The organism is Seonamhaeicola maritimus, from assembly GCF_008056315.1.
Taxonomy (GTDB): Bacteria; Bacteroidota; Bacteroidia; order Flavobacteriales; family Flavobacteriaceae; genus Seonamhaeicola; species Seonamhaeicola maritimus.
The window spans coordinates 1,095,756-1,184,192 of the sequence record NZ_VRKQ01000010.1 but is presented as its reverse complement, the minus strand read 5'-3'; the positions used below and the strand labels follow the sequence as shown (position 1 = coordinate 1,184,192).

The 88,437-nt window shown below is 33.6% G+C and carries 65 protein-coding genes and 1 tRNA gene (1 of these 66 cut by a window edge); 11 read left to right on the top strand and 55 right to left on the bottom strand.

The genetic code is table 11. The features are described 5' to 3' along the window. Positions 1-254: type IX secretion system membrane protein PorP/SprF (locus FUA22_RS13285; protein ID WP_147769041.1), on the bottom strand; the 254-nt coding region annotated here is incomplete at its 3' end. 174 nt (positions 255-428) lie between these two features. Here FUA22_RS13285 and FUA22_RS13280 point away from each other — a divergent pair. From FUA22_RS13280 to FUA22_RS13255, 6 genes are all read left to right on the top strand, one after another. Beyond that, on the top strand, positions 429-1,331 hold the full coding sequence (locus FUA22_RS13280; protein ID WP_147769040.1) for a NifU family protein: 903 nt from the start codon (positions 429-431) through the stop codon (positions 1,329-1,331). A gap of 82 nt (positions 1,332-1,413) precedes the next feature. Next, entirely contained in the window at positions 1,414-1,614 is a 201-nt protein-coding gene (locus FUA22_RS13275; RefSeq protein WP_147769039.1) for a dodecin family protein, read from the top strand. A gap of 161 nt (positions 1,615-1,775) precedes the next feature. After that, positions 1,776-3,815, top strand: coding sequence for a thioredoxin domain-containing protein (locus FUA22_RS13270; RefSeq protein WP_147769038.1), 2,040 nt, complete (start codon positions 1,776-1,778; stop codon positions 3,813-3,815). Next, positions 3,812-4,165 carry a DUF1304 domain-containing protein gene (locus FUA22_RS13265; RefSeq protein WP_147769037.1) on the top strand — a complete coding sequence of 118 codons (354 nt, stop codon included), beginning with the start codon at positions 3,812-3,814 and terminating at the stop codon, positions 4,163-4,165. Before FUA22_RS13270 ends, FUA22_RS13265 begins: the two co-directional genes overlap by 4 nt. Before the next feature lie 89 nt (positions 4,166-4,254). Continuing rightward, the gene (locus FUA22_RS13260; RefSeq protein ID WP_147769036.1) at positions 4,255-5,067 is read left to right on the top strand and encodes a mechanosensitive ion channel family protein; all 813 of its coding nucleotides are present in this window, start codon (positions 4,255-4,257) and stop codon (positions 5,065-5,067) included. A 170-nt stretch (positions 5,068-5,237) separates the two neighbouring features. Then, entirely contained in the window at positions 5,238-5,822 is a 585-nt protein-coding gene (locus tag FUA22_RS13255) for a hypothetical protein (protein WP_147769035.1), read from the top strand. Between the two features lie 3 nt (positions 5,823-5,825). On the opposite strand, the gene tsaB is transcribed toward FUA22_RS13255, so the two are convergent. From tsaB to cyoE, 14 genes are all read right to left on the bottom strand, one after another. Next, the gene (gene tsaB, locus FUA22_RS13250) at positions 5,826-6,497 is read right to left on the bottom strand and encodes a tRNA (adenosine(37)-N6)-threonylcarbamoyltransferase complex dimerization subunit type 1 TsaB (protein ID WP_147769034.1); all 672 of its coding nucleotides are present in this window, start codon (positions 6,495-6,497) and stop codon (positions 5,826-5,828) included. A 1-nt stretch (position 6,498) separates the two neighbouring features. Continuing rightward, positions 6,499-7,815, bottom strand: coding sequence for a TolC family protein (locus FUA22_RS13245; RefSeq protein ID WP_170309913.1), 1,317 nt, complete (start codon positions 7,813-7,815; stop codon positions 6,499-6,501). A 10-nt stretch (positions 7,816-7,825) separates the two neighbouring features. Further along, a complete protein-coding gene (locus tag FUA22_RS13240) occupies positions 7,826-8,956 on the bottom strand; it encodes an efflux RND transporter periplasmic adaptor subunit (RefSeq protein WP_147769032.1) in 1,131 nt (376 codons plus the stop codon). Positions 8,957-8,976: 20 nt separating this feature from the next. Then, positions 8,977-10,227 carry an ABC transporter permease gene (locus FUA22_RS13235; protein WP_147769031.1) on the bottom strand — a complete coding sequence of 417 codons (1,251 nt, stop codon included), beginning with the start codon at positions 10,225-10,227 and terminating at the stop codon, positions 8,977-8,979. Continuing rightward, positions 10,220-11,449: an ABC transporter permease gene (locus FUA22_RS13230; RefSeq protein ID WP_147769030.1), complete on the bottom strand. Its 1,230-nt coding sequence runs from the start codon at positions 11,447-11,449 to the stop codon at positions 10,220-10,222. Before FUA22_RS13230 ends, FUA22_RS13235 begins: the two co-directional genes overlap by 8 nt. Beyond that, positions 11,442-12,143: an ABC transporter ATP-binding protein gene (locus tag FUA22_RS13225; RefSeq protein WP_147769029.1), complete on the bottom strand. Its 702-nt coding sequence runs from the start codon at positions 12,141-12,143 to the stop codon at positions 11,442-11,444. The genes FUA22_RS13230 and FUA22_RS13225 overlap by 8 nt, the downstream gene beginning before the upstream one ends. Before the next feature lie 88 nt (positions 12,144-12,231). Beyond that, complete coding sequence (locus FUA22_RS13220) at positions 12,232-12,450, bottom strand: hypothetical protein (protein WP_147769028.1); 219 nt, start codon at positions 12,448-12,450, stop codon at positions 12,232-12,234. Between the two features lies 1 nt (position 12,451). Continuing rightward, a complete protein-coding gene (locus FUA22_RS13215; protein ID WP_147769027.1) occupies positions 12,452-12,982 on the bottom strand; it encodes a DUF420 domain-containing protein in 531 nt (176 codons plus the stop codon). Continuing rightward, positions 12,975-13,721: an SCO family protein gene (locus FUA22_RS13210; protein ID WP_147769026.1), complete on the bottom strand. Its 747-nt coding sequence runs from the start codon at positions 13,719-13,721 to the stop codon at positions 12,975-12,977. Before FUA22_RS13210 ends, FUA22_RS13215 begins: the two co-directional genes overlap by 8 nt. After that, positions 13,708-14,430: a hypothetical protein gene (locus FUA22_RS13205; protein ID WP_147769025.1), complete on the bottom strand. Its 723-nt coding sequence runs from the start codon at positions 14,428-14,430 to the stop codon at positions 13,708-13,710. Before FUA22_RS13205 ends, FUA22_RS13210 begins: the two co-directional genes overlap by 14 nt. Before the next feature lie 101 nt (positions 14,431-14,531). Beyond that, entirely contained in the window at positions 14,532-14,912 is a 381-nt protein-coding gene (locus FUA22_RS13200) for a cytochrome C oxidase subunit IV family protein (RefSeq protein WP_147769024.1), read from the bottom strand. A gap of 24 nt (positions 14,913-14,936) precedes the next feature. Next, positions 14,937-15,920 carry a cytochrome c oxidase subunit 3 gene (locus FUA22_RS13195; RefSeq protein WP_147769023.1) on the bottom strand — a complete coding sequence of 328 codons (984 nt, stop codon included), beginning with the start codon at positions 15,918-15,920 and terminating at the stop codon, positions 14,937-14,939. A gap of 151 nt (positions 15,921-16,071) precedes the next feature. Continuing rightward, the gene (locus tag FUA22_RS13190; protein ID WP_147769022.1) at positions 16,072-16,653 is read right to left on the bottom strand and encodes a cytochrome c oxidase subunit 3; all 582 of its coding nucleotides are present in this window, start codon (positions 16,651-16,653) and stop codon (positions 16,072-16,074) included. 2 nt (positions 16,654-16,655) lie between these two features. After that, positions 16,656-17,549: a heme o synthase gene (cyoE, locus tag FUA22_RS13185; RefSeq protein ID WP_147769021.1), complete on the bottom strand. Its 894-nt coding sequence runs from the start codon at positions 17,547-17,549 to the stop codon at positions 16,656-16,658. Positions 17,550-17,682: 133 nt separating this feature from the next. Between cyoE and FUA22_RS13180 the strand changes: the two genes are divergently transcribed. Beyond that, positions 17,683-18,552: an MBL fold metallo-hydrolase gene (locus FUA22_RS13180; protein ID WP_147769020.1), complete on the top strand. Its 870-nt coding sequence runs from the start codon at positions 17,683-17,685 to the stop codon at positions 18,550-18,552. Here FUA22_RS13180 and FUA22_RS13175 read toward each other — a convergent pair whose 3' ends face one another. The 33 genes from FUA22_RS13175 to FUA22_RS13015 form a co-directional block, all read right to left on the bottom strand. Beyond that, a complete protein-coding gene (locus FUA22_RS13175) occupies positions 18,553-19,092 on the bottom strand; it encodes a hypothetical protein (protein ID WP_147769019.1) in 540 nt (179 codons plus the stop codon). 93 nt (positions 19,093-19,185) lie between these two features. Continuing rightward, positions 19,186-21,285: a gliding motility protein RemB gene (locus FUA22_RS13170; RefSeq protein ID WP_147769018.1), complete on the bottom strand. Its 2,100-nt coding sequence runs from the start codon at positions 21,283-21,285 to the stop codon at positions 19,186-19,188. A gap of 118 nt (positions 21,286-21,403) precedes the next feature. Continuing rightward, on the bottom strand, positions 21,404-22,195 hold the full coding sequence (locus tag FUA22_RS13165; RefSeq protein ID WP_147769017.1) for an energy transducer TonB: 792 nt from the start codon (positions 22,193-22,195) through the stop codon (positions 21,404-21,406). 128 nt (positions 22,196-22,323) lie between these two features. Then, entirely contained in the window at positions 22,324-23,043 is a 720-nt protein-coding gene (locus FUA22_RS13160) for an energy transducer TonB (RefSeq protein ID WP_147769016.1), read from the bottom strand. A gap of 58 nt (positions 23,044-23,101) precedes the next feature. Next, entirely contained in the window at positions 23,102-23,422 is a 321-nt protein-coding gene (locus FUA22_RS13155; protein ID WP_170309912.1) for a VanZ family protein, read from the bottom strand. A gap of 49 nt (positions 23,423-23,471) precedes the next feature. Next, the gene (gcvH, locus tag FUA22_RS13150) at positions 23,472-23,852 is read right to left on the bottom strand and encodes a glycine cleavage system protein GcvH (RefSeq protein ID WP_147769014.1); all 381 of its coding nucleotides are present in this window, start codon (positions 23,850-23,852) and stop codon (positions 23,472-23,474) included. A 66-nt stretch (positions 23,853-23,918) separates the two neighbouring features. Further along, entirely contained in the window at positions 23,919-31,160 is a 7,242-nt protein-coding gene (gene sov, locus FUA22_RS13145; protein WP_147769013.1) for a T9SS outer membrane translocon Sov/SprA, read from the bottom strand. Between the two features lie 6 nt (positions 31,161-31,166). Beyond that, positions 31,167-31,748: a Holliday junction branch migration protein RuvA gene (gene ruvA, locus FUA22_RS13140; RefSeq protein WP_147769012.1), complete on the bottom strand. Its 582-nt coding sequence runs from the start codon at positions 31,746-31,748 to the stop codon at positions 31,167-31,169. A gap of 50 nt (positions 31,749-31,798) precedes the next feature. Then, positions 31,799-34,096 (bottom strand): NADP-dependent malic enzyme, encoded by a 2,298-nt coding sequence (locus tag FUA22_RS13135; protein WP_147769011.1) that lies wholly within the window; start codon positions 34,094-34,096, stop codon positions 31,799-31,801. 92 nt (positions 34,097-34,188) lie between these two features. Then, positions 34,189-35,754 (bottom strand): sucrose phosphorylase, encoded by a 1,566-nt coding sequence (gene gtfA / locus FUA22_RS13130; protein ID WP_206667105.1) that lies wholly within the window; start codon positions 35,752-35,754, stop codon positions 34,189-34,191. A gap of 10 nt (positions 35,755-35,764) precedes the next feature. After that, complete coding sequence (locus tag FUA22_RS13125) at positions 35,765-36,703, bottom strand: carbohydrate kinase family protein (protein ID WP_147769010.1); 939 nt, start codon at positions 36,701-36,703, stop codon at positions 35,765-35,767. An 18-nt stretch (positions 36,704-36,721) separates the two neighbouring features. Beyond that, on the bottom strand, positions 36,722-38,071 hold the full coding sequence (locus FUA22_RS13120; protein WP_147769009.1) for an MFS transporter: 1,350 nt from the start codon (positions 38,069-38,071) through the stop codon (positions 36,722-36,724). 207 nt (positions 38,072-38,278) lie between these two features. Next, positions 38,279-39,163: a carbohydrate kinase family protein gene (locus FUA22_RS13115; protein ID WP_147769008.1), complete on the bottom strand. Its 885-nt coding sequence runs from the start codon at positions 39,161-39,163 to the stop codon at positions 38,279-38,281. Positions 39,164-39,255: 92 nt separating this feature from the next. Next, entirely contained in the window at positions 39,256-41,001 is a 1,746-nt protein-coding gene (locus FUA22_RS13110) for a RagB/SusD family nutrient uptake outer membrane protein (RefSeq protein ID WP_147769007.1), read from the bottom strand. 14 nt (positions 41,002-41,015) lie between these two features. Continuing rightward, complete coding sequence (locus FUA22_RS13105; protein WP_147769006.1) at positions 41,016-44,183, bottom strand: SusC/RagA family TonB-linked outer membrane protein; 3,168 nt, start codon at positions 44,181-44,183, stop codon at positions 41,016-41,018. Positions 44,184-44,195: 12 nt separating this feature from the next. Then, entirely contained in the window at positions 44,196-45,794 is a 1,599-nt protein-coding gene (locus FUA22_RS13100; RefSeq protein ID WP_147769005.1) for a glycoside hydrolase family 32 protein, read from the bottom strand. Between the two features lie 10 nt (positions 45,795-45,804). Next, positions 45,805-47,121, bottom strand: coding sequence for a sugar porter family MFS transporter (locus FUA22_RS13095; RefSeq protein ID WP_147769004.1), 1,317 nt, complete (start codon positions 47,119-47,121; stop codon positions 45,805-45,807). A gap of 390 nt (positions 47,122-47,511) precedes the next feature. Next, the gene (locus FUA22_RS13090) at positions 47,512-50,229 is read right to left on the bottom strand and encodes a substrate-binding domain-containing protein (protein ID WP_147769003.1); all 2,718 of its coding nucleotides are present in this window, start codon (positions 50,227-50,229) and stop codon (positions 47,512-47,514) included. A 216-nt stretch (positions 50,230-50,445) separates the two neighbouring features. Beyond that, positions 50,446-51,366: a tRNA epoxyqueuosine(34) reductase QueG gene (queG, locus tag FUA22_RS13085; RefSeq protein ID WP_147769002.1), complete on the bottom strand. Its 921-nt coding sequence runs from the start codon at positions 51,364-51,366 to the stop codon at positions 50,446-50,448. Between the two features lie 47 nt (positions 51,367-51,413). Further along, positions 51,414-52,436 carry a Holliday junction branch migration DNA helicase RuvB gene (gene ruvB / locus FUA22_RS13080; RefSeq protein WP_147769001.1) on the bottom strand — a complete coding sequence of 341 codons (1,023 nt, stop codon included), beginning with the start codon at positions 52,434-52,436 and terminating at the stop codon, positions 51,414-51,416. A gap of 93 nt (positions 52,437-52,529) precedes the next feature. Continuing rightward, a complete protein-coding gene (locus FUA22_RS13075; RefSeq protein ID WP_147769000.1) occupies positions 52,530-56,108 on the bottom strand; it encodes a M1 family aminopeptidase in 3,579 nt (1,192 codons plus the stop codon). A gap of 18 nt (positions 56,109-56,126) precedes the next feature. Further along, complete coding sequence (locus FUA22_RS13070; protein WP_147768999.1) at positions 56,127-57,011, bottom strand: ABC transporter ATP-binding protein; 885 nt, start codon at positions 57,009-57,011, stop codon at positions 56,127-56,129. A gap of 140 nt (positions 57,012-57,151) precedes the next feature. Next, entirely contained in the window at positions 57,152-59,038 is a 1,887-nt protein-coding gene (locus FUA22_RS13065) for an OmpA family protein (RefSeq protein WP_147768998.1), read from the bottom strand. A gap of 19 nt (positions 59,039-59,057) precedes the next feature. Beyond that, on the bottom strand, positions 59,058-60,014 hold the full coding sequence (locus FUA22_RS13060; protein ID WP_147768997.1) for a PorP/SprF family type IX secretion system membrane protein: 957 nt from the start codon (positions 60,012-60,014) through the stop codon (positions 59,058-59,060). 21 nt (positions 60,015-60,035) lie between these two features. Then, positions 60,036-64,199: a gliding motility-associated C-terminal domain-containing protein gene (locus FUA22_RS13055; RefSeq protein WP_147768996.1), complete on the bottom strand. Its 4,164-nt coding sequence runs from the start codon at positions 64,197-64,199 to the stop codon at positions 60,036-60,038. 282 nt (positions 64,200-64,481) lie between these two features. After that, complete coding sequence (locus tag FUA22_RS13050; RefSeq protein ID WP_147768995.1) at positions 64,482-66,272, bottom strand: cytochrome c oxidase subunit I; 1,791 nt, start codon at positions 66,270-66,272, stop codon at positions 64,482-64,484. Between the two features lie 27 nt (positions 66,273-66,299). Further along, positions 66,300-67,373 carry a cytochrome c oxidase subunit II gene (locus FUA22_RS13045; protein WP_147768994.1) on the bottom strand — a complete coding sequence of 358 codons (1,074 nt, stop codon included), beginning with the start codon at positions 67,371-67,373 and terminating at the stop codon, positions 66,300-66,302. 31 nt (positions 67,374-67,404) lie between these two features. Continuing rightward, entirely contained in the window at positions 67,405-68,760 is a 1,356-nt protein-coding gene (locus FUA22_RS13040; protein ID WP_147768993.1) for a quinol:cytochrome C oxidoreductase, read from the bottom strand. A 20-nt stretch (positions 68,761-68,780) separates the two neighbouring features. Then, the gene (locus tag FUA22_RS13035) at positions 68,781-69,332 is read right to left on the bottom strand and encodes a c-type cytochrome (protein ID WP_170309911.1); all 552 of its coding nucleotides are present in this window, start codon (positions 69,330-69,332) and stop codon (positions 68,781-68,783) included. A 9-nt stretch (positions 69,333-69,341) separates the two neighbouring features. Continuing rightward, the gene (locus tag FUA22_RS13030) at positions 69,342-69,875 is read right to left on the bottom strand and encodes a DUF3341 domain-containing protein (protein ID WP_147768992.1); all 534 of its coding nucleotides are present in this window, start codon (positions 69,873-69,875) and stop codon (positions 69,342-69,344) included. A gap of 9 nt (positions 69,876-69,884) precedes the next feature. Next, a complete protein-coding gene (nrfD, locus tag FUA22_RS13025; RefSeq protein WP_147768991.1) occupies positions 69,885-71,336 on the bottom strand; it encodes an NrfD/PsrC family molybdoenzyme membrane anchor subunit in 1,452 nt (483 codons plus the stop codon). A 28-nt stretch (positions 71,337-71,364) separates the two neighbouring features. Continuing rightward, positions 71,365-74,460: a TAT-variant-translocated molybdopterin oxidoreductase gene (locus tag FUA22_RS13020; RefSeq protein WP_147768990.1), complete on the bottom strand. Its 3,096-nt coding sequence runs from the start codon at positions 74,458-74,460 to the stop codon at positions 71,365-71,367. 29 nt (positions 74,461-74,489) lie between these two features. After that, positions 74,490-75,782 (bottom strand): cytochrome c3 family protein, encoded by a 1,293-nt coding sequence (locus FUA22_RS13015; RefSeq protein WP_147769085.1) that lies wholly within the window; start codon positions 75,780-75,782, stop codon positions 74,490-74,492. Positions 75,783-75,994: 212 nt separating this feature from the next. On the opposite strand from FUA22_RS13015, the gene FUA22_RS13010 reads away from it, so the two are divergent. After that, complete coding sequence (locus FUA22_RS13010) at positions 75,995-76,396, top strand: SPOR domain-containing protein (RefSeq protein WP_170309916.1); 402 nt, start codon at positions 75,995-75,997, stop codon at positions 76,394-76,396. 66 nt (positions 76,397-76,462) lie between these two features. Here the strand turns inward: FUA22_RS13010 and infB are convergent, their stop codons facing one another. The 4 genes from infB to FUA22_RS12990 all read right to left on the bottom strand — a co-directional run bounded on the left by infB (position 76,463) and on the right by FUA22_RS12990 (position 81,277). Further along, entirely contained in the window at positions 76,463-79,231 is a 2,769-nt protein-coding gene (gene infB, locus FUA22_RS13005; protein WP_147768988.1) for a translation initiation factor IF-2, read from the bottom strand. Between the two features lie 31 nt (positions 79,232-79,262). Continuing rightward, positions 79,263-80,495 carry a transcription termination factor NusA gene (gene nusA / locus FUA22_RS13000; protein WP_147768987.1) on the bottom strand — a complete coding sequence of 411 codons (1,233 nt, stop codon included), beginning with the start codon at positions 80,493-80,495 and terminating at the stop codon, positions 79,263-79,265. Between the two features lie 13 nt (positions 80,496-80,508). Then, entirely contained in the window at positions 80,509-80,970 is a 462-nt protein-coding gene (rimP, locus tag FUA22_RS12995; RefSeq protein ID WP_147768986.1) for a ribosome assembly cofactor RimP, read from the bottom strand. A 234-nt stretch (positions 80,971-81,204) separates the two neighbouring features. Next, positions 81,205-81,277: transfer RNA gene (locus tag FUA22_RS12990), tRNA-Gln, on the bottom strand. Positions 81,278-81,512: 235 nt separating this feature from the next. On the opposite strand from FUA22_RS12990, the gene FUA22_RS12985 reads away from it, so the two are divergent. Both FUA22_RS12985 and FUA22_RS12980 read left to right on the top strand, forming a co-directional pair. Next, positions 81,513-84,830 carry a glycosyltransferase family 117 protein gene (locus FUA22_RS12985; protein ID WP_147768985.1) on the top strand — a complete coding sequence of 1,106 codons (3,318 nt, stop codon included), beginning with the start codon at positions 81,513-81,515 and terminating at the stop codon, positions 84,828-84,830. Between the two features lie 3 nt (positions 84,831-84,833). Beyond that, positions 84,834-85,484, top strand: coding sequence for a polysaccharide deacetylase family protein (locus FUA22_RS12980; protein WP_147768984.1), 651 nt, complete (start codon positions 84,834-84,836; stop codon positions 85,482-85,484). Here FUA22_RS12980 and FUA22_RS12975 read toward each other — a convergent pair. The 3 genes from FUA22_RS12975 to FUA22_RS12965 all read right to left on the bottom strand — a co-directional run bounded on the left by FUA22_RS12975 (position 85,481) and on the right by FUA22_RS12965 (position 87,958). Next, positions 85,481-85,777 carry a thioredoxin family protein gene (locus FUA22_RS12975; protein ID WP_147768983.1) on the bottom strand — a complete coding sequence of 99 codons (297 nt, stop codon included), beginning with the start codon at positions 85,775-85,777 and terminating at the stop codon, positions 85,481-85,483. The two genes, FUA22_RS12980 and FUA22_RS12975, sit on opposite strands and share 4 nt — an antisense overlap. Positions 85,778-85,923: 146 nt before the next feature. After that, on the bottom strand, positions 85,924-87,156 hold the full coding sequence (locus FUA22_RS12970) for a metallophosphoesterase (RefSeq protein ID WP_147768982.1): 1,233 nt from the start codon (positions 87,154-87,156) through the stop codon (positions 85,924-85,926). A gap of 100 nt (positions 87,157-87,256) precedes the next feature. Further along, positions 87,257-87,958 carry a copper homeostasis protein CutC gene (locus FUA22_RS12965; protein WP_147768981.1) on the bottom strand — a complete coding sequence of 234 codons (702 nt, stop codon included), beginning with the start codon at positions 87,956-87,958 and terminating at the stop codon, positions 87,257-87,259. 104 nt (positions 87,959-88,062) lie between these two features. Between FUA22_RS12965 and polA the strand changes: the two genes are divergently transcribed. After that, positions 88,063-88,437, top strand: partial view of a DNA polymerase I gene (gene polA / locus FUA22_RS12960; protein ID WP_147768980.1) — the 5' portion only. Its footprint extends 2,469 nt past the window's final position; the window shows 375 of its 2,844 coding nt (coding positions 1-375); it begins with the start codon at positions 88,063-88,065; its stop codon lies beyond the right edge, outside the window.

Here is an 88,437-nt window from a genome sequence, read left to right as displayed (position 1 = left end):
AATGCTGATGGCGTATCTCCTATTCTTCCATTTATACTCATAGTTAGTAGTTTTGGAGCATCCTCATGTCCAAACCATTGCTGACGGGCTGTTAACCTAACCTTGGCACAATTGGCAACTCCAGCCATAGACGGGTGAATTAAATAATAATTATCAGTAAGATAATCAGTGTATATAGGCAGACCTTCTTGTGAAATACTAATTTTAACACATAGCGCTATTAATAGTATTGTAAATATATTTTTTAATCTCATAAACTTTTCTACAAGTAGGTTTGGTGTTATACAAACGTCTTGATTCTTAAAAAATTACACAAAAAAAAGATAAAGACTCCTTTTACCTTTTTTAAATCCTAAAACTAGGATATGAATCCAAATATATGGATAACTATAGTTTTCTTTTAGTATTTTTGAAAAAAAATAGCTAAAATGAGTACTTTCAAGGTTTCTGTGCAAGAAACATCTAATGACACTATAATTAAATTTGAGGTTAATCAATTTATAACAAATCATCAAAGCTTTGAATTTAATAATATAGATGATGCTAAACCATCACCTTTAGCACAACAATTGTTTTATTTACCATTTGTGAAAAAGGTTTATATCTCTGGTAATTTTATTGCTGTGGAGCGATTTGACATCGTGCAATGGGCAGATGTACAAGAAGAAGTTTCTGAACAGATTGAAGCTTATCTAAATAATGGTGGCGTTGTAATAATTGAGGATGAAGCACCCAAAAAAGTTCCCGTAACTGTTTATGCAGAAGCCACTCCCAACCCAGCGGTAATGAAGTTTGTTGCTAACAAAAAGATAGTAACATCACTTTTTGAGTTCACATCAATTGATGAAGCAAAATTATCTCCTTTAGCTTCAGAGTTATTTCATTTTCCATTTGTAAAAAGTGTTTTTATTGAAGAAAACTACGTTTCTATTACAAAATATGATGTTTCTGAATGGCAAGACATCACTATTGAAATTAGAGAGTTTATAAAATATTTTATTGAAAGTGGTAAAGAAATAGTACATCCCGAAGCTGCTGAAAAACTAGAAAAAACCACAGAACAATTAGACACCAATTTTGATGGTCTTGATGATACTTCAAAAGAAATCATTAATATCCTAGAAGAATACATAAAACCTGCTGTAGCTAGTGATGGAGGAAATATTCAATTTATTTCTTACGACGAAACCTCTAAAAACGTAAGCGTGTTGCTTCAAGGAGCATGTAGTGGATGTCCATCATCTACATTCACACTAAAAAATGGTATTGAAAATATGCTAAAACAAATGCTTCCAGGTAAGGTAGAAATGGTGGAAGCTATAAATGGTTAATACTTCTAAGTGACTTTTTTAGAATTAACGGTTCTTAACTATAAACAAAAGAATAATTTGTTAATCTAAATTAAATTTTATCATGGCAGTATTAAAAGTAATTGAAGTTTTATCAAACTCAGATAAAAGTTGGGAAGACGCAACTAAAAAAGCCGTTAAACACGCATCAAAAAGCGTAAAAAACATCCGTTCTGTATATATTCAAGACCAAAGTGCAAGCGTTAAAAATGGTGACGTTACAGAATTTAGAGTTAACTTAAAAATCACTTTTGAAGTAGATTAAAAGAAAACCCTTAAAATCAATTTAAAATTAAGCGTTCATTTCATGAACGCTTTTTTATGTCTTATATTTATGCGTTTACAAAACCTATGAAACAGACATCTTTTATAACATTGCTTATAATAACCTTATTACTAAGCTGTAAGGGTCAGAACGAAAATAACATGAACCACAAATACACTAACGACCTTATAAACGAAACAAGCCCATACCTGTTACAACATGCGCATAACCCAGTAGATTGGAAAGCTTGGAATGATAATACATTGGCCGAGGCAAAAGCCGAAAAAAAACTTATGCTTATTAGTGTTGGCTATTCTGCATGCCATTGGTGCCATGTTATGGAACATGAGAGTTTTGAAGATAGTCTTGTGGCTCAGGTAATGAATAAAAACTTCATTAATATAAAAGTTGACAGAGAAGAACGGCCAGATGTAGATCAGGCTTATATGAATGCCGTTTACTTATTGAATAATGGCAATGGTGGTTGGCCACTAAACGTTATTGCTTTACCTGACGGAAGACCTATTTGGGGAGGTACCTATTTTCCTAAAAAACAATGGATAAGTATTCTTGAACAAATCACTAAATTATATACCGAGAGTCCAGATAAACTTTATCAACAAGCTGATAATGTAGAAAAAGGTCTTAAGGCCATTGATATGGTAGAGCTTAATACAGATAAGCCAATATTTGAAAGTGAATTTATTGAAACTGCAGTAAAAACATGGTCTGCACAATTTGATAATAATCTTGGAGGCCCAAATAGAGCTCCTAAGTTTATGATGCCCAATAACTATCAATTTTTATTGCGTTATGCCTATCAAAACAATGACCAAGAACTTTTAAATTATGTAAACCTCACTCTTACAAAAATGGCATATGGAGGTGTTTTTGATCAAATTGGTGGCGGTTTTTCAAGATATTCTGTGGACACCAAATGGCATGTACCTCATTTTGAAAAAATGCTTTACGACAATGGACAATTGGTGAGTTTATACGCTGATGCCTACTTAGTAACTAAAAATGAACTATACAAAAACATTGTAGAAGAAACCTTAGAATATGTAAAAAGGGATATGACCACAAAGGAAGGTGCTTTCTACTCTTCTCTTGATGCTGATAGTATAAATTCTGAAGGCAAATTAGAAGAAGGGGCTTTTTACGTATGGAATAAAGAAGAACTACAAGCACTTATTGGTGATGATTTCGATTTGTTTTCAGATTATTATAACATAAACAACTTCGGGCTTTGGGAACATGGCAATTATGTACTGATAAGAAAAGATAATGATGAAACTATTCTAGAAAAGCATAAAATCACACAAAGTGAATTGGAGAATAAAAAAAATACTTGGAAAAGCACACTTCTTGAAGTAAGAAACAAACGTCCAGAACCAAGGTTAGATGATAAAACACTTACCTCTTGGAATGGTTTAATGCTTAAAGGGTATATTGACGCTTATAGAGTATTTCATAATCCCGAATATTTGGAAACTGCCATAAAAAATGCCCAGTTTATCTCAAATAATATGATTCAGGAGGATGGTGCGCTCTTTCATACTTTTAAAGAAGGTGAAAGTAAATTTAATGGATACCTTGAAGATTATGTAACCGTTATTGATGCCTATATTGCTTTATATGAAAACACACTTGACACTAAATGGCTTAGTACCGCCAGAGATTTAGCAAATTATACTTTTGATAAATTTTATGATGAAAATAGCAGTATGTTTTACTTTACTTCAAATGATGATGCTTCTTTGGTATCAAGAAGTATAGAGTATAGAGACAATGTAATTCCTGGGAGCAACTCTATTATGGCAAAAAACCTTTTTAAGTTGGCTCATTATTATGATAATTCTCATTATAGTAAAACGGCAATGACCATGTTGAACAATGTAAAACCAGAAATGCAAGAGTATGCTTCAGGCTACTCAAACTGGTTGGATTTAATGCTTAATTATACTAGTCCTTTCTATGAGGTAGCTATTGTTGGAAAAGATGCACAGGAGAAAATAACAGAATTAAACCAAACATATCTTCCTAATAAACTCATAGCTGGAAGTACTGGTGAAAGTAATATGCCATTATTGTTAAATAGATTCAACCCTGAAGCTACATTAATTTATGTATGTGTAAATAAAGCTTGTAAACTACCTGTATCTGAAATTGATAAAGCTATTGAATTTTTAAAAGAATGACCACAATAACCATTATTTTAATTACAATTGTTGCACTTGAGCATTTTTATTTTCTCATTCTTGAAATGTTCCTCTGGACAAAACCCAAAGGCATTAAAACTTTTGGTTTAAAATCTAAAGAATTTGCTGAAGAGTCCAAGGTTCTAGCAGCTAATCAGGGGCTTTATAATGGGTTCTTAGCTACAGGATTAATATATGCCATGATAAAAAATGACATAGAAATTGCAATTTTCTTTCTTATTTGTGTGACCGTAGCTGGAATTTATGGGTCATACTCAACAAAGCAAATAAAACTATTTTATATTCAAGCAGTACCAGCTATAGCAGCCTTAATTTCTTGTTTTTTATAAAATAGAATTAATGATTTTTTCATACTCCAAAAGTTGAAAAAATTGGATATAGTTTTTAATTTTATAACTCAAAATAAATAACACACATTATGGATATTAGTAAGTATCTCGAAATTGCTCAAAACTTCATTGTAGATTACGGAATTAAAGTTATAGGTGCCATTGTCATTTGGATTATTGGTTCTTGGCTTATAAAAAAAATAATACGAGGCATTAGCAAAGTCATGTCTAAAAACAACTATGATGTAAGCTTGCAAAAGTTCCTTCTAAACTTAATTGGTTGGGGCTTAAAAATATTACTTTTCTTAGTTATTCTTTCCCAATTAGGAATTGAAACCACCTCTTTTGCTGCAATTTTAGCTGCTGCCGGTTTAGCTGTTGGTATGGCACTTCAGGGTTCTTTAGGAAACTTTGCGGGTGGGGTTTTAATAATGATTTTCAAACCATTTAAAATAGGAGATTTAATTGAAGGACAAGGTGAATTAGGTGTGGTTAAAGAAATAGAAATTTTCACAACCAAACTAACAGGCTTATCAAATAGAGAAATCATTATCCCTAATGGAGCGCTTTCAAATGGTAATATAATTAATTACTCTACAGAAGGCACGAGACGTGTTGACTTGGTGTTTGGCGTAAGCTATGACGCAGACATCAAACAATCAAAAGAGGTTATAATGAATGTACTAACATCTCATCCAAAAATATTAAAAGATCCTGCCCCAGCTGTTACTGTTCTTGAACTAGCTGATAGTTCAGTGAATTTTGCTGTTAGACCATGGTGTAAGACTGACCATTACTGGGACGTATATTTTGATGTAACCGAAAACGTAAAAGAAGCTCTCGATAAAGCTGGAATTGAAATTCCTTACCCACATCAAGTGGAGATTCAGAAAAAAGGTTAATAATTAATTAACGGCTTATTAGATTTTTTTTATTGGCCATATCAATATTATTTTTTCTTAATGGATTCACTCAAGAATCCATTAAGAAAAAATATAATACCCAAATTTCCTCCAGTAAGCTTCCTAAAGAGATACTTCAAACACATATTAGAGTTCCCAATTATGAGAATATGAAATCTGAGGGATCTCCTTATATAAGTAATTATTCGGGGCTTAAAAAAAATCTTCCTGTTGGAAAAATCTTTAACAAGAACATGCAGCATATAGGAAGCGCCTTTGTTATTTATAATGCCTATACCGATTACATGGAGATTTCTGCTTTTGAAGATGGGGTAGATTACTACCAATTAAAAGCACTTCCGGACTACCTATATATAGTTTTTCGAGATAAAAAATATAGAGCCTACAACTATAATAACAAGTTAGGCTACTTCGTAATCCTCTCTGAAAATGACTGGGAACCTGCTACTTTATTAAAAAAAGAGGAAATTATTTACCTAAAAGAATACAAATCTACTGGTAATAGTTTTGTGTCTGATACACCCGCTGCCTTTAGAAGGTTAAAAGACATTTATTATATAAAAATTGAGGGTGATTTACATGAAGTATCAAAAAACAAAAATGCTACTATTAATATGTTTAAATCGAAACACAAAGAGATAACTGGTTTTATAAAATCAAAGAATTTAAAACTAAAAGGAGAGGTGGACCTTTTAATTCTATGTAATTATTATAATTCTCTAACAAAGAATTAACTCTTAAGACTTGGGTTTTAAAGCCACAAAATCTTTCAAGTAATAAGGTTCAAAATAGGCGACATCTTCGGTGCCTCTTTTTTTATATTTACTAAATGCTAACACACCCATATCATTAGCCGAAGGCAACCTATCTTCAATGAAAATGGCATTATGATGACTGATGAGTTCCTTTGTTTTTTCAACGCCATTTCCTATAAAATACACCTTTCCTTTTTCTAGATAATCTGTAAAAGAAGTTTCATCTAAAATTTGCGCTTGAGTTTCTCTAATTTGATTATGCTTAGAGTCATAAATAGCAGAATACACTTCCATTCTTCTAGCATCTAACATAGCTACAACAACCCCGTTGTCACAACTTATTTGTTGCGCTAAAGCGTCTAACGTTGGAACAGAAATTAATGGTTTATCTAAAGCGAAAGACAAACCTTTAGCTGCAGAAACCCCAATGCGTAAACCAGTATAAGACCCAGGACCTTTACTAATTGCAATGGCATTCAATTCAGTTTTACTAATGTTCGCTTCTTTTAAAACATCATCAATAAATACATGTAATTTTTCTGCATGCGAATAGCCATTTCTACTGTCTTCTTTTAAAGCAATAGTTTTTCCATCCTTTGAAAGCGCCACTGAACAATTGGTAGTTGCGGTTTCTATATTAAGTATTAGTGCCAAATTAATAAGTTATAGTTTTTCCCATGTAAAAATCTAAAACTTTTGTCTTAAAAACAAAATCATACTTAGCATTTATTAAAGATGACATGGCATTTATAAACTGAACTCTAGCTTGCTCTAAGTCAAATGCGGTCATAGCCCCAATATCATAACGTTCTTTGGCATTATTAAATGCCAATTCTTGAGATGACAATGATGATTTTGCAGCCACATAAGCTTTTAATGCGACTTGGGCATCTGTAAATGCACGTTGAATATTAGATTCCAAATTTAATTTGACTTGATTAAAACCAAGTTTTGCATTTTCTTCGGCAATTTGAGATTTAGCTACCGAGGTTTTATTTTGAAATCTTGAAAAAATGGGAATGCTCACATTTAAATTGAAACTGTGCCCCCTATTATCATTTAATTGTTGAAAAAAGGAATTATCGCTTGTTAAATTTGAAAAATTAGCTCCAGCATTATACCCATAGCCAAATGAAACATTGGGTAAATAACCACTCTTAGAAATTTTGGTTCCTACTTCTGCGTTTTCAATATTTTTTTCGGCCACCTTTATTTCATTTCTGTTTTGAAACGCGTATTCCAAAACTGGTTCTATACTTTTATACATTAAGGTTTCAGAAGGATTATCAATTTCGATTATTTCAACATCAAAATCAGCAAATGGCACTTGTAACAATTGAGATAAAGACAGTAATGCTAAATTAAAGTTGTTTTCAGCTATAGTAACTTGTTGCGCATCTCTACTTAAGGTAGCCTGAGCATCATAAATATTTGCCTTGGGTTGCACGCCAGCATCTACCAAATCTTCAACTTGTTCCAACTGTTTTTTACTAAACTCGTATTGCGCTTGTGCCGTTTCTAAATTTTCTCTATTGAACAAAACATTCAAATAGGCATTGGCCACATTCAAAGAAATATCATCTTTTATTCTAGCCAATTCAAACTCATTAGCTTCCAAATTAATTTGGGATTGCTTGTATATATAAGTATTTCTAAAACCATTAAAAACGGTTTGTGATACACTAAGGCCTATACTTGTTGAGTGAAATCTTCTATCAACAAAATTACCAGCAAACAACTCTGCTTGCCCTAAACTCATAGATTGGTTAATTCCTGCACCCAGTGATGGATAAAATTGTCCCTTTGCAGCAATGACATCTTGTTCATTTGATAGTAAAGTGTTCTCTCCTTGCTTTACAGTAATGTTATTCTCTAAAGCATGCGAAACACATTCTTGGAGTGTCCATTTTTTTTGCTGCCCAAAACTTAGAATAGATGCAAAAAATAATGTTATTAAAAGTGTCTTTTTCATATGTCTTCTATTATTTATCCTCTTCATCTGCACTTTCCTTTTCGTCATCAGAAGCTTTGTTCCAAACCTTAATTTCATCACCCTCTTTAACACCTTCTGTAACTTCAACATTGATTCCATCAGACAGCCCTAATTCAATCTTTTGCTTTTTGAATTTTCCATCCTCTCCTTTTATCTCAACAAATGGTTTTTCTGTAATTCTGTTAAATTGAACCAGAGCTTCCTTAATACTGAGTACACTATCTTTATTTTCAATATCAATTTCTGCATTGGCACTATAACCTGCTCTAATATTATTGGTTGCTTCAATTTCAACATCAGCCTTAATAGTAAATTGAACTGCGCCTGCGTTATCAGTCACTCCTTTTGGTGCTACAAACATCAATTTTGCAGGAAACTTTTTCTCATTTAGCGCCCCAATAACAATATCTATAGGTTTGCCCTCTTCAAGCAACGCAACCTCAGATTCATCAACCTGACCTTCGAAAATCATTTTATTCATATTCGCCACAGTGGCAATGGTAGTTCCGGCATTAAAATTATTACTTTGTATTACCTGGTCTCCAATCCTTACCGGAATTTCTAAAATGGTTCCTGAAATTTGAGCCACAATACTGGTGTTTGCCAAACGTTGACCTGAAATAGAACCTTGTCGGACAATTTGATAATCGTTTTGTGCTTGTTTTAAAGCTTCATTAGATTGATTTAATGACAACTCACTATTCTCAAAATCTTGTTTAGAAATCACTCCCTTTTCAAAAAGAATTTTATTTCTTTTGAAGAGTGTATTTGCATTATCAAAAGACAAGCGTGCTGTATTTACTCTACTATTGGCACTTGCTAAGGCTTGCTCATTAGGAACAATTCTAATTTTGGCAATTAAATCTCCTTTTTGAACTAAGTCTCCTTCCTCTACCAAAATATCATCGATAATCCCAGAAATTTGAGGTTTTAATTGGATTTCTTCTTCCGGATTAAGACTACCCGTTGCAACTACCTTAGAATTTATTGTTGTGAAAAAAGGTTGCTCAACCTCAAAGTCTTCACGCTCATTTGAGTTAGCATCTTTAAAATATTTTAAGACTGCTACAAACGCAAGTAGCACCACAATTCCGATAATAATTTTTACTGATTTATTCATTTTATGTAATTCTATTTTTTTTACTCTTCTCTTAATGCATCAATTGGCTTAACACTTGTTGCTTTATTAGCAGGAATAAGCCCTATTAATGTTCCTAATACGACCACAATTAACAAAGCGAAAAACACGATGCCTATTGGTACTGATGGATTCCGCATAAAAGGTTCTTCGCTATCTAACATGGATTGATTAAACCACATTAAAATTAAACCACCTGTAATAATGCCAATAAAACCCGCCACTAGTGAAAGTGTTACAGATTCTACTATAATCTGCTTTTTTATCATTATAGGCGTAGCTCCTAGCGCTCTTCTAATTCCAATTTCTTTAGTGCGTTCTTTTACGGTTATTAATAATATACCTCCAATAGCAAAAACACCAGCAATTAATGTTGCCAACCCAACAAACCAAGTTAAAAACTGCATGCCTTTTAAAAACCCGGTAAACTGACTAAACTGATCTCCTAAATTAAAACCAAAAAAAGCTCTATTGTCATTAGGGTGTACTTTTTTAAGGTTTTTAAGCAACAACTTTACATCAGCATCAATCTGATTAATATCATATTCTGGCTTACCCGTAACCATCATCCAACCTATTCTATCTCCCCGATTATATAATTGCTGAAATGTTGTAAAAGGCATATGACCATCTAGTTGTGGCCCTCCAAAATTAACCACTTTAAACACCCCTATTACCGTGAAACTTGTATTACTTACAGTAACCAGCTCTCCTATAGGGTCTTCATCTTTTTCAAAAAGTTGTTTATAAACATCTTCTGAAATAACAATTACTTTTCTTCGTTCATCAATATCTCTTTGATTGATAAATCGACCTAAAGTCAAGTCGGGTTTAGCAACAACATTTAAAAGTGGAAAATCCCCAGTAATATTAAACGTTCCAGAAAATGTTTTTCTGCTCATTTTAGAATTACCCATATTACGGGGAACTACAAATTCAACACCTTCAACATTTTCTTCTACCTTTTTTGCATCATCTAATCTTAATATAATTGGCCTTCCCTCTTCATAACCCTTAAATGGCATACTTGTTCTACCACCCCCAATAAAAACACTATTAGTAGCGAAATCTTCAAAAAGCACATTAAAGTTATTTTCAATACCCCTTGCAGAACCTAACAAACCAATAAGCAATAGAATTCCCCACCAAACACCAACCATGGTCAAGACAGACCTAAGTGTATTTTTTTTAAGGCTACCAAATACTTCTTGCCAAGTATCTCTATCAAATAAAAACCTAAATATTTTAACCATCTCTTAATGCAATTATAGGTTTAATCTTTGAAGCTCTTTTAGCCGGTAAAAACCCAGCCAATGTTCCTGCCATTATTAAAATTAATGTTGCCGAAATAACAATGTTTGGGTGCACCTGTGGGTCTGTAATAAAATAATCTTTTAAACTAGGCCCAACCCATTCTAAAACTCCTATACCAATTAATAATCCAATGTATCCAGCCAAAGCAGTAACCAAAACAGATTCCATTAAAATTATGGATACAATTGATCTAGGAGACGCTCCTAAAGCTTTTCTAATTCCTATTTCCTTGGTGCGCTCTTTTACTATGAATATCATAATGTTACTGATACCAACTATACCCGCAATTAAAGTTCCTAAGCCGATAATGAATATAAGAACCCGTAAGCCCCAAGTCATTGTTTCTATGCCTTTAGTTTGTAAAGCCATATTATTGACCCTAATAGCACGTTGATCTGTTGGAGCCACATCTTTTCGTTGCTTCATTTTTTTTGTAAGATCTGAACCAAAAGTCAATGCCTCATCAGACGACATTTTTTTATTATATGTAATATTGATTTCCTCAATAAAATCCTTACTCAAATAAATGTGCTGGATTGTTGTAACAGGCACATAAGCCAAACGCTCTTGTGAATCTCCTCCATTATCCGTAAAAACTCCAACAACCTTATAATTTATACCTTCGGCATTAATATATTGACCCAAGGCAGATTCTTTCCCAAACAAATCTTCTTCAATCAATCTACCAATTGCAATAACTTTATTGTGATTTTTAACATCGTTTAGATTTACAAATCGTCCATCTTTAATTTTTACTTTTTCGATATGCTGTGCATCAGGTTGAACACCAAGTATAAAATAACTTCCTTTTTTATTACTCCATGAAACTTGAAAGTTTCTAGATATTTTTGGTGTTATATATTCTATTTTATCTTTAAACTCATTTTTAATGTAGTCTATGTCTTTATTATAAAGAAATACACTTCTATCTACCTGAAGCCCTTTATAAGGTTTTGATGTTCTTCCACTATAAACATACAATGCGTTATCTGCTGTCTGTACAAAAAACTGATCAAAGGTGTTCTCCAAACCATTAGCTATACCAAAAAGAATAGTAAATAATGAAATGGCAAATGCCACCGTAAAACCAGATAACAGACCTCTAGTTCTATTCTTAATAATACTCTGAAATATTTCCCGCCAAAGGTCTAAATCAAACATGCTTCTTAGCTCTAACTTGGTCTATTTTAGTATCCTCCATAATTACACCATCTCGTAAACGAACAATACGCTTACACATATGCGCAATATCATCTTCGTGAGTTACCATTAAAATGGTTTTCCCTTCATCATTTAATTGCTGAATGAACTCCATAATTTCATAGGAAGTATTCATATCTAAGGCACCTGTGGGCTCATCTGCTAATAACAATTTAGGGTTTGCTGCCAAGGCTCTAGCAATAGCAACTCTTTGATTTTGACCACCAGACAACTCCTTCGGTAAATGATGTGCCCAATCTGTTAGCCCGACTTTACCTAAATGAAATAAAGCTTTTTCTTGACGCTCTTTACGCTTCATTCCCTGATAATACAATGGAAGGGCCACATTCTCTAATGCATTTTTATAATTGATAAGATTGAAGGATTGAAAAATAAATCCTAAAAACTTGTTTCTATAAAGCGCTGCTTTCTTTTCAGTAAGATCTTTTATGGGGAGACCATCCAAAATATATTCGCCAGAATCAGCATGGTCTAACATACCAATAATGTTAAGCAACGTAGATTTACCAGATCCTGAAGACCCCATGATAGCTACCATTTCACCGTCTTCAACTGACAGGTCTATTCCTTTTAAAACATGTAAATGAGAGTCTCCTATGGGATAGGATTTGTGTAAATCGCGTATTTCTAACATTCTTTAAGGAGTTTTGAAAGCCTAACGGCTTAAATATTAGACTCATTAAGCAAAGGAATGTTACAAAAAATTCATAGGAAAGTTTTTGTTATTTTTTTAACGTCCCGTACTTTCTATAAATAAAGAATATAATGCCTCCAACAAGTATATAAGGTATGGCCATAAGGTATACAATACCATCGTTAATACCCTCGGCAGCCGTCATTCCTTCTTCGCTTTCTAATACCGCTCTACACATGGCGCATTGCGCATTACTTTTTAGAAAAAAGAAAAAAGAAAAAAGAAAAAAGATTGATTTATGCTTCATTTTAATAATAAGGTGATATCATCATATAAACTACTACACCAGTAATAGCCACATACAACCATAAAGGGAATGTAATTTTAGCTATTTTTTTATGCTTTTCAATATTGTTTGTAATAGCCCTTACATAAGTAATTAATACAAACGGAATAACCGCAATAGACATTACAATATGCGTGATTAAAACAAAATAATAAATATATTTTTCAACACCATCTCCTCCAAATTTAGTAGAGTCACTTGTAATATGATAAGCTATATACATTAGCAAAAATAAAACCGATAAAACAATGGCAAAAGTCATTAAGCATTCGTGAAGTTTCCTTTTTTTGTTTTGAATAGCGATAAATGCGAATACCAATACAAATGCAGTAATAGCATTAACACACGCATAAATAGGTGGTAAAAACACAGGTAATTCATAATCTACCTTAATCCCAAAAAGCGCAGCAACTGCTAATGGAATAGCTATAGATAATACAACTATAAGTTTATCGTACTTTTTATCGTTTGAAATGTTTTCTTGATTACTCATTGAGTAGTTTTTTAATATCTTCTTTTAAAGCACTTATCTGCTCTTTCTGACCTTCGTCATTCACTTGCTCTTCTTCTGAAGTAATTCCCTCATAATAAATAATTGGGTTTCCAGAATTATCCTTTCTACAACGTATAAATCCGTTTTTATCAATTAAAGCAAAATTACCTGAATGTTCAAAGCCTCCTTCTACATCTTTATTCTCAGCAGCATAAATATAAAAACCTTCGTTTGCCAAATTATATATAGCTTCCTTTTCGCCAGTCATTAAATGCCAATTAGGATTGGTTATACCATAGTTGTCTGCGTATGCCTTTAATACTTCTGATGTATCGTGCTTTGGATTAATAGTGAATGACGCCACACCAAAATTTTCAAAATCATTAAAAGTATTTTGGATTTTTACCAAGTTATGATTCATTCTGGGACAAATAGTTGGACAGGTAGTAAAAAAGAATTCAATCACATAAACCTTTCCTTCGTAATCTTTATTGGTTATGATTTTACCATTTTGATTGGTGAAACTAAAGTCAGGCACTTTTTTATTACTACCGTTTGCGTCAGGAATAAAAAGTAAATCTGAAGATGAAGTTTCTTTATCATCTGCATAATCGCTTCTACTTTCATTTCTAATAATATCTTCATTAGAAATTCTGTCTACAATTCTAGGAATAAAAATTATTCCAAAAAGTAGAATTATAAAGGCTATACCTATATATGAATAATTAGTTTTCTTCATCTGTATTTTTTAAGTCGTTAGCTCGCCTTATGTCAGTATTAAACTCACCTTTCCTTTTCTGCCTATACTCCGTAAATAATATACGCATATCTTCACTCATCTTATTTTTAATAGTTGCTACTTCAATACAATTATAGGCGTTCAATCCATAAACCGGTCTATCTTTTTCAATATCGTTATCAGACCTGTCATCTATTCTACCACGCTGGTTTAGTTCTTTGTCTATGATAAAAACATCATCTGTTGCCAATGCGTTATCTAAAGTGGGCACTACTCTAATACTTCTATATAATTTCTTGATATTCTCAGGACTTCCAAAAACAAAATGCCAAAATCTTAAATCTTCATATTGACTAATCTCTTCTTTAAGGGTCTCAGCAACTTCTTCCGTTCCTTCAGGTACTACTATAACCACCTGAAACTTTTTAAATCCTTTAAACTTATCATACACCAACTCTTTCAAATTAGAGGCTGCAGTAGATTTATCCATGGGATTCATTCCAAAAAAACCCAAAACAGTTATATTCTCTTCTAATGAAATTGGTGTTCCTGTATTAGACGAGAAAGCTTTTAATTCTATTACGTCTTCATTCACAATATCTAGGGGATTGTAATTGTGCGTAGCGGGATACAACAGCAACAAAAAGGTCACAGGAAGAAAGAACAAAATCCCTAAAATAGTATACCTACCAACTTTCTTTATATCCATTAAATATTTGTTTATTAAGTCTTTAAATAGATTATGCAAAAATAAAAAAGGTGGTTCTTATAAACCACCTTTTATACTATATTTTAACAGATTAACTCTGTTTAGAAATCTCTTTTAATAAAACCGTCTTTATAAACGTCAAAAACGTATCCTCCTTCTTGTAATAAAATGAATATTAAATAAAGGATTAAGAAAATTGCAGTCCAAACAACAGCGCGCCTTAAACCTTTAGTTTCATCACGCATGTGCATGAAATCCCAAGTAATGTAATACGCTTTAACTATGGTAAGGATGATAAAAATCCAGTTTAAAAGTTTCATTCCTAAAACTGGTGCCAATGACCAACTTGGTTTTACAATACCCAAAGCAACCTCAACAGTAGTTACTATAGATAGTAATATCAAAACCCCCCAGATTTTCTGAGTATTTGACTTAAATTTTATTAGACCTCTTAATATTGCTAAATTATGTGCGTGTGCCATGTCTTTTTAAATCTGTTTTTTGAATTAAACTAGGTAGAAGAATGTAAATACAAATACCCAAACTAAATCTACAAAGTGCCAGTATAATCCCACTTTCTCAACCATTTCGTAACTCTTACGTCTTTCGTATGTTCCTAATACTACATTAAAGAAAATGATGATATTAATAAGTACACCAGAAAATACGTGGAAACCGTGGAAACCTGTAATAAAGAAAAAGAAGTCTGCGAATAATGGAGAACCATATTCATTTACATGTAGATTTGCTCCTTCAACAACTAATTTCCCGTTTTCTTTTATTTGTCTTAATGATTCGGCTCTAGACAAAACTGTTTTTTCACCTTCTTCATTAATTATCTGAGTTCTCACTAAAACATTATCATGAGCTTCTAAACCATTTACTACTTCTTCAACCGTGTAAGTTGGTAAAGTTCCTTCAGAAGTAAACCACAGGCCACTTTTACGTTCGTCTTGAACTCTTTCTTTATGCGTATCTGCAACAACAAAATCTTTAAGCGCTACACGGTGACCTTCGGTATCAACAAATTGTAATATGTTACCACCTTTAGTTTGTACAGCACCATAATCCCCTTTAATGAAAGTATTCCACTCCCAGGCCTGAGACCCAACGAATATTAAACCTCCAATAATGGTTAAGAACATGTATAAAGTAACTTTGGCCTTGTTTAAATGATGACCTGCATCAACAGCTAAAACCATAGTTACCGATGACATAATAAGTACAAATGTCATGAAAGCCACATAGTACATTGGTGCATTTACCCCGTGTAAAAACGGAAAGTGAGTAAACACCTCATCGGCTATTGGCCATGAATCAATAAATTTAAATCTAGAAAATCCATAGGCTGCTAAAAAGCCTGAAAATGTTAATGCATCTGAAACGATGAAAAACCACATCATCATTTTACCGTAACTTGCTTTTAACGGTTGGTTACCGCCTCCCCAAGTTTTTCCTTCTGTATCAGCATTTACAACTGTAGTACTCATATATAATGGTTGTTATTTAAAAAAGTTGCACAAAAATAATCATTTTATTTATCTGACGAAATATACACCTGTAAATTTTAAACTATGATTTATATCAGTTTACCTTAATATTCCTAGTTAAATTAATACTAATTTGTATTAAAAAAGGATACTATCTAACAAAATACAAAAAGAGGAAGAGGTAAACCCAGAGTACATCAATAAAATGCCAAAAAGTTGCTGCTAATTCTAACCCTAGCATGTTAGCCGCATCATACTTCTGTTTAAAATGATTATAAATTACTACTAATAGGCAAATTAACCCAGCAACCACATGTAAAATATGCACCATGGCAATCAAATAGATGTAAGACATGGTTACATTACTAGTTGGTCCTGTAAAATTATATCCTAAATCAATGATTTGTTGAAAACCCATAAATTGAAAAACAATAAAGACAATACCCAACCCAAGTGTTATCATTAACCATAATGTGGTACTCTCCCTGTTTCCTTGTTTCAATGCCTTTTTTGCAGAAATAAAAGCAAAACTACTTACCAAAATAATAATGGTACTAATAATAAAAGCATTTGGTAATTGAAACTCCTTTAACCAATCTGGTCTTGAGCTACTAACTATAAAAGCACTCGTCCACCCCATGAAGGACATGATTAATGAAATAATACCAAACCAAAGCATCATTTTTTTTGCTCTGGCCTTTTTTTCTTCTTGTGTTCCTTGAGTTAAATCCATAGTTATCTGATAAATTTATCAATTACATATACTATTTGAATCAGTGTAATATACGATACACTGGCAAGCATTAATTGTTTAGCAGCTTTTTCGGTCATAATTTTAAATAGCCTAAAAGCATAATACACCATACCTAAACCTAAAAGCCCCACTAGAATAGCAGCTACTACTGATAGTTTTAAGGTTCCTGTAAAACCAAAAACTGGTATAATAGATACTATTAAAGTCCATATACAATACATTATGGTTTGTACTGCTGTACCTTTATCTTGTTTTCCAGTAGGCAACATAAAAAATCCACCGCGTTTATAATCTTCATATAAAAACCAACCAATAGACCAAAAATGTGGAAACTGCCAAAAGAACTGTAGCGCAAACAAGGTTCCTGGTTCAATACCAAAATCATCTGTGGCTGCTACCCATCCTAACATAAACGGAATGGCTCCCGGAATAGCCCCAACAAAAACTGCCAATGGTGTTTTTGTCTTTAAAGGCGTATATACACAGGTATACAAAAAGATAGAAATAGCACCAAACATAGCTGTTTGCTTATTGATGGTATATAGAATGATAATTCCTAAAAGTGTAAAGACCGTGGCTATAATAAATGCGGTTGTCACAGACATTCTTCCTGCTGGAATAGGTCTGTTTTTAGTACGATTCATTAAAGCATCTAGATCTTTTTCTATAATCTGGTTATAGGCATTAGAGGCTCCCACCATAAAATAACCACCAAGGGCTAATAAAATAAGAGTTTTGAAATCAACTGTTTCTACTCCCAATAAATAACCTGCAAGTGATGAAAATACAACACTTAGGGCGAGCCCCATTTTTGTAATTTCCTTAAAATCTGAAATTACCGAAGGTGTTGTTAATGAAGATTTTGACCTACCCAAAGCTCTGTTTTGTTTTGCGAGTGCAAAGATACTCTATTAAAGCATTTTGACAATAGGTTTACAAGTAATTTTATACTCACCATTTGACGATGAAAGATTTTGTATTTTTAAAGAATAACTTATTTTATTTATTATGAAATCTTTTCAAATACTCTGCTTCTCTATATTCTTCAGTTTTTCGTTTTCAATATTTAGTCAAAGTAAAGAGATTACTATTAAAACTACCAAACTTACAGAGAACGTCTATATGCTAGAAGGTCAAGGCGGCAATATTGGTGTTTCCGTTGGCGATGATGGCGTGCTTATGATTGATAGTCAATTTGGGCGGTTAACCCCAAAAATTCTTGATGCCATTAAACAACTAAGTGATAAGGATATTACTTTTTTAGGCAACACCCATCATCATGGTGACCACACGGGTGGTAATGCCAATATTTCAAAGTTAGGAACGCATATCTTAGCTCATGACAATGTTTATAAACGAATTAAAGCTAACGAAAGACAATCTGAAGATTATTTACCTGTAATCACCTTTAATGATAAGATGAATATTCACTTTAACGGAGATACTATTCTTGTTTTTCACGTTGAAAATGCGCATACCAATGGTGATGCTTTATACTATTTTACAGAAAGCAATGTATTGCACACTGGAGACACCTACTTTAACGGACGTTATCCTTATATCGATTTGATATCAGGCGGCAGTGTTGAAGGTTATATAAACGCTATTAAAAGAACACTAATAGTCATTGATGATGACACTAAAATAATTCCAGGCCATGGTGTTTTATCTAATAAAAAGGAATATCTGGCATTTCTAGATATGATGGAAAACCTAAGACAAAATGTTCAAACTGAAATTTCTTCTGGTAAAACTGAGGAAGAAATTATTGCTAATGAATCTTTAACCAAAACTTATGACGATTTAGATTATGACTGCTGCTTTATTTCCTCAGAAAGAATTAGAAAAATCTTTTATACTAGTTTAAAACAAGAATAATCACTTATTGAATTTAACCCTCAAAAACAGATTTAATGAATAGATGTTATTAAGCCGATTAAAATTCACATACGGGCTAACTCCCAAACTAATCTGCTTTAAAATAACGTGAACCAACTTAATACTTACCGGAAATCCCATAGCATTTTTCACATCTCCGAAAAGCTTCGTGCTATGTATATACCCAGCTCCTAAGTGGAATCCACAAAGCACTTTTTTACTAATCAATAATTCTCTACCGTACAACAAATTCACCTCTAAAAACACGTCAAATACATTGTTGAATAACGTTCCGTTATCAATAAGCCCTATGCCACACTTATATTGAAATGAAAGTATATTTGAATTTATATCAAATTGAAATTCCATATCCCCGTTAAAGCCATTTTCAAGTGTGGCTTGACAATCGTTATAAATGCCCAACCCAAAATCTAATGCCTTAAATTTAAAATTTCCTGATTTTTCCTGAGAATTAGCAGATATTATAAAAAGTGAAATACCAATTATTATGGCATTTTTAATAACTTTAAGTTTATCCATACACTTTCCATATTTCAATAAATATACATTAGTGAAAATGTAATATTTATGACAAAAATCATTTTCGGAAAAGACAAGAAATAACTATTGAGTTTAATTATCAAAATACCAATTAAACAAATCGGTTCTTAAACCAATATTAAACCATACGGTATTATTATTGAAGGTTTCCCTTGTTGTGGCATTCGGATCAAAATTTCTAATGGTTATATCTGTAAATAACTTCAAATTTGACGCTGGATTAACCACGTAACCTGCTTGCAAATTCCCGTAAAACGATTTGGTTTTTATACCTTGATTAATCTCTACCCCAGTATCAAACGGACGGTCATTGTAATCTCTATAAATATCTCCTCCGTAGCTGAAATTATCTGTACCATTGTTATAATCAAATCCTCTGTTACCAAAAATAAATTTGGCGTCAGCAAACCATCTATTTAAGCGGTATCTCCCAATTAATATTAATTCAGAAAAATTTGCTCCCCATAAATGCGCTAAAGGCTGATTGTTATGTCCGTAATTTAAAACAATCGTATTATGTGAATAGGTATAAGGACGGATTCTATTGTATTCTAACTGTAAAAACAAATTATCAACCTTAAAAGCATTGTAATATTTAAGTCCCAATTGATAGCCATACTTATTCTTCCAGCTTTTTTCTCCTCCTTTGATATCGCTTAATGAGAATTCATCTAATATAAACTGACCATAAGCATTAACATCATCACTAAACTTATATTTTGCAGTAGCACCCAGTAAGGCGTTTCCAGCTCCTTGACCAGTTTCAAACTCAATGGCTCTATAGAAAATTATTGGATTCAAATAATTAATATCAAAACCTCTGTCATTACTATTAGTCCAAAGTACAGACTCAAACAAACCTAAATTAAATCGTTTAGACACATTCCAACTTAAATAATGATTGGCTACATACTTGGTTAAAAAAGCTTTGTCTTCAACCACCTCATCCCTTACATCTTTCATCCACATAAAGGTATTGGTATACTTTAATTTCCAGAATTTTGTGTTTAATTTCAGAAATGGGTGCGGACTAGTAACATCACTCAATAATAGCGAGCGATAACCATCTCCTATAAAATTCTTGCCATGCCCAAATTGAATATTTAAAAACTCCGCCGGCGAATATGATAAATACGCCTCGGCCACGGGATAATCATAAGAATCTGTTTTAAAACGTTTCGCAATACCTCTCCCCGGGATAATAGCAGGGTCTGGACCAAAAGCCTTCAAACTTTCAGAATATCTGTTCACATAATCTGCAAACCGACCTTGGCTTTCAAAAACTGCAGAATAAAAATTAAACTTTTTACCCAAACCTCCTTGTACAACAAAACCGCGGGTATTGTTATATGTTGAACTAAAATCTGCATCTGTATCCTTTCCAACTTGCAAATCGAAAATAGGATCAATAGTAAACCAATAATCTTTTCCTCGTAATTGTAGTAAATGATCATTACATAGTTTTTTTCCAGCCCAACTTTCTTTCTTTTTTTGTAGCTTCTTATCTTCTTCCTCAAAATCATAGTACTTCGAAACTTCACTATATAAAAATGGCTTTGATGCTGTGTGACTATTAGTTCCTATAAGATTCATTGACCTATCAAATCGGTTATAATCACTATGCGTGAATTGGATGTTTAACTCACTTGAAAATCGTTGGTTAGTATAAGACTCTAAGCTGCTTTTAATACTATCAAATTCCTTTTTGGCTGCTTCCTCTAATTTTGATAAACCATTGGTTACATTTATATCATGACTAGGTTCAACATATTTAACTAAAGGAACTCTAATAGAAATAGAATACTGCTTATACGTTGTTCTTCCATTATATGTTGCCGGTGTAATTTTTGGAAAAGCACCAAATACACGTTTTGTTTCATTTTTTAATTCATTGTATATAGCATCAATATATACTACCTTAAATGTACCGGTGGTATCAACTTCAAAAAGAACTACTACATCACCTTTATAATTTTCATCATAGACTTTTTGAGGCACTTTATAGTTATTATAAATAAGGTCAAACACACTTTTATTGAAACATTGCTGCAAAGAATCTATTTCAACCGCTTGGCAGTTTGGAAAAACTGGTGGTTTTTCATTTAAAAATTTGTCTTGTGAATAGCCATAATATTGAACTAAAAGCAGGCATAGAACAATGAATCTTTTCATGAACAAAATTGGAGATTTGATTTAAAATTGAAAGATAATATATTTATCAATAAAGCAGGCATAAAAAAAAGCCGTTATCAATTTGATAACGGCTTTATGACTTTAAAATTATCTGGCTCTAATTTTGAACATCAAAAACTATTGGCAAAGTATACCTAACTCCCACGGTTTTTTTGTTTTGTTTACCAGGTTGCATTACGGGAACTCTATTAATTACACGTTGCGCCTCATCTCCTAATTTCGGATGTGGTGCCCTAGTCTTAATATCTTTCACCTTCCCTGTTTTATCAATTAAAAATTGAACAGTAATTCTTTGCTTACCAAATATACCATACTCAGAGGCAATCTCACTACCGTTGAAACTTCTTTGGATTAGTTTTGATAGTTTTTGAGACATACACTTTTTTCTGTCATCATTATTCTTTTTGTTTTCGCAACCAGGATAAACAGGTACTTGATGAACGAAGTCTATGGGCAAGATCACCTCTTCCTCTATGTCATCAACAATAATATCTCCTGGATTAATAGGCGGGTTTTTATCATCGTCAGGGTTAACAGGTATATCAATAATATCTCTAATGACTTCAGTATCATCAGGAACTTCAATAAAATCCTTTGCTTTTGTTACTGTCTTTTGCTTAATTGCTTCTTTAATTTCGCTTTTCTCAATCTTCACCAATGGTATATCAATACTATATGGTTCTTCAATAGGCGGAAGACTAGCTACTTCCTTAGTCTTAGTTTCAAACTTCATTTCAAACAATCCGTAGGTGACCAATAGGCAAACTATTAGTCCAACCTGGAAGTAAAGGGTGGAGTTTTTTTGTAAATTTGCATCATGCTTTTGTGATTTTTTCACGGAATACTCATTTTGCCGAATGAGTCCGTGAGAATCTTTACGATTTCTCATAATAATTATAGTTTAAATGTTAATATTATGATAAAGTCGCAATAAGTATACCAAAAAAGAAATCCCGTTACAGTAATTGTAACGGGATTTTATCTTATGTACTTAGCCTTTACTAAGTAAAGTAATACTTAATCTTGAACTTGGAAAATAATTGGTAAAGAATATGGAACATTCACTGGCTTACCACGTTGTTTACCAGGTTTCATTTTAGGTAATTGACTAATAACTCTTTTAGCTTCTTTCTCTAAACCCGGATGTGGTGCTCTTGCTCTAATACCAACAACATCCCCTTTTTTGTCTATCTTAAAAATTACATTAATACGTTGTCTTCCAGATAAACCTAAGTCACTAGCTAATTCCGTATTAAACTTCTTATTTACAAACTGAGATATCTTTTTTGACATACAAGCTCTTTTTGCATTGTTATCTCCTCTTTCGCAACCAGGGAAAATTGGTACATTTTCAATAACTGCAAATGGTACATCTATATCTTCTTCTACCTCTTCTACCTCTACTTCTTCTACCTCAACAATCTCAGTTTCTTGATCAACTTCTGTAGACTCAATTACGGTTTCTTCTACCTCTTCTTCATCTTCCACAATCTCTATAACCTCAGGAGCTGCTGGTGGAGGTGGTGGAGGTGGAGGCGTTTGAATTTGCTCTGTGATTGGAATTTCTTCTTCCAACTCCTCATCCATATCTAATTGACCAATGTCAATATTTGATTTGTCATAGGTTTTATAATTAATGGCATAATTTGTTAAAAACAGCATCAATGCCAAACCTATTAAGAAATAAAGAGAACTATTACGTCCTACATTTGCTTTAGAATTTTTCTTTGGTTCCATAATTAATCGTTTATCAAGATTGCTAAAATAACTATTTATTTATCAAAAAAGCAAGAGATTATAAGTTTTTAACGCCTAAATTTCTTTTGCCCCATAATGCCAATGATGCTATCAATACTCCTAATGTATTGGCTAAAGCATCAAAACCATCAAATGCTCTGTAACTAGTTAGACTACCCTGTAATACCTCAATAATTATACCAAAAACTATTGATAAAATTGCCGCCGTAAAAATAGCGTGTCTAAAGTTAAATTTGAAGTTATACAAAAATGTATATAACCATAAAATAGTTAATAACCCATAAGTTAAAAAATGAAATATCTTATCGCCAAAATCTACACCAACATCTGGCAGTCTATTAAATTTTATTAAACTCACAATTAACAAACTAAGTGAGTATAAAATGGCTATGAAGAAAGCGTATTTTTTAAGCACCAATTAAGGTTTTGTAATCATCTGCAGACATCAGCTCTTCAACTTCTGAAAGATCTGAACATTTAACCTTGACCATCCATCCATCACCATAAGGGTCCGAATTTACTTTTTCTGGTTCATCTTCCAATGAATCATTAAACTCAACTATTTCACCAGAAAGAGGTAAAAATAAATCAGAAACTGTTTTCACAGCCTCTACAGTACCAAAAACTTCATCGGCATCTAATGTCTCATCAACTGTTTCAACTTCAACATAGACAATATCACCCAATTCGCTTTGCGCGAAATCTGTAATTCCTATTGTAGCTAAATCCCCTTCAATATTAACCCATTCGTGGTCTTTAGTATATTTTAATTCTGATGGAATATTCATGTGTTATATCATTAAATTATTTTCACAAAAGTATTTATTCAAATGATAAATTCAAACTGTTATTTTCTAATTTCCAAAATTATACCTTAGTGTTAAACCTGACCTAACAGTTGTTTGCGGAAAAGCAGTTGAAATGGCATATTCTGAGAAAGCATAATCAAAATAAAAGATTCCTGTTAGGCTCTTACTAAAGGCATAATCTGCTGTATACTTTAAACCCCAAATAGTTTGACCAGAAGTAACCTGATTATTCTCTAGATCTAAATATCTAATGATGGTTTTGTTATCTCTAATTGAGATATCTGCCTTCATATTTAAATCACTAACAATTCGTTTTTGAGGTCCAGCCAAATTGGATCTAATACGTAAATCTTTAATTCTATAACCAAGCCCTAAAGTATATTCATCTCCCAAAACTTCTGTCAATAAATTATTGTCAAAACTTAAGGATAGCATTCTATCCTTCTTTATTTCAGCTAAAATTTTTACTGAATTCTTCATTTCAAAATCTAATCTCACAAGCGGGCTGAATGATTCTACCAAATTAACACTACTAAAAAGACGATCGTTTTTGAAATTCCCAGATTGATCTAGTGCTTCTTGAGGTTGATTAGCATAATCAACTTCTGGTATTGGAGCTTCATTATCGGCAGGATTCTTATTCAAATTCAAATTAGTCCTAAATTGACCAATGGTATACCCCGAACGATACCCATGCGTTAATGAAAAACGTTTAAATCGTTTTTTAAACCAATTAAATTTCATAAAACCGGTATATTTTAAGTCCCAGTTAGGAATTGGAATATCTCTAAATGCCGTTAAATTTGAACTATTAGCATCTTTACCTTGGTAAGCTGCTAAAAATGCTGGCAATAAAACCTTCTGGTTATTTTTGCCAAAACCTAATGGGAAACCATCATTGGGGTTTCTGGTATAACTTGTATTGCCATAAAACCTTTCAGCCAATCGTTCAGCTATTTTTAATCTATTTGCTCTAAACTCATTAAACGCTTCAGAAATTGTCTCATTACTTTTACTAAAGGCGGTTTTTATCAGAAGTGTAGATATGCTAAAATTACCAAAAGTATTAGGTGTTAAGGATTGATACTCAAAAACCCCACCTACATTATCAACTCTATAATTTTCACTGTAATTTTCATAATACGCTCTATTTCCAACTATATCTATTTTAAGGTCTCTAAAGGGTTCTAAGGTTGCTGCATAGTCAAAGCGCTTATCATGAGTAGTTGTATACTGCTGATTAAATTCTGGAAATAATGTCAACCACCCTTTTCTTGCTGCTAAATATCTTATATCGCTTTGACTACCAAAGGTAAACCCAGTTGTAGGTCTTAAAGTTCCAATAAACCCAGGTGTTTGTGTATAACCTGGTAAAAAGGTTCCGTTATTTTCTGAATAATTAAATTGAATTCTTTTAACACTTGTTAATATATCAACACCTGCATTTAATGCTTTTGTAACTGATTTATTCTTAGGTCTTTTTTGATTGGTGCTATTAGCATTAACTCCAGGAGGCCCAGCACTTGCCGCTCTTCTAACATTCCTTACTGGTTTCTTAACTAACCCAATATACTTATAGAAGCTATTCATATCTAACGAAGCATTGATATTATGCACATTAGAATTTGAAACGTTATTTCCTAAATTATAAGTTTGCCCATTCAATTCTATATTTCCATATAAATCTGATCCTTTTTGCCAGTTGAATGTACCATTATATTGGTATGTGGCATCAATAAAACTTAAAGTTGGTATTTTATTTAACGGTAGTTGGTAAGTTAAGCCTAGATTTTGTGTTTGTCTGTTCGGGTCTCCAACATCGAAAAAACCATCCCAAACATCTAAATTTTCATCTTGCTCTCCACTAATTAAATCATCATTTTTAAAATAATTTCTAACAATGTTATTATTAGCAGCCGTAAAATTTAGCTGTAAGGCATCTGTTAGGTTATAATTAATGGTATATTGAAAATCAAAGCTGTAATTTCTTCTAAATAATTCTTCAATACCAATATTTGATCCTCCCAAATCAATCTCTCTATACTTTTGTCTATTAAACTGCCTGTTAATATCAGTATTGACCGTGAAACTAGATGGTAATAAATTGAAATTGAAATCCTTTAAAATCTTCCAGTATTTATTGGTGAAAAGAGAGTCGTTTTTTCTAAATGGTTCTACTTTAATAGGATTAAAATTGAAAGCGTAATTTGCACCCACCCTAACCATTTTATTTACGGAGTTTTCAATTTCAAAATCTCTGTGTTCAACCTTATTGTAAGAATAATTTAAAGTAAGATTCTCAACATCATAAAACCTTGGAGTTTGCTCCTCTGATGTTCTAACCTTTCTAACCCCAATAAAGTTTATACTTTGCCGTTTAGTATAGTCTTCAGATTGTTGTTTTATGGTTTCTTTCTCTTCATTGCTGCTAGCAGCATTTAAACGAGATTCTAAAGTTAAATCTTTATAAAATTGATCATATTTTGGAGTGATCAGCTCTTCGCTTTGCGCATAGTTAAAAGGTATCTGAACACCCCATTTTTTTGGCAGTAATTGTCCTACCTGTACATTTGTCACAACATCATACTGTTTTACATCTTCTAAACTTCGTTGACTAGGCCCTTGCTCTATAGCCCCAAATCCAGCAGTACTTTGTCTTCCTGTAGCACTTATAGTTGCAAAATCTGCAACATTGGCATCCATACTCACTACAGCAGCCCAACCACCTTCATTATCCATATCCGATAAACGAAGTTCATTAAACCAAACTTCCGCACAAACATCATTTCTATTGGTTACATTTTTAACACCCACCATAAGGGTTCTAACATCTCCAAAATTAGGATTTCCTTTTATACCAATACGATGTTGACCAATTACATAGCCTGAAAATGGATCATTTACAGGTACAATTTCACCATCAACAACATCGTAAAAGGTAGGATCTTCATTAGTCAAAGTCATGTCTGAAATACCTTGCGCTTTAATATCACCTAATAAACTTATTGGCAAATTAATTTCGTTTTCTGTTGGCCAAAGCCCTTCCCTAGTTGTGGAAGTAGAAACCTGCAAAGGCAATTCAATTTGATAAAAGTTATCATTAAGATCATTTCCAATACGAATAAAACCTACTAATTCGTCACTGGCTAAACCACCATTTTCATCGTCCTCGGCATGCATAAACATTCTTAACCGTTTGAACTGACGCATATCAATGTTTATGTTTTTATACACCGCTCTAGAGTCTTCAATTTCTAAATTACAGACTTTGGTTACTAAAGATTGTTCATTTTGCTCAATTACGGTGTTGTTATTAAACAACTCTTCTGGCTCAATCCCCGGTGGTCGTTTATAGATTCCTTCATTTTCAATAGTACCAATAACACCAACAGAAAAGCTAGTCTGACTATCTTCAGGTGTAGGGTCGTTTTTATCTAAAGCTTGATTGTAACGTCTCCAGTCACTTCTAACTAAATCTAATGTTCCAAATCTGAATACTGTTTTTTCAGTAAACTCTTTTAGGAAAATTCTAGCAAAACGAACCGATCTTAAATCATTTATTCCTCCAACAGCTTTTACATGACTTCCTTGAACAGGAATTCTTAACTGATACCATCTTACATTTTTAGTATCACCATTAGGAAGCGTCCTTGGTCTTTCTTTAAAATCTCTTAAAAATTCCTTTAAGGGATTAGTACTCGGAAGGTTTTCAAATTCTGATTGGTCTAGTGGTAAATTTTGTCGTGTAATATCCAATTCATATTCAAAATAACTATCAATCGTATTCATGGTATTATCACGATTGATATCCTCAACATCTGGTTGGGTATTGGCTCCTCTATCTGTATTAGTAAAGGTGTCTGGGGTATTGCCTTCTACTCCATTATATTGTTTATAACGATCAAAAATATTACCCGTAGCATTTAAAAAGTAGGTATAGTTATCATTTGCGGGATCCGCTCCAAAATTTGCCCCAAAAACAGCCGCCTCTTCGGCATCATCATAACCATCATACCCAACATCCTGGTTATCTCTTTTGTCCCCTGTTGTATCAAATGCATAAATTAATGATTGATTTTGAGGAACCACAGTACCCCAATCTGTAGGAAGCAACAAACTTACATCTCCATCATCGGGCAATCCATTCTCATAAAGTTTGCGTCCATCTTTGATTATGTCTTCAGAAACATTACCAAGGTTGAACACTAATTTACCACCGGGATTTGATGCGTTTTCTTGAAAAGGATCTTGTAACCAGAATTCAATATATTCTACATTAGCCTGCTCTAAATCTGTTGATGTTAGCTGTCTTGTAATACCCGCCCAACTTTGGGATGGATTATTAATTGTTCCATTTGCAACATTTGGGTCAAAATTATATGGCCCTCTTTCTTGCGGATAATAAGTTAAATCTAAGGTAAAAATGGTAGAGTTTTGCCCTTGTACTAAATCTCTATTAGGAAAAAGTTCGTCAATAAAAACACGGCTAGTAAAAATATCAGAAATATCATTATCAGATACATCACCAGGACGCTGAGAACTATAAAAAATAGGATCAACAGTATACCAATTTAACATGGCCCTACCAAAACCATTCTGTATACCATTATTATCATCACCAGGAGAGTTTGCGAGGTCTAATGGCCTACTAGACAAAAACCAAGATTGTTGTGCTCTTAAATCTATGGCATTTTGAGTACCTTCAAAATCATCAATATAAGATGTAGCTTCTCCATTAAGATTAGTACGTTTTGGAGCCCCAGGGGCTAAATAGGCAAACTCACCTCTTAAAGAAAGGTTTGATTCAGCATCGGTATCAATATTTGGCAACTTATTCGCTAAACGAGTTAAGAAAGGAACTTTAGTAGCATAATTCCCATTCATACCAAAAATAGTGTTGTTTATAGGCTCTGAACCATAATTTGCTTTCTGCGTAATTGGCCGCTCATTAAGATTTAAAAGTGTAGCTCCTAAAACAAAATCTTCATTAAACTTATGCTCAATATTAAGCCCAGTAAAACGTCTTGTTTGTTGTCCAAAAACTGCATTGTTTTCTGTAGACACTTCAATTGGTGTATTTGAGGCTTTAAGCGCTTCATCTAAAATTTGTACTCTTCCTAACTGATAGTTTACGGTATAATCAATACCTTCTACTAGTACCCTTCCTCCGGCAGTTACCCTTACCGACCCTCTAGGTACATTAAAGGCACCAATAGGGATACCATCTCCTCCAGACGATTTATAGCGCCCTCTTAATTTGAACTTATTCTTTTCAACTTCCTCTAAAGCCGCTGTTTTTGTACTTTTATAAAGTATGTCATATACATACTTTTGTTGATCTTCATTAAATGATAAGTCATCTTTATAGTTTCCACCACCTAAAACATTAAAAAGATATTCACCAAAAGGTTCTGCACTAGTAAATACTATTTTTCCATTTATTGGTATAACTGTAATACCTGGATAAAAATCAAAAAAACCATCTCCCTTTGCTTGTGGGTCATTATTGAAATTCAATTTGTCTAAATTAAAAACCCTTAGTAATGGTACATTTTCAAGTAAATTTTCTTCTGGTGTAGACCCCGTAACAGGATTGCCATTAATGTCTAAATTGAAACTGGCTCCAACAGGTTTTATAAAATTTAATGGAGAAGCTTCATTATAAAAGATATTTAACTTGAAATCATCTGGACTTAAATTGTAGGCTCCGGTATCATAGATGTTTTTCATCATCAAATTCCATACTGGCTGGTCAACATTAGTAATACTACTCTTTAGCATTTTTAAAACCAAATTTGTATTTACCACAGATGTTACTTGTCCTGAATTATTAGTGGTTACATCTGTTGCTTCTAGCCCATCATTTGCAAACTCACCTACTTGATATACATCTCCGCCCAAAGTATATTGGAACGCTACAGCTAAAACTTCGTCATTATTTAAACGTTGGTTTAAGGAGATATACCCAAGTTCTCTATTTAAGGTATATTCTTGACCATCAATTAGTTTTCTGGCATTTTCTAATTTACCATAATCAAACCCTTCTCTAATATTTGGAATAGAAAACCCCGACTGTACCGTAGCCACATCCCTTATAGCATCAGTAAGTTGAGAGTTGGCTCCTCCAATATCTGTAGGGTCAAAAGCATTATTTTTATTATCTGGCAAGGCATCAGGAGAAAATATATTAACGGCAGAACCTATTTTATCAGGGTCACTGCTTGATTCTCCAATATCTTGAAGCGCTACAATATTTCTAACATTATCTGTTCTGTTACTTCTGTTAGTTACCCAAACTTCAATCCTTGTAATTTGTAAACCTCTATTGTTAATAAACGGATAATCTTTTAACGATCTATCATAGGTATCCTTAAAATACTGCGCTAAAAAGAAGTGCCTATTTTCGTCATAATCCCTGATAAATAATTCAAACTCCTCAACGGTTCCTCCTCCTTGCGCTACTACTGTATTCCCTTGAGATTTCTGTTCAGAAAATACTCCTGTAACTGTAGTTCTCCCAAATTGAAGTTGAGTTTTAACACCAAAAAGACTTTGGGCACCAGTAATTAATGAACTGTTTAAAGGCATACTAACATTACCCACTTCTATCTTCTGGATGATATCATCTTCAGAAGGTGTAAAGTCTAATTTTATAAGATTCTGAAAATCAAAAGTTGACTGGGTATCATAATTAGCATTTACCTGAAGTCTTGTACCCACCTTTCCAACAAGGCTTAAATTTATACGCTGATCAAAATCAAATGTGAAATTGCTTCTGTTTCTAGGTGAAAAAGAAGGATTGTCTTGTTTTGAAAAAAGAATACCCAAGTCCATCTCAACAGACCCCTGCGGAGACACTTCTATAGTATTTCCGCCAAATATAGTTTCAAACAAATCCGATTTTACATAAAACTCAGGTAATAGATTTTTTTGACCATCTTCATCTTTTTTACCATCAAGGGCATCTATTTTTTCTTTGTAATATGACCCTATACTTTCTTTAGCAACCAGCTCATAATATTCCTTCGGTGTTAAAATAACAGGATACTTAATATTGAAACTCCCTATTTTTTCTGTATAAATATACCTGTTTGTAAGCGCATCATAAGTGTATTTAGACTCAATGCTATTGGGTCTTAGTGCTTTTAAATTACCCTTGTCAAATCCTGTTTTAACAGAATCTTGAGGTGTTTGCTGAGACCAAGTAACCACAGAATAAAATAGTACAAATAATAAAAGGGTTAATTGCTTTATTGATAAATAAGATTTAAGGTTAGTTCTATTCAAAATCTACTACAAATTTTTTAAGGCTTGTTTGATTATGGTTTCTACATTTGCATCTGGTTGAGATGCTATAATTTTATCCACAACACGTTCTGCCTGTTTTTTAGCAAAACCAAGCACTTCTAAAGCAGATAACGCTTCATCTTTATTGGTATTGCCCTGAGATACCGAAACTTCATCAATATCGTAAATCTTTAAAATTTTATCTTTTAAGTCAAGTATTACTCTTTGAGCTGTTTTAGCCCCAATACCTTTAATTGATTGAATCAAAGCTACATCACCAGTTGCAATACCTTCTCTTACTTGTTTAGGCGTTAAGGATGATAACATTGTTCGAGCCGTACTTGAACCTATGCCACTTACTGAGATAAGAAGCCTAAATATTTCTCGTTCTGCTAAAGATGAAAATCCAAAAAGCGTATGGGAATCTTCTTTAACTTGAAGGTGCGTGTATAACTTTAAAAGCTCATTATCTGGAATTTGAGAAAATGTATGTAATGAAATATTAATCATGTAGCCCACTCCGTTACAATCAATAACAACATGTGTTGGGTTTTTTTCAGTGAGCTTTCCTTGTATGTGTGTGATCATTTATTGTAATCCCTTAACTAACCAAATGTACTAAAATTATTGTCACTAAATTACTTCTTTTTAGCTTTTTCCAATTCCTGTTTTTCCTTCTGTTGTGCATCTATAACAGCAATAGCGGTCATATTTACTATTTCATCTACACTAGCCCCTAATTGTAGTATATGCACAGGCTTGCGCATCCCCATCATAATCGGACCAATAGAATCGGCTTCATGCAACTCTTTTAATAACTTGTAAGTTATATTTGCCGAATCTAAGTTTGGAAATATCAAGGAGTTAACTTTTTTACCAACCAGTTTAGAAAACGGGAAATTTTCACGAAGCATCTCATCGTTTAAGGCAAAATCTGTTTGCAATTCACCATCAACATCCATATCTGGAAAATGACGATGTAAATAAGAAACAGCTTCCCTAATTTTTGATGCTTTTTCATGTTCTGATGAACCAAAGTTTGAATAACTAATCATAGCTAATACTGGATTCAAACCAAATAACTTGATTACAGAAGAGGTCATTTGAGCAATTTTAGCTAAATCTTTTGCACTAGGATCAATGTTTATTGAAGTATCACTTAAAAATAGCGGACCACGTTTGGTCATCATTAAGTTGGTTGTTGCTATTCTGGTAACTCCGTGAGCCATACCAATAAGTTCCAACATGGGTTTAACTACTGTTGGATAACTACGGGAATATCCAGAAATTAAAGCATCTGCATCACCTTGATTAACCATCATAGCGGCAAAATAATTGCGCTCTCGCATTAAACGTTGTGCTGAATAATAGGTTACACCTCTACGTCTGCGCTGATCCCAATATACTTTGGCGTATCTATTCTTTCTTGGGTTTTCTTCTTCGGTTTTTGGATCTATAATAGGTATATCAGCATCAAAATCAATAGAGACCATTAGCTCTTTTATGGTTTCTGTTCTACCTAATAAAATAGGTTTAGCAATACCTTCCTCATATGCAATTTGTGCTGCCTTAAGCACATCTAATTGGTCGGCTTCAGCAAAAACTACTCTTTTAGGATTCAATCTTGCTCTATTGAGCAATAGTCTTACTAATTTATTATCAGAACCTAATCTCTGTAGTAAGGTGTCCTTGTACTTTTCCCAATCCTTAATTTTCTTTTTAGCTACTCCAGTTTCTATAGCCGCTTTTGCCACCGCAGGAGGAACCTCTGCAATTAATCTTGGATCAAAAGGTTTAGGAATAATATAATCTTTACCAAATGTTAATCTGGTTTCTCCATATGCTACATTTACTTGTTCTGGTACCGGTTCTTTTGCTAATCTTGCCAAAGCTTTAACCGCGGCCATTTTCATTTCTTCATTTATTTTAGTTGCTCTAACATCTAAAGCACCTCTAAAAATGAATGGAAACCCAAGCACATTATTCACCTGATTAGGGTGATCACTACGTCCGGTAGCCATAATAATATCTTTTCTTGTAGCAACGGCTAAATCATATTTAATCTCTGGGTTAGGGTTTGCCATAGCTAGAACTATGGGGTCTTTAGCCATTGACAACAACATTTCCGGAGTAACAATATTTGCTAATGAAAGACCAATAAACACATCAGCATCTTTCATAGCTTCGTCTAAAGTGTCTATTTTTCTGTGGGTAGCAAATTCAGCTTTTTCAGAAGTTAAATTTTCTCTGTCTTTTCTAATAACACCCTTGCTATCCAACATGACCATATTCTCCTTTTTTGCGCCACATGCTTGATACAAACGAGAACATGAAATAGCTGCAGCCCCAGCACCACTAATTACAATTTTAGTTTTATCAATCTTCCTGTTAGTTAGCTCAACTGCATTTATTAAGGCTGCCGACGAAATGATAGCGGTTCCGTGCTGGTCATCATGCATAACCGGAATATCCAACTCTTCTTTTAAGCGTCTTTCTATTTCAAAAGCCTCCGGCGCTTTAATATCCTCTAGGTTAATTCCGCCAAAAGTTGGCGCAATATTCTTTACAGTTTCAATGAACTCATCAACATTTTCGGTATTTACCTCTATATCAAATACATCTATATCGGCAAAAATCTTAAACAAAAGCCCCTTTCCTTCCATTACCGGCTTTGAAGCCTCAGGCCCTATGTTTCCTAAGCCTAAAACAGCAGTCCCATTAGAAATCACAGCCACCAAATTTCCTTTAGCTGTATATCTATACGCTAGGTCTTTATTTTTTTCTATTTCCAAACAAGGCTCTGCAACACCTGGCGAATAAGCTAAAGATAAATCTCTTTGACTTGCATACTTTTTGGTTGGAACAACTTCAATTTTCCCAGGTTGGGGTTTTGCGTGATATATAAGGGCTTCTCGTCGTTTACTTTCTTCGCTCATAATGGATTACTTTGAAGGCTCAAAGATAACAATCCTAAACACGAAACAGCTTTGAGAATTTAATTTTTTAAAAAACCAATAAAAAGTAAAAATCATGTAGAGCGCATCTCATTGACTTCATATTCATTGCCATATTTAATAGCAAAAGATAATGTTTTTAAATTTGCTCTTAAATTTGCAAAATAATTTTTGTTTTGCCATAAAATATCAACTTCTTCTTTAGGAGTTTCATTAATTTTTATTTCGCCCGAAAAAGCTTTTAAAGTATTTCTTAGCCGCATTAAATCAAGCTGCTTCAAAACCACCTCTTTTTTGAGTCCCACCTCAATCTCTTGTAAAGTAAGATTAGTTCTATTTATTTCTTTATGCCCACCATTACCTGCTTTTTCTGCCGCTTCATAATCGTTTTTACCAGCAAATAAATCTAAATACCAAACTTGCGGAATCCCAGGCATAAACATCTGAATAGCTCTTGCTAACAATAATTTCTTATCATCTTCTCCTAAAGCACTATAAAAAGTAGCGTTTATTTGATAGTAGGAAATCTTTTTTCCATCGGCATTATACAAATTTTTAACACGTCCACCTCTTTCCAAAATGACATTCATGATGTTTTTAATCTCATTATCTTCTAGCAATCCTTTATTATAAGCACCATTAATCTCTTTACCTTTTAAATCTAATACAGGAATACCATCATGACAACCTAACATATTTACGGTTTTGTAGCCTTTGTTAATAATTTCATTAGCCCACTTAATTAACGATTCGCTGTTTTTAGTTTCAAGAGTATGAATCATTAAACCTGGAAGAAAAAAATCATAGATTTGATAGCCTTCATTAGCAATTTCTTCATGAAGATTTAAACCATATTCTGCATGAATCTCTGGTAGTAATATTAGGTTTTTTTCTTTTGCTATTTTATTTATTCGTTCTAAATACTGCCACGTACCTGGGGTATTAAAAAAGTTTGATTGCCCAATTTCTTTATGCAGATAAGCAAAGGCATCTAGCCGTAATATTTTACAGCCAAAATCACTTAACTTTTGCAATGTTTCTTCATAAAAATCCCAAACCAATTCAGATTTTGCATTAACATCCATTTGCCCTAAAAAGGTATTATCGTCATTTATCTTTTGATAAAACGTATTCCAATATGGCTGTGTAGAACCGTCAGGAAAAGGCACTTTTAAAATTGGAAGCCCTGATTTTCTCATGAATAATTTTTCAAGAAATTCTTTTTTTGGAATTATAATACCATCATCACCCATGATTCCGTTTCCTTTCCAAAAGCTATTCCAATTGATAAAAAAATCTTTATATTTTGATTGCTCTCCTTTTTTGAGTAAATCCTTAAATTGTGGAGATGCTACTGACAGGTGATTTAATACAATATCGAACTTCAATTGAATATTTAAATGCTCTAAATCTTCCAAATCAGATTCTGAAACTAATTCTTTATTTAAATTATAATCAATAATTGAAAAGCCTCTGTCTAAATCGCTATTAAAAAAGGTGGGAAGCACATAAAACAATGAAAAAACATCTTTAAATTCTGGTTTTTCCAACATAGTTACCAAGTCACTTAAGTTATTACCAATACTATCTGGATAAGCATTAAGCATAACTCCATTATCTGTACTATTCTGTTTCGGCATAATTTAGGTTTTACAGTAGTTTGGATAGAACATTAATGTTATCGGGTAATCTGCCCACGTTTTGAAGTTTTAATGCTGCTAATTGCAATGCTACTTCTAAACATTTTTCAATAGGTTTTTCTTTTATATAAGCAAACAAAAACCCAGACCAAAACGCATCACCAGCACCCGTAGCATCTTGTACAACATCTATCTTTATGGCAGGCAATTGAATAACACCTATCCCTTTTTGAGACAACTTTACACCTTTACTCCCTAAAGTTAAACACACAGTATCAACACCTTCAGAATGAAAAAAATTAAAGATATCTTCATGTGGCAATTCTTGTTCAAAAAGCCTAAGCATATCATCTTCACTAATCTTAACTAAAGGGTTAAATTTACAATACGATTTTATAATCTGAAGCGCTTCTTCTTGACTACTCCATAATTTTTTAGCATAATTTACATCAATGCTTAACTTACACCCCAAATTAAAAGCCTCTTTTGCCTTTTTTAAAATGGTAGTTTGTGCAGGATCTTTACTTAATGCAAAACAGGTTGTGTGGTATATATTTGTTTTTGAAAGTAGCTCTGGTGAAATTTGATTTTCTAATATGTAAGAATCTGCTTTTCTGAAAGGAATAAAATCTGGAGTACTATCTGTTTTTGATACAAAAATAACACTTGTAGACTTGTTGTTAATTGTTTTAATATGGTTTGTATTTACACCAACACCACGAAGTCTATCAAAAATGTACTCCCCAAAACCATCATCACCAACTGTTGCTACCATTACAGACTTTAAACCCAATCTTGCAGAGTTCATTGCCACATTTGCTGGCGAACCTCCTAAATATCTGTGATAATCTCTTGTATTGTTGATAAGCACACCTGCTTGGTGCCCTATAAAATCTATAAGTACTTCGCCAACACAAAGAATATCTATTTCTCTTATATTATTTTTCAAAACTTATTTCTATTAAAATTAATGTCCGCTACCTCCAAGGGCAGCAACACTCTCATCATCTTCATTAGATGTTGGCTGTTTGAGTCTCAAAGCCAAAACACCCGCTATGATAAAAAACACACCGCCAAATAGTATAGCATTCACCGCACTATTATCCAATAATTTTTTTACCACAGGACCAAAAGTTAAGGTTTGAATTCCCATTGGGATAACGATCATCATGTTTAATATTCCCATATATACCCCTCGTCGTTCTTGAGGCACTATTTTAGACACCATAGAATATGGAATACCCATCATAGCTGCCCAACCTATACCAAACAAAATCATAGGTAAAATAACTAAAAATGGGTCTTGGATATAAGGAATACTAAGCATGGCAATACCTGTTAAAAACAGGCTAAATACATATACTTTTTTGCCTCCGAATTTAAGAGCTAATGGCACGAGTGCTAATGCAAAAACAATTGTTGAAATATTATATGTAGTATTCATTTTTGCCGCTTGACTTAAAGCTTGAGAAGCATCAAAATTCATGCTCTCCTTGAACATAGGCGCAATAAATTGCCAATACACAAATAAGGCATACCATTGAAAAAGATAAACAGCAGATAATTTCCACATAAATTTAGGCATATCTTTTATAGCATCTACTATTTCCAGAAAAGGGGTTTTTATCCTATCCGAAAGCGGCAAGGCATTGTGCTTTTTTATTTCATCAAATTCTTCATCAGATGGTGGGATTTCTGGCGTTTTTAATACCGACCACAATATGGTAGAAACTGATAATATTGCACCAATAAAAAATGAATAATACAACCATTTAGGAATACCACTGCCTGCTTCAACGGTTTCAGCGCCTCCAAACCAATCCTGAAAAAGAAAAATTGATGCATTAGCTAAAACAATACCTGCACCTACAAACAAACTTTGCATTTGATACCCAAAACTTAACTGTTTATTTGGTAATTTATCACCTACAAAAGCTCGATAGGGTTCCATGGCCATATTATTACCTACATCAAGAATCCATAATAGGCCAACAGCAAACCAAAGGGCTGGACTAAAAGGAAAAGCAAACAAACACAAACTCCCGATTATGGCACCAATTAAAAAAAACGGCTTACGTCTTCCCCAACGTGGCGACCATGTTTTATCTGATATTGCTCCAATTATAGGTTGAATAATTAACCCAGTAACTGGACCTGCAAGATTCAACAATGGCAAATCTTCATGATGCGCTCCTAAAAATGAAAATATAGGATTAACAGCTGTTTGTTGCAAACCAAAACTGAATTGAATTCCTAAGAACCCTACATTCATATTAAATATTTGCCAAAATGTTAAGCTTGTTTTTTTTATTTGCATCGGATTATATTTATTTTTCTATAAGGCCTTAAGTAAACCTTATTTATGGGTATTTCATACTTAGGCATGAATGATTCGTCATATAAATTATTTTAATCAAAAAGAGTTGAAACTTATCATTAAACCCCAACTCTTTTATTAAAAACTAAACAAACTCTTAAAATTTATATTTCAATCAAAAGCCAATTCAAAAACTCTTATTCATTATTAATAGGGATTTATAAAAGTCTCTATTTCAGATTGTGTTATTTTCGGATTTGCACCTTCATTTTGTGCAACCAAAGCACCAACAGCACAAGCAAAATCAATTGCATTTTGAGGGTTTATATTATTTTGTAATTGGCTGATTAAAGTCCCTAAAAAAGAATCCCCTGCACCTACAGTATCAACAACTTTTATAAGATAACCGCTGTTATAATATAATTTGTCATTATAAAGTAAAACGGCACCATGCGATCCTTTGGTAACGCAAATATGCTTTGTATTGGTTTTTTGAGCTATGTAACGTATATTTTGTTCCATAGAACGGTATTTAGAATCTAAATAGCCACAAACTTCATACAATTCATCATCATTGAATTTTATAAAATCTGCTTTATTCATTAAATGAATTAAGACTTCTTTGGTATAATAGGGAGGGCGTAGATTTAAATCAAAAATTTTATACTTGGCATGTTCTAAAAGCTCAAACAAAGTTTTTTTAGAAACATCATTTCTTGCAACCAAGCTACCATGAACAAATGCGTCAGCATTTTCAACCAAATCTATTGTCTTTTTGTTAATGAAAATATTATCCCATGCTCTTGGAAAATTAATATCGTATGATGCAGATCCTTTTTCGTTTAGCATCACTTTTACTTTTCCCGTTTTAAATTTGTTATTAACTTGAACATACTCCTTACTTATACCATTTTCGACCATATAATCTAAAAGCATTTTACCTCGTTTGTCATCTCCAACGCTACTAATCATAGTTACATCATTATTAAAAGATTGCAGGCGTAACGCTACATTTAGTGGAGCGCCTCCAATTTTCTTATGGGTAGGAAAAACATCCCATAATACTTCCCCAAAACATGTAATTTTTACCATGACTTTAATATTAATCAATTCCAGAAGAACCTTAAGTTGAAAGATTCTTCTGGAATTTAACAACAAACTAACTCAAAAAACTAAACAATTCCTTAATAACCAGGGTTTTGGTCATATAACCCGCCCGTGAAATCAATTTCTCTTTGCGGAATTGGGTAATACTCATCTCTACCAGCTGTAAATTGAGCATTTGCAAGGAAATCTTTTCTCGTTCTCTCTACCGCTAAATAAGCATTAAGAACAGGTTCCGCCATTCCCCATCTAACTAAATCAAAAAACCTAGGACCTTCCATTCCAAACTCCAAGCGTCTTTCAAACATCAAAGCCTTAAAAGCATCTTGCTTTGACATACCCATAGGATACATACCTACGTTATATAAATCTGATGCTCCGGCATCCATTTGCATTTGCGTACTTGCCGCCGCTCGAGTTCTAATTTGATTGATTATAGCCACTCCTGGATCTACTTGCCCCATTTGAATTAAGGCTTCTGCTTTAAATAAAAGCAAATCAGCATATCTAATAAAATCTATATTTTTAGAAGTACCTACAAACGGGCCTTCTTTTACATAACATGAACAATCTGGTGCTTGTTGTTCTTTCATGTTTCCAAAATAACCATAAACACCTGGATCTCTTGCCCAGCTAAAGTTGTAAATCATATCGCCACTAGTAGCAACAGTATTACGATATTTAAATGGACGACCAGGTATACCAACAGTATGATCAATTCTTGGATCCAAAGTAATACCTGGAGCTAAAGCAGTTTCTCCATTTCCATCAACAACATCAAAAATATTGCTATCATTAAATGTATCTAATAGTGGTAAACCCGATGCATCTGTTTTAAATGCATTTACCATATTGTGACTGGCCAAATGGAATCCACAACATCCATATAAACCTGTGCCATGAGGTGAATTTAACCCAGTTACAAAACTAACTCTACCAACAGTTGTACCATCATTTATAGAGAATTGCGCTGCCCAAATTGATTCAGAGCCATTATCAAAACCATCCAGGTAATTATGACCATAATCCGATTCTAATGCACCGGTAACATCATCTGCAAAATCCACAACCTCCTGTAAACGTGTCAAATTAATGTTGGTTACTTGATGTGTATCGTTTTGTTCATAAGCTTGATACAAACGTAGTTTCGCCAAATATGCCGCAGCTGCATTTCTATCGGCTCTACCTACTTGATCTTGTGCTTGTGGTAAATTATTATAAGCAAACAGGAAGTCATCTGCTATTTTGTTCCACAGCTCATTGTTATCAATTACATTTGAAATCTGTAAAATTTCTTCCTGTGGTAATCCTTCCGTGATATAAGGAATCTTCTTAAACAATAATTTTAAAATAAAATGAGAATGTGCTCTTAAAAATCTAAGCTCAGCTTGTCTTATTGTTTTATCTGCGTAATCAGCATCTGGAATTTGATTAATTACATCTAAAGCAAAGTTTGCCCTAGAAATAGCTGCATAATAATTTGTCCAGGTTCTTGGTGCCATCCAATCTAAAGGATCATCAGCAATTGTTAAGTTGTATTGCTCATACCTATCAACTACATCTACGTCGCCACGTCCACCGCCGCCTTTATAAGCGTCATCAGAACGCACACTGCCATACACCCACATACTGGTTAAGGGACCTACCATATCATCATTTGCAATTCCAGCATATGCTGCAACTACAAGAGCTTCTGCATTTTCTGCTGTTGCAACATTTTCGTTTGATAACACACCTTCCGGCTCGTATTCTAGAAAGTCTTCAGAACAAGCAAACAATGTAAATGCCGCCATAATTCCTGTTAGTATTGTTTTTATATTTTTCATGTTTGACATTTTTTTTAAAAGTTAATGTTAAGTCCTAATGAAAGTGTTGTAGGTACTGGTATCCTATTTACATCTGTACGCTCAGGGTCTGCACCAATGTAATCGTCTGGAGTAATCCAAAATAGGTTTTCTCCTTGAAAATAAATTCTACAGCTAGACATTCCTGCCCATTTATTTATTAGGTCTTCAGGTAGTGAATATCCAAATTGAAGGTTTCTTAATTTGAAATAAGAGTTATTTCTGAACAAATAATCAGAAACCCTATTATCGTTATTAGCAAGTGTTAATGACGGAACATCAGTATTTGTATTAGTTGGTGTCCAAGCATTCAACACCCCAAGTCCAGCATTTTCTCTACCTTGAACAAAATTATTCCAGAAAATATAAGGGTCTTGTCCTATTCTTCCTGCTACTCCTGAGCCAAACAATGATAAGTCAAAGTTTTTGTATGCCATATCAATTCTAATACCATACTCAAGATCTGGCAACGTTGTTCCAAGGAAATCTCTATCTTCTACCCCTACACTTCCATTACCATCTAAATCTTTAAATTTAATTCCACCAGGTCTTCCAGCCGGAACTTGTGTTGGACTAGAATCTACATCAGCTTGACTCTGAAATAATCCATCTGATTTATAACCAAAAATTGAAAACTGAGAGTGACCAATAATAGAGTTATCAACAGTTCCTGGAAAAGCGGATACAACTTCAGCAGGTAATTCCGTAATTTCATCCTTGAAAGCTCCCAAATTGGTTGCTACAGTAAATGATAAGCCGTTTTCGAATGTTTTAGAATAACCCAAAGCTAACTCCCAACCTTTTACTGCAGTAGTTGCCCCATTTAATGTTCGTAATTGCCCTTCACCTATTACCGATGCAATTGGAGGTATTGTTAAAATGTCTGAAGTTTCTCTTGTAAAATAGTCAAAAGATCCAACCAAAGCATTATTAAACATTGTAAAATCTATACCAAGGTTAATTTCTTTTGTTGTCTCCCATTTTAATCCTGAATTTGCAGCTTGAATAGACACAAAACCGGAAGGCAAATTACCTGTATTATTTCCATCTAAATCATAAGCGGTACCAACATTATAAAAAGTATTAAAGAAGAATGTATCTCCAGTTGCTTGTAATTGATTTGGCCCATATCTAGATTCAAATAGACCAAAACGTGCCACATCACCTATAGTTTGATTTCCAACTTCACCATAACCAGCTCTAAACTTTAATGAATTTACTAGATCATTGTCTTTCCAAAAATCTTCGTTACTAATTCTCCAACCTACAGTTGCTGCAGGAAAAATACCATATCTGTTATCTGGACCAAATCTTGAAGACCCATCACGACGTAATGTGAAAGAAGCCAAATATCTGTCTTCGAAGCCATAATTAATTTTACCAAACTGAGATAACAAACGGCTTCCAGTTGAAGATCCTGTATTTGTTCTAGCTCCGGTTGCAGCATCTAGTTGAAAAAAGGATTCTGTTTCAACCGCAAAACCATCTGCTTGCGCAGTAACACTCTGAAAATCATCCGATATGGATTCTGTACCAATTAAAACACCTATTTTATGCTTATCATTAAGCTCTAATTGATAGTTTAAGGTATTTGAAAAAACTAAACTGGTAAACTTACTAGTACCATGAATAAGCCTGTTATTACTTCTTGTTATAAATCCATTATTAACAGTAGTCTCAATATCTTTACTATGGAAGTCACTATAATCTAAACCTAAACTTGTTCTAAAAGTTAAGTTTTCAATAATATCGAATTCACCCCATATATTTCCAAAGATGGTTGTTCTATCAGTATTATCCCAACGGTTAATATATTGCATTAAAACTGGGTTATTTCTATCAGAATAGCCCGAACCTAAAGGCCCTGCAAAATCTCCATTAGCATCAAAAACTGGTAGGGTTGGAGCTAATGTAATTGCTAACCCAGGTGTGGGTGCGCTACCAACATCTGGTGAAGCCAATGTTTCATCAGAGGTGAACATTTGGGTATTAACACCAATTCTTAATCTATTGTCGAATAAATTAAAGTTAGAATTTAATTTAGCGGAAATTCTTTCGTAACCGGTATGTTTCAAAATCCCCGTATTTCTTAAATGACCAACATTTAATAAATGAAAAGAATTATCGGTACCACCAGAAACAGATATTTCATTGTTATACACATAACCAGTTTCATAAGTTTCATTTTGCCAATCTGTATTACCCGCAGGAACCGAAGAATCACCCCCTACAAATGGTTGAACCGTAACACTATTTAAAACTGGATTATTAAAATCTCCATTCCAGTCAAAATTATATATTTCACCATATCCTGCATTGGGATCAGAATTATCATTTACTGATGCCTGCCATAATGCTTCACCTCGTTGTTGTGCATTAAGCATATCATATCGTTGTTGCTTCTCAGAAAGCACAGATATATTTGAATTTATGCTAACTTTAAATTTCTCACCACCAGCAGCTTTTGCACTATTTTTAGTGGTAACAATAATAACTCCATTACCTGCACGAGCTCCATAAAGTGAAGATGCTGATGCGTCTTTAAGTACCTGCACAGACTCTACAGTACTTGGGTTTATACTAGCAAAAACCTCCTGTCTTACCGTTGGAACACCATCAATGACAAATAATGGATTATTGTTTCCTAATGTGGTAGCACCACGAATTAAGATATTATTAGCAGACCCTGTTGGATCTCCAGATTTCTCAATAAAAACTCCAGGAACTCTACCTTGTAAACCCTGAATTGCACTTCCAGAACTCATGCTAACGCCTTCGGTAGGCCCTAGTTCTACAACTGTGATTGCCCCTGTTACGTCCACTTTTCTTTCTCTAGAATATCCAGTAACAATAACCTCGTCAAGAGACGCCGCATCTACTTCCATTACAACGTCAATTACAGAACGTCCGTTAATTTGTGTTTCATATGTTTTGTAACCTACATAGCTAAAAACAAGTGTCGCATTTGGATCGACATCATTCAACACATAATTACCATCAAAATCTGTAGCAGCACCTTTGGTTGTACCACTTACTATTACAGATACACCAGGTAAAGGCATACCATCTTCAAGGGAGGTAACAGTACCTGTGACCTCTTGTGCTTGTGTCCAAATGCCCATTAAGGCAAATACGGACAGAAAAAATAGTTGTTTTAATTTCATAATTAATTAGAATTAGTTAAAATTTAGTTTATTCATTTCAATACTGCCAAGAATAAATTCTTGGGCTTTAGGCTCTATACTAAGTTTTTCAAAAGGCGCATTTGGAAAAAACACTTCTGTCATTACCGTTTCACCATTATTAAAAAATAGTTCTATAGATGTCTTGTCTAGAATAATAGTACCCGATATATTGGTACTAAGTGAGGTTCTTTTAGCAACAGAAATTTCATTGGCGAAATTTTCTGAAAATTTTACTTTTCCTGATTTTCTTCTATCAACAAAAAAGTTTTTATCAGTTGAGTTATATCCAAAAGCTAAAGTATCACCCAGCTTATTTGTAAGGTTGAAGGTAAACCCGTCATTTACTAAATCGGAAATATTGAATTTGATTTCTACGCTAGCTAAATCAATTGATTCTGAATCTATAATTTTAGTATCTCCTTTAACCTCAATATTTTCATTCTTATATTTTTTGCTTCTATAATTAGCAAGTTCTTTTACAGGATTAAACAACAACTTATACCCATTATCATCTTTTTGAAGTTTAACTTCTCTGGCTATAGTCATAGCACTTCTCCAAGTTTCTGTTGGTACTTTTTGAGCATAATCCCAATTTGACATCCAACCTATAATAAGTTTGCTTCCATCCTTTCTTCTTGCATTAGACCACGATACACCTGCATAATTATCCCTACCAAAATCTATCCAATAGTTGTTTTCTTTATTTCGAGAAGTTTCGAAATCCTTGTCCATGGTAAATGTGGTTCCATCAAAATCACCAATAAAGTATTCTGTCGCACTACCTCCATTTGGACCGCCTTTTCCAATGCTTACAAAAAGCACCCATTTAGACTCATCTGTTCCAACTACAGGTAGGTTAAATAAATCGGGGCATTCCCATACTCCATCTTTAGAGCCTTTCTCTTTTTGAAATTCTGATAGCAAATTCCAATTTTTCAAATTATTGGAATCATAAAACATTATTTTATCTCCAGCGGCAAGTACCATTACCCATTTATTTCTCTCCTCATCCCATGTTACTTTAGGATCTCTAAAATCTTTTAAATTAGCATCTATTACTGGGTTATTCTCAAATTTAGCGAAAGTCTTACCCTCATCATTACTATAAGCAATGCTTTGCGTTTGACTTATATTATCATCGCCTTTATCCAAATGATTTGTATACATAGCAACAATAGGAGCAGCTTTACTCACTTCTCCAAAACCAGAAGTATTACCAATATCAACTACAGCACTTCCTGAAAAAATTGTTCCTAATTCATCTGGATAGATTGCTATAGGTTGCTCAACCCAAGAAATCATATCTGTACTTGTAGCGTGACCCCAATGCATTGGGCCCCAAACATTTCCATCTGGATGATACTGAAAGTATAAATGATAATATCCATTATAATAGAACATACCATTTGGGTCATTCATCCATGCTTTCTTTGGTGTAAAATGAAAATTAGGCCGATATAGTTCTTCTTCTGTATAAGAAATTTCACTAATTGTTTCATTGCTTTCTGCACTGTTTTCAGCCTTCTGTCTACAAGCAACAAAAAGAAATAAAACAAAAATGATAGTAATTAAGTTTCTTATAGTTTTCATTGCGTTCATCTTATTTAATTATTTTTTTACTTAACTCTTCAAGTGATACACCTTTTGTTTCTGGCATCATAAAAATTACAAATAACAACTGAAAGATCATCATTATTGCGAAAATGAGAAATACCATACCAGCTCCAATTGTTGAAAATAACACTGGCACTAATGAAGGCACAACTGCGGCCAAGACCCAGTGTACTGAACTACCAAAAGATTGTCCAGAACCTCTTAAATGATTAGGGAAAATTTCAGAAATAAACACCCATATCACCGTCCCTTGTCCAATAGCATGTGCTGCTATAAACATGAAAAGAAATATGGGCATTGCACCACTGCTCCAACTTAAAAAGAAAGAGGCTGAAACTAAACTCAATGAAATAATATAACCAAATGAACATATGTACATAAGTTGTTTTCTTCCCAATCTATCAATTAAATAAATACCTAAGAGTGTAAAAATTAAATTGGTAACACCTACACCTATACTACTTAATAGGGCTGAACTTTCTTCAAGACCGGCTTCGGCTAAAATTCTAGGTGCATAATAAAGCAAAGCATTGATTCCTGATAACTGATTAAAAAAGGCTATTAAAAATGCCAGGATTAATGGGTATCTGTATTTCTTTAAAAAAATATTTTCATTGGGCACCGTGTTTTCCATCTCGATTTTTATCTCCATCATCAATTTTTCTGGATCTTGATCTGGATTAATAACTTGAAGAACACTTACTGCTTCGCTTTTTCGAAATTTAGTTAATAACCACCTAGGGCTTCTAGGAACTGTAAATACAATTAGGGTATAAATTGCTGCTGGAATTGCTTCAACACCTACCATCCATCTCCAAGCATTTTCTCCAATATTAATTAAAAGATAATTAGATAGAAAAGCGACAAGAATCCCGAACACAATATTAAATTGGTATAAACCAACTAATTTTCCTCGGTCTTTTGCAGGTGCAATTTCAGAGATATAAGCTGGAGCAGCAATAGTGGATGCTCCCACGCCTAAACCACCAATGAATCTAAAAACAGCAAATGTTATTGGATCGTTAGCAAGCGCAGAGCCTAATGCCGAAATTGTATACAAGACTCCAATCCAAACTAAGGTTTTTTTACGACCCAATTTATTAGTAGGTATACCGCCAAAAAAGGCACCAATTACGGTTCCCCATAGTGCCATACCAATAACTACAACACCGTGAAACATATCTGAAGACCCCCACAATAATTGCAATTTCTTTTCCGCACCAGAAATGACAACAGTATCAAAACCAAAAAGGAAACCAGCCAAAGCTGCAGTGATTGACCATATTAGTATTTTTTTACTCATTTTAATGGTGTTTAGTTTATGGATTCAATAAAACCCTTGGTGCAATTTAATTTTAAAGACTAAAAAAGTATTTTGGAATTGTACTAAATCATTTCAAAATTGTTAAATAAATCTATACATTTATCAACTATCTGATTTTTAGATACTTAAGATTATGTTTTTTTAAATAGAATAGACATGTTCTAAAATTGTTACGTAGTTTGTTTAAAATTGTTACTTCTTTTAAGCTTTACTTTAATATCAATTTGATGAAATAAGAAGGAGTATTTAATTTTTTCATTTATTTCAAACATTTTACTGATGAAATACCTAAAAAACACTTCGTTTTTTTATGAAAAGCAATAAAACAAGTTCTTAAATGGAACTACTCAATGATGAAGGTAATTTGGATTATGACTCTCTAAATGCCTTTGGAGAAATGTCGAATTTATTCTTAAAACTTGTTGAAAAGTAATTAGGTGAAGAAAAGCCTGTTGCATAGGCAATCTCAGAAATTGTTAATAGAGTTTCCTGTAAAAGGCTCTTTGCTTCTTCTAATCGAATATTTTGAATATAATCACTAATAGTAACTCCTAAAATAGCCTTAGTTTTACGATATAACTGCACTCTGGAAATATTTAATTCACTGGCTAAGTTTTCAACAGAGAACTTAGAATTATCTAAATTTTTGTTTATTATTTGATTTATTTTAGTTAAAAACTCCTGTTCTACAGAACCAAAACTTTCCTCAATATTTATTTTATGTATGTTATTTATAAAATAATAGCGAAGCTTTTCTCTATTATAAATCATAGTTTTAACAGACTGAGATAGAATAGCAAAACTAAATGGTTTTGTTAAGTATAAATCTGCACCCGATTCCAATCCTTTTATATAAGACTCTTTATTATTTAATGCAGTTAGGATAATAGTAGGAATGTGAGATGTTCTTAAATCTTTCTTCAATATTTCACATATTTCAAAACCACTTTTATCTGGTAAATTAATATCGCAAATAATGATATCAGGAATTAATTCAAAAGCCTTTTCAATACCATCAGATCCATCAGACATATATACATCATAATCACCAATGAATTTGTTTCTTAAATATTTAATTAAATCTGGATTGTCTTCAATGATAAGAACGGAATAACGTTCTTCATCATTTGGAACACCTACTTCAATAAAATCATTTTCTTCAAAATCGGAATTAAAGTTTAAGATTGAATCATCTACTAAATCGGGTTCATAAACTATTTCATCTGAATTTAAATGTGCACTCCCTTTGTAAAGTGTTAAAGTAAATTCTGTACCATGTTTACTTGATACATCTATACTTCCTTTATGCATCTCAACAAACTCTTTTGATAAATGCAAACCAATACCTGAACTAGCTTTATTATTATTGGATGCTTGAAAAAAGGCTTTAAAAACGCCTTGTAAATCCTTTTTCGGAATACCTATTCCACTATCCTTAAAAAGGATCTTTACAAAATTGTTATCAATTTCATTTACAATATTAATATCTATTTTACCATTATCGGGAGTAAACTTAAATGCATTAGACAATAAATTAAAATAGACTTTATCCATTAAATTTCTGTCTATATATATTTTTAGGTTTTCATCATTAGTTTTTAAGGTAAAATCGATGTTACGTTTTTGAGCTTCTCGTTCAAAATCCTTAAAAATTCTATCTGAAAACTCATATAAATTAGTTTCTGAAGCTTTTAAAATAAACTTTCGGTCTTCAATTTTTCTAAAATCCAATAACTGATTTATTAATCTTAATAAACGTTTTGAATTATTATAAACTAAACCTACTTCTCTTAAAAGCTTGTTCCCTTTTATTATATTGTTTTCACTTAATGATTCAATTGAAGATAAAATAAGTGTTATAGGTGTTTTGAATTCATGAGATAGCCCCGTAAAAAAGTTCACTTTAGCATCATTACTCGTTTTTATTTGGTCTTGTTGAATAAGGATTTTTTTGTTACTTATTTCTAATTCTCTTTTTTTACGACGAATAATATTCCAAGAATATATTAATACACCTCCTAACAATAAACTTAATATTAATAACCCCAATACAAGCTTTAAAGTTTTACTTTGTGTACTATAAGTTTCTTGTTGTTGTTTTATTTTTTCTTGTTGGTTTTCTATGTCATTTTGGTGGTTATTAATTTTATCATACTGATTTTTCATTATTTCAGCATTTCTATAATCAATTACCGTTGTGTTTAATATATTGTTTTTAGGAACATTTTCATTATGCAAAATTTTTCTCGCTATTTTTATAGCTTCATCACCACCTGTTGGATATAATATGGTTGCCAATAATATACCATTTTCCACTAACTGAATGCCGTTATTTGTACCATATAAACCATCTACACCAATAAATTTAATGCTTTTTTCAACACCCTTAGATTTTGCTATTTTCCATGCATCATGTGCAATGTTATCATTAAATGCATACACATAATTAAATGGTTTTACACTTATCGAATCTAAAATTTGAGACATTCTTGGTTCTAAATCTTCATCTTTAATACTGTAAGCTACAGAAATGTTAGGCTCATTGTTTATAATTTTATGAAACCCTAAATGCCGCTCAATAACAGGAGAAGAGTTATCACTTCCCTTTATTTCCAAAACATTGATTTGTTTTTCATTTAAGGAAGCAATATAATTGGCGGCATTACGGCCAACATCCAAGTTATTGGCTCCTACATAAGCAGTGAATTTTTCTGAATTAATTTTTCGGTCTATAAGAATAACCGGAATTCCTTTATCATGGGCTCTTTCAATTAAATAAACTAGTGGTTCAGGTCTTAAAGGAGAAATTATGATTACATCAAATCCATTATTTATCATGTATTCAACATGTGATTTCTGGATTTCAATATCCTCATTAGCTTGAAAAATAGTTAAATCTATTTCCTCGTACAATGAAGCCTCAACTTTCATTTCATAATCCATTGCTTTTCTCCAATCATCCTTACTAATACATTGAGAAAAACCTATAATATATTTTTCCTCCTTTTTATTTTTACAATTAATAAAACATAAAAAGAAAAAAATTATACAAATCTTTAAAATTGTATGTGAATTAAGTTTTGCCATTTATAAGAGGGATATAATCTAATATATTAATAATATTATAAATAAATTTAAGCTCATTATAAATATTTATAGCTTTTTACTGTCAAGTGTTATCAACAAATCAAAAATGTTTCCCCTATCATTGGTTACAATATTTAACTTATACCATCTCTCATTTAAAATAACCATAATATTGAGTATTCTTCTTTTTTACGTCCAACCCACGTTAAACTAATGTTATTTCAAAAAATCAATATTTCGTTGTAATCCCGAAAACTTAGTACGCTTTACTGCAGATTTTTTAAACACTTTTCGGAAAGTTTGTTCGGTAATCTCCTCCCAGTCTTGTTTTGACATTGATAATAACTCTGGATGCGGATTAAAAAGCGGCTCATTATGAGATTTTGAAAACCGATTCCATGGGCAAACATCTTGACATACATCACACCCAAACATCCAATCATCAAACTTACCCTTAAATTCTGAAGGAATATTATCCTTTAATTCTATAGTGAAATAAGAGATACATTTGCTTCCATCAACCACATACGGATCAACTATGGCCTGAGTTGGGCAAGCATCTATACAAGCCGTACAAGTACCGCAATGGTCTGTTATTGGAGTATCATAATCCAACTCTAAGTCAATAATTAATTCGGCAATAAAGTAAAACGACCCAAAATGTTGGGTTAGCAGGTTACTGTGTTTCCCTATCCAACCTAAACCACTTTTGGCTGCCCATGCTTTATCTAAAACCGGAGCTGAATCTACAAAAGCCCTTCCATGAACTTCGCCTATTTCTTCTTTAATAAATTGTAAAAGTGATTTCAACTTATCTTTTATTACAAAATGATAGTCTGTACCATATGCGTATTTAGAAAGTTTATAGCTGTCTTTATTTTGGGTTTCTTCTGGAAAGTAATTTAGTAATAGCGAAACAACGCTTTTGGAACCTTCAACGAGTTTGGTTGGGTCTAAGCGCTTATCAAAATGGTTTTCCATATAATGCATTTCTCCATGCATGTTCTGGTTTAACCAGTGTTCTAATCTAGGTGCTTCCTCTTCTAAAAACGCAGCTTTACTAATACCACAAGATAAAAAACCGAGGCGTTTTGCTTCGGTTTTAATAAGTTGAGTATATTTTGATTTATTGTTCACACTTTTGAATAACTTCGACTGCGCTCAGTCTGACAATATAGGTTAGTTTAGAATAGCCCTCCTTGAATAGGCCCTTTAACCCTTCCCAAATGTTTGTAAGCGAACTCCGTTACTTCACGACCACGTGGGGTGCGCATAATGAAACCTTGCTGGATTAAAAAAGGTTCATAAACCTCCTCAATGGTCTCTGGGCTTTCACTTACAGCTGTAGCAATGGTTGTAATTCCAACTGGCCCGCCTTTAAACTTATCAATAATGGTTGATAAAATCTTATTATCCATTTCGTCTAAGCCGTGAGCATCTACATGCAAAGCTTCTAAAGCGAATTTCGCGATTTTAATATCGATATTTCCATTACCTTTTATTTGTGCAAAATCTCTAACACGACGCAACAGAGCATTAGCAATACGAGGTGTTCCTCTACTTCTGCCAGCAATCTCTATAGCCGCCTCCATAGAAATTGGAACATTTAAAATACTAGAACTCCTTTGAATAATTGTTGTAAGCAGGTCTGTTTTATAATATTCTAATCTGCTTTGAATACCAAAACGAGCACGCATGGGAGAGGTTAATAACCCGGAACGTGTGGTGGCTCCAACAAGCGTAAACGGATTTAGATTGAGTTGAACCGTTCTAGCATTTGGTCCTGATTCAATCATGATGTCAATTTTGTAATCCTCCATAGCTGAATACAAGTATTCTTCAACTATTGGGCTTAACCGATGAATTTCATCTATAAATAAAACATCTCTTTCCTCTAAATTAGTAAGTAATCCTGCTAAATCTCCAGGCTTGTCTAAAACTGGACCTGAGGTTACTTTAATACCAACCTCTAACTCATTTGCCAAAATATGTGCCAATGTTGTTTTCCCTAACCCTGGAGGACCATGAAACAAAGTATGATCTAGAGCTTCACTACGTAAGTTTGCTGCTTGAACAAAAATTTGAAGATTTTCCAACACCTGATCCTGACCCGTAAAATCATCAAACTCTAAAGGTCTTAACTGCTTTTCTACATCTAATTCCTCTGGAGAGAAATTTTCGCTTGTTGGATCTAGGTTTTCGTTCATTTAGTAATTAATCTTTTTGAAAGATACCGAATCTAGTTCAGTACAAGCAAATATAATCAAAAAGCCTTTCTGAAACAGAAAGGCTTTTTGATATTATTCCGAAGAGATGCTCTTTATATTATCATCATAAACTCTATCTATTAAAAGATGCCTTGGATCTACAGCCGCCTTTCTTGGTAATGAATCTACTTCAACTGTAAATGTCATTTTAGGTTTATCAATCTTAACTCGTTTTTCAAATAACAGATTTTCCTCATCAGCATCAGAAAACACACCTATATCAATCCAATCATTAATAGCTACTTTCGTCTCATTTCCTATAGAATCTGCCTTAATTTTATAAGATTCTATATTCATTGATACTTCATATTTTCCATTATCCAATTTCTTGTAATTAGCTTCTTTCATTCTATTATCATAAAGCGTAATCTCTTTAAACCAATCTTTAATTAAATAATCAAGAGAATCAGGTACTTGTGGTTCTAGATGTTCTAAGAAATCTAAAGAAGTTGGATAAGGAGGCTTCTTATATTTATATTCATTAAGAAAATCTCTCATGGCTTTATTCACCTTCCCCTCACCAATATAATCTTGAAGTGCATACAAAATTACGCTTCCTTTGCCGTAGTGTATATGTCCTTGATTTTCTACTTTATACAATGGCAGCTCATTATCAACCTCTCCACTTCTACCTCTTAAATACCTGTCATGGTCATATTTAAGAAACTCTCTCATTTTCATTGGGGTTTTAGAAATCCCTTTCATGGTCATTAATGCCGAATACTCTGAGAAACTTTCACTCATTAAAGTACCTCCCTGCATATTAGCTCCTACCACTTGGTGCGCCCACCATTGATGCCCCATTTCATGAGCTATAACAGCATCTACCACATTATTATCTTCTTCGTCTTCTAGGTTAATAATAAACCCTATTGCCTCGGAATATGGCATAGTTCCGGGAAATGCCTGAGCAAATGATGCATATCGAGGAAACTCAATGATTCTACATTGTTTATGGTAATAAGGTCCGAAATTTTCTGTATAATATTTCAATGAACGCTCAACGGCATCTAACATCATCTCTACATTCATTGGATGCTTTTCATCATAATAAACTTCTATATCAATACCATTCCAATTGCGTTTCGCTATTTGATATTTAGCTGAAATAAAAGAGTAAAAATTCTGTGATGGATGATCTGATTTGTAATGATAATAATTACGGCCATTTTCTTCCCACTGCTTCTGCAATGAGCCTGGTGCAACTGCTATTTGATCTGATGAAGTAGAGATTACCGTTTCAACATTTATATAATCTGAACGTCCATCAGACAAATAATTTGCCATACAGCTTTCAGAGCAATTCTCCTCTAATTCTGGCATTCTATCCTTTGGCTTTAACCCATACTTTTTACGCGTGTTTTTATCACTTAATTCAGACCCTGAATTATACCCTAAACTTGGCAAAATTTCAAAGTTGTTTAAAAAGGTGCCGTTATTTACAACCCTTGTACTGCCTCTACCATTTTCAAACCCTTTTGTGATGTACTGTGTATTTACTTCAATTTCTATAGAACTCTCTGGTTGTAACGATTGGTTTAGTTTGTAAATAAGGTAACCAAACTCTTCATCTTCTAAAACCAATTCAGAATTGGGAATATTTATTTTCGGTTCCCATCGTTCATTAATTACAAAATGAAGCGAGTCTATTGCTGTACTGTTTTCATTGGTAAGTCGTAATTTCGATTTCACCAACACATCTCGTTTATATGGGAAAATGTCAATAAAATATTTAGCATCTGTAACTTTAGGATGCTTTACCTTTTCATACTTTTTATATTTCTTTTCAAAATCTGAAAATAATACTTCTTGCTCTTCAGAAGTTCTATAGGTGTTTAAAATCTGAGTATTATAGTACACATATCCGGCAACAAGAGCCCAAACTACAACAAATACCAACGTTAATATTTTATAACTTTTTGGCACTTCTTTTTTAGCAATTAGGATTTTGTCTTTTAAGGAACTTATAACGCCTCTATTCCAAAGTGCTCCGGCAATTAATAGACAAATAACCGCAAATAACACCCAATACAGATTAAACCACATAGCGCTTTTTAAGCCTGGACCAAATCCATTCATGTCTGAATATTGTAACGATGGACCAGCTCCTATTTCCACCATATTACTTTGTATATCTAAAATGGCCAGAATAATTTCCCAAATAAATATGATGGCAATTGAAATGAAATACCCAATATATTTATTATTCATAACCACCTGAATCATAATCATAACCCCACTCCAAACAATATATAATATCAGGTTTGAATAAACAAAATCGAGAAAATAGACATCTAATTCAATTCTGGTATATCCTTTTAGGAATTGATAAATGACACCACAGAACACAAAAAAAACATGTAGAATTGTAGTAACTCCTACTAGTGAAAGCGCTTTTGCCGATAGTGATATAAGCGACTGATGGGGTGTAGCATCGATTACTTCATTTATTTTATTATCTCTATCTCTCCAAATAAGTTCACCACTAAAGAAAACTAGGGTAATTACAACAAATATTCCAGAGGCATTATTTATTAAGTCAATAAGCTTATAAGTTAACGGATAAGATTGCAATCCAAAATATTCAAACCCTCCTACTAAATTGGAAATGAGAATGATGGCGCTAAAAATGAACAAAATTTTAAAGGTTACACTTTTAACAATGCTTAAAAAATTAACATAGAAAAAGCTTTTAAACTGCAACCAATTTGTCTTTTTGTTATACTCAAAATGAAGTTCTGGTAAAGTAAAAACCTTACTACCTTTAATGGAGTCTTTCTTCTCTTGCTTGATTTTTTTGTTTTTCTCTTGAAACGAAAAGCTTAAATAAGACACCAATAAAATGGCTAGCCCCACCAAAACCCATATAAGTCTATTCCATAGAATTAAACCTTCAAAACTAGGACTAAGGGTATTCTTTTCAATAGGTGTGTAATACTGTGTATGTATAGCGTATGTTCTATTTCCAAAAATATCTGTGAGTGCTGCTAAGGTTTCGTTATCAACATCAGACATTAATGTCCCAGAAATAATGTAGGCAACAATAATGATTAGTGTTCCTGCAAAAGAAATTACGGTGCTTCGCCATTTATTTGCTATTGCATAAATAATAGCCCCAACAAAGAACATATTAGGTAAAACAAATATGAGATAATTGTTTACAAAAGTTTCTAAATAAAAACTTCCAAAACGTTCAGCATCAACCCAACCAAAAGGAGGTGCCATAACCGAACCTACCAATACCCCTATATAAACACCTAATAAAGGAATAGTGGACAATAACAAGGCTCCAAAAAACTTACCAAAGAAGTACCCAAATTTACTTAAAGGTGTACTAAATATAATTTCGTTGAAGTTGTTATTAAAGTCTCTTAAAGCCGCATTATTAAAAAAGGCTGTAGCAATTAACAATCCGAAAATTGTCATTACGCTAATGTAAATGGTAATAACATGTGGTGCATTTTTATAAACGTTACCAACAGATTCACCTATTCTAACATTATCACTTACAATAGCGAAAAAAACCAATAAGCTAATTATACCCAAGAAGATATAAACCATGGGCTGCTTTAAGGTATATTTTAATTCTGAAAAAAAGAATGTTTTAAGCATGATATTAAATCTAATTGGTTAAACAAGAACGTTAGATGTGTTTATTCTTGAAAAGAATACATCTTCTAAATTTGGTGTTACCAATTCAAATCCTTCTTCGGGATGCGAATCACTTAATACATGGATTAGAGGTTTCCCTCCAGACATTTTATTAGAAATAATATTATAGCCGCTTGCGTATGATTTTAGTTCATCTCGTTCTACCAACTTTCTATAAACTCTACCATTTAGTTCTTCAATAGCCTTTTGAGGCGAACCTTGATAAACAATTTGACCTAAATTCATTATAGCCATTTTTGTACACAACTCTCTAACATCATCAACTATATGTGTAGAAAGAATAACAATAACATCTTTACCCACATCTGCTAATAGATTGTAAAACCTATTTCTTTCACTAGGGTCTAGACCTGCAGTTGGTTCATCTACAATGATCAATCTAGGAGCTCCAATTAACGCTTGAGCTATACCTACTCGTTGTTTCATTCCACCTGAAAAGCTTTTTACACTTTTATTTCTCTTCTCGTATAAGTTAACCTTGTCTAATAAATAATTAACCAGTTCCTTTCTCTGAGACTTCTTAACAATCCCTTTCAAAATAGCCATATGGTCTAGAAGTTGTTTGGCTGTAATTCTTGGATAAACACCAAACTCCTGAGGCAAATACCCCAATACTTTACGTAATTCAGCAGGTTGATTTAAAATATCAATATCTCCTAAAGTGGCTGTTCCTGCATCTGCTTCCTGTAATGTAGCTAAGGTTCGCATTAATGAAGATTTTCCTGCTCCGTTTGGTCCTAATAATCCGAAAATCCCATTTTCAATTTCAATAGAAACATCATCTAATGCTTTTACTCCATTAGCATATGTTTTTGATAAGTTGGCAATAGTTAGTTTATTCATTGAAAGTGCTTTTAATTGGTTAAAACAATGGTTAGACGAACTTTGTGGAAATTCGTTACATTTTAAATATACACAAAAAAATCCCTTCCGTTTTGGAAGGGATTTAGAATCAAAATTAGATTTTTGGTTTGTTTATTGGGCTAATTAAGAATAGTAAACTCGCAACGTCTGTTAATATCATACTCTTCATCTTCACAAATACCTTCTTCAGTACATTTGTTTAGTGGCTGCATTTCGCCATAACCAATACTTTTTAATCGGTCTCTCTCAATACCTTGGCTCACTAAATATTCTAATGTTGAAGCGGCTCTGCGTTTAGATAAATCTAAATTGTACTGATCTGAGCCTCTGGCATCTGTATGGGCCGACACTTCTACTTCCATAGATGGGTATTTCTTCATTAAATCTACTAGTACATTCAGGGTAATAGCTGCATCTTCGCGAATATTAGACTTATCAAAATCGAAATATATTTTATCTAACTCGACTTGGACATCACCTTTTTCATTTTCTTTAACGCGTTCTTCAGCATCAGCAAATGATTCTAACGACAAATAAATATTATGATGAACTTTTCCATTACTATCTGTTGAAAATTCAACATCTTGTGGAATATATGCTTTTCTAGTTCCTCTTATTTTATATTTTTTATTAGGCTCAATTTTGAATAGGTAATCAGCTTTATCTCCTACAATAGAATCTTGAAGTACATTTCCACTATCATCAAACAAAGTAACTAAGGATTCTGGTAATAACACTTTACTGTTTTTATCTTGTACAAGACCTTCAACCATATACTTAGTCAAGATATTTTCTTCTCTTGAAAAAGTGTACAATCTATCATACCCTGTTCTATTAGAAGACATATATCCTTTATCATTCTTCTCTTTAACAACATAAGCAAAGTCATCTAGACTACTATTTATAGAGCTTCCTAAATTAACTGGTTTATCAAAACTTCCGTTTACAGAATTACTTCTATACACATCCAAGCCACCATAACCTTGATGACCAAGAGATGAAAAATACAGTACGTCTAAATCACTAATGAATGGAAATTGCTCTCGTTGAGGCGTATTTATTTTATTTCCTAGATTTTCGGGTTCTCCATAAGTTCCATCATCACTAATTGATACTTTAAAAATATCAAAGCCTCCTAAAGTTCCTGGCATATCACTAGCAAAATAAAGTATTTTACCATCTTTACTTAAACTTGGATGCTCTGTACTATATGATTTGGAATTAAAAGGTAATTCTTTTACGTTAGCCCATTCTCCATCAATAAATTCTGCCTTAAATATTTTAATATGAGCTATTCTTTCTCCATCTACTTTAACCCTAGAACTATTGGTTCTATTAAAGTACATGGTCTTTCCATCCTTACTAAAAGTAGCATTGCTTTCATGTGAATTGGAATTTACTTCGTCTGAAAAAGAAGTAATATTTTCTAGTTTACCATCAGTTGTTAGAGTAGCACTGTACAAGTCTAAATATGGTAAATTATTCCAGCTATAAGTTGGATTTTCATTGTTCCTAGCTGAAGCAAAAGCCACTTTATTATTATCATAAAAAGACAAACCAAAATCATTACTGGAATTCACATTATCTAATACCTTAAGATCAAAGATATGAGGTGTTGTTTTTTTGTTCAATTCAATAAAAGCATCGGTATCAATTTCTTCTCCGTAATATGTGCTAAGTTGAATATCGGCTTCTTTATAATTCTTAACACCTTTTAAAGCTTGGGCATATCTGAACCTTAAATCATTATCCAAAGAATCTTCGTATTTACTAAACAACTCTTTATAGGCAGTAATAGCCTTTTCTATATTTGAGTTAAAGTAATAACTATCTGCCAAATTTTGAAGCACCACTTTTGAACGATCCTTGGTTTCATAAATTTCAGCAGCTTGTGCATATGCTTTCATTTCAAATAGTTTGTGTGCTCTTTTCAAATTACCTTTTTGAGCCAGCATCGTTCCACTAACTAATAAAAGGCCTGTAAGTATGTATATATGTTTTTTCATCTTTATAGTCTTTAATTTATTAGAAGAATCTCGGTGAACGATCATAACCGCCTTTAAGTCCGAATAAATCAACATCAAACAGGATGAATATTTCGTGAGATCCAGAATTGAAATCGCCTAGGTTGGTCGTTGTGAAATCATAAGCATAGCCTATTCTTAAATCCGGTTTCACTCTAAAGCTTACCAAACCATTTATGGCATCATCTAATCTATATCCTAAACCGGCTTCTAGTTTTTCGTTGATTAAAACATTGGCAGTTATATCTAAAGCTAAAGGCGCTCCTTTAACGGATTTAGCCATAAATGCTGGCTTAAACTTTAAGTTTGGATTCAAATCAAACACATAACCACCTGTTAAAAAGAAATGGATGGCTTCAACACCTGATGCGGTTATGCCGTTTTCAGTTTCAATATGTTTTGTTGTAAGCATATTAGGAGCTGAAAGACCGAGATAATAATTATCTGTAAAGTAAAAGGCTCCTATTCCTAAATTTGGAAAGGTTTTACTAATATTCTCATTAAAGGCAATATCTGTTGAAGACCCTCCTGATTGCAATACGAAATCATTAAAGTTCACATCAAAAAATGTTAATCCAGCTTTTAATCCTAAAGATAATTTTCCTTCTAAACCAACGGGTAAAACATAGGCGAAATCTGCATACATATTATTTTCTTGAACAACGTCACCAATATTATCATTGGTAAATGATATTCCCATTTCAATTTTCTCATTAATAGGTGTATGGGCAAAGAAGGTTCCTGTTTTTGGAGCGCCTTCCATACCAACCCATTGTGTTCTATATAACCCTCCTAAATTTAAAATGGCTTCATCTGCTGTAGCATAAGCGGGGTTTATTATATTCATGTTATACATATATTGTGTAAACTGTGGATCTTGTTGTCCAAAGCTTTGAAGTGATATAAACATCAAACTTAACAAAGCAACTATCTTATAATATTTATTTAAATGTTTCATTTTTTAAATTTTGCTTTGTTACTATCTGTTTAAATATAATCGGCCCTGCTTTGGCTTATTTACACCATCGTTAAAATTGAAAATGTAGAAGTACACCCCTACTGGTAAATCCCCACTTCCCATTGTCCTGGATTGGTTTGATTTCCCGTTAAAGCGTGGTGTGTTTGCATTCCCTTTATAAACAATATTTCCATACCTATTATAGATTTCTATTTCAAAATTTGGGTATAGGACATCTAGGTTATCGTAATCATATGTATCATTAACACCATCATCATTTGGTGAAAAACCATCGGGCAGAACTACCTCACCACAAGCTGTTAAATCTGGAGTTACCGGTAAACGTGTACTACTTTCGCAACCCGTAATTGGATCTACTAATACAGCATAATACGTTGTTCCGTTTGAAAGTTCTAAAACATCATTAATTACTGAGCCTCCTGTTTCAGCATCATACCAAACAACATTGTTTGCATTTGAATCATACTCAGTAATATTGGTTGTTAGATCCATTATAGTTGGGGCATCATTGATACAATACTCCATATTAGCATCTGCTAATGTTGGCATTGGTGAATCATTAACTGTAACTGTAATTTGTACCGATGTTGAAGATGGACAACCACTCGCACCTGTTTGAGTAGCAAAATAATCTTCGCCATCAATTAGTGTTTCTGTTGGCTGTAAAACTACTGTTAAAGTAGCATCTGTATACCAAATAATTGTTCCCGTTGCTGATAAGTTTGAATCTAAATCGGCTACAGCAGGATTATCAACCAAGCAATATGAAGGGTTTGGATCTATTACAGTTGGAGGAACACTATCGCTTACGGCAACAGTAATTGTTGCACTGGATTCCATTGTACATGGGGCTGTTGGCGGAACTGTATAGGTGTAATCGCCATCTACATCTGCTAATGGATCAAATACTCCTGTTCCACTCGCTAACGCTGGCGACCATGTTCCTCCTACATCAGCACCTCCTAAAAAGTCAAACAAATCGGTTGGTCCATCTGCCACACAAACTATTATAGAATCATCTGTTCCAGCATTCGCAACTTGGGTAACAGAAACCGTTACAGTACTGCTTACAGTACCACAATTATTATCTAAAGAATATGTATAAACACCTGCTGTGTCAATTACTGGATCAAACACTCCGGTTCCACTTGCTAATGTGGGAGACCAAGCTCCTCCAATATCTGCTCCTCCTAAAAGAGGAAATAAATCCGTCGTACCGCTATCTCCACATAAACTAATTGCTGCTGGGGTTCCAGGATTTAAAGCTTCCTCAATGGTTAAAATAACATCAACACTGGCATCTAAACAAGGCGTCACGGCCGCTATAAAATATGTGAAATTATAAGTACCTGTCGCAAGCATTGTTCCATCTAAGGTATTGCCTGAAACAGCACCTGTTCCATCATTATCTTGCCAAACCCCACCAGCATCTTGAGTACCATCTAAAGTTGAAAATAAATCAATACTACTATTAGTATTACATTCGGTTATGGCTGACCCAGGATTTCCAGCTATTGGTGTTTGATTTACTGAAGCTGTTACTAAGGTTCTAACTGAAGATTCGCAACTTGTAGATGGATCGGTTTGAGAAGCATAATATGTTCCACCATCTGTTAAATCAATAGTACCAGTTAATGGTGTTCCGCCCGTAGCTTGATCATACCATTGTATATTAGTTCCTGTAACCACAATATCCCCAACTGTACCCGCATCACAAAACGATTGAGTAGGTGAAGCTGTAGGTGGCGGCGGATCATTTATTATTACAGATACTGTTACTAAAACATCATCACAAGACCCTATGGCTGCAACATCATAAGTAAAATTGTAAGTTCCATCTGCAAGACCATCTACAGTAAGTGTATTATTTGATAAAGCGCCTGTTGTATCATCATCATTCCATGTACCAGTTTGGTCTTCGTCTTCCAATAAGTCAAATAGATTAACGGTTTGACCAGCTGTTAATTCTATAGTGCAAAATTCTAATGGTGCATTAGGTGTGCCTGATTCTGGCGCATCTTCAACAGTTACGACTACGGTTGAACTATTTGAACATCCATTAGTATCTGTTATGGAGTAAGTGAAATTATAAGAACCTACTGCCAATAGCGTAAGATCTACATCGGTACCACTTAAAGCACTTGTGGCGTCATCATCTGTCCAAGTTCCACCAGCGTCCTGACCTGATAATTGTCCTAATAAACTAAGCGGTGAATTAGCCTCTAAATCATTTTCACAAAAAGTAGCCGGTGTAGGTGTTCCTGTATTTGGTAACGGATTTATTGTGACTGAAACTGTAGCCAGTACATCGTCACAACTTCCAATAGCATTAACATCAAAAGTAAAATTGTATGCTCCCGAAGTATATCCCGATAAATCTACAGAATTCGAAATAGTGGCTCCGGTATTATCTGTTCCGATATACCATGTTCCTGTTTGGTCTTCCCCTTCTAATAAATCGAATAAATCATAAGTTGAAGGAGCTTCTCCTTCGCAATATTCTGGGAAAGTTGCAACAGGGATTCCTGACTCTGGCGCTGGTTCCACAATTATAGTTATTGATTCAGTATCTGAACATGCGCCATTATCAATAGTATAATTAAATGTATAAGGGCTTCCCGAAACCGTAAAACCAGTGATATCTATTGAATTTGAAATTGTGGTATTTGACGAATCTGTCCAAGTACCATTATTATGATCTTGAGAAGCATCTAAAGCATTAAATAAATCGAATGGTGAATTAGCTGCTAAATCATTTTCACAAAATGTTTGGTTCACAGCATTTCCAGCATTAGGATCTGTTAGAACAACTACTTGAACCGTTATTGATTCTTCCAAACAAGGACTTGGCGCCAAATTTTGACTGTAAGTGAAATTATGTGTTCCCACTGTTAAACCACTTAAATCTATGGGGCTTGTAACAACCGGATCTGTACTTAAAGTACCTTGTGTCCATAGTCCATTTGAATCTTGGCCAGATAATAATGTGCCCAGATCAAAGTTTGTTGGTAATTGAGACTCACAATACGTGGCTGGATTTACCCCTGAAGGTATTCCAGAAGTAAGTGTTTCATAAACTGTAATGACGACTGTTGAAACTCCATCTGGGCAAAATCCTGTACTAGGAACAGTATATGTAAATGTATAATTCCCAGCGGTGGTTAATGTGGAAATATTAACGGTTCCCGAATGACCATTAGAGGTTGTTAATGGTCCAGACCAAGTTCCTGTTGTATCTGGAGTTCCTCCCAGTTCATCAAATAAATCAAAATCACCTATTGGTAAACTATCATCACAATACTCCAAAGTGGATGATGTTCCAGGGTCTACGGGAGTATCTATTGTTACCGTAACTGCTACCGAATTACTAACACAAAAAATATCATCTACTTGAACATAGTAAGTATTTCCACTTACCAATGGTGTTAAAGGTGATAAAGCCGGCGGTATAGGGTTTCCAAAAGCATCTAGGTTTTCGTACCAATTAATATTAGTAGATGTTGTTCCTGCATCCAAATTCCCAACCATAGGGTTAGCTGTTGAACAAAATTGCTGATTAATTGGAGGGCTTGGATCTTGGGGAGATGTGAATACCCCTATTTGACCCACCTCTATTTGACTCTCACAGCCTACATTATCTAAAAAAACAATATAATAGTTTGCTGCCCCACTTATAAGTAGATCACTAGCATTGGACAAATTAGTTAAATTGAAATCATAGTAAATCAGAACCGAACCACCTACAGGAATACTGGGTTGTAATACATCATCGATATAGGTTTGGATGGTTGCGTTTTCATTACTACAATAAATTTGATCTAAATTTTGATTTGATGGGTTTACTTGAAAGTTCACCACAATTGACACTCTTGAACCACAAGTTCCAGAATCATCATCTGCATAGTAGGTGCCTTCATCAACTAGTTCGTTTGGGTTATAAGAGCTACCACCTATGGAAGCACTATACCAAACAATTCCGTTACCATTATCTGTGGCATAATCTGAGCTTAAATCTGCAAAAGTGTAACCAGATGCGTCGCAAATAGTAGGGATGGGGTCAGTAATTGTCGGACATTGTCCGTAAGTTACGAACGATGACCATAACAATGCCAAAATATAGGATGCCTTTCTTAGTACATACCTACACGAGGGTTTTATTTTCATTATTAAATTATTAAAATCATATTAATTAACTGTATGATAGATTGAAAATTATTCTTCCTTTTAACAGAATTAATCTTACGATTTAATTACATAGTGCAATTTAACTATTTTTTTTGTATTTCATCGAGTTTTTACCATTTAATCGTGTTTATTTACTTTTAATCGTATATTTAAACCAGTCTTATCTTACGTATTTAGTATAATAAGCCCGTTTAAAAAAGTTTATATAAACAAAAAACCCTTCCGTTTTGGAAGGGTATTTATCTATATTTTAAAGAATATTTAATGCTGAAGTTCCTCTTCTCCGTCTTTTAACGGAATATTTTGAGGTACAAAGTCATCATCATGACCTGGTTTACTATAATCATAAGCCCAACGGTGTACATGAGGAATTTCTCCTGGCCAGTTACCGTGCATATGTTCAACAGGAGCTGTCCACTCTAAAGTAGTTGAACGCCATGGGTTTTGTACTGCTTTCTTTCCAAAGAAAATACTAGCAAAGAAATTGTATAAGTATACAATTTGTACTGCACCACCAACTAAAGCAAAAATAGTAATGATAACATTTACATTAGCTAAATCATCAAATAATGGAAAATTACTGTTAGTATAATAACGACGTGGTAAACCCGCCATTCCTATAAAATGCATTGGAAAGAAAACCCCGTAAGCACAAACAGCTGTTACCCAGAAGTGAATATATCCTAAATTCTTATTAAGCATTTTACCAAACATTTTTGGATACCAGTGGTAAATACCAGCAAACATACCATACAATGCAGATATACCCATTACTAAGTGAAAGTGAGCAACTACAAAATAGGTGTCATGAACGTTAATATCTAAAGCACTATCACCTAGAATAATTCCTGTTAAACCACCTGTAATAAATGTTGATACAAAACCAATTGAAAATAACATGGCAGGATTCATCTGGAGGTTACCTTTCCATATGGTGGTAATCCAGTTAAATGCCTTAACGGCAGATGGAATTGCAATTAATAATGTTGTAAACGTAAATACAGATCCTAAGAATGGATTCATTCCCGACACGAACATATGGTGACCCCATACAATTGTTGATAAGAATGCAATAGCTAAAATTGAAGCAATCATTGCACGGTATCCAAAGATTGGTTTACGTGAGTTTGACGCCATAATTTCAGACACTAGTCCCATTGCTGGTAAAATTACAATATAAACCTCAGGATGACCTAAAAACCAGAATAAGTGCTCAAACAATACAGGAGAACCACCTTGATAATGCAATACCTCGCCTTGAATAAATATATCTGATAAGAAGAATGATGTTCCAAAACTTCTATCCATTATTAATAATAAAGCTGCAGATAATAAAACTGGAAATGAAATTACACCAATTACAGCTGTAATAAAGAACGCCCAAATAGTTAAAGGCAATCTTGTCATAGACATTCCTTTTGTTCTTAGGTTTAAAACTGTAACAATATAGTTAAGCGATCCTAAAAGTGACGATGCAATAAATATAGCCATAGATACTAACCATAAAGTCATACCCATACCTGAACCACCTTGAGCCATTGGTAAAGCACTTAATGGCGGATAGATAGTCCAACCAGCAGCTGCAGGTCCTGCCTCAACAAATAATGAGATAACCATTATTACACTAGATAGGAAAAATAACCAATACGAAATCATGTTTAAGAAACCTGATGCCATATCTCTTGCTCCAATCTGTAACGGAATTAATAAGTTACTAAACGTTCCACTCAATCCTGCTGTTAAAACAAAGAATACCATGATTGTACCGTGTATTGTTACCAATGCCAAATAAATATCGGCATCCATAACACCATCTGGTGCCCATTTACCTAGCAATGCTTCAAAAATCACATTAGGTTCTTCTGGCCATGCAATTTGCATACGGAACATTAATGACATTATTACACCAATAACTCCCATAATAGTACCTGTGATTAGGTACTGCTTTGCAATCATTTTGTGGTCTTGACTAAATATATATTTAGTTACAAACGTTTCTTTATGATGATGTCCGTGGTCGTCGTGAGCGTGAGTATCTGCGTGTGCTGACATAATCTTATATCGTTTTTTCTTTTTTTATTAGTTAATTAGAGAGTTTTTGAATTCTTTTTGCTCTTTAATCCAAGCATCATATTCTTCTTGTGTTTCTACTACAATTTTCATTTGCATGTTGTAGTGAGATTTTCCACAAATTTTATTACAGATTAAAACATAGTCAAATTCATAGCTTTCTAAAGCCTCTTCTCCTTTGGCTATTAATTTCTTACTGTTTTCAACTCTAATTTTATTAATGTTTTGAACTTTCTCTACCATTTCAGGTGTTTGCCTCATGTCTGAAGTAGTTACTGTTGGTGTAAAACCAAACTGAGTAATCATACCAGGAACACAGTTCATTTGAGCTCTAAAGTGTGGCATATAAGCAGAGTGCAATACATCTTGAGAACGCATTTTAAATAATACCGGTTTTCCAACAGGTAAATGTAATTCTGTAGTAATTACATCATCTTGTGCATTAGGATCAGATTCGTCTAAACCTAAAATATTAGCACGATCAATATCAATTAAACGAACATTAGCTTTACCTAAAGTATTATCGGCTCCGGCGTATCTAGCTTTCCAGTTAAACTGTTGCGCATATAATTCCACAACTAATGGGTCATCACTTTCATCAACACCCATAATATTAATCCAAGTGTTTAATCCGTAAATAATTAAACCTGCTAAAACAATTACAGGAATGATTGTCCATATTGCTTCCAACTTATTGTTGTCAGCAAAAAACAAAGCTTGTTTTCCTTTTTCGCCTTTATATTTAAACGCGAAATAGTGTAATAAAAACTGTGTAACCGTCTGTACAAAAAAGATAAGAGCCATAGAAATGACCATCAAATTATCAATTGTAGGACCATGTGCTGATGCCGAGTTAGACATCAAAGGTAAATCACCCCATTTTACACAGCATACAATGGTTATTACATAGATGAACGCTAAAAAGCCCATCATTAAATATCCGTTTAAGGTATTATCCTTATCTGTAGCAACTCCTGGAATATCATTTCCACCCTTAGCTTGTGCTAAATCGAATATTTTAACCATTTGCCATATGGCGATTAAAATAAATACTAAAACTATAATTGTTAATAAAGCAGTCATTGGTATTGTTCGTCTTTATTTAATTCTTTAATTAATAATGAAATTCTTCGCTTTCCTTTCTAAAAGGATATCTTTTTACAAGTAATGGCGCTTTTGTTAAAGCTGTAAACACTACAAATATAAATAAGCCAGCGAATAATAATATTGAGCTAATTTCTGGAATCCCAATAAACCATCTGTCACCAACTGTTGCAGGCATAATCATATTAAAGATGTCAATATAGTGACCGAATAAAATTACCAGACCTGTCATTACAACAAACCAAGGTACACGTTTGTAATCGGCATTCATTAACATCAATATTGGGAATACAAAGTTTAAAGCTACCATACCTAAGAATGGTAATTTATAATCGTTGAATCTAGTTATAAAGTAAGTTACCTCTTCTGGTATGTTTGAATACCAAATAAGCATAAATTGTGAGAACCATAAATACGTCCAGAAAATACTAAAAGCGAACATGAATTTTGCAACATCATGTAAGTGATTCTCATTTACAAATTCTAAATGTCCTCTAGATTTTAAGTATAATGAAATTAATGCTATAACTGTAATTCCACTTACAAACATACTAGCAAACACATACCAACCAAATAAAGTAGAGAACCAGTGAGGGTCTACACTCATAATCCAATCCCAAGACATCATAGATTCAGTGTAAATAAAGAATACTAAGAATCCTGCAGCAATACGGAATGACTTTTTAAAGTTTCTATTATCATCTGCAGTATCTTGAGCAATTGAAAATTTACGTGAAAAATGACGATATAATACCCAGCCTCCTAGGAATATAAGACCTCTAACAAAGAACATAGGTTTGTTTAACCAACCGGCTTTTCCAGCAACTAGTTTATCATAATTTTCATGACCTTCTACTGTCATTCCTTCTTTTAACCAAATAAATAAATGACTATCGGCAAAAAATGCTATAGCCAAAACAATTAAACCACCTGGCAACAAATACGCTGTAATACCTTCCATTACTCTGAAAAGCACAGGAGACCATCCAGCTTGTGAAGCTATTTGTATAGCGTAAAAAGCTAAAACTCCTAAAGCAATCATCATAAAGAAGAATGCTGCTACATATAAAGCAGACCAAGGTCTGTTGTGAACTTGGTGCATAACATGCTCAACATGTTCTGCATGAGCATCACCAGAATGAGCTTCTTCACCATGAGAATCTGCGGCATGCGTATCATCAGTAGTTTCTTCATGATGCACTGCTGCTTCTCCATGACCTCCTCCGTGATGTTCTTCTTCAGCAAGCATGTGCTCCACTTCTTCAAAAGATTTATGAGATGTCATAAAACCATAACCTACACCTAATGCTCCTAAAACCATTAAAATGATAGAAAATGTCTTTAATTTTTTTGAAAATGTATACATATCTATATAATCTTATCTTCTTACTTTTCTAAATCTGCTTTTAACTTTAACACGTATGATACTACTTGCCAACGCTCTTCTTCTTTTAACTGATTAGCGTAGGATCCCATACTGTTTTTCCCGTAATAAATAGTGTGATAAATACTCCCAGCTGTAATAGCTCTACCTACATCATCATAACTTGGAATACCAAGTATTTTTTCACGTTTCACCAAGTTACCTTGTCCATTACCTTTATTACCATGACAAATACCACAGTAAATATCATAAAGTTCCTTACCTCTATCTAAATCTACCTGTGTAGAATCTAAAGGATTTACTAAGGTAGTTTTTGCCAATTCATACCCTTCAGTTGTATTTTCAATATCAAAAGGAATATAACCTCTAGCTACAGATCCTTCAGCAGGCAACTGTGCTTCAACCCCATTAGGGAACGCCGCTTCACCATAAGTTTCATATCCTTCAGACTCATACATGTTAGGCATGAACTGATAATTAGGTGCTGTACTTTTGTTACAAGAAACAGCTACAAAAACAACTGCAATTGCTAATATTTTAATTAAGCTTTTCATATTACTATATTAATGCGCTTCTTTATCAACTAAATTAATTTCTACCGCTCCAGTATCTTTAAGTAAACTTTCAAGTTCACCTTCATTTCCATGAACTGCAATTTCCATTAAAAAATGATCATCAGTTGTTCTAGGATCTGGATTTTCAGCCTTTTTAAATGGCCACATTCTACTACGTAAGTAAAATGTAATTACCATTAAATGCGCTGCAAAAAACACCGTTAATTCAAACATAATTGGCACAAATGCCGGCATGTTTTCTATATAACTAAAACTTGGTTTACCACCAATGTTTTGTGGCCAGTCTTCAATCATTATGAAATTCATCATAACTATAGCAACTGTTAACCCTACTAAACCGTACATAAATGCTGTAATAGCAATACGTGTAGGCGCTAATCCCATAGCTTTGTCTAGACCATGCACCGGAAAAGGTGTGTAAATTTCCTCAATATGATGCTTTTCTGCCTTTACCTTTTTAACGGCAGACATTAACACATCATCATCAGTATAAATAGCGTGAATTACTTTTGAAGCTTCCATATGCTACTTTTAATTTTTTGTTTCTTTATTACTATCTCCTGAAGTTCTAGAGTCTGCACCAGTTCCTACTAAACTATCACCAGCTTCTCTTATCTTCTTATATCTTTCTCCGGAAGACTTTAAAATTGTTTTTACCTCAGCCTGTGCAATTACAGGAAATGTTCTTGAATACAATAAGAATAACACAAAGAAGAATCCTATAGTACCTATAAATATTCCTATATCAACAAACGTAGGTGAGAACATAGACCATGAAGATGGTAAGTAATCTCTGTGTAATGATGTTACAATAATTACGAAACGCTCAAACCACATTCCTATATTTACAACTATTGAGATAAAGAATGAGAACATTATACTTGTTCTTAGTTTCTTGAACCACATAAACTGTGGAGAGAATACGTTACAAGTCATCATTGCCCAATATGCCCACCAGTAAGGTCCGGTTGCTCTGTTTAAGAATGCATATTGTTCATATTCAACACCAGAATACCATGCTATGAATAACTCTGTAATATATGCTACACCAACTATAGAACCTGTAATCATAATTACAATGTTCATTAACTCAATGTGCTGTACTGTAATATAATCTTCAAGGCTACACACTTTTCTCATAATAATAAGAAGCGTGTTTACCATAGCAAAACCAGAGAATACCGCTCCGGCAACAAAATAAGGAGGGAATATGGTTGTATGCCATCCTGGAATAACAGAGGTTGCGAAATCAAACGATACAATTGTATGTACAGAAAGTACTAAGGGTGTTGCTAAACCAGCAAGTACCAAAGATACCTCTTCAAAACGTTGCCAATCTTTAGCTCTACCAGACCATCCGAAAGATAATAATGAATAAATCTTCTTTTGGAAAGGTTTAATAGCTCTATCACGTAACATAGCAAAATCAGGAAGTAAACCTGTCCACCAGAATACTAATGATACCGATAAATATGTTGAGATTGCAAATACATCCCAAAGTAACGGTGAGTTAAAGTTAACCCAAAGTGAACCAAATTGGTTTGGAATTGGCAATACCCAATATCCTAACCAAGGACGACCCATGTGAATGATTGGGAATAAACCTGCTTGAACAACAGAGAAAATTGTCATTGCCTCTGCAGAACGGTTAATTGCCATTCTCCATTTTTGACGGAATAATAATAGTACAGCAGAAATAAGTGTCCCTGCGTGACCAATACCTACCCACCAAACAAAGTTTGTAATATCCCAAGCCCAACCTACGGTTTTATTTAAACCCCAAGTTCCAATACCTGTAGATATAGTATAAATGATACATCCAATTCCCCAAAGAAAAGCGGCTAATGCAATGCCAAAAACAATCCACCATTGTTTATTTGCTTTTCCTTCTACAGGTTTGGCAACATCCACAGTAACATCGTGGTATGATTTCTCTCCTGTAACTAAAGGTCTTCTAATAGGTGCTTCGTAATGAGACGCCATAATTATATAATTGATTCTTTAATTAGATTTATGCTTCTGTTGTATTTCTCACTTTTGTTTGATAAATCACGTTTGGTTTTGTTCCTACGTGCTCTAACAAATGATACATACGGTTATCTTCTTTAAGTTTTGCAACTTTACTTTCCTTATCGTTGATATCTCCAAACGTCATCGCTCCACTATTACAAGCTGCAGAACATGCTGTTTGAAGTTCTCCATCTTTAATGGCACGTCCGTCACGTTTAGCATCTAAAATAGTTTTCTGTGTCATTTGAATACACATAGAACATTTTTCCATAACACCACGAGAACGTACTACTACGTCTGGATTTAATACCATGCGTCCTAAATCATCATTCATATGATAATCAAACTCATCATTACTAGTATATAAGAACCAGTTGAAACGACGTACTTTATAAGGACAGTTGTTTGCACAATATCTTGTACCTACACAACGGTTATATGCCATGTGGTTTTGACCTTGACGACCATGTGATGTTGCCGCTACAGGACAAACAGTTTCACAAGGCGCATGGTTACAGTGCTGACACATTACTGGCTGGAATGCTACTTGTGGATTATCTGCTGGAGATTCCATTTCACTAAACTCACTTAATGAGCTTCCTAAACCTGCAATATTATCTTTCTTATCATTATCACCTTCAAAAGAATCTTCAGATGAATAATATCTATCTATACGTAACCAGTGCATATCACGGCTACGACGTACTTCTTCTTTACCTACAACAGGAACATTATTTTCAGCGTGACATGCAATAACACATGCTCCACATCCTGTACAAGCATTTAAATCTATTGATAGGTTGAAATGATGTCCAACAGAACGATCAAATTCATCCCATAAATCAACATCTGGAGATGTTACCGGAGTTGGTTTGTGATCTAATGACACCATTGGCATTGGATTCCAAACACTAGATTTCTCTGTATTAAATACTTCTAAAGTAGTTTCTTTAACAATGTCTCCACGTCCCATTAAGGTATTGTGTAACTGAACACAAGCAAACTCATGAACACCAGAAGCAGCTTCAACAGTTACATTCTGAACATTATTAAAGTTATTATATAATGCATAGGCATTAACACCTGTTTGCATTTCATCTTTTAATCCATTAGTTCTACCATATCCAAATGATAAACCAACCGAACCTTTAGCTTGCCCTGGCTGAATCATTACAGGAACAGTAATTGTTGTTCCGTTAGCTGTAACGTTAGCATAACTACCATTTAAAGCACCAGTAGCCTCGTGTGTATTTTCTAAACCTAGAGCATCTGCATCAGCTTTAGAAACTGTTAAATAGTTATCCCAAGATGTTCTTGTAATTGGATCCGGAAACTCTTGTAACCATGGGTTGTTAGCCTGTTGACCATCTCCCATACCTACTTTTGTATATAAACTTAACTCAATGCCTCCATCAGATTTTACAGATGATGCTAAAGCACTTGCTGCATTTCCTGCAGGCGCTTCTGCTTCTTCTGAAGCATCAGTAGTATCTTCAGTTTCTGTTGCAATTGTTCCAACATAAACACCATCATGTAATGCTTTATTGAAAGAACCACCGCTTAAAATACCTGTTCCCCAAGTATCTTTAATATAATCTAAGTAAGACACATCATTTGCAGTCCACTTAAGTAAAGATTCTTGGAATTGTCTTGTATCAAATAAAGGGCGAATTGCAGGTTGCGTTAAAGAATAATGTCCTTTCTTTAACTCTACATCTCCCCAAGATTCTAAATAATGAGGTGCAGCTCCAATATAATTTGCTAATGATGACGTTTCATCTGATTTCATTGAGAAGGCCACAGAGAATGTTTTACCCAAACCTTCAGCAAAATCAGCAGCATTTGGCAAGGTATAAACAGGATTTACACCACTCATAATAAGCACACCCACTTTACCAGCGTTCATATCAGCAACTAAAGCGGCAACATCTTTATCGTTACCTTGTCTTGTTTTAATTGGTGTATTTGGATTGAAAGCTTTACTAGATAAAGCTTCATTTATTTGAAGTGCAACTGTTTGTGCATTTACATCTTGAATACCTGTAACAACAACCCCATTGCTTCCAGCCCTTTTAAGTTGAGAAGCTGCATTTTGAACTGCTTCTTCTACCTTAGCAGGCAAATCTTTACCTGAATAAGAACCACCAACAACTAAACTATGTAGTTTAGCTAAAGCTAATTTTTGTTGACTTGGAGTTAATGGTACACGCTTATCGGCGTTAGCTCCTGATAAAGACATGTTTGATTCAAACTGAATATGTCGAGACATTTTACCATGATCAGGAACTCTGTTCTTTGAATATCCTGAATCAAATCCACCACCTTGCCAATCTCCTAAGAAATCAGCACCTACAGATACGATAGTCATCGCTTTAGCGAAATCGTAATCTGCTAATCCGCGTTCTCCGTATTTAGCTTGGTATGCGTCTAATGCAGCTGATTCTGAAACAGCATCATAAACTACATGACGAACATTACCATATTTTTCTTTGAACTCAGAGATTAACTTACTTGTTGAAGGACTGGCAAATGTTTGTGTTAATAACACGATATCTTTACCAGAACCAGCAGCTTTAGTTAATTCTGCAATTACTTCAGCATCTAAATCTTCCCAAGAAGTAGACTCACTACCTTTTCTAGGACTTTGAATTCTTAAACTGTCATACAAGCCTAAAACCGAAGCGTTAACTCTGGCATTAGCACTACCATTGGTAGCTGCCAAAGCATTATTCTCAATTTTAATTGGACGACCTTCACGAGTTTTTACTAAAACACTTGCGAAATCAAATCCATCAGCAACAGTTGTTGCATAATAGTTAGATACACCAGGAATAATTTCTTCTGGCTGTACTACGTAAGGAATTGATTTTTTCACAGGTCCTTCACAAGCAGCTAACGACGCAGCAGCTGTACTAAAACCTACATATTTTAAGAAATCGCGACGAGTTGTAGAACTTGTTTCCAAAGTTTCTTTATCTCCCAAAAATTCATCTACAGGAATTTCTTGAGTAAACTCGTTTTGTTTTAGCGTCTCAACAATAGAGCTATTTTCGTTTAGCTCTTCAACACTTTTCCAGTATTTCTTGTTTGATGACATATTATATAATTGAATTACTTCTTACTAAATTAATAATGACACTTACCACATTCCAGTCCACCCATTTCGGCAACTGTTAACTTCTCTACACCATACTTTTTAGACAATTCTTCATGAATCTTATCATAGTACGCATTATCTTCAACCTTCACATTTGTGGTTCTGTGACATTCAACACACCATCCCATTGTTAATGGCGCATGCTGATATAGCACTTCCATTTCTTCAACTGGACCATGACATGTTTGACACTCTTGCCCACCAACAGAAACGTGTTGTGAATGGTTAAAATAAACAAAGTCTGGCAAGTTGTGAATTCTAACCCATTTAACTGGCTCACCTTCACTTACATACTTTTGCTCTTCATCACTCCATCCAGCAGCAGTATAAAGCTTTTGAATTTGCTTGTCATAGAATTCTTTAGAATGCTCTGGAGTAGTTTCTCCATTATATTCTGAAATGGTTTTATGACAGTTCATACAAACATTTAATGATGGAATACCTGATGTTTTACTAACTCTTGCAGAGGAGTGACAGTATTTACAATCTATTCCATTATCACCTGCATGAATTTTATGCGAGAAATGAATTGGTTGCACTGGCTGATAACCTTGATCTATACCAATTTGCATGAAATAACCAAAAGCAAAATAAGCACTAGCTAATAAGAAAAATATTGCCGTAACTAACATTAAGAATTGGTTTTCAACAAAAGCTTTCCAAAGTGGTTTTCTACCGGTAGCTTCAGGTAAATCAATATCTTGAGCCGCAGCAAATCTGCGCAGTGTTTTGTTTACTAAATATAACCCAGCAGCTAACAACACAAAAAGAATTGCTAAAGCACCTAGAATAAGTTCGTTTGAAATACCGACAGATTCAGAAGTAGTTGTTTGTGCAGCAGCAGCTCCAGTAGCAGCTGCAGGAGCAGCCTTTTCTTGAGCTGTATAAGCTAAAATATTGTTCAAATCTTCATCAGATAATTGAGGAAATGCCGTCATAGCAGCTCCACCAAAATCATTATACACTTTATTAGCATATGCATCTCCAGACTTAACTAAAGCCGCACTATTGCGAATCCAAGCATAAATCCAGTCTCTATCTAAACCTTGATCATCAGCTAAACGTTGTTCAACATGACGTAATGCAGGACCTGTCATTTTCTTATCTAAATGATGACAAGCAGCACAATTGGTATTGAATATTGATTTTCCTTTTGCCGGATCTCCGTCTTGAGCAGACAGCGAGGTTGTAAACGCTAATAAAATAATTAGGCTAAAACGAAGAATGTTTCCGCCCAATCTACGGTGAATCACCTGTTTCATATTATTGGTTAAATTAACTTCTAATCTTTGGTATGATTTTTTCATAAAACATGACAAATATCATACTTCTAAAATCTCACGCAAAAGTAATATTTAAAGTCGATTTTAGAAATGTTAGGGAAGTGTTATTGCTAATTTAGAGGCATTCTAAATAAATAAAAGAACTATAGTTTAATTTATAACGTATACATTTGTATAAATAATTAAAAATGATGAATTTGAGTTTAAAGTTTAAAGTATTAACAGCTATTTGCTTATTTTTATGTGTTGTCAATAAAGGCTATTCACAGCAAGGTCATGTTGAAATTAATCAAGATAAAAATATAGATGCATTATTACGTCTTAAAAAGGATATTAATAAGGACGAAAACAATTCAGACAGATATAAAATTCAAATTTATAACGGAAATAGGTCTGATGCTTATAAAGCAAAAGAGGAGTTTCATGAATCTTTTAGTGATTGGAAATCTAGAATTGTATACGAATCACCTAACTTCAAAATTTGGGCCGGTAACTTTAGAACTCGCTTAGAAGCAGACAGAGCTTTAAAACGTATAAAACGAAAGTTTCCAAGCGCATTTATTTTTAAACCGAAGAAGGAGAAAAACAATTAACAAGTCATAAAAAAAGCGAACCAAATGGTTCGCTTTTTATTTTATTATAAATTGAAATACATATTTCTATTTCAACGTTTTCTTAACGGCTACTTCTTGGAAAGCCTCAATAATATCACCTTCCTTAATATCGTTATAGTTTTTCACTTGCATACCACAATCGTATCCTTTTGATACTTCCTTAACATCGTCTTTAAATCGTTTCAACGTTGTTAACTCACCCGTAAATACTACAACACCTTCTCTAATAAGACGCACTCCAGAGTTTCTGAATATCTTACCATTAGTTACCATACAACCTGCAATGGTTCCTACTTTAGAAATCTTGAATGTTTGTCGAATTTCAGCTGTACCAGTTATCTCTTCCTTAAATTCTGGAGACAACATTCCTTCCATTGCATCTTTCAAGTCATTAATAGCATCATAGATAATTGAGTATGTTCTGATATCTATTTCTTCCTTATCAGCAATTTGGCGTGCATTACCCATTGGCCTTACATTAAACCCAATAATAATGGCATCAGAAGCCGATGCTAATAAAACATCACTCTCTGTAATGGCACCAACACCTTTGTGCAAAATATTTACTTGAATCTCTTCTGTTGATAGTTTTTGGAACGAATCTGTTAAGGCTTCAACCGAACCATCCACATCACCTTTAAGGATAATATTAAGCTCTTTAAAGTCTCCTAAAGCAATACGTCTTCCAATTTCATCAAGTGTAATATGACGTTGTGTTCTAACAGATTGTTCACGTTGTAATTGAGAACGTTTAGTAGCAATAGCTTTTGCTTCACGTTCGTCTTCAAATACATTAAACTTATCACCTGCTTGAGGTGCTCCATCCAATCCTAAAATAGATACTGGCGTTGAAGGACCTGCTTCTTCTACATTATTTCCACGCTCATCATGCATGGCTTTAACTTTACCACTATGCTGACCTGCTAACACATAATCTCCAACTTTTAAAGTACCGGCTTGCACCAAAATAGTAGACACATAACCACGCCCTTTATCAAGGAATGCTTCAACAACAGTACCAACTGCAGGCTTATTTGCATTAGCTTTTAATTCTAATAATTCAGCTTCTAGCAAGACTTTTTCAAGCAATTCACTTACCCCAGTTCCGTTTTTAGCAGAAATATCATGAGATTGCACTTTACCTCCCCAATCTTCAACTAATAAATTCATATTAGCAAGACCTTCTTTAATCTTTTCTGGGTTAGCAGCTGGTAAATCTATTTTATTAATAGCAAATACAATAGGCACTCCAGCAGCTTGCGCATGAGATATAGCCTCTTTAGTTTGTGGCATAATATCATCATCAGCAGCAGCAACAATAATTGCTATATCTGTTACTTGTGCTCCACGTGCACGCATTGCGGTAAACGCCTCGTGACCTGGTGTATCTAAGAAAGCAATTTTTTGTCCGCCATCTAACTCTACCCCATAAGCTCCAATATGCTGAGTTATACCACCGGACTCACCGGCAATAACATTTTCTTTTCTGATATAATCCAGAAGCGAAGTTTTACCATGATCTACGTGACCCATTACGGTAACAATTGGTGCTCTTGAAGTTAAATCTTCTTCTTTATCTTCAACAACCTCAATTGCTTCTTCAATATCAGCCGTAATAAATTCTACTTGATATCCAAACTCTTCAGCAACAATAGTTAATGTCTCAGCATCTAAACGCTGGTTCATGGTTACCATCATTCCTAAAGACATACATGCCGATATAATTTCAGTCACTCCAACATCCATCATAGTAGCAACTTCACTAGCAGTAACAAACTCTGTTACTTTGAGTATTTTACTTTCTGCTGCTTCTGCTTGTAATTCTTTTTCGGTTTGATCTCTATGTTGATCTCTTTTTTCTCTACGATATTTAGCTCCTTTTCCTTTAGAAGATTTTCCTTGAAGTTTTTCAAGTGTTTCGCGCACTTGTTTTTTCACATCTTCTTCACTAGGCTCTTCTTTAACAATATTTCTACGGCCTTGTCCTGGTTTACCTTTAAATCTATCGTTTCCTCTATTTTGTCCAGGACCTCTTTGACCTGGACCTCTATTGTTTCCAGATTGTGGGCCACCAACTTTACTAATTCTACGACGCTTTTTCTTAGTTGCATCACCAGTCTTAGCTTCTGGCTTCTTTTCTTCTTTCTTTTTCTTAGGCTTATTAAATTGAGATAAATCTATTTTATCTCCTGCAATTTTAGGACCAGTTAGTTTTTTGTATTGAGTTTTAACCTTTTCTTCTACTGGAGGCACCTCTTCATTCGAAATTTCCTTCACAGGCGCTTCTTCCTTCTTTTTAGGCGTTTCTTTTTTAGGAGCCGGTTTTTCTTCAACCTTAGCAGCTGGTTTTTCTTCTTTTGGCTTTTCAGCAACAGGCTTTTCCTCTTTTACAACTTTAGCTGGTGCTTCTTTAACTGGCTCTTCCTTTTTAACTTCTTCTTTTTTAGCTTCTGCCTTTTTGGGAGACAAATCTATTTTTCCAACAGTTTTAGGACCAGAAATACTACCAGAAGCTTTTACAACTTCTTCTTCTTTTTTGGCTGCTTCTTTTTGTTTTGCCTCAAGCTCACGTTCGCGTTGCTCTCGCAATGCATCTTTCTCCTTTTGCTTTGCTTCACTAACTTCTTTAGACGCCACTTTTTTGTTAGCATCCGTTTCAAATTCATCAGAAAGAATTGCGTAAACTTCTTCAGAAATTTTTGTAGTTGGACGCTTCTCAATCTCAACGCCCTTAGAATCTAAAAATTCTACAGCACGATCTAAGGAGATATTAAGCTCGCGTAATACTTTATTTAATCTAATTGTCCCAGCCATAAATTGCCTTTAAAATACTCAAATATATGCGTTATTCTTCAAATTCTTCTTTTAGAATTCTTATAACATCGTTAATTGTTTCTTCCTCTAAGTCAGTCCTTTTCACTAAGTCGTCTACCTCTTGTTCTAGTATACTCTTAGCGGTATCTAAACCAGCCTTACTAAATTCTTGAATGATCCACTCTTCTATTTCATCAGAGAACTCCCTTAACTCAACATCTTCTTCTGCTCCTTCTCTAAACACATCAATTTCATAGCCAGTTAATTGACCCGCTAAACGAATATTATGACCACCTCTACCAATAGCTTTGCTAACTTCTTCTGGTTTTAAAATAACCTCAGCACGCTTGGTTTCTTCATCAATTTTTATTGATGTAACTCTTGCAGGGCTTAAAGCTCTTGTAATGTATAATTGTAAGTTGTTTGTGTAATTAATTACATCAATATTTTCATTCCCTAATTCACGAACAATTCCATGAATTCTTGAACCCTTCATACCAACACAAGCTCCTACAGGATCAATTCTGTCATCATAAGAATCAACTGCTACCTTAGCTTTTTCTCCTGGTATTCTCACTACATTTTTAACTGTAATTAAACCATCAAAAACTTCTGGAATTTCTTGTTCAAATAATTTCTCTAAAAACACCGGAGAGCTTCTAGACATTAATATAGTTGGTTTTGCCCCTTTAAGCTCTACCGTATCAATAACACCTCTTACATTATCTCCTTTTCTGAAAAAATCTGAAGGTATTTGTTTGTCTTTTGGCAACACTATTTCATTACCCTCATCGTCTAATAAAATCACTGCTCTATGACGAATATGATGAACTTCTGCCGTGTAAATTTCTCCTACTAAATCTTTAAATTGCTTATAAATTATAGTATTGTCATGCTCATGAATTTTTGAAATAAGATTTTGGCGTAATGCTAAAATGGCTCTTCTTCCTAAATCAATAAGTTTTACTTCCTCAGACACATCCTCACCTACTTCAAAATCTGGTTCAATTTTTCTTGCTTCAGATAATGAAATTTCTTGATTTGGTTCTTCAACTTCACCATCAGCCACAACTATTCTATTTCTCCAAATTTCTAAATCACCTTTATCAGGGTTTACAATTATATCGAAATTATCATCATCGCCATATTTCTTTTTTAAGGCGCTTCTAAACACATCTTCTAAAATGGCCATTAACGTTACTCTGTCAATTAGCTTATCGTCTTTGAATTCCGAAAAAGATTCAATTAACGCAACATTTTCCATAACTCTTACTGAATTAAAATTTAATCATAACTTTTGCTTCTACAATATCTTTGTAAGCGATATTCGCTTCCTTTGTTACAGTTACCTTGCCTTTCCCAATTGGTTTAGGCTCTCTAACTTTCCACACTAGTGTAATATTTTCATCTGAGGCACTTGAAAGTGTTCCTTCAAATTTATCAGATGCTGTTTTTACTTTTAGTGTTCTATTTAAATGTCTTTTATACTGACGTTTATGAACTAAAGGTGAAGTAGCTCCAGCAGACATAACATCTAGAGAAAAATCTTGTTCTTCTCTATCAAGATTATGCTCTATAGCTCTGCTAATAAACATACAATCTTCAACCAAAACTCCGTTATCACCATCTACCACAACTTTTATTTGATTACCACCTTCAATAGAAAAATCTATTAGAAATAAATCGGGTCTGTCATTTAATGCAGCTTCAAGTAAATTTTCAACCGTAGTTTTAAACATTTTTTAGTATAAAAAGAGGGGACTTTCCGTCCCCTCATTATCATTACTTTGTCTTTCAACGCTGCAAATATATGATTTTTAATTTAATTTATAAACCCTACAACAAAAATAGTGAGAACTAAAATTTTTGCTTGACCTCACCTAAATTTAGGTTCTAAACAAACTAATCATTCACGAACTCGCTTATAAAAACAAAAAACCCTAACTATTTTCATAATTAGGGTTAAATTAACGTTGGCCTACTAGGGCTCGAACCTAGACTCTTCTGGACCAAAACCAGACGTGTTGCCAGTTACACCATAGGCCATTGTGTAATTGAGGGTGCAAATTTAGTACAAAGTTTTATCTGTACAAATATTTTTTGAAAAATAATTATTAAAGGGCAGCGTTTACCTAAAAACACTGGCAGTATTTACATTTTGAATATGCTTTTTTAGTAATAATAATGACTTGAAAGGTAATTATGTTAAGACAAACTAAATAGTAATGTCTCATTTCATATTTATTATTAAATTCGCCAAAGCAAATAAATACTGAATTTTATGGCCAATTTAAACTTTAAAAAATGGAATACACTTTTAGGATGGTTCTCTTTTTTAATAGCTCTTATAACTTATAGTTTAACGGTTGAACCTACAGTTAGTTTTTGGGATGCGGGTGAGTATATTTTAACATCGGCTAAATTACAAGTTGGACACCCTCCAGGAGCTCCTTTGTTTCAAATGCTTGGAGCATTTTTCTCAATGTTTGCTTTTGAACCTTCGCAAGTTGGTTTTATGATGAATATGATGAGTGCTGTTGCCAGTGCATTCACTATTTTATTCATGTTCTGGACTATTACACTACTACTTAAAAAACTAGTTGGTAGTTCTGATGACAATCAACCTAAATCCATGGCTGTTTTAGGTAGTGGGCTTGTAGGAAGTTTAGCATTCACATTTACGGACTCGTTTTGGTTTAATGCTGTAGAGACCGAGGTTTATGCTATGGCTACATTAATAATGTCTGTGCTTTTCTGGTTAGGATTACGTTGGGAACAAGATATGGATACACCTCGAGGAAACCGTTGGTTAATCCTTATTTCGTTTGTTATTGGGTTATCATTTGGCGTTCATTTCATGGGACTATTAACTATTCCAGCCATTGGCCTTATCTATTATTTTAAAAACTACAAAACCGTTACACTTAAAAACTTTATTATAGCCAATGCGGTTTCGGTAGCCGTATTGTTATTCATTTTCAAACTATTAGCTCCTAATATTCTTAAGATATTCAGTGTTTCAGAAATCTTTTTTATAAATACTATTGGGCTTCCGTTTAACTCTGGTACTGTTATAGCAGGCATTCTATTGGTAGCTCTTATATATTATGGATTAAAATTCACGCGTCAAAAACAATACAATCATTTAAACACAGGCATCCTTTGCCTGACCTTTGTAATAATAGGGTTTTCAACTTGGCTAATGCTACCCATACGCGCCAATGCTAATGTGGTAGTTAATGAAAATAACCCTTCTAGTGCTCGTGAACTTTTAGCGTATTACAACTTAGAGCAATACCCAGAAACACATTTGTTTTATGGGCCTATGTTTACAGATCAGTATGCATCTTTAGATGAAAACAATCCTTATATAGACGGTAAACCAAAATACGAAAAGGACGAAGAAAAAGGGGAATATATAATTGTTAACGACTGGAAAAACTCCAGACAAAATTACAATTCAGAACACGCCTCTATACTTCCAAGAATGTGGAGTAGCGAACATGCAGACAATTATATGATGTTTTCTGGGTTTTTAAATTTTAAGCTAAAACCAGAACTCCAGATGGATAATGAATTACGAGCAATGGTTGCCAACTTCAAAAAGGAAGTTATGGAAGGCAATGTTGATTATGAAGATTATAGTAATTTTTTAAAGCAAAATGCTGTTAGATATTTTGATGTTGAAAAACCCTCTTTAGGTAGCAATCTTGCTTACATGTTTGAATACCAATTAGGTTACATGTATTGGCGCTATTTTATGTGGAACTTTGCTGGTAGACAAGATGATATTCAAGGCAAGTATGATGACCACGGGAACTGGATAAGTGGCATCAAGCCATTAGACGTATGGCATTTAGGGGTTTCTCAAGATAATTTACCAAGTGATGTTGAAAATAATAAAGCTAGAAATACCTATTACTTACTACCTCTAATTTTAGGACTCATTGGGTTTTTCTTCTTATTCAACAAAGACAAAAAACTCTTTTGGGTTATGTTAGTATTTTTCTTGTTCACAGGAATAGCAATTCAAGTATATACCAATGTACGCCCTTTTGAACCTAGAGAACGTGATTATTCAGTAGTTGGGTCATTTTATGTATTTGCTCTTTGGATTGGGTTTGGTGTTTATGCTATTTATGATACTCTTAAAAATCATATTCCAAAGAAATTAGCAGCCCCAATAACAACAATTGTTTGTTTAATTCTTGTTCCAGGTATTTTAGCTGCTAACAATTGGGATGACCATGACCGTTCAGACAAATATACTGCCAGATCTATGGCTAAGAAGTATTTAGACTCTTGTGCAGAAAACGCCATACTTTTTACCATTGGAGATAATGATACGTTTGCGCTCTGGTATGCTCAAGAAATTGAAGGTTACCGTACCGATGTCAGAATTGTAAACACCAGTTTATTTCAAACAGATTGGTATATAGATCAAATGAAGCGTAAAGCTTATGAAAGCGACCCAGTGCCATCACAATTAACACATGAGCATTACAAACATGGCACCAATGACTATGTTAGAATTGCCCCAATATCACAAGATACAATTCAAATTAAGGAAGCTTTAAACTTTATTAGCAGTGATAATCCTAAAACTAGGTTTAAATTTTATTTGCAAAATTTTGCCCAAGAAGATATAAGCAGATACCCTTCTCAAGAACTTAATAATAGATATTTACCAACCCAATTTTTAAGACTTCCTGTGAATAAAGACAATGCTCTTAAACATGGCATTGTAAAAGAAAAAGACGCCCATAAAATGCTGGATTATATTGATATTAAATTAAGCGGAGGCGCACTATACAAAAACAGACTTTTAATGTTAGATATTGTAGCCAATAATGAGTGGAAACGCCCAATATATTTTACAGGTGGAAGCTTTGGTGATGACGACTATATTTGGATGAAAGACTATCTGCAATTAGATGGTATGTGTTACAAATTAGTACCTATTAAAACTCCGGTTGATAGGGCTAATCCCTTTGACATGGGACGCGTTGATGCAGACCTTATGTATGAAAAAGTAAAAACTTGGAACTGGGGCAATAGTGGCAGTCCAGATATTTATCATGATGTTGAAACTAGAAAAAATTCTATAACCTATAGAGGGAACTTAGCCAGACTAATGGAACAGCTAATTAATGAGAACAAATTGAATGAAGCCGAAGAAGTGGCAGATATTGCCATGACCAATATGCCTGTTAATTACTTTGGATATTACACCCTTTTAGAACCTTATATTAGTGCTTATTATGAAGTTGGGAATAAAGAAAAAGCACAAAAGCTATTTAAAGATGTTGCTGTAAAATATCAGGAAAATTTAAAATACTACAGTACGCTAAAACAACAAAATCAAGAACGTGCTTTTGAAGAAATCTATACTAATATTCAACGATACAAAGCACTTGTTGATATTTTAATTGGCTATGACATTGAATTTGCAGAAGCTGAAGGAGAAATTTTTAATAATCACTTAAGAATGTTTAAACATTTTTATGGAGAAGAAGACGAACAACAGCCAGTTGACAAGGACATCAAATTACCTTCTGATAGCTTGCCAATAGAACAAACCACTGATAGTACAAATTAAGGCATGACCTTAGCACCTATAAAAACACCTGTTGTTGCGAAAAAGATGTTCCCAAATTACATTTGGGACATCCCTGTAACAGACAAATCTATTTACTTAACTTTTGATGATGGACCTACCCCTGAAATCACTCAGTGGGTTTTAAATTTATTAAAGAAATATAACGCCAAAGCAACTTTCTTCTGTATAGGTGAAAACATTGAAAAGCACCCTGATATTTTTCAAAACATTATCGAAAATGGTCATAGTATTGGCAATCATACACAAAACCACATTAAAGGTTGGAAAACAAATAGTAAGGACTATTTAAAAAATATAGCGGATTGTGAAAGTGAATTTAAAACACATATTACAAATCCAAAATCGTCATTCATAAAACTTTTCAGACCTCCGTATGGGCAAATCACTCCTAAACAAGGAAAAAAATTAATTGCAAAGGGTTACAAAATAATCATGTGGGATGTATTGTCTTTTGACTGGGACAAATCAGTGAACAATGAAACCTGTCTAAAAAATGTAATTTCAAAAGCAAAAGAAGGAAGTATTATTGTTTTTCATGATAGCATTAAAGCTTCAAAAAATATGCAATATGCGTTGCCAAAAGTTTTAGAATACTTTACTGAAAAAGGTTATGAATTAAAGGCAATCTCTTAAATATACTCCTGAATAATACTTATAAGTGAATTGGCATCTAACTCCCCACTCTGCCGCCATTTCATCTCGCCGTCTTTGTAGATTATTAAAGTTGGCAGTGTTTTAACCCTTAAAGCATCAGCTAATTCTTCATTCTTTTCAACATCAATTTTAATAACTTTTGCTTTATCACCAAGTGCTGCAGCAACATCTCTTAAAACTAGATGCATTGCAGTGGATTGATCATTCCAGTCTGTATAAAATTCTAATAAAACTGGAATTTCGACATCTATAAGTTCCCCAAATTTCGACATACTATTTAGTATTTATTGGTAAAATACTCTATTACAAACCTACACATTTTTTTTATCATTTGGCCAATCTCTTAAAAATCAAGGTTTGTCTATGTCTAATTTATTAAAAAACCATGAAAGACACAATTATATTAGAACAACTTTAACTATGCCTTCTTCGTGCCTTTTTTAAGTTCTATAACAGTTATTTCTGGCCATATACCAACACGCCCCGGAAAAGCCAAATAACCAAATCCACGATTTACATTTATATATTGCCCCAATTCTTCATAAATACCAGCCCAATACTTGTAGCGCCACTTAACAGGGCTCCACTTAAACCAACCCGGGATTTCAATTCCAAACTGCATACCATGAGTATGTCCGCTTAAAGTTAAATGGTAATGGTAATCATCTTTTATAACCTCTTTTTCCCAATGAGAAGGATCATGACTCATCAATATTTTAAAGTCATTTTTTTGAATTTGAGAAGAAGCTTTCCTCAAATCACCTGCTTTTTTAAAACCTCCAGCACCCCAATTTTCAACGCCTACTATTGCTATGCGTTCACCATTTTTTTCAATAAATCGATGTTCATTCAAAAGTAAATCAAAACCTATTTCTTTTTGAACCAATTTTAAATCTTCTAAATTTTGGTTTTTTGCTTCTTCTGATTCCCACCTAACATAATCTCCATAATCATGATTCCCTAAAACAGAGTACATACCATCTTTTGCTGAAAGCTTACCGAAAACCTCCATATAAGGCTTCATCTCAGTTGCCTTATTATTCACCATATCTCCAGTAAACAAAATAACATCACTTTTTTGTTCATTAATTAAGCCAACTGCATAATCAACCTTTTCCATATTGTCAAAACTTCCTGAATGAATATCACTTATCTGGGTAAGTTTATAACCGTCAAAGGCATCGGGCAAGTCCTCAAAATGCAATGTGTATTTTAGAACTTTGTAATTATATTTACCCCTATAAATACCGTAAAGAATGGATGCAAAAGGAATGGCAGCTATCCCCAAAGCAATCTTAGAAATAAAAGCTCTTCTAGAAGGCATATAGTTTCCTTTTGCAACTTCTCCTTCAGTAAAATATCTGTAAATAGCATGCGGTACTCTAAAAACATCTTCGGCAAACATAATCATAAGAAGCATTATTTTAGGAACTAATAAGGCAATTAGAAAACCGAATGCGTATGCATGTGCATTACCAAAATCATCTCTATTTAAATTGAATAATCTATATATAAAATTTCCTATTACCAAGAGAGATAATACCCAATACAAAATATTTAACCAATTGCTTTTAGAAACTGTTTTAAATGCTTGATAAGCGTAAACATCAATTATTCCAAAGATAAGTATGAAAATTATCCAGCGTAGCATGTTCTTTTTTTACATCAAATATAGTGGTAATCTAAGTTTCTGTTTAAAAACAATGATTTATTTAACTAATAGTTAAGATTTTGATTTATTTAACTAATGCTTAAGAAATATTCTTTAATATAGACTTTATGATTTTTATCGCAGACTCAGTTTGAAGAGAGTCTCCATATCCTTTTATACTTTCATTTTTAAATACCTTTTTAGAGGCTGAAGCATGAATTTCGTCAAAACCAAAATCCTTAAATAGCTTTGCATTATTGGCGCTTATACCACAACCCGGCAGTATAGTAATGTTCCCTTTTGACATCTCTTTTAATTGTTTTAGTAAGTGAATGCCTTTTTCAGCAGTGAGTTCTTGACCAGAAGACAATACTCTATTCACCCCCATTTCAATAAGGTCTTCAAGAGATTTGGTTGGGCTTTTAACTAAATCAAAAGCGCGGTGGAATGTAAATGACAATGGCTTTGATAGCTCAACCAACTCTTTGGTTCGTTCAATATCAATGGTATTATCATAGCATAAAACTCCCGAAACAATACCATCACAACCTAACTGTTTACACACCTGAATATCTTGTCTCATGATATCAAATTCATCTTTAGAAAAGACAAAATCTCCACTTCTTGGTCTAATTAAAACAAAAACAGGGATTGATACAACTTGAATTACTTGTTTTAATAACCCAAATGACGGTGTTATGCCACCAACTGATAATTCCGAACACAATTCAATACGATGTGCACCTGCCTCTGTTGCATTAATTGCAGATTGATACGAATTTGCACAAACTTCAAGAATCATATTATTTACCTATTAAGTAAAGATTTATAAATAGCAAATTCCGAATAATAAATCACAAATCAAAAATAGTTTTGTAGCTTTGGTTTCCTATCAAAACAAAATCAATGTCAGATCAAAAACGTCTTTTCTTAGTAGATGCTTATGCACTTATTTTTCGAGGTTATTATGCCTTTATAAAAAACCCTAGAATTAATTCAAAAGGAGAGGATACCTCAGCTATAATGGGTTTTATGAATTCACTCTTAGATGTTATAAAAAGAGAACGCCCAGACCATTTAGGAGTTTGTTTTGATAAAGGAGGAAGCGCAGATAGAGTTGAAATGTTTGAAGCTTACAAAGCAAATAGAGATGAAACTCCCGAAGGTATAAAAACAGCCATTCCGCATATTCATAATATTTTGAAAGCAATGCATATCCCTATTATGGTAAAAGAAGGGTATGAAGCCGATGATGTGATTGGAACCTTATCTCGTCAAGCG

What these genes read in the sequence shown, in the direction of transcription:
- FUA22_RS13195 (WP_147769023.1), bottom strand. Translation starts at nt 15,920, where the DNA reads ATGAGTACTACAGTTGTAAATGCTGATACAGAAGGAAAAACTTGGGGA.
- FUA22_RS13075 (WP_147769000.1), bottom strand. Translation starts at nt 56,108, where the DNA reads ATGCTTAAAACATTCTTTTTTTCAGAATTAAAATATACCTTAAAGCAG.
- FUA22_RS13280 (WP_147769040.1), top strand. Translation starts at nt 429, where the DNA reads ATGAGTACTTTCAAGGTTTCTGTGCAAGAAACATCTAATGACACTATA.
- FUA22_RS13240 (WP_147769032.1), bottom strand. Translation starts at nt 8,956, where the DNA reads ATGAATAAATCAGTAAAAATTATTATCGGAATTGTGGTGCTACTTGCG.
- FUA22_RS13120 (WP_147769009.1), bottom strand. Translation starts at nt 38,071, where the DNA reads ATGCAAATAAAAAAAACAAGCTTAACATTTTGGCAAATATTTAATATG.
- FUA22_RS12965 (WP_147768981.1), bottom strand. Translation starts at nt 87,958, where the DNA reads ATGATTCTTGAAGTTTGTGCAAATTCGTATCAATCTGCAATTAATGCA.
- FUA22_RS13135 (WP_147769011.1), bottom strand. Translation starts at nt 34,096, where the DNA reads ATGAGCGAAGAAAGTAAACGACGAGAAGCCCTTATATATCACGCAAAA.
- FUA22_RS13060 (WP_147768997.1), bottom strand. Translation starts at nt 60,014, where the DNA reads ATGAAACATTTAAATAAATATTATAAGATAGTTGCTTTGTTAAGTTTG.
- FUA22_RS13010 (WP_170309916.1), top strand. Translation starts at nt 75,995, where the DNA reads ATGAATTTGAGTTTAAAGTTTAAAGTATTAACAGCTATTTGCTTATTT.
- FUA22_RS13115 (WP_147769008.1), bottom strand. Translation starts at nt 39,163, where the DNA reads ATGGTAAAAATTACATGTTTTGGGGAAGTATTATGGGATGTTTTTCCT.
- FUA22_RS13100 (WP_147769005.1), bottom strand. Translation starts at nt 45,794, where the DNA reads ATGAAAACTATAAGAAACTTAATTACTATCATTTTTGTTTTATTTCTT.
- FUA22_RS13220 (WP_147769028.1), bottom strand. Translation starts at nt 12,450, where the DNA reads ATGAAGCATAAATCAATCTTTTTTCTTTTTTCTTTTTTCTTTTTTCTA.
- FUA22_RS13040 (WP_147768993.1), bottom strand. Translation starts at nt 68,760, where the DNA reads ATGTATACATTTTCAAAAAAATTAAAGACATTTTCTATCATTTTAATG.
- FUA22_RS12980 (WP_147768984.1), top strand. Translation starts at nt 84,834, where the DNA reads ATGACCTTAGCACCTATAAAAACACCTGTTGTTGCGAAAAAGATGTTC.
- FUA22_RS13160 (WP_147769016.1), bottom strand. Translation starts at nt 23,043, where the DNA reads ATGGAACCAAAGAAAAATTCTAAAGCAAATGTAGGACGTAATAGTTCT.
- FUA22_RS13015 (WP_147769085.1), bottom strand. Translation starts at nt 75,782, where the DNA reads ATGAAACAGGTGATTCACCGTAGATTGGGCGGAAACATTCTTCGTTTT.
- FUA22_RS13110 (WP_147769007.1), bottom strand. Translation starts at nt 41,001, where the DNA reads ATGAAAAATATAAAAACAATACTAACAGGAATTATGGCGGCATTTACA.
- infB (WP_147768988.1), bottom strand. Translation starts at nt 79,231, where the DNA reads ATGGCTGGGACAATTAGATTAAATAAAGTATTACGCGAGCTTAATATC.
- FUA22_RS13090 (WP_147769003.1), bottom strand. Translation starts at nt 50,229, where the DNA reads ATGGCAAAACTTAATTCACATACAATTTTAAAGATTTGTATAATTTTT.
- FUA22_RS12970 (WP_147768982.1), bottom strand. Translation starts at nt 87,156, where the DNA reads ATGCTACGCTGGATAATTTTCATACTTATCTTTGGAATAATTGATGTT.
- FUA22_RS13225 (WP_147769029.1), bottom strand. Translation starts at nt 12,143, where the DNA reads ATGTTAGAAATACGCGATTTACACAAATCCTATCCCATAGGAGACTCT.
- FUA22_RS13235 (WP_147769031.1), bottom strand. Translation starts at nt 10,227, where the DNA reads ATGGTTAAAATATTTAGGTTTTTATTTGATAGAGATACTTGGCAAGAA.
- gtfA (WP_206667105.1), bottom strand. Translation starts at nt 35,754, where the DNA reads ATGCCGAAACAGAATAGTACAGATAATGGAGTTATGCTTAATGCTTAT.
- FUA22_RS13215 (WP_147769027.1), bottom strand. Translation starts at nt 12,982, where the DNA reads ATGAGTAATCAAGAAAACATTTCAAACGATAAAAAGTACGATAAACTT.
- FUA22_RS13200 (WP_147769024.1), bottom strand. Translation starts at nt 14,912, where the DNA reads ATGGCACACGCACATAATTTAGCAATATTAAGAGGTCTAATAAAATTT.
- nusA (WP_147768987.1), bottom strand. Translation starts at nt 80,495, where the DNA reads ATGGAAAATGTTGCGTTAATTGAATCTTTTTCGGAATTCAAAGACGAT.
- FUA22_RS13190 (WP_147769022.1), bottom strand. Translation starts at nt 16,653, where the DNA reads ATGGATTTAACTCAAGGAACACAAGAAGAAAAAAAGGCCAGAGCAAAA.
- FUA22_RS13275 (WP_147769039.1), top strand. Translation starts at nt 1,414, where the DNA reads ATGGCAGTATTAAAAGTAATTGAAGTTTTATCAAACTCAGATAAAAGT.
- FUA22_RS13095 (WP_147769004.1), bottom strand. Translation starts at nt 47,121, where the DNA reads ATGAGTAAAAAAATACTAATATGGTCAATCACTGCAGCTTTGGCTGGT.
- FUA22_RS13245 (WP_170309913.1), bottom strand. Translation starts at nt 7,815, where the DNA reads ATGAAAAAGACACTTTTAATAACATTATTTTTTGCATCTATTCTAAGT.
- FUA22_RS13260 (WP_147769036.1), top strand. Translation starts at nt 4,255, where the DNA reads ATGGATATTAGTAAGTATCTCGAAATTGCTCAAAACTTCATTGTAGAT.
- FUA22_RS12975 (WP_147768983.1), bottom strand. Translation starts at nt 85,777, where the DNA reads ATGTCGAAATTTGGGGAACTTATAGATGTCGAAATTCCAGTTTTATTA.
- FUA22_RS13035 (WP_170309911.1), bottom strand. Translation starts at nt 69,332, where the DNA reads ATGAAAAGCTTAATTAAAATATTAGCAATTGCAGTTGTTTTTGTAGCT.
- FUA22_RS12985 (WP_147768985.1), top strand. Translation starts at nt 81,513, where the DNA reads ATGGCCAATTTAAACTTTAAAAAATGGAATACACTTTTAGGATGGTTC.
- FUA22_RS13030 (WP_147768992.1), bottom strand. Translation starts at nt 69,875, where the DNA reads ATGGAAGCTTCAAAAGTAATTCACGCTATTTATACTGATGATGATGTG.
- FUA22_RS13170 (WP_147769018.1), bottom strand. Translation starts at nt 21,285, where the DNA reads ATGAAAAGATTCATTGTTCTATGCCTGCTTTTAGTTCAATATTATGGC.
- FUA22_RS13270 (WP_147769038.1), top strand. Translation starts at nt 1,776, where the DNA reads ATGAACCACAAATACACTAACGACCTTATAAACGAAACAAGCCCATAC.
- FUA22_RS13105 (WP_147769006.1), bottom strand. Translation starts at nt 44,183, where the DNA reads ATGAAATTAAAACAACTATTTTTTCTGTCCGTATTTGCCTTAATGGGC.
- gcvH (WP_147769014.1), bottom strand. Translation starts at nt 23,852, where the DNA reads ATGAATATTCCATCAGAATTAAAATATACTAAAGACCACGAATGGGTT.
- FUA22_RS13050 (WP_147768995.1), bottom strand. Translation starts at nt 66,272, where the DNA reads ATGTCAGCACACGCAGATACTCACGCTCACGACGACCACGGACATCAT.
- nrfD (WP_147768991.1), bottom strand. Translation starts at nt 71,336, where the DNA reads ATGGCGTCTCATTACGAAGCACCTATTAGAAGACCTTTAGTTACAGGA.
- rimP (WP_147768986.1), bottom strand. Translation starts at nt 80,970, where the DNA reads ATGTTTAAAACTACGGTTGAAAATTTACTTGAAGCTGCATTAAATGAC.
- FUA22_RS13180 (WP_147769020.1), top strand. Translation starts at nt 17,683, where the DNA reads ATGAAATCTTTTCAAATACTCTGCTTCTCTATATTCTTCAGTTTTTCG.
- ruvB (WP_147769001.1), bottom strand. Translation starts at nt 52,436, where the DNA reads ATGAACGAAAACCTAGATCCAACAAGCGAAAATTTCTCTCCAGAGGAA.
- FUA22_RS13255 (WP_147769035.1), top strand. Translation starts at nt 5,238, where the DNA reads ATGAAATCTGAGGGATCTCCTTATATAAGTAATTATTCGGGGCTTAAA.
- ruvA (WP_147769012.1), bottom strand. Translation starts at nt 31,748, where the DNA reads ATGATCACACACATACAAGGAAAGCTCACTGAAAAAAACCCAACACAT.
- FUA22_RS13205 (WP_147769025.1), bottom strand. Translation starts at nt 14,430, where the DNA reads ATGGATATAAAGAAAGTTGGTAGGTATACTATTTTAGGGATTTTGTTC.
- FUA22_RS13045 (WP_147768994.1), bottom strand. Translation starts at nt 67,373, where the DNA reads ATGACTGCTTTATTAACAATTATAGTTTTAGTATTTATTTTAATCGCC.
- FUA22_RS13055 (WP_147768996.1), bottom strand. Translation starts at nt 64,199, where the DNA reads ATGAAAATAAAACCCTCGTGTAGGTATGTACTAAGAAAGGCATCCTAT.
- FUA22_RS13175 (WP_147769019.1), bottom strand. Translation starts at nt 19,092, where the DNA reads ATGGATAAACTTAAAGTTATTAAAAATGCCATAATAATTGGTATTTCA.
- FUA22_RS13020 (WP_147768990.1), bottom strand. Translation starts at nt 74,460, where the DNA reads ATGTCATCAAACAAGAAATACTGGAAAAGTGTTGAAGAGCTAAACGAA.
- FUA22_RS13265 (WP_147769037.1), top strand. Translation starts at nt 3,812, where the DNA reads ATGACCACAATAACCATTATTTTAATTACAATTGTTGCACTTGAGCAT.
- FUA22_RS13070 (WP_147768999.1), bottom strand. Translation starts at nt 57,011, where the DNA reads ATGAATAAACTAACTATTGCCAACTTATCAAAAACATATGCTAATGGA.
- FUA22_RS13210 (WP_147769026.1), bottom strand. Translation starts at nt 13,721, where the DNA reads ATGAAGAAAACTAATTATTCATATATAGGTATAGCCTTTATAATTCTA.
- FUA22_RS13065 (WP_147768998.1), bottom strand. Translation starts at nt 59,038, where the DNA reads ATGAAAAAACATATATACATACTTACAGGCCTTTTATTAGTTAGTGGA.
- FUA22_RS13165 (WP_147769017.1), bottom strand. Translation starts at nt 22,195, where the DNA reads ATGAGAAATCGTAAAGATTCTCACGGACTCATTCGGCAAAATGAGTAT.
- FUA22_RS13230 (WP_147769030.1), bottom strand. Translation starts at nt 11,449, where the DNA reads ATGTTTGATTTAGACCTTTGGCGGGAAATATTTCAGAGTATTATTAAG.